We start from the raw sequence: 98459 nt of genomic DNA, 5'->3' as shown, positions 1-98459 counted from the left end.
CGTGTCCACACCCACACCATGAACGGCAGGGCGATCCCGGCGGTGGCCTTGACCGCGATCGCCACGGTGATCAGGCAAGTGGCGAGGACGTGGCGACCGGCGAAACTCAGCGCGATGCCGGCGGCCATCAGTCCCACCATCAGCATCTCGTTGTGCACCCCACCCATCAGATGGATGAGCACGAGCGGGTTGAGAACGCAGATCCATAGGGCCGTCGAGCCGTCGGCGCCCAGGTGGCGGGCCAATCGCGGGGTGGCCCAAATCAGCAGGGCCAGCCCCGGCAGCATGCACAGCCGCAGCAGCGCCGTTCCGGTCACCACGTTGTTGCCGACGAGCATCGTGACGAGCTTGGCCACCAGAATGAACGCCGGGCCGTAGGGGGCGGTGGTGATCGTCCAGATCGGACTTACGTTGTCCAGCAGGTTGTTCGGGTTGGCGACCGGCCCGACGGCGTAGGGATCCAGGCCGTCGCGCAGCAGGGCGCCCTGGGCCAGATACGAATAGGTGTCCCGGCTGAAGACGGGCACCGACAGCAGCAGCGGCGCCAGCCAGAAGGCGGTGGTGACCTTCATCGCGAACTCGGACATTTCGCCGGCCAGCACGCGGCGGCCCAGCCCCAGCCATGCGATCAGCATGAGACCCACGCCGGTCCACAACACCACCGACGACAACACCAGGCCGTGGCCGAAACGCAGCCAGGACATATGGATCGACTCCAGCAGCGGGTCGTGTTGCCGGGTGCTGCCCGCGCCCAGGCCGCCCACGGTGATCAGGACCGAACCGAGCATCCCCAGCTTCGCCGGCCGGGACTCCGGGGCGGCGGTGAATGCGCGCAACCGCGAAAACCAGCCACCGCCAGGCGGTTCCGTTGCCGGCGTGTCGGACGGCGGGCTGTGCGTCGGCGTCGTCATCGGCTCAGGCGGACCGGTCGGTGGCCATCCTGGCCAGCTCGGACAACCCGGCCTTGGCCGCCGCGTCGATGGGCGCGGCCGCCAGTGCGGTCAGCGCCCGTTGCGTCAGCTCGGCGATGCGTCGCTCGGCCGCGGCCAGCGCGCCCACCGAATCGATGACCTCACGCAGCCGGTCCACTTCGGCGTCGGTCAGCTGCGCGCCGATCGAGTCACGTAACAGGTTGGCCGCCAACGGATCCGACCTGTCCGCCAACTCCAGCGCCTCGGCCAGCAGCACGGTGCGCTTACCCGAACGCAAGTCGTCGCCCGACGGCTTGCCGGTCACCGCCGGGTCCCCGAACACGCCCAGCACGTCATCACGGAGTTGGAACGCCACCCCGAGGTCCGTCCCGAATCGGCCGAAGACGTCCTGCACGTCGGGCCGGTCGGCCGCGGCGGCCGCCCCCAGCTGCAGCGGTCGCGTAACGGTATAGCAGGCCGTCTTGTAAGTGTCGACGTTCATCGCGGACGCGATCGATTCGGCGGCGCTGGCCTCGGCGACGATGTCCAGGTATTGACCGCCCAGCACCTCGGTGCGGATCTCGGCCCACACCCGCTGGACGCGCCGCGCGGCCTCCGGTGACAGGCCCACGCGGAAAACGATGTCGTCGGCCCAGGACAGCGCGAGGTCGCCGAGCAGGATGGCGGCCGACATGCCGAACCGCTCCGGGGAGCCGCGCCACTGCCGATTGCGGTGCAGCTCCGCGAACCGGACATGAGCGGTCGGCCGGCCGCGCCGGGTGGAGGAGTCGTCGATCACATCGTCATGGACCAGCGCGCAGGCGTGCAGCAGCTCCAGCGCGGAAAACAGCAGCAGCGCTTCGGAATCGGGTTCCCCGGTCGCCACGGCGCGCCAGCCCCAGTAGGCGAAGGCGGGCCGCAGCCGCTTGCCCCCGTTGAGCACGAAATCTTCGAGGGCGGCGACGAGGTCTTCGTACTCGCCGCCGATGTAGGCGGTGTCGGCGCGCCGGTCGTGCAAGTACTGCCGCAGTCGATCGGTGATGGCGCGGGTCAACTCGACGGTTGCCGCTGCTTCTGAAGCTTTCAGGCTCAGCGCGGCGCCCCTTTCTCCGTCGACGTGTCTGCGTGTGCGGCAGGCCCGATCAGTGTATTCGGCGCGGCGCCGGGGATCCTTGCAACCTCGCGCGGGTGGGGGACCGCGGTTGCTTCGACTGGCTCACTATTCCCCCGAAAGCGGGTGGTACCCCCACGCCTATGCTGGCTGGGGTGTCGGGGCCGCCCGCTGGTGTGCGGCCGGGTGATGCCCCAAGCATTCGTCGGATGGAGAGAAGCCGCGTGACCCTCAACACCATTGCGCTCGAGCTGGTGCCGCCCAACGCCGATGAAGGCCGGGAGCGGGCGCTCGAAGACGCGCGAAAGGTGGTGCAGTACTCGGCCGAATCGGGTTTGGACGACCGGCTCCGGCACGTGATGATCCCGGGCATCATCGCCGAGGACGACGACCGTCCCATCACGATGAAACCCAAGCTGGACGTGCTGGATTTCTGGTCGATCGTCAAGCCCGAGCTGCCGGGGATCCACGGCCTGTGCACGCAGGTCACCGCCTTCTCCGACGAGCCGACGCTGCGGCGGCGGTTGACCGATCTGCGCGCGGCCGGGATGGAGGGCGTGGTTTTCGTCGGGGTCCCGCGCACCATGAACGACGGGGAGGGCTCCGGTGTCGCGCCCACCGACGCCCTGTCGATCTATCGCGAGCTGGTGCCCAACCGCGGCGTGATCCTGATTCCCACCCGCGAGGGTGAGCACGGGCGGTTCAACTTCAAGTGCGACCAGGGCGCGACCTACGGCATGACCCAGCTGCTGTACTCCGACGCGATCGTGGGGTTCCTGCGCGAATTCGCCAAGAACACCGATCACCGGCCGGAGATCCTGCTGTCGTTCGGTTTCGTCCCGAAGATGGAGAGCCGGGTCGGCCTGATCAACTGGCTGATTCAGGACCCGGGCAACCAGGTGGTCGCCGAGGAGCAGGAGTTCGTCAAGCGGTTGGCCGCCAGCGAACCGCCCCAGAAGCGCCGGCTCATGGTCGACCTGTACCAGCGCGTGATCGACGGGGTGGCCGAGCTGGGTTTCCCGCTGAGCATCCACCTCGAGGCGACCTACGGGGTGTCGGGGCCCGCCTTCCAGACGTTCGCGGAGATGCTGGCGTACTGGTCACCGGGCCCGGGGGTCTAGCTCGGCGGCTGGTCGCGGGGTGCGGTGAACCGCGGCGAACGGTCGCGGTTCATCCAGGCCAGCAGGGCGACGACGCCGGCCGCGGCGAACGACGCGATGCCGAGCCACACGCCCGCCCCGGTCAGGGACCGCGTGTTCGGGTCGGTGTAGCGGGCCTGGGCGGTCATGGTGCTCACGACGCCCGGTTTGAGCTTCCAGGAGACCACCGTGGACTCGACCCGGTCGCCGTTGGTGGAGGTCACCACGCCGGGGAAGGCGACGGTCAGCTCGACCTCGGCTTCGGGATCGGTCACGGAGGTCAGGTCCGCGCGACCCTCGAGGATCACCAGGTTGCCGTTCCGGCGCAGTGTGAGGTTCACGCCCTGCGCGTCGGAGTTCATGTTGGCCAGCTGCGGCAGCTCGGCGAAGGTCAGGTCTGAGAACACCGCCTGCGATCCCACATAACCGTCGCTGTCGTAGTTCGACACCGCCACCTTCTGGCTGAACGGCAGGTTGTTGCTGTCGAGTTGGGGCCCGGTGTCCTTGGGCGTCTTGGGTTTCGCGGCGGCGACGATCTCGCCGGACACCAGGTCATCGGGTGAGATCGTGAGCGACGCCCTGACCCGCAGGCACCCGGTGGCCAGCGGCACCAGCATGAGCAGCATCGCGATGGCGACTAACCGGCGCCGCCGAGCGGTGAATCCACGGGTTCGGGGCGGGGCATGGCTGGCGCGCACCAGGTCATCGTGCCAGATCGGGCGCGCCCCTTTGACGCGTTCGCCCGGGAGCGCCGTCGAGCCTGCGGTCACAGCGGCAGCTTGCGGCCCAGGATCGCGAATGCCCGTGGGTCGCCTGCGAAGTGGTAGCCGCGGATGAGGTCGGTGAAGCCCAGCCGCCGGTACAGCCGCCAGGCCCGATTGGGCTCACCGTTGGTCTCCGGCGTGGACAGCAGGACATTCTCTTCGGCCCGGCCGGCCAGGAGCCGCCGGGCCAGCGCCTCGCCGAGGCCGCGCCCCTGCGCGCGGGGATGAATGTGCAGCTCGGTCAACTCGAAATAGCTGTTCATCAGGCCGGCGATCTGCTGAGGCGGCAGGCCGCCGCGTTGCAGGCCGACGACGACCTGCTGCTGCCACCACTGCCCGGGGGCCCCGGGATAGCCGTAGGCCACACCGAGCAACGGCGCCTTGCTCAGTTCGGCCGCCGGCGGTATCGGGCCGTCCGCGTCGCCGCCCAGCTCGGCATCCACGACGCCCACCCCTTGCCACCCTGGCCGGCGGATGTGCTCGAGCCACATCGCCGCGCGCTGGTTTTCGGTGCCCCGCGGGTAGCGCATCGCGTCGACGTACACCTTCAGGGCGTCACCGAGGCGGCGCTCCATATCGGTGGGTGGCAGATCGATGAGGAATATCGCCAACTTGCGGTGTCCTCCTCGTCCTGTGCTCCGGCGCTTCACGCTCGCGTCTCCGCGCGGCCCGCGCCGTCATCGCCATTATCGGACCCGGGCGAGGTCGTCTGGCGAGCGGTCGCGGCAACGAACCCACGAGGGACACCGGGTGGGGAAGCCGGTTGTAGCGCACGGCCGTTCCGATTCCTATCGGTGCCAAGCCCCGGCCAGGATAGAATCGCCACCGAACCAGTGGTAAGGCGCAGATTGACCTCGTATCATTCAATTAGTTGCCCTCGCAACGGGCATCCGCGTGCTATCGATAGTTACGCGTCAAACTGTCGGCAAGGAGGGACGAATGCCACTCTCCGATCATGAGCAGCGGATGCTCGATCAGATCGAGAGCGCTCTCTACGCCGAAGATCCCAAATTCGCGTCGAGCGTCCGCGGCGGAGGGTTCCGTGCACCCACCGCGCGCCGCCGCCTGCAGGGCGCGGCGTTGTTCGTCATCGGCCTGGCGATGCTGGTTTCCGGCGTGGCCTTCAAGGCCACCATGATCGGAAACTTCCCGATTCTCAGTGTCTTCGGATTCATCGTGATGTTCGGCGGCGTGGTATTCGCCATCACCGGTCCGCGGTTGTCCGGCCGGCCCAACCACCCCGGATCGGCGACCGGGTCGCTCCGTCAGCGCCGTAACAAGGGCGGTGGCGGCTCTTTCACCAGTCGGATGGAAGACCGGTTCCGCCGCCGCTTCGACGACTAGCGGCCGCGGCGCCGCATAAGGGGTAGCCATCGGCTGCCCCTTTTCTTTTGCCCATTTCCGCCGCCCGCACCGGGCCGCGGCGCCATGGTCACAGACACATCCGAACCGGCCGGTGATCGACGGGCCGTCGATGCCGTTTCGAGGCCGGATCGAGTCCTAACCGAGCTTCGGCGCAGGACGTGAGCCCCACCGGCCCCCACGCGCTACCCCCCACTACGCCCCACCTGCCCAACGCACCGTTCTGACGTGCGGGTTTATGCCCAATGGTGTGGCGCCGGGCGTGGTCCGGCCGGCCGCCATATGTCGGCGGGAGCGGCTAGGGGTGGCAGATAACCTGGAAAACTCCGCCACGACACTTCATCAATGGGGCGAAGTGGGGGATTGTGGGGTATGGTGGCTGAAGTGTTTGGGTGACCCCGAGGGGGAGGTGAGCTGGTGTTTCTCGGCACCTACACGCCCAAACTCGACGACAAGGGGCGGCTGACGTTGCCCGCCAAATTCCGTGACGCGCTGGCAGGGGGGTTGATGGTCACCAAGAGCCAGGACCACAGCCTCGCCGTCTACCCGCGGGGCGAATTCGAGCAGCTCGCACGCCGGGCGAGCAAGGCCTCGCGGAGCAACCCCGACGCCCGGGCCTTCCTGCGCAACCTCGCCGCAGGCACCGACGAGCAGCATCCCGACGCGCAGGGGCGCATCACGCTCTCGGCGGACCACCGTCGCTACGCGAATCTGTCCAAGGACTGCGTGGTGATCGGAGCGGTCGATTACCTCGAGATCTGGGACGCGCAAGCCTGGCAGGACTACCAACAGACCCACGAAGAGAACTTCTCCGCGGCCAGCGATGAAGCACTCGGCGACATCATCTGAGGCGCATGCCCGTGCAACGTGGCCTCTGCCCGAACCGGCCCTGGCGTACTTCCCCAACGCCAGGTTCGTGCCTTCGGACAGAGACCTCGATGCAGGGACATCTCGCCCGAACCGGGGAGGTGTTGCGGTGCTTGACGATTCACCGGACTTCGGACATGTGCCCGTCCTGCTGCACCGCTGCGTCGAACTGCTCACCCCCGCGCTGACCCGTCACGACGCCGACGGTTCGGGCGCACTCCTTCTCGATGCCACCCTCGGCGCGGGCGGCCACGCCGAACGGTTCCTCACCGACCTGCCGGGCCTGCGGCTGATCGGACTCGACCGCGATCCCAGCGCCCTGGACATCGCCCGGGCCCGGCTGGCGCGGTTCGCCAACCGGATCACGCTGGTGCACACCCGCTACGACGGCCTCGCCACCGCGCTGGCCGAATCCGGTTACGCCACAGCCGGATCGGTCGACGGGATGCTGTTCGACCTGGGTGTGTCATCCATGCAGCTCGACCGCGCCGAGCGCGGCTTTGCCTACGCCCAGGACGCGCCGCTGGACATGCGGATGGATCCCGAGTCGCCGTTGACGGCGGCCGACATCGTCAACACGTACGACGAAGCGGCGCTGGCGGACATCCTGCACCGCTACGGCGAAGAACGATTCGCGCGCCGGATCGCGGCACAGATCGTGCGTAGGCGCTCCCGCGCCCCCTTCACGTCGACCGCGGAATTGGTAGCCCTGCTCTACCAAGCGATCCCGGCCCCGGCCCGGCGCACCGGCGGGCATCCGGCCAAACGGACCTTTCAGGCCCTGCGGATCGCCGTCAACGACGAACTGAACTCGCTGCGCAACGCAATCCCGGCCGGGTTGGACGCGCTCACCGTCGGCGGACGCATGGTGGTGCTGGCCTACCAATCGCTGGAAGACCGGATCGTCAAACGGTTGTTCGCCGACGCGGTCGCCTCCCGCACTCCGGTGGATCTGCCGGTCGAGCTTCCCGGCCACGAGCCGCGATTCCGGTCGCTGACTCACGGCGCCGAGCGTGCCGACGCCGAAGAGGTAGAACGCAATCCGCGCAGCGCCGCAGTCCGACTGCGAGCTGTGCAACGGGTCAAGCAGTCAACCGGAAAGGGCGACGCATGAAAGCAAAGCGCGAGACGCCGAATCGCCGCGGGGGGCGCGACGGTTCCGCCCGGCGGAGCAGGCGTTCGGCGGCCGATCCCGGTCCGGCGCGCCGCCCCCGGCCCGGACGCGCCTCCGCGCCCACCCGCGAGACCCGCGCGCCGAAGTCCGGACCGCAGACCAGCCCGGTCGCCCGGCCGGTCGAGCGGCCGGCGCGGCCCAAGAGCACGAGCCAGGCCAAAGCCCGTGCCAAGGCGCGGAAAGCCAAAGCGCCCAAGGTCGTTTGTCCTCGGCTGAGCGAACGCTTGGCGGCCCGGCTGGCCGCGATCGACCTGCGGCCCCGCACCCTGGCGAGCAAGGTTCCGTTTGTCGTCTTGGTCATCGGTGCGCTGGGCCTGGGGCTGGGCCTCACGCTGTGGTTGTCCACGGACTCCGCCGAGCGCTCCTACAAGTTGAGCCACGCCCGCGAGAAGACCCGGCTGCTGCAACAGCAGAAGGAGGCGCTGGAACGCGATGTGCGCGAGGCGGAATCCGCCCCGGCACTGGCGGAGGCGGCCCGCAAACAGGGCATGATCCCGACGCGAGACACCGCGCATCTGGTCCAGGATCCGTCCGGCAACTGGGTGGTGGTCGGCACGCCCAAGCCGGCTGACGGTGTGCCGCCGCCGCCGTTGAACAGCAAGCTCCCCGATCAAGGCCCGCCGCAGCCGCCCGCGCCGCCGGCGCCCGCCGCGGAGGTCCCGGTCCGGTTGCAGCCCGACCCCGGGGCGCCCGCGCCGGCGAGATCCGGGCCCGAGGCGCTGCTGCGCGCCCCGGACGGCTCGTCGACGCTGGGCGGCCAGCACCTGGGACAGGCCGGGCCTGTGCTGCCGGCCGCGCCGGGAGCGCCGGTTGCGCCGGCCACCGGGCAGGTCCCGGCTGTGCTGCCGGCGCCGGGTGTGCCGGTGCCGGGGTTGCCCGCACCGGCGGGGCCCGCGCTCGCTCCGGCACCCGCCGAGGTGTCGATCCCGTTGGGCGGCTTGCCCATTCCGCCGCCCGGGCAGCTGCCCGCGCCGCTACCCGCGGAGGTGCCGGTGCCGGTGCAGCGGGGGGTTACGCCCGTCGCTCCGGTGGCTCCCGTCGTCCCCGCCGCTCCGGTGCTCGGGCCGCAGCCCGCGACGCCAGGTGCGCCCCGGTGAGCCGCGGCGACTCCTCACGCAACCGCCGGTCGCAGCCGACGCGCGGACCCCGCCAGGCGCAGGAAACCAAGGGGGTTCGCCAGCCGAAGCGGCGTGCGAAGCAGCAGGCCGACGACGTCCGGGAGCCGAAGCGGTTCCGGAAAGCCAAGGCGGCCAAGGACGCCAAGAATCCCCGTCCGGGCGACCGGACTGACGCGGTGGCGGCCGGGCACTCGGCGCGGGAGCGGCGCACCCGGCTCGTGCAGGCGGGCACCCGCGGCGCGTCGTTCGTCTTCCGGCATCGGGCCGGGAATGCGGCCATCGGGGCCTTGATCGTGGTGGCCGCGGTCCAGTTGTTCGTCCTGCAGGTGACCAACGCGCCGGCGCTGCGCGCCCAGGCGGCGGGCCAGCTCAAGGTCACCGACGTCGAGAAGGCGGTGCGCGGCAGCATCGTTGACCGCAATAAGGATCAGCTGGCGTTCACCACCGAATCGCGCGCACTGACGTTCCAGCCCAAGAGGATTCGCAAGCAACTGGAAGAGGCCAAGAACAAGAACTCGGTGGCCCCCGATCCTCAGCAGCGCCTGCGGGATATCGCCAAGGAGGTCTCCACCCGGCTGGGCAACAAGCCGGACTCCGCGACCGTGCTGAAGAAGCTGCAAAGCGACGAGAACTTCGTTTATCTGGCGCGCGCCGTCGATCCGGCCGTCGCCAGCGCGATCTCCGACAAGTATCCCGAGGTCGGTTCGGAGCGACAGGATCTGCGCCAGTATCCGGGCGGGTCGTTGGCGGCCAACATCGTCGGCGGCATCGACTGGGACGGGCACGGGCTGCTGGGCCTGGAGGAGTCCCTGGACTCGGTGCTGTCCGGAACCGACGGCTCGGTCACGTATGACCGGGGATCCGACGGCGTCGTCATCCCCGGCAGTTACCGCAACCGGCACCGGGCGGTCAACGGTTCGATGGTGCAGCTGACCCTCGACGACGACATCCAGTTCTACGTCCAGCAGCAGGTCCAGCAGGCCAAGAATCTCTCTGGCGCACACAATGTCTCGGCGGTCGTGCTGGACTCGAAGACCGGCGAAGTGCTGGCCATGGCCAACGACAACACCTTTGATCCGTCACAGGACATCGGGCGCCAGGGGGACAAGCAGCTGGGCAACCTGGCGGTGTCCTCGCCGTTCGAGCCGGGCTCGGTGAACAAGGTCATCACCGCGTCGTCGGTGATCGAGTACGGCCTGTCCAATCCCGACGAGGTGCTGCAGGTGCCCGGGTCGATCCAGATGGGCGGGGTGCCCATCCACGACGCGTGGGACCACGGCGTGATGCCCTACACCACCACCGGCGTGTTCGGAAAGTCCTCCAACGTCGGCACTTTGATGCTCGCCCAGCGCGTCGGCCCGGAACGTTTCTACGACATGGTCCGCAAATTCGGTCTCGGGCAACGCACCAACGTGGGCCTGCCCGGCGAGAGCGCCGGGCTGGTGCCGCCGATCGACCAGTGGTCGGGCAGCACCTTCTCGAACCTGCCGATCGGGCAAGGCCTTTCGATGACGCTGTTGCAGATGGCCGGCATGTATCAGACGATCGCCAACGACGGGGTTCGGATACCGCCGCGGATCGTCAAGGCCACCATCGCGCCCGACGGCACCCGGACCGAAGAACCGCGTCCCGAAGGCGTGCGGGTGGTCTCGGCGCAGACGGCCCAGACCGTCCGCAACATGCTGCGCGCCGTCGTGCAACGCGACCCGATGGGTTACCAGCAGGGCACCGGGCCCGCCGCCGCGGTGACGGGCTACCAGATGGCCGGCAAGACGGGTACCGCGCAGCAGATCAACCCGGCCTGCGGCTGCTACTACGACAACGTCTACTGGATCACTTTCGCCGGCATGGCCACCGTCGACAACCCGCGCTACGTCATCGGCATCATGATGGACAACCCGGATCGCAACGCGGACGGTACGCCGGGCCATTCGGCGGCCCCGCTGTTCCACAACATCGCCGGCTGGCTGATGCAGCGCGAGAACGTCCCGCTGTCGCCCGACCCCGGTCCGCCGCTGACGCTGCAGGCCACCTGAGCGCAACGGGCCGCTACCTTCGGTGCAGGACGCAGTCGACGAGGGCATCGATCACGGTGTCGTCGACGGGCTCTCCCGTCACGATCACTCGATAGTGGAGCGGGCCGACCCACGGCGGCGTGGACGTCGAGCGCCCGTGTTTAGCCCTGAGCCCTGAAAGCGCGGTTGCGGGCGTCGATCTGTTGTTGGGTCGCCGGAACCAGGCGGTCGCCTCCGGGCGCCGCCATTGCCTGAATCCTGGTCGCGTGCTCTCGCTGCTCGCGGTCGTATTGCTGCAACGCGGGGGGAATGTCGTCGGGGTGGTCGCGCAGAGCTTGGGCGAGAAACCATGCGCCGGTCAGAGCCAGGCTGGTGCCGCGGCCGGTCAGGTTGGAGGTGCAGTGCGCGGCGTCGCCGACGAGCACCACGCGGCCGCGGTGCCAGGCGGGCAGGTGAATCTGGCTGACGGAATCGAAGTACAGGTCCGGGTCCGCGACCGCCGCATCGAGGAGTTGGGGGATTCGCCATTCGGTGTGTCCGGCGAAGGCGTCGGTGAGGATTCGCTTCTGGGCGTCCAGGTCGTGGTAATCGTATTCGATCCAGTCCGATCGAAACATGAAGACCGCCAACGCTTTGTCGTTGTAGGCGGCGATGCCGATCAGGTGACCCGGGAAGTTGTACATCGGGTTGATGCGGCCGTTGGGCGTGTAATTCGGCAGGGCGGCCAGGGCGACGTAGAAGCCGAGGTGGCGCAGAAACTGCTGTTCGGGCCCGAACGTCAGGCGGCGCACGGCCGAGTGCATCCCGTCGGCGCCGACGACCAGTTCGTAGCGCTCACGGGTGCCCGAGGCGAACCGGACGTCCACACCGCGGTCGTCGGCTTCGAGTTCGGCGATCGATTCTTCGAATCGCACCTCCGTCGCCGGCCCCAGGCGGTTGTAGAGGATGTTGGTGAGGTCTTCGCGGGGAATCTCGATGTCGTCGGACGAGTCGTTGATCTCATCGAGTGGCGGTTCGGCCACGACGGCGCCGTCCGCGTCGACGAATTGCACGCGCTCGCTCATGTCGACCCGGCGGTCGAGAATTTGTCCGAGCACCCCCATCTTGTCGGCGATGCGAATGGCGTCGTCGCCGCGAATGTCGATGGGGGATCCGTTGACCCGCAGATGGTTGGCGCGCTCGACGATGGTGACGTCGTGGCCGTCGGCGCCCAGGTCGATGGCCACGCTCAGGCCCGCGATTCCGGCGCCGGAAACGAGAATCCGCATCTGGTTCCCCTCCTTCAAATAAGATACATGCCGTATCCTATGACCATAGGTCCGGCTGATAGGAAACGCAATGTCTCTTAATGCGACCGGTCCGAACCGTCGTCGCCGCGGCCCCGCGTTGGAGGAAGCGTTGCTGGACGCCGCGTGGACCGAGCTGACCGAACGCGGTTATGACGACATGACGATGGATGCCGTGGCCGTGCGGGCGGGCACGAGTCGCGCGGTGCTGTACCGGCGCTGGCCCAACAAGCAGGAGCTCGTGCTCGCCGCGCTGGCGCACGAGGTGCGAAAGGATGTCGTCGTCGTACCCGACACGGGCAGCCTGCGCGGCGACGTCATCGAACTGCTTCGGCAGGCCAACAAGCTCAGGGTGGGGTTGGCGGTGGCGTTGATGACCCGGCTGGGCGGCTTCTACGAGCAGACCGGCCGCAGCCTGGCCGACCTCAGGGCGTTCGTACTCGGCGACCGCGACGCGGTGTTGGAACAGGTTCTCCAGCGGGCCATCGACCGTGGCGAGATCCAGCCGGAACAGGTCACGGAACGGATCGCGCGGGTGCCCGTGGAGTTGTTTCGCTACGAGATCATGATGACGCTGCAACCCCTGTCCGACCACACCATCGTGGACATCGTCGACACCATCTTTCTGCCGCTGCTCGAATCGCGTAAGGCCCGGTGACGCCCGCGTGGGCGCGGGGAGACCGCGCGCCCGCCGCTCCTCGGTAGGGTGTCATGGCCGATCATGAGGACCACGCGCGTGGACGGGAGGTGTGCCGTGCCCACTGATTTGCGCCCCAGCGCCGGCGCTGGCACGCCCCTGCCCGCGCTGGCGGCCCAGGTCGGGGCGGTGCTCGCCGACCGCGGCGCTGCGGTGCCCGACGTGGCCGTCACCGGGGTGACGCTGCGCGGCCAGGACGTGCGGCCCGGCGACCTGTTCGCCGCGCTGACGGGCGCCTCGACGCACGGGGCCCGCTACGCGGCGGAGGCGATCGAGAAGGGCGCCGTCGCGGTCCTGACCGACGCCGCCGGGGTCGCGGAGATGGGTGCGTCGGCATCGGCCGTCCCGACGCTCGTGCACCCGGCGCCCCGCAGCGTGCTCGGCGCCCTGGCCGCCACGGTGTACGGGCACCCGTCGGAGCGGACGACGGTGGTCGGGATCACCGGAACCTCCGGCAAGACCACCACGACGTATCTGGTCGAATCCGGGTTGCGCGCGGCCGCGCGCACGGCCGGGCTGATCGGCACCGTCGGCATCCGCATCGACGGCGCCGACGTTCCGAGCGCGCTGACCACCCCGGAGGCCCCCGCGCTGCAGGCCATGTTCGCGGCGATGGCCGAGCGCGGCGTCGACACCGTCGTCATGGAGGTGTCCAGCCACGCGCTGGCGCTGGGCCGGGTGGACGGCACCGGGTTCGCGGTGGGCGCTTTCACCAACCTGTCCCGCGACCACCTCGACTTTCACCCCACCATGGCGGACTACTTCGAGGCCAAGGCGAAGCTGTTCGATCCGGCGTCGCCGCTGCGGGCCCGCCGGGTCGTGGTCTGCGTCGACGACGACGCCGGGCGCGCCATGGCCGCCCGCGCCGGTGACGCGATCACCGTCAGCACCGGCGACCAGCCCGCGCACTGGCGCGCCATGGACGTGATCCCGCTGGGTGCCGGAGGGCAGCAGTTCACCGCGATCGATCCCGCCGGCGTGCGCCATCGGGTGGGCATTCGGCTGCCGGGGCATTACAACATCGCCAATTGCCTTGTCGCGCTGGCGATTTTGGATGCGGTGGGCGTGTCACCGGAGCAGGCGGCGCCGGGGCTGCTGGAAACCCGGGTGCCCGGTCGCATGGAAGACATCGACTGCGGCCAGGATTTCCTCGCGCTGGTCGACTACGCCCACAAGCCGGGCGCGCTGCGGGCGGTGCTGACCACCCTGGCGCGCCCGGGTCGCCGGCTGGCGGTGGTGTTCGGCGCCGGCGGCGAGCGCGACCCGGGCAAGCGGGCGCCGATGGGCGCGACCGCGGCCGAGCTGGCCGACCTGGTCGTTGTCACCGACGACAACCCCCGCGGCGAGGACCCCGCCGCCATTCGCCGCGAGATCCTGGCCGGGGTGGCCGAGAGCCGCAGTGCGGCCGAGGTGGTCGAGATCGGCGACCGGCGCGCGGCGATCGAACACGCGGTGGCCTGGGCCGGGCCGGGCGACGTGGTCCTGGTGGCGGGCAAAGGCCACGAAACCGGCCAGCGCGCGGCGGGGGAGGTCCGTCCCTTCGACGATCGGGTGGAGCTGGCCCGGGCGCTGAAGGCGCGGCAATGATCGACCTGACCGTCGCGCAGGTCGCCGACATCGTGGGCGGAACGCTGGCCGACATCTCGCCGCAGGCCGCCGCGGGGCTCCGCGTCACCGGCACCGTCGAATTCGACTCGCGCGCCGTCGGTCCCGGCGGGCTGTTCCTCGCGCTGCCGGGGGCCCACGCCGACGGGCACGACTACGCGGGCGCGGCGGCGGCGGCCGGCGCGGTGGCCGTGCTGGCCGCCCGGCCGGTGGGGGTGCCGGCCATCGTGGTGCCTCCGGCGGCGGCCGCCCGCGCCGATGGCGGCCTGGCCGGGGTGCTCGAACACGACACCGACGGCTCGGGCGCGGCGGTGCTGGCCGCGCTGGCCAAGCTGGCCAAGGCGGTGGCCGCGGAGCTGGTCGCCGGCGGCCTGACCATCGTCGGCATCACGGGTTCGTCGGGGAAGACGTCGACCAAAGACCTCGTCAAAGCCGTGCTCGAGCCGCTGGGCGAGGTAATCGCCCCGCCCGGGTCGTTCAACAACGAGCTCGGACATCCCTGGACCGTGTTGCGCGCGACGCGGGACACCGACTACCTGGTCCTCGAGATGTCGGCCCGCCATCCCGGCAATATCGCCGCGCTGGCGGAGATCGCCCCGCCGACGATCGGGGTGGTGCTCAACGTCGGCACCGCCCACTTGGGCGAGTTCGGCTCCCGGGAAGCCATCGCGCGCACCAAATCCGAACTGCCCCAAGCCGTTCCGTCGTCCGGAGTGGTCGTCCTCAACGCCGACGACCCGATCGTGGCGGCGATGGCCGACGTCACCGAGGCGCGGGTGGTGCGGGTCGGCCGGTCCAGCCGCACCGATTCCGGTCCCAGCGACGTCTGGGCCGACGGAGTGTCGCTGGACGAACTGGCCAGGCCCCGCTTTACCCTGCACGCGATGGACAGCGCGGTCGAGGTGCGGCTGGGCGTGTACGGCGACCACCAGGTCGCCAACGCGCTGTGCGCCGCCGCCGTCGCGCTGCAATGCGGCGCCACCGTCGAGCAGGTCGCCGCCGCGCTGTCGCAAGCCGGGCCGGTGTCGCGGCACCGGATGCACGTGACCACCCGCGCGGACGGGGTCACGGTGATCGACGACGCCTACAACGCCAACCCCGACTCGATGCGCGCCGGGCTGCAGGCGCTGGCCTGGATCGCCCACGGCGCCGACGAAAAGCGCAGGAGCTGGGCGGTGCTCGGCGAAATGGCCGAGCTCGGCGACGACGCGGTGGCCGAACACGATCGCATCGGCCGGCTGGCGGTGCGCTTAGATGTGTCTCGACTTGTCGTCGTGGGAAGTGGGAGGTCGATGAGCGCCATGCACCACGGAGCGGTCATGGAGGGCTCGTGGGGAGCTTCCGGTGATCGGGGGGCCGTCAACGTGGCCGACGCCGACGCCGCGCTCGCGTTGCTGCGCGCCGAAGTCCGGCCCGGCGACGTGATCCTGGTCAAGGCCTCCAACGCGGCCGGCCTGGGCGCGCTGGCGGACGCGCTCGTGACCGAGGGCGGGACGGGCGCGTGAGGCAGATCCTGATCGCCGTGGCCGTCGCGCTCGCCGTGTCAATCCTGTTGACCCCCGCGCTGATTCGGTTGTTCACCCGGCAAGGCTTCGGCCATCACACCCGCGAGGACGGCCCGCCCAGCCATCACGCCAAGCGCGGCACGCCGTCGATGGGCGGGGTGGCGATCCTGGCCGGCATCTGGGCGGGATACCTCGGGACGCACCTGGCCGGGCTGGCGTTCGACGGCGAGGGCGTTTCCGCGTCGGGCCTGCTGGTGCTGGGCCTGGCGACCGTGCTCGGTGGCGTCGGCTTCCTCGACGACCTGATCAAGGTTCGCCGGTCGCGCAACCTCGGGTTGAACAAGACGACGAAAACCATCGGGCAGGTCGCCGCCGCGGTGCTGTTCGGCGTGCTGGTGTTGCGGTTCCGCAATGGCAGCGGGTTGACACCGGCCAGCTCGGACCTGTCCTACGTGCGCGAAATCGCCACGGTCACTTTGGCTCCGGGGCTGTTCGTGTTGTTCTGCGTGGTCGTCGTCAGCGCCTGGTCCAACGCGGTCAATTTCACCGACGGCCTGGACGGGCTGGCGGCCGGCTGCATGGCGATGGTCACCGCCGCCTACGTGTTGATCACCTTCTGGCAGTACCGCAACGCCTGCGTCACCGCGCCGGGGCTGGGCTGCTACAACGTGCGCGACCCGCTGGACCTGGCGCTCGTCGCGGCCGCCACCGCGGGCGCCTGCATCGGCTTCTTGTGGTGGAACGCCGCTCCCGCAAAGATTTTCATGGGCGACACCGGGTCGCTTGCCCTGGGCGGCATCATCGCGGGCCTTTCGGTGACCAGCCGCACCGAGATCCTCGCCGTCGTGCTGGGGTCGCTGTTCGTCGCCGAGGTCACCTCGGTGGTGCTGCAAATCCTGGCGTTTCGCACCACCGGGCGCCGGGTGTTCCGGATGGCACCCTTCCACCACCATTTCGAGTTGGCCGGCTGGGCCGAAACCACGGTGATCATCCGCTTCTGGCTGCTCACGGCGATCACCTGTGGCCTGGGCGTGGCCCTCTTCTACGGTGAGTGGCTGGGCGCGATCGGTGCCTGACGTGCCCGGGCTCGAGCCCTTGGCGCCGGGCGCACCCGTGCTGGTGGCCGGCGGCGGCGTCACCGGCAAGGCGGTGCTGGCGGCCCTGGCCCGGTTCGGCGCGGCGCCCACCCTGTGCGACGACGACCCGGCCACGTTGCGCCGCTACGCGGAGACCGGCGTGGCGACCGCGACCACGTCGGTGGCCACCCAACGCGTTGCGGAGTACGCCCTGGTGGTCACCAGCCCGGGATTTCGGCCGGACACACCGCTGCTGGTCGCCGCGGCGGCGGCCGGAGTGCCGGTCTGGGGCGACGTGGAATTGGCCTGGCGGCTCGACGCGGCGGGCCAGTACGGGCCGCCGCGGCGCTGGCTGGTGGTGACCGGCACGAACGGCAAGACCACCACGACGTCGATGCTGCACGCGATGTTGACCGCCGCGGGCCGCAGCAGCCTGTTGTGCGGCAATATCGGCGATCCCGTCCTCGATGTCCTGGACGCGCCCGCCGACCTGCTGGCCGTCGAGCTGTCCAGCTTCCAGCTGCAGTGGGCGCCCTCGGTACGGCCCGAGGCGGGTGTCGTCCTCAACATCGCCGAAGACCACCTGGATTGGCACTCCACCATGGCCGAGTACACGGCGGCCAAGGCGCGGGTGCTCGACGGCCGGGTGGCGGTCGTGGGGCTCGACGACGCCCGGGCGGCCGCGTTGCTGGACACCGCCGCGGCCCCGGTGCGCGTCGGCTTCCGGCTCGGCGAGCCGGCGGCGGGCGAATTGGGCGTGCGCGACGGCCAACTCATCGACCGCGCCTTCGCCGACGACCTCGCGCTGCTGCCCGTCGAGACGATCCCGGTCCCGGGGCCCGTCGGCATCCTCGATGCGCTTGCCGCGGCGGCGCTGGCGCGCAGCGTCGGTGTGCCGGCCGACGCGATCGCCGAGGCGATCGCGTCGTTCCGGGTGGGCCGACACCGGGCCGAGGTGGTCGCGGTCGCCGACGGGATCACCTACGTCGACGACTCGAAGGCCACCAACCCGCACGCCGCCGAGGCGTCCGTGCTGGCGTACCCCCGCGTGGTGTGGGTAGCGGGCGGTTTGCTCAAGGGCGCATCGGTGGACGCGGAGGTCGCCAGGATGGCCCCCCGGCTGGTGGGCGCGGTGCTCATCGGCCGAGATCGCGAAGAGGTTGCAGAGGCGTTATCGCGACACGCGCCGGATGTCCCCGTCGTCCAGGTTGTGACAGGCGAGGATGCTGATATGAATGCGACGGCTGTGGCCATTGGTGCAAATGTGACAGAAGTGAAACATTCGGGCGGCGGCCTCGGCACTTCCGTCATGACCGCGGCGGTGGCCGCGGCCCGCGACCTGGCCCGGCCCGGCGACACGGTGTTGCTGGCCCCGGCCGGCGCGTCGTTCGACCAGTTCAGCGGGTATGCCGACCGTGGCGACGCCTTCGCCGCCGCCGTCCGCGCGGCCACCCGGTAGGCGGGCGTGGGTAATCCGCTGGCCCGGCTGAGGCGCCGGGGCAAGGCAACCGAAGCGACCGCCGACACCGCCGCGGCCGAGCCGGGAGAGGCCGACGCCGACGAGGCGACCGGCCCCGTGGACACGGCCAGCACGTCTGAGGCCAAGCCGGCTGCAAAAGCGCAGGCCAAAATCGGCGAGCGCAACCGGTTCGGGGCCTGGCTGAGCCGGCCCATGACCTCGTTCCACCTCATCATCGCGGTGACCGCGCTGCTGACCACGCTTGGTCTGATCATGGTGCTCTCGGCGTCGGGTGTGCGGTCCTACGACGCCGACGGGTCGGCGTGGGTGATCTTCGGCAAGCAGGTGTTGTGGACGGTGATCGGCCTGGTCGCCTGCTACGCCTCGATGCGCATGTCGGTGCGGTTCATCCGCCGCGTCGCCTTCACCGGCTACGTCGTCACGGTCATCCTGTTGGTGCTCGTGCTGGTGCCGGGCATCGGAAACCTGGCCAACGGGTCGCGGAAGTGGTTCGTCATCGCCGGCTTCTCCATGCAGCCGTCCGAGCTGGCCAAGATCGCCTTCGCGATCTGGGGTGCCCATCTGCTGGCGGCCCGCCGGGGGGAGCGGGCGTCGCTGCGCGAAATGCTCATCCCGCTGGTGCCGGCCGCGGTCATCGCGCTGGCGCTGATCGTGGCCCAGCCCGACCTGGGGCAGACGGTGTCGCTGGGCATCATCCTGCTGGCGCTGCTGTGGTACGCCGGCCTGCCGCTGCGCGTCTTCGCCACCTCGCTGCTGGCGGTCTTCATGGCCGGCGCGATCCTGGCCATGTCCGCGGGTTACCGCTCGGACCGGGTGAAGTCCTGGATGAACCCCGAGAACGACCCCATGGACACCGGCTACCAGGCCCGCCAGGCGAAGTTCGCCCTGGCGCACGGCGGCATCTTCGGCGACGGCCTGGGGCAGGGCGTGGCCAAGTGGAACTACCTGCCCAACGCTCACAACGACTTCATCTTCGCGATCATCGGCGAGGAACTGGGCTTCGTCGGCGCGTTCGGCCTGCTGGTCCTGTTCGGGTTGTTCGCCTACACCGGGATGCGCATCGCCCGCCGCTCGGCCGACCCGTTCCTGCGGCTGCTGACCGCCACCACGACGATGTGGGTGCTGGGCCAGGCGTTCATCAACATCGGTTACGTGATCGGGATCCTGCCGGTGACCGGGATTCAGCTGCCCCTCATCTCCGCGGGCGGAACCTCCACGGCGGCAACGCTTTTCATGATCGGGATCATGGCCAACGCGGCACGTCACGAGCCCGAGGCGGTGGCGGCCCTGCGCGCCGGCCGCGACGACAAGGTGAACCGGTTCCTGCGGCTGCCGCTGCCCCAGCCGTACGCGCCGACCCGGCTGGAGTCGTTCCGCGACCGTAAGCGCGGCGGCAAGCAACCGGCCAAGGGCGCCCCTTCGCGCAACGGCACCCGAAAGGCCGCCCAGGCGCCCGCCCCCAAGCGTTCCCGCAAGGCCTCCGTCAAGGCCCAGGAACCGCTGCGGCCGGCCTTCTCCCGTACAGCCGCCCGGCCGGCCCGCAGGGCGGTGCATCATGGATCTGGCCAGCGATACGCCGGCCAGCGTCAAGCACGGCGCGCTCGCGCATTGGAAGGTCAGCGTTACGGGTGAACGACACGGTCAGCAAGCCGGCCGGCGGGCTGGGGGCAACCCCCCAGCCCGCCGGTGCCGCGTTGTCGGCTCTTAAGCCTTCCAAGCCGCTGTCGGTCGTGCTGGCCGGCGGTGGCACCGCCGGCCACGTGGAGCCCGCGATGGCGGTCGCCGACGCGCTGAGCGCGCTCGACCCGCAGGTGCGCATCACCGCGCTGGGCACCCACCGCGGGCTGGAGACCCGGCTGGTGCCCGAGCGCGGTTACCACCTCGAGCTGATCACGCCGGTGCCGTTGCCGCGCAAGCCCACCGGCGACCTGGCCCGGCTGCCCCCGCGGGTATGGCGCGCGGTCCGGGAGGTCCGGGCCGTGCTCGACGAGGTCGACGCCGACGTCATCATCGGGTTCGGCGGATACGTGGCGCTACCGGCGTACCTCGCCGCCCGCGGGATTCCCCGCGGCCTCGGCCGCAGGCGCCGGGTCCCGGTGTTGATCCACGAGGCCAACGCCAGCGCCGGGCTGGCCAACCGGGTCGGCGCCCGCCGTGCCGACCGGGTGCTCTCCGCGGTGCCCGATTGCGGCCTGCCGCGCGCCGAGGTGGTCGGCATACCGGTGCGGGAGGCCATCACCTCGCTGGACCGCGCCGCCCTGCGCGCCGAGGCGCGCAGGCACTTCGGCTTCGCCGACGACGCGCGGGTGTTGCTGGTGTTCGGCGGCTCGCAGGGTGCCGTGTCGCTGAACCGGGCCGTGTCCGCCGCCGCCGCCGACCTGGCCGCCGCGGGCGTCTCGGTGCTGCACGCGCACGGACCGAAAAACACCCTCGAGCTGCGGCAGAGCCAACCGGGTGATCCGCCGTACGTGGCGGTGCCCTATCTCGACCGGATGGACCTGGCCTACGCCGCCGCCGACCTGGCGATCTGCCGTTCGGGCGCGATGACCGTCGCCGAGGTCTCGGCGGTCGGATTGCCGGCCATCTATGTGCCCCTGCCGATCGGCAACGGCGAGCAGCGGCTCAATGCGCTGCCGGTGGTCAACGCCGGGGGCGGCATGGTGGTCGCCGACGCCGCCTTGACGCCGGAGCTGGTCGCCCGCGAGGTGGCCGGGCTGCTCAACGACCCGCCGCGGTTGGCGGCGATGACGGCGGCCGCCGCGCGCGTGGGGCACCCCGACGCGGCGCGCCAAGTGGCACAGGCGGCGCTGGACATCGCCAGGAAGGCAGCGGCGGGAGGGCGACGGTGAACGCCGAGCAGCTGCCGCCCGAGCTGCAGCGGGTGCACATGGTGGGCATTGGCGGAGCCGGCATGTCGGGCATCGCCCGCATCCTGCTGGACCGCGGCGCGCTGGTATCCGGGTCGGATGCCAAGGAGTCGCGCGGGGTGCACGCGTTGCGGGCCCGGGGCGCGTCGATCCGCATCGGCCACGACGCATCATCGCTCGACCTGCTGCCGGGCGGCCCCACCGCGGTCATCACCACCCACGCCGCCATCCCGAAGACCAACCCCGAGCTCGTCGAAGCCCGACGGCGCGGCATCCCGGTGATCCTGCGGCCCGCTGTGCTGGCCCGGTTGATGGACGGGCGCACGACGCTGATGGTCACCGGCACCCACGGCAAGACCACGACGACGTCGATGTTGATCGTGGCGCTGCAGCACTGCGGACGTGACCCGTCGTTCGCGGTCGGCGGCGAGATGGGGGAGGCCGGCACCAACGCCCATCACGGCAGCGGCGACTGCTTCGTGGCCGAGGCCGACGAAAGCGACGGCTCGCTGCTCGAGTACACGCCCAACGTCGCGGTGGTCACCAACATCGAGGCCGATCACCTGGACTTCTACGGGAGCGCCGACGCCTACGTCGGCGTGTTCGACGCCTTCGTGGAGCGGCTCGCGCCGGGGGGAGCGCTGGTGGTGTGCGTCGACGACCCGGGCGCGGCCGCGCTGGCGGAGCGCACCGCCGAGCTGGGAATTCGGGTGCTGCGCTACGGATCCGCGCCGGAGAAGGACCACGCCGCCACCCTGTTGTCCTGGGAGCAGCAGGGCACCGAGGCGGTCGCGCACGTCCAGCTGGCTGGCGAGAAGTATCCCCGGGTGATGCGGCTTTCGGTGCCCGGACGGCACATGGCGCTCAACGCGTTGGGCGCGCTACTGGCGGCGATCGAGATCGGCGCACCGGTCGACTCGGTGCTCGATGGGCTGGCCGGTTTCGAGGGCGTGCGCCGCCGGTTCGAACTCGTGGGCAACGCCGGTTCGGTGCGGGTCTTCGACGACTACGCCCACCATCCCACCGAGATCAGCGCCACCCTGGCGGCGGTCCGCACGGTCCTCGAGCAGAGCGGCGGTGGTCGCAGCCTGGTGGTTTTCCAGCCCCATTTATATTCGCGCACAAAGGAATTCGCCGCGGAGTTCGGGCGCGCGCTCGATGCGGCCGACGAGGTGTTCGTCCTCGATGTCTACGGCGCGCGCGAGCAACCGCTCGCCGGCGTCAGCGGCGCCAGTGTCGCCGAGCACGTCAGCGCGCCGGTGCGCTACCTGCCCAACTTCTCGGCCGTGGCCGAGCAGGTGGCCGCGGCGGCCGGGCCGGGCGACGTCATCGTCACCATGGGCGCGGGCGACGTGACCTTGCTCGGGCCGGAGATCGTGACCGCGCTGCGGGCGCGGGACAACCGCAGCGCGCCCGGCCGCCCGGGAGTGTTGCGATGACCCAGCCGAACGACGCCGACCGACCGGCGTCGATGCGGGCCGCGGAGCGGTCGGCCGAAGACGCGGGCAATCTGCACGTGGGCGAGCCCGCCGGGGACGACGCCACCGAACCGCTGTTCGTCGGGGGGCCCGGGGCCGAAACCCCGGTCACTCCGGACGAATTCGAGGGACCGCGCCGGCGGGCCCGCCGCGAAAGGGCCGAACGGCGGGCCGCGCAGGAGCGTGCCACCGCCATCGAAGAGGCCCGCCGGGAGGCCAAACGCCGGGTCACCGGCCGCACGGCCGACGAGCCCAAACCCGTCGCGCGGGGCGTGGTCCGTGGCTTGAAGATGCTGTTGGTCACGGTCTTGCTGGTCGTCCTCGGGATCGGGCTTGCGCTCATCCTCTACTTCACGCCCGCGATGTCGGCCCGCAACATCGTCGTGGTCGGCACCGGGGTGGTGACCCGGGAAGAGGTGCTGGACGCGGCGCGGGTGCGCCCGGGGACGCCGCTGCTGCAGATCAACACCAACCAGGTAGCCGACCGGGTGGCGGCGATCCGGCGGGTGGCCAGCGCGCGGGTGCAGCGGCAGTATCCGTCGGCGCTGCGCATCACCATCGTCGAGCGAGTTCCGGTGGCGGTGAAGGACTTTCCCGACGGCCCGCACCTCTTCGACCGTGACGGCGTCGATTTCGCGACCGGTCCGCCGCCGCCGGCGCTGCCGTATCTCGACGTCGCCGACCCGGGCCCGAACGACCCGGCGACCAAGGCCGCGCTGCAGGTGCTGACCGCGCTGCGGCCCGAGGTCGCCGGTCAGGTGGGCCGGGTCGCGGCCCCCTCGGTGGCCTCGATCACCTTGACGCTGGGAGACGGCCGCACCGTCATCTGGGGGACGACCGATCGCACCGACGAGAAGGCCGAGAAGCTGGCCGCGCTGCTGACGCAGCCCGGGCGGACCTACGACGTCTCGAGCCCCGACCTTCCCACGGTGAAGTAACGACGCCGGCTGTGACCGCCGTAACAGAAAAAATTTGCGGGCGGCGCGTCGGCGCGCCTGCGGGGTTAGGGCGCGCCATACCCATACCGTTCTGGTTGCGCGGAACTACTTGACATAACTCTAACTCTATGGTTGAGGTTGAGGGTTTGCCAGGGAGGACCGCGGACGCTCGGGAGGAAACCCGTCGCGCAGAACTGAGCCCACCAGGGAGGAAAACGAATGATGACCCCCCCGCATAACTACCTGGCCGTGATCAAGGTCGTGGGTATCGGTGGCGGCGGCGTCAACGCCGTGAACCGAATGATCGAGCAGGGCCTCAAGGGCGTGGAGTTCATCGCGATCAACACCGACGCGCAGGCGCTGTTGATGAGCGATGCCGACGTCAAGCTCGACGTCGGCCGCGACTCCACCCGCGGGCTGGGCGCCGGCGCGGACCCGGAGGTCGGCCGCAAGGCCGCCGAGGACGCCAAGGATGAGATCGAGGAGCTGCTGCGCGGCGCGGACATGGTGTTCGTCACCGCTGGCGAGGGCGGCGGGACGGGCACCGGCGGCGCGCCGGTCGTGGCCAGCATCGCGCGCAAGCTGGGCGCCTTGACCGTCGGCGTGGTCACCCGGCCGTTCTCGTTCGAGGGCAAGCGGCGCGGCAACCAGGCCGAGAGTGGCATCTCCGCGTTGCGCGAGAGCTGCGACACCCTCATCGTGATCCCCAACGACCGGCTGCTGCAGATGGGCGACGCCGCCGTGTCCTTGATGGATGCGTTCCGCAGCGCGGACGAGGTGCTGCTCAACGGCGTCCAGGGCATCACCGACCTGATCACCACCCCCGGCCTGATCAACGTCGACTTCGCCGACGTCAAGGGCATCATGTCCGGCGCGGGCACCGCCCTGATGGGCATCGGCTCCGCGCGCGGCGAAGGACGCTCGCTCAAGGCGGCCGAGATCGCGATCAACTCACCGCTGCTGGAAGCCTCGATGGAGGGCGCCCACGGCGTGCTGATGTCGATCGCCGGCGGCAGTGACCTGGGCCTGTTCGAGATCAACGAGGCGGCCTCGCTGGTGCAGGACGCCGCCCATCAGGACGCCAACATCATCTTCGGCACGGTCATCGACGATTCGTTGGGTGACGAGGTGCGCGTCACGGTCATCGCGGCGGGTTTCGACGCCGCAGGCGCCGGCCGCAAGCCCGTGGTGGGAGGCACTGCCGCGGAGAAGGGCGGGGCGCACCGGATCGAGTCGGCGAAGGCCGGCAAGCTCACCTCGACGCTGTTCGAACCCGTCGACGCCGTCAGCGTGCCGGTCCACACCAACGGCGCCACGCTGAATATCGGCGGTGACGACGACGACGTCGACGTGCCGCCGTTCATGCGCCGCTGAGAGTCTCGATTCGCTTGCCAGTGCGCGACAAACCGGCCACGAAAGATAGGCGCCGGATGGCGCTGCCCGCTGGCAGGCGGTGCACTCCGGATACTGAAAAGGTGAGCGTGCGCATCCGGCGGGTGACCACCAGCCGCGCGGGCGGTGTCTCGGGACCACCGTTCGACACCTTCAACCTCGGCGACCACGTCGGCGACGATCCGGCTGCCGTCGCCGCCAACCGGAACCGACTGGCCGCCGCCATCGGCCTGGGCCCCGACCGCGTGGTGTGGATGAACCAGGTCCACGGTGATCGGGTCGAGGTGGTCGACGGACCCCGGGATGCCGTCGACGGCACCGACGCGTTGGTGACCAGCACCCCGCGACTGGCGCTGGCCGTGGTGACGGCCGACTGTGTGCCGGTGCTGTTGGGCGACGCGCGCGCCGGGGTGGCCGCGGCGGTGCATGCGGGCCGCGTCGGCGCCCAGCTCGGGGTGGTGGCCCGCACCGTGGAGGCGATGCTGAGGCTGGGCGCGCATGTCGAGGACATCTCGGCCCTGCTGGGCCCGGCGGTCAGCGGGCGCAACTACGAGGTGCCCGCGGCCATGGCCGACGAGGTGGAGGTCGCATTGCCCGGCAGTCGCACCACGACCGCGGTGGGCACTCCCGGGCTCGACCTTCGGGCCGGAATCGCTGGCCAGCTAAAGCAATTGGGCGTCACGGCCATCGATATCGATCCCCGGTGCACCGTGGCCGACCCGACGTTGTTCAGTCACCGCCGGGACGCCCCAACCGGGCGGCTCGCCTCGCTGGTGTGGATGGAGTGACTGCGATGGGGGCGCCGGAGGGTCACAGCGACCGGGAAACGGAATTGACCCACGCATTAGCGGCGGTGCGTTCGCGCCTTGCGGCGGCAGCGGAAGCCGCGGGTCGCAATGTCGGGGAAATCGAACTTCTGCCGATTACCAAATTCTTTCCAGCAACCGATGTCGTGACTTTGTCGCGATTGGGTTGCCGGGCCGTCGGCGAATCGCGGGACCAGGAAGCGTCGGCAAAAGTGAGCGAAGTCACGAAACTTTTGGCGGCTTCGTCGCGGGCGGACGTGCCGCCCCTGCGCTGGCACATGGTGGGCCACATTCAGCGAAACAAAGCCCGGTCGGTTGCCCGCTGGGCGCACACCGCCCACTCGGTGGACAGCTCCCACCTCGTCAGCGCTCTCGATCGGGGCGTTTCGGCGGCCCTGGCCGAGGGCCGCCGCTCCGATCCGATGCGGGTCTACGTTCAGGTCAGCCTCGACGGCGACGAGACGCGGGGCGGCGTCGACATCTCGGCGCCGGGAGCGGTCGACCGATTGTGCGCGCAGGCCGAGGACGCGAAGTGCCTGGAACTGGCGGGTCTGATGGCCATTCCGCCGCTGGGTTCGAGTCCGGACGAGGCCTTCGAACGGCTGCGGACCGAGCACCTGCGCGTCCTGGAATCCCATCCGAACGCCGTCGGCCTGTCCGCCGGAATGTCCGACGATTTCGAAATTGCCGTCAAACACGGATCGACGTGTGTGCGTGTCGGTACCGCGCTATTGGGTCCCCGGCCGCTACCGTCACCGTATTAAGTCACTGTAGTCACATCTTCATCACTGACACCAAGCATCAGGGGCTAGAAGGGGTCAACGCAATGAGCACACTGCACAAAGTCAAGGCCTATTTCGGTATGGCCCCGATGGACGACTACGACGACGAGTATTACGACGACCACGCACCCTCCCGCGGCTTTCCGCGGCCGCGTTTCGACGACGGCTACGGACGCATGGAAGGCCGCTACGAGGGGCGCGACTACGACGACCCGCGCGAGCCCGCCGACTACGCGCCGCCAACCGGATACCGCGGCGGCTACGCGGAAGAGCCACGCTACGGCGCCGTCCACCCCCGCGACTTCGAGCGGCCCGAGATGGGCAGGCCGCGCTTCGGGTCCTGGTTGCGCAACTCCACCCGCGGCGCGCTGGCGATGGACCCGCGCCGGATGGCGATGATGTTCGAAGAGGGCCACCCGCTCTCGAAGATCACCACGCTGCGGCCCAAGGACTACAGCGAGGCCCGCACCATCGGCGAGCGGTTCCGCGACGGCACCCCGGTCATCATGGACCTGGTATCCATGGACAACGCCGACGCGAAGCGGCTGGTCGACTTTGCGGCCGGCTTGGCCTTCGCGTTGCGCGGCTCCTTCGACAAGGTGGCGACCAAGGTGTTCTTGCTCTCGCCCGCGGACGTGGACGTGTCCCCCGAGGAGCGTCGCCGGATCGCCGAAACCGGTTTCTACGCTTACCAATAACCCGCGGTTCAGCGGCGCCGGGTTCGGTGCCGCTTCGACGGCCGGACCGGCTGAGATGTGGCCCGAGGCGGGGAGTCGGTACGCTGGCAGGCGCCGCGAAAGTCCGCGGCGCTTGACATCTCATCGGTAAGGTCGGGGCTCTTCAGTTGGTGCTGTTCTTTCAGATCCTTGGGTTTGCGCTGTTCATCTTCTGGCTGCTGCTCATCGCCCGGGTCGTCGTCGAGTTCATTCGCTCGTTCAGCCGTGACTGGCATCCCACCGGGATCACGGTGGTGATCCTCGAGATCATCATGTCGATCACGGATCCGCCGGTGAAGTTGCTGCGGCGGCTGATCCCACAGCTCACCATCGGGGCGGTCCGTTTCGACTTGTCCATCATGGTGCTGCTGCTGGTCGCGTTCATCGGCATGCAGCTGGCCTTCGGCGCCGCGGCGTAGGCCGGACGGGCCCTCGGGCCGGCCCCCTTCCAGCCTGGAGACGGTTCGGCCACGTTTTAGCGTCGGTTTGGTGCCTGCGATTTAAAAATTCTTAGGTTTCGGATTTTATTGCCCTGAGCGTTTGAAATTGGTTCTTATTTATTGGCCTAAACAGCAACGGTCGCGCCTGGTGTGACAGGATGGACGGCAGTTGCACGACGGCTACCACTGCGTTCTACACTTTCCAGAACGTTAGACAGGAACTTGAGGGGACGAAACAATGCCGCTTACACCAGCCGACGTCCACAATGTGGCGTTCAGTAAGCCACCGATCGGCAAGCGGGGCTACAACGAAGACGAGGTCGACGCCTTCCTCGATCTGGTGGAGGCCGAGCTGACGCGGCTCATCGAAGAGAACAGCGATCTGCGTCAGCGGATCGAGGAGCTGGACCAGGAGCTCGCTGCCGGCGGTGGCGCCAGCGCCGCTCCCGCGGCCGCGCCCACCCAGGCGATCCCCGTCCCCGAGCCGGAGCCCGCGCCGAAGGCGGCGCCGGTCGCCGCCCCCGCCGCCCCCGCGGCTTCCGCGGCGAGCAACGAGGAACAGGCCATGAAGGCCGCGCGGGTCTTGAGCCTGGCGCAGGACACCGCCGACCGCCTGACCAGCACGGCCAAGGCCGAGTCGGACAAGATGCTGGCCGACGCCCGTGCCAACGCCGACCAGATTCTCACCGAGGCGCGCCAGACCGCCGAGACCACGGTCGCCGACGCCCGGCAGCGCGCCGACGCGATGCTCGCCGATGCGCAAACCCGCTCTGAAACCCAGCTGCGCCAGGCCCAGGAGAAGGCCGACGCCCTGCAGGCCGACGCCGAACGCAAGCACTCCGAGATCATGGGCACGATCAACCAGCAGCGCACCGTCCTGGAAGGCCGGCTCGAGCAGCTGCGCACCTTCGAACGCGAGTACCGGACCCGGCTCAAGACGTACCTGGAATCGCAGTTGGAGGAGCTCGGCCAGCGCGGATCGGCGGCGCCCGTCGACTCCAGCGCCGAAGCAGGCGGATTCGACCAATTCAATCGGGGTAACAACTAGCCTCACAGGCGTGCCGGACACTCGCCAAGCTGCGCGGTTGGCACACTGGACCTGCACACGAACTGGCTGTCCCGCTCGCCGCTGGGAGGATGACCGATGCTGATCATTGCGCTGGTACTGGCCCTGGTCGGGCTCGTCGCATTGGTGTTCGCCGTGGTCACGAGCAATGAGTTGGTGGCCTGGGTGTGCATCGGCGCGAGCGTGCTCGGCGTGGTGCTGTTGATCATCGACGCGTTGCAGGAGCGGCAGCGGCGCGACGCGGGCGGCGCGGCCCAGCAGGAGGACGAGGCTCAGGCCGAGGCCGGCGACGAGCCGGTCGACTACCCCGAGGACGCGCCGCACGAACCGGGCGGAGCTGACGCGGAGGCGACCGAACAGTCCGCGGTGTCGGCCGAGGGCCATGGCGACGAGGCCGCCAAGTAGCACTCAGCCGGTGGGTGTGGCGAGCGTCTCGCGCACCTCGTCGTCGCTGACCTGGTGAAAATCGCCGTACACCTGGCCGACGGCTTCGAATCCGGGCGGCATCGTCACGCATACCACCTCGTCGGCCTCGAGCCCGAGCTCGCGGCAGGTCGACGGCGGTCCTACCGGAACCGCGACAATTATCTTTTTGGGCGTCGAGCCGGCCCTGCCGGCTCGCACCGCTCGGACGGCGGCCAGCATGCTGGCGCCGGTGGCGATCCCGTCGTCCACCAGGATCACCACCTTGCCGCGGGGGTCGGACACCGGACGCCCGCCCCGATACGCGTTCTCGCGGCGGGCGAGTTCCGTTGTCTCGCTCTCGATCACGTCGCGTACTTCTTCGTCGGTGATGCGCAAGCTGGAAACGACGTCGTCGTTCATCACCAGGCCGCCGCCGCTGGCCACCGCGCCCATCGCGAGCTCCGACCAGCGCGGCACCCCGAGCTTGCGGACCAGGAACACATCCAGGGGGGCGTGCAGCGCCGCGGCGATCTCCCACGCCACCGGGACGCCGCCGCGGGCCAACCCGAAGACCAGCACGTCATCCCTGTCGCGGTAGGACATCAGCTGCTCGGCCAGCGCGTGACCGGCCTCGCGACGGTCACGGAACGTGCGCGTCGCAGTGCGCCGGAGGAATCCATTGGGTGTCATCGGTCGCATTCCACCCTACGGGCTTTCGTGGCGGCCGCGCCGGTCAGCGAACCCCGGTTTCTCCCGGGGCGTTCTGGCTCGCATTCGAGGCCGGCGCTGTCACGAGATGCTCGAACGTACCGGTCACGTCCAGGATGCGATCGAGGAATCGCGGCCGGTGGTCAAGGTGCAGGCGCACACCCGCCTGACAGCTGTGGCGATGCACGAGGAGGAGGGCGGACAGGCCCGCGGAATCGCAGAAGGCCAGTCCGGAGAGGTCGAGATGCAGGTCTGCCAGGGCGGGGTGGCGGCCGAGTAGTTGACCGGCGGCGTCGACCATGGCGTCGACGGTTTCGTAGACCAGGTCGCCGGAGACCTGTACGCACGCCGATCTTTCCGTCGTGGCGACGCTCAGGAACAGGTTCATCGTGACGCTCCCGGGCCGGCGACGGTGGCGAGGGCATCGTTTGCTACCCGCAGCAGGCGCTGGCTGCGTGGGAACTCCTTGAGTTGCGCGTCCAGCAAATCCAACGCGGGGTGAAGCGATGCCGCGGGAACGCCCCGGGCGGCGAGAATGTCGGCGGTCCAGGTGACGAAGTCGGCGAACAACGCGTCGTCGTCGGTGTACAGGCCGACGGTGAGGAAGTCGACGATGTGCGCGACGTCCTCGACGGTGTGCTGGCGCTGCGGTGTGGAGTAGGCGCGCATGGCGGGAAAGCGGTCCTCCAAATCGGCGACGGTGGACTTGACAAGCTGACCCGCGCTCCGGCTCACCATGGTGTACTCCTGGTCGGCCAGATGTGGCAGGTCATCGACCGGCTGTCGGCTGAAAGTGCGCCGAACGGCGGGGAATTCGCGGCGCAGGCGTTCGTCGGCGGTCCGCGCGTCGGGCGCCCACGCGTCGGCCCCCAGCTGCCTGGCGAAACGGCCGTCGCGGCCGAAGGCGGCCCCGCCGGCCAGGACGGGGAAACCGGCGGACTGGCACGCGATGATCGCGGCGTGCGCGTTGGGCAGCCGGGTGGGGATCGAGCAGGAGAGCGCCACGACGTCCGGTCCGTGCTGGTGCAGGTGGGCGATCAGGTGCGGGGTCGGGACCTGCGCCCCGAGGAAGTCGACGTGCCAGCCGCGCAGTCGCAGCACCTCTGCCAGCAGCCGGGCGGGCAAAGCGTGCCATTCGCCGTCCACGCACGCGAGAGTGACCCGGCCGCCGTGGGCGGGTACTTTGCCGGCGGGGTGGTGAGCCAGCGCGGCGATGACGCGGTCGTTGATGGCCGTGGCCGCGTGCTCCTGCGCGACGCTGATGCGGTTGGCGGCCCATTCGGTGCCCACCTTGTGCTGGATGGGAGCGATCACCTCCAGCAGCACGTCCTCGGGCGTCATGCCCGCATCCATCGCGGCGAACACGGTGGCTGCCGCCGCGTACTCGTCGCGGTTGGCGAGGGCCCCCCAGAGCCGCTCGCGGATCACGAGTTCCTCGCCGGCACCGGTCGCGCGTGCGGCGGTCGCATCGGTGTCGTAGGACCTCATGCCACGTACCTGCCGCGGGTGTGGCCGTCGACGGCGCTGAGGTGGGTGCGCTGCGGGGCGGTGATGGCGACGACCGCGATGTCGTCGTGCACGCGTTGCCCCACCCACTGCGCGGCCAGCATCAGGACGCGTTCGACGACGGCTTCGGCCGGCATGCCCGCGCATCCGGTCAGTGCGGCCGCCAGGCGCTCCTCGCCGAAGAAGTCATCGCCGAGCGGACCACCGCGGGCCTCGGTGATGCCGTCGGTGTACAGCACGCACGTCTCGCCCGGCGCCAGCGAAGTCTCGAACGACTGCACGGTGATGCGCTCCAGCGCGCCGACCAGCGTGCCCTTGGTGTCGGCCTCTTCCACCTGCCCGTTGTCGCGCACGATCAACGGCGGCGGATGCCCGGCGCAGGTCAACCGCAGCACCACCTGACCGTCCCGGTAGGCGACCGAGGCCAGGACCAACGTGGCGAACCGGGTGTGATCCGACGACAACATGGCGCGGTTGAGCAGCGTGAGCACACCCTCGTGGTCCTGCGCCAGCGGCGTCAGGGCCTGCAGCGTGTTGCGGATCTTGCCGGTCATCACCGCGGCTTCCAGCCCCTTGCCGCACACGTCGCCCAGCACCACCAGCGTCTCGTCCTCGGGCCGCGCCGCGGGATGGAAGTCGTAGAAGTCGCCGCCGACCACCTCGTAATCCTTCGAAGCCCGGTAGCCGCCAGCGAATTCGATGCCGTGCAGGCCGTGCAGCGGGGGAGGCAACAGGTCACGCATCAGGGTGCGGGTGATGGCGGCCTGTTCGGCATAGAGGCGTGCGGCGGACAACGCCGCCCCGGCGCGCGCGGCGAACAGGCCGGCGAAGAGTTCTTCGTCCGCGCTGTACCCCGGGCGATCGATGCGCCGAAGCAACACCAAAGCCCCCGCCGAAACCCCGTGCCCGGGCAGCGTCAGGATCATCACGGATCCCACTGGACCCGAGAAGTGTTGCGGCACAAGCCAATCCGGGACCGTCACGGGATCGATCCAGCCCGAGGATACCGGCGGGAATCCGTGCAGCGCCTCGCTCAAACCCGCCACCGTCGCCGGGTCGGCGCCGACACTGCACTGCTCCACGGGCCCCGCCGCACTGCTGTAGAAGACCGGCAGCCGCCGGCCGTGGCCCGCGGGAGCCACCAGCACCGCCGCGTCCGCCAGGTGCCGGGCGGCCATCTGCACCGTCGCTTCCCGGCAGCGGTCGACGTTGAGCGACGCGGTCAACACCGAAGACGCCTCGAGCAGGATCGCCGTGCGTTCCTGCTCGCGCGCCAGCGCTTCTTGCGCCTCCCGTAACAACTGGCCGGTGTCCTCGACCAGCGACCACGCCACCTCGCCGCTGGGCAGCACCGCTGCGTGCGCGTCGAATTTTCGACCCCCCACGCTTCCCGAGACGACGGAGGCGTTTCGATCGACCGCGCCGGGTTCAACTTGGACGAGGCGGTGGTGTGCGCGCGACAGCCAGTCGACGGACTCGTTGATCTGGCCGCCCTGCGTCGCGCCCGGCAGCAGGGACTGCGCCGACCCGCTCAGCGCCCGCACGATTCCCTCGCGGTCGATGACCAGCGTGGGGCACGGCACGGCCGCCCACAAAGCGTCGAGGTCGATCTCGACGCCTATGTGGGCACCATCATGCATGCGGTTGACCTGTCAACGCGGAAAGTTGATCTTGCTGACGTTACGCCGGCTCTAGGCGTACTGGGTTGGGGGAGAAGATCGTTCGTACTGGCCATGCGTCGAACGTGCAGAGAAGAGGCCTTTTCTCGACCCCGATAGCAATAACTCTATCAACACGGCCGGCGCTCCCGAGCTCCGACGCGAGAAGCGGCCCTGCGCCATGCGTGTCCGAGGGGGGACTTGAACCCCCACGCCCATTAGTAGGGCACTAGCACCTCAAGCTAGCGCGTCTGCCATTCCGCCACTCGGACAAGACCAACGAGAGTTGGCAGCTAAGGCTATCGGATTGTCTCACGCGCTCCCAACCCAGCCGGGCCGCTGAGCACCGCGCCCGGCGGCCCCGGCAATGGTAGGAAAGGTGGTTGTGACCGCCCAGACCGAGTTCCCGACCGGCCCAAGTGACGACGTCGTCGAGGTCGTCAGCAGGCTGATCCGGTTCGACACCACCAACACCGGCGAACCGGAGACCACGCGGGGCGAGGCCGAGTGCGCGCAGTGGGTCGCCGAGCAGCTGGCCCAGGTCGGCTACGCGCCCCAATATGTGGAGTCGGGGGCCCCGGGCCGCGGCAACGTGATCGCCCGCCTCGCGGGCGCCGACAGTTCGCGCGGCGCGCTGCTGATCCATGGGCACCTCGACGTGGTGCCGGCCGAGCCGGCCGAGTGGAGCGTGCACCCGTTTTCGGGTGCGGTCAAGGAAGGCTTCGTATGGGGCCGCGGCGCGGTCGACATGAAGGACATGGTCGGCATGATGATCGTGGTGGCCCGGCGGTTGAAGCAGGCGGGGATCGTGCCGCCGCGGGACCTGGTGTTCGCCTTCCTCGCCGACGAGGAACACGGCGGCACCTTCGGGGCGCAATGGCTGGTCGACAACCGGCCCGACCTGTTCGAGGGCGTCACGGAGGCGATCGGAGAAGTGGGCGGCTTCTCGTTGACCGTGCCCCGCCGCGACGGCGGCGAACGCCGGCTCTATTTGATCGAGACCGCCGAGAAGGGCTTGTCCTGGATGCGGCTGACCGCCCGCGGGCCGGCCGGACACGGATCGATGGTGCATGACCGCAACGCCGTCACCGCCGTCGCGGAGGCGGTCGCCCGGTTGGGCCGGCACCAGTTTCCCCTCGTGGTGACCGACACCGTCGCCCAGTTCCTGGCGGCGGTCAGTGAGGAGACCGGGCTGACGTTCGACGTCGAGTCGGGCGACCTGGCGGGGGCGGTCGAAAAGCTCGGCCCGATGGCCCGCATGCTCAAGGCCGTGCTGCACGACACCGCGAACCCGACGATGCTCAAGGCGGGGTACAAGGCGAACGTCGTCCCGGCCGTCGCGGAAGCGGTGGTCGACTGCCGAATCCTGCCGGGCCGCAAGGAGGCGTTCGAGGCCGAGGTCGACGAACTGCTCGGACCGGACGTCACGCGGGAATGGATCAAGGACTTCTCGTCGTATGAGACGAGCTTCGACGGCGATCTGGTGGACGCCATGAACGCGGCCGTGCTGGCCCTCGACCCGGACGGCCGCACGGTGCCCTATATGCTCTCCGGTGGTACCGACGCAAAATCGTTCGCGCGCTTGGGTATTCGTTGTTTCGGTTTCAGCCCGCTGCGGTTGCCGCCGGACCTCGATTTCACCGCGTTGTTCCATGGTGTCGACGAGCGGGTACCCGTTGACGCGCTGAGGTTCGGCACCGAGGTGCTGGCACACTTCCTGACACACTGCTGAAAGACACGACACGTAACGAGAGGATCGCTCATGAGCACCGCGCCCGACCCGTACGCCGCGCTGCCGCAGCTGCCGACGTTCACCCTGACGTCGGACTCGATCACCGACGGCCAGTCGCTGGCCAAGCCACAGGTCAGCGGGATCATGGGCGCGGGCGGAGAAGATGTCAGCCCGCAGTTGAGCTGGTCGGGGTTCCCGGGGGAGACCCGTAGCTTCGCCGTCACCGTCTACGACCCCGATGCGCCGACGGCCTCGGGATTCTGGCACTGGGCGGTGGCCAACCTGCCGGCCGACGTCACCGAACTGCCCGCGGGCGCGGGGGACGGCAGCGACCTGCCCGGTGACGCCCTGACTCTCGTCAACGACGCCGGGATGCGCCGCTACATCGGTGCCGCGCCGCCGCCCGGGCACGGGCCGCACCGCTACTACATCGCGGTGCACGCCGTGGACGTCGACAAGCTGGACCTCGGCGAGGACGCCAGCCCGGCGTACCTCGGCTTCAACCTGTTCCAGCACGCGATCGCGCGCGCCGTTATTCACGGCATCTACGAACAGAAGTAGCCGCTCGTCCTACCCCGGCCGGCTGTCGGTGTGCGGTCGCTTAGCCCGCCGGGCCACCGGACCTCGGCGCAGCCGAGCCAACGGCATCGCTGATCGAATCGAACCCGCCCTCGCGCAGCCGGCGGGCGATGCCGTCGTGAATGTGCTTGGGCCACAAGCCTCCTCCGTAGATGAAGCCGGTATAGCCCTGCAGCAGCGACGCGCCCGCGGTGATGCGCTCCCACGCGTCGTCGGCCGTCTCGATGCCGCCGACGCTGATCAGCACCAGCCGGTCGCCGACCCGCCCGTAGAGCCGCCGCAACACCTCGGCGGCGCGGCGTGCCACCGGCGGCCCGGAAATGCCGCCGGGTCCCAGCGCGTCGACCCCCGGCGTCCGAAGGCCCGCACGCGACACGGTGGTGTTGGTGGCGACGATCCCGGCCACGCCCAGCTCGACGGCCAGGTCGGCGACGTCGTCGAGGTCGGCGTCGGAAAGATCGGGCGCGATCTTGACCAACACCGGCTTCGAGGTCTCGGCGAGGACGGCCGACAGGATGGGCCGCAGCGACTCGACGGCCTGCAGGTCGCGCAGTCCGGGCGTGTTCGGCGAGCTGACGTTGACCACCAGGTAGGACGCCAGCGGCCCGACCAGGCGGGCGCTGGCCCGGTAGTCGTCGACAGCGTCGGCGGCCGGTGTGGACTTCGTCTTGCCGATGTTGACCCCGATCGGAATGTCGGGCCGGTGACGCGCGAGCTGGATCGCCAGCGCGCCGGCGCCGAGGTTGTTGAAGCCCATCCGGTTCAACAGGGCGCGGTCGGCGGGCAGCCGGAACATGCGCGGGGGCGGGTTGCCGGGCTGTGCGTTCGCGGTGACCGTGCCGACCTCGGCGTAGCCGAACCCCAGCGCGCCCCAGGTCATTAACCCCTTGCCGTCCTTGTCGAAGCCGGCCGCCAGCCCGAGCGGCCCCGGGAAGCGCACCCCGAACACCGTGCTCGCCAGCACCGGATCGGTGGGGCCGAACATCCGGTGCAACAGCCGCCGCGCTAGGGCGACGGCGGTGGCGCCGCGCAGCACCCCGAAGACCAGCGTGTGGATGCGCTCGGGCGGAACCAGGAAGAACAGCCGTCGCACCAGGCGGTACAAACCGCCTTCGCGCGGTTGGGTCACCGTCACAGTTCCGGTTGGTCAGGCCGCCGGTTGTTCAGCCGAGACTTCTTGCGGCGCAACAACACTCGTCGGCTGCCGTCGTTGTAAAGCCGCACCCGGGTCAGCTCCCAGCCCCGGAATTCGGCCTCGATGGACAACCGGATCGACGCGCTGAGGCGGGTCACCTCGGGCGGCAGGCGCAGCGGCACCCACTCGTATTCGTCGGACAGCTCGGTGTCCCAGCCCGGGGGCAACTGACTTCGGCGCGGCGCGGTCAACGCTTACCCGCCGCGTGTTCGATGACCTGAACCCCCGCACCGGACCCCGACACCACGTACAAGGTGTCTGACGCTTCGTCGAAGGCCAGTGAGTTCGGTTGCTGCACGGTCGGGTAACGCACCTTTTCGACGGGAATTCCGGTGGACAGATCGTAACCAACCACCATATTGGAAGCGGTCTGGGTTACCCAGCTCAACTCGCGGGATCCGGCCAGGCCGTACGGCGCCTGGGGCACCGGATAGGCCTGCCGCAAGATCAGCGGGTCGACGCCGTACACCAGCAGCTGGCCGCCCCGGGTGTCGGCGACCAGAACCCGGCCCCACGGGTCCGCGGCCATGGTGGTTGCGCCCTCGCCCGCCCGCAGCGCCTGGCGGGCTTGGCCGTCGGCGCCGATCGTCGTCACCGAGGTTTGCCCCCGGTCCAGGACCGCCGTCGTATTCCCTTGCGCGGCAAGCGCGTCGACGCGGGCGAAGATCTTGGTCCGGCTGCCGACGGTCGCGGTGTCGACGCTGCCCGGTGTCGGGGAGGCAAGGATATAGACAGCCCCGTCGGCGCTGCCCAACACCAGTTTGCCGTCGGCGCGCTGGGCGACCGCGGTGAAGTCGGCCTGCCCGGCGTCGGTGACGTTCACCTGCCTTGAACGGCCGGTGGTCAGGTCGACCACGACATAGCCGCCCCGGGCGGCCAGGAAGAGCGTGCCGTGGCCGTCGTCGGTCAGCGAGGTCGCCGGCCCCGGCAGGTCGATGACGCGCGGTGCGGCCTGCGGGTCACCGAAGACCGTGACGGTGGCAGGACCCGGCGGGGCGGCGGCGGGCGCCAGCACCGCGAGGTGGTGGGTGCCACGGTCGAACACCGCGGCCGTGGCGTGGGCGACCAGCGCGCGGACCACGCCGGCCGGGTTCTGCGACACCGGCGGCGACACGGCCGGCGCGGCCGGCTCGATGGTGGGCGGAGCCGATTTGAATGTATTCGACGAACATCCCGCGGCGGCGCCCAGCAAAAGCGCGACGCCAAGCAAACCTCGGCGAGCGGCCGCTCGGCGACGCACATGCGTTGACAGCAATTCTTTTCCTCGCGTAACAACGGTGGACTGGGGACATTAAGGAACGCCTTCGCATCCAATATGGCCATGTCGCCTACATCAAGTCTCGCGGGCGGGGTATGGTCGGGCCATGGCCGTCACCGTTGACCGGCATATCGCGGAGAAAGAGTTTGCTGTCGAAGATTTGTCGACAGGCATTTTCGCCAGCGGATATGGACAAGTCGGTGATGGGCGCAGTTTCGCGTTCCACATCGAGCACCGATCGCTCGTCGTCGAAATTTACCGGCCGCGCCTTGCCGGGCCCGTTCCCCAGGCGGATGAGGTGGTCGCGAGGGCGATCCGCAGCCTGGTCGACATCGACGTCTCCGACGAGCGCAGCCTCATCGCCGCCGTCCGTGACTCGGTGGCGCACGCGGTGCCGGTCTCGCGCTAGTCAAGAACCCGCACCCGCACCGGGTACGGTCGTGATCGTGCTTTGGGCGACATGTCAGTGGGATACCGCGGTATGACGGTCATCCTGTTGCGCCACGGCCGCTCCACCTCGAACACCGCCGGCGTCCTCGCCGGACGCTCCGAGGGTGTCGACCTCGACGACAAGGGGCGCGACCAGGCCGCCGGACTGATCGACAGGATCGGCGACCTGCCCATCCGCGGGCTGATCAGTTCGCCACTGCTGCGCTGCCGGCGCACCGTCGAACCGCTCGCCGAAGCGCTGTGCCTCGAGCCGCTCATCGAAGACCGGCTCGCCGAAGTGGACTACGGGGACTGGACCGGCCGCAAGATCGCCGAGCTGGCCGGCGAGCCGCTGTGGCGGGTCGTGCAGGCCCACCCGAGTGCGGCGGTGTTTCCCGGCGGCGAGGGGCTGGCGGAGGTGCAGGCGCGCGCCGTGGCCGCCGTCCGGGAGCACGATCGGCGGCTGGCTGTCGAGCACGGCGGCGACGCCCTGTGGGTGGCCTGCACTCACGGTGATGTCATCAAGGCGGTGGTCGCCGACGCCTACGGCATGCACCTGGACGCGTTCCAGCGGGTCACCGCCGACCCGGCGTCGGTGAGTGTGATCCGGTACACCGAATTGCGCCCATTTGTGTTGCACGTCAACCACACCGGTGCGAAGTTGGCTGCGGCGCTGCGGGCCGGGTCACCGCCCAAGTACGAGCCCCAGGATGAGGCGAAGGCGAAGACGGATGGTGAGTCCCAGCCGGCGCCAACGGGAGAGCCGGCCCCGGCCATGCCGTCCGGCGACGCGGTGGTCGGCGGCTCGACAGACTAATTCCGCTTAAAAGAGGGCAAGCGGGGCAATCGAATCGCACGGCGAAGGCAACAGCCGGTATTTTGGAGGTGCCATGGCCCGCGCAATCCACGTCTTCCGCACACCCGACCGCTTCGTGGCCGGGACCGTTGGTCAGCCCGGAAACCGCACGTTCTACATACAGGCGGTGCACGATGCCCGGGTGGTGTCGGTGGTGTTGGAGAAGCAGCAGGTGGCGGTGCTGGCCGAGCGCATCGGTGCGCTGCTGCTCGAGGTGAATCGCAGGTTCGGCACGCCGGTCCCCCCGGAGCCCGCCGAGGTCGAGGATCTCAACCCGCTGATCACCCCCGTCGACGCCGAGTTCCGGGTCGGAACCATGGGCCTGGGCTGGGATTCGGAGGCCCAGACCGTGGTGGTCGAATTGCTGGCCGTCACCGACGCCGAATTCGACGCGTCGGTGGTGCTAGACGACACCGAAGAGGGTCCCGACGCGGTGCGGGTGTTCTTGACGCCGGAGTCGGCGCGGCAGTTCGCCACGCGCTCCAATCGCGTCATCTCAGCGGGACGCCCGCCGTGTCCGCTGTGCGACGAACCGTTGGATCCGGAGGGCCATATCTGCGCGCGCGCCAACGGCTATAGGCGCAGCGCGCTGCTCGGGCCTGACGATGAACTTGAGGCCTGACGACCGTGAGGTGTTGCGCAACGGCGAGCTGACGGTCATCGGACGCATCCGCTCAGCCAGCAACGCCACCTTCCTGTGTGAGTCCACGCTCGGCGAATCGACCGTGCACTGCGTCTACAAGCCGGTCTCGGGCGAGGCGCCACTGTGGGACTTTCCCGACGGAACGCTGGCGGGTCGCGAAGTCGCCGCCTACCTGGTGTCGACGTGTTTGGGGTGGAACATCGTGCCCTACACGGTGATTCGTCACGGGCCTGCCGGTCCGGGCATGCTGCAGCTTTGGGTGGACCAACCGGGCGACGCCGCCGATTCCGCCCCGAGGCCCGGCCCCGACCTGGTCGACCTGTTTCCCGCCAACCAACCTCAGCCCGGTTACCTGCCGGTGCTGCGGGCCTACGACTACGCCGGCGACGAGGTGGTCTTGATGCACGCCGACGACATCCGGCTGCGGCGGATGGCTGTCTTCGACGTGCTGGTCAACAACGCCGACCGCAAAGGTGGCCATGTTCTGCGCGACGTCGAGGGCCACGTCTACGGCGTCGACCACGGTGTGTGCCTGCATGTCGAGAACAAGCTGCGCACGGTGCTGTGGGGCTGGGCCAACAAGCCGGTCGACGAGAAGATGCTGGAGCCGGTGGCCGGACTCACCGAGGCCCTGACGGGCTCGCTGGGCGATGAATTGGCCGAGCACATCACGCGGGCGGAGATCGCGGCGCTGCGCAGGCGCGCGCACGCGCTGCTGGACGATCCGGTGATGCCGGGCCCCAACCGGCACCGGCCCATTCCATGGCCGGCCTTCTGAGCGGCACTCGGGCGTCGGGAATACTGAGCCGGTGAGCCAGGGCCCGGATGAGTTGACCGATGCCGCACTGGCCGCCGAACTCGCCGCCGACGCGGGGGAGTTGCTGCTCAATGTGCGCGACGAGATCGGCTTCGGTCACCCGTGGGCGTTGGGCGACGCCGGCGACGCATTGGCCAACGAGCTCATCCTGCGCCGGTTGCGCGCCGAGCGCCCCGACGACGCGGTGCTCAGCGAGGAGGCCTACGACGACCGGCGCCGGCTCAAGTGCGACCGGGTGTGGATCATCGACCCGCTGGATGGCACCCGGGAGTTCTCCACGCCGGGCCGCGACGACTGGGCGGTGCACATCGCGCTGTGGCAGCGTCCCACCGGCGACCCCACCAACGGCCAGCGGGAGATCACCGACGCGGCGGTGTCGTTGCCGGCCCGCGGGAACACGGTGTACCGCACCGACACCGTGACCGCCGACGCCGCGCGCGTCGGCGTACCGCACACGTTTCGCATCGCCGTGAGCGCCACCCGGCCGCCCTTCGTGCTGCACCGCATGCGCCAGTCGTTGGCGATACAGCCGGTGGCTATTGGTTCGGCGGGCGCCAAGGCGATGGCCATCATCGACGGCGACGTCGACGCCTACCTGCATGCGGGCGGGCAGTGGGAGTGGGACTCGGCGGCGCCGGCCGGCGTTGTGATGGCCGCCGGCATGCACGCGTCACGCCTGGACGGCTCGCCGATGCGCTACAACCAGTTCGACCCCTACCTGCCCGACTTCGTGATGTGCCGCGCCGAGGTGGCGCCGATCCTGCTCGCTGCCATCCGCGACGCATGGCGTTAGGTCACCGCGTTTAGAGTCGTTGGCATGCAGTCGTGGGAGTTTCCACCGGTTCCGGTATTGCCGGGACGTGGACCGGAGCTCCGGCTGTATGACACCTCCGATCGGCAGGTGCGGCCGGTGGCGGCCGGATCGACTGCGACCATGTACGTCTGCGGCATCACCCCGTACGACTCCACTCATCTCGGACACGCGGCCACCTATCTCACCTTCGATCTGGTCTACCGGCAATGGCTGGATCTCGGCCACGCCGTGCATTACGTGCAGAACGTCACCGACGTCGACGATCCACTGTTCGAGCGCGCCCAGCGCGACGGTGTCGACTGGCGTGAGCTCGGCGATCGTGAGGTCGTGCGCTTCCGGGAGGACATGGCGGCGCTGCGGGTCCTGCCGCCGCGCGATTATGTCGCGGCCACCCAGGCGATCCCCGAGGTGGTCGAGCTCGTCGAGAAGATGCTGGCGTCGGGGGCGGCGTACGTCGTCGACGGCGACTACCCGGACGTCTACTACCGGGCGGACGCCACCCCGCAGTTCGGCTACGAGTCGGGCTACGACCGCGAAACCATGCTGCGACTCTTCGAACAGCGCGGCGGCGACCCGCACCGGCCCGGCAAGAGCGACGAGCTGGACGCGCTGCTGTGGCGCGCCGCGCGGCCGGGAGAGCCGAGCTGGCCGTCACCGTTCGGCGACGGGCGGCCCGGCTGGCATGTCGAATGCGCGGCGATCGCGCTCAGCCGCATCGGCAGCGGCCTAGACATCCAGGGCGGGGGCAGCGACCTGATCTTCCCGCACCACGAATTCACCGCCGCACATGCCGAATGTGTAAGGGGCGAGCGGCGATTCGCCCGCCACTACGTGCACGCGGGCATGATCGGCTGGGACGGGCACAAGATGTCCAAGAGCCGGGGCAACCTGGTGCTGGTGTCGACCTTGCGGGCCCAGGGCATCGAGCCGGCGGCCATCCGCCTGGGCCTGCTGGCCGGGCACTACCGCGCGGACCGGTTCTGGAGCCAGCAGGTGCTCGACGAGGCCATCGCCCGGCTCGGGCGCTGGCGCACCGCGACGGGGTTGCCCGCCGGTCCCGACGCCGCCGACGTGATCGCGCGGGTGCGCCGATACCTCGCCGACGACCTGAACACGCCCAAAGCGCTTGCCGCGCTTGATGGTTGGACCACCGACGCGCTCGAGTACGGCGGCCACGACGCCGAAGCGCCGAAGCTGGTGGCGACCGCGATCGATGCGCTGCTCGGGGTGGAACTGTAAAGGGTACGTTTGCCGCCATGACGTCACTGCAGGACAAAGTTGTTTTGATCACCGGCGGGGCCCGGGGCATCGGGGCCGAGGTCGCCCGCCGGCTGCGTAACAAGGGCGCCAGGTTGGTGCTCACCGATGTCAACGACACCGAGCTGAAAGCGCTGGCCGCCGAACTCGGCGACGACCGCGTGCTGACCGCGGTCGCCGATGTGCGAGACCTGCCGGCGATGCAGGCCGTCGCCGCGCAGGCCGTCGAGCGGTTCGGCGGCATCGACGTCGTCGTGGCCAACGCGGGCATCGCCAGCTACGGGTCGGTGTTGCAAGTCGACCCGGAGGCGTTCAAGCGGGTGATGGACATCAATGTGCTCGGCGTTTTCAACACCGTGCGGGCCACGCTGCCGGCGGTGATCGAGCGCCGCGGCTACGTGTTGATCGTCTCGTCGCTGGCCGCATACGCCGCCTGCCCGGGCCTGGTTCCCTACAACGCGTCGAAGGCCGGCGTCGAGATCCTCGCCAACGCGCTGCGGCTGGAGGTCGCCCACCGCGGCGTCGACGTCGGCTCGTCGCACATGTCGTGGATCGACACCGCCCTGGTCCGCGACACCGAGGCCGACCTGCCCGCCTTCGGCAAGCTGCTCGCCAGCTTCCCCTGGCCGCTGAACAAGACCACCACCGTCGACAAGTGCGCGGACGCGTTCGTCAAGGGCATCGAACGCCGCCGCAACCGCGTCTACTGCCCGGGTTGGGTCGCCCTGTTCCGCTGGATCAAGCCGGTGCTGTCCACCCCGGTCGGGGAACTGTCCCTGCACAAGCCCACCGCGGAGCTACTGCCCCAGCTGGACGCCCAAGTCGCGGCGCTCGGCCGGTCCACCAGCGCCTACAACCAGGGCTTGGGCAAGAAGCAGGGTTAGCGGCCGAAGCCGGGACGACGGCGCCGCAGATACCGCTCGAACTCGGCGGCCAGCGCGTCCCCGTCGATCTTGCCCAGGGCCTCGTTCATGTCGACCTCGGCGTCGCCGCGCTGCTCCAGCGACGACACGTATTCGGCCAAATCCTCGTCCTCGGCGGCCATCTCGGTGATGGCCTGCTCCCACTCCTCGGCCTCCGTCGGCAGGTCGGCCAGCGGAACCTCGATGTCGAGCACGTCCTCGACGCGGCGCAGCAGCGCCACCGTCGCCTTCGGGTTCGGCGGCTGCGACACGTAGTGCGGCACCGCCGCCCAGAACGTCACGGCGGGGATCCCGGCGGCCACGCAGGCGTCCTGGAACACCCCGGCGATGCCGGTCGGGCCCTCGTAGCGGCTCTCCTCGAGCCCGAAGCGTTTCGCCGACTCGGGGGAGTAGGCCGCGCCCGAGACCGGGACCGGCCGGGTGTGCGGCGTGTCGGCGAGCAGGGCGCCCAGGATCACCACGGTGTCCACGTTGAGCTTGTCGGCGATGGCGACCAGTTCGGCGCAGAAGGTGCGCCAGCGCATATTGGGTTCCACCCCGTGCATCAACACGACGTCGCGGTCGCTGCCCGGCGGCCGGCAGTGCGAAATACGCATCGCCGGCCACACCAGCTCCCGGGTGACCCCGTCGACCTGCCGGATGACCGGGCGATTCACCTGGTAGTCGTAATATGCCTCGTCGTCGATCTCCAGGATCGGGTCGGCTTCCCAGATGGCCTCGAGGTGCTCGAGCGCGTCACTGGCCGCGTCGCCGGCGTCGTTCCAGCCCTCAAACGCCGCCACGACGATGGTGTTGTGCAGTTCGGGCAGTGCGGCTCCTCCATAGGGCCGGCCCTGGGGCGGGGTCACAGAATCAGCGTACGGCCTTGCGCCCCGATGTTCGGCGTGACCATCGGCCTTGCCTGTCAGGGACCTGTCAACCTCTGGGCCTTTTGCATAGGACGACTATCCTTGTGGGGTGACTGCCGTGAGCGACCACGACTACGACACCGACATCCTCGACGCTTTGGCACGGCGTGCGGTGGCCGGTGACGGGGCGATGGGCACTCAATCGCGGGCCGCTGACCTGGGCATCGGCGACCGCAACAACCGGCGTCGACGCGGTCGAGACGAAATACGTTCGGCCGCAATCTGGTTAACCTTGGTAACTACGACATTGCCGACAAGATCCGCGAGTTGGCGCTCACGGGCAGCGCGATCGCCGAGCGGGTCGGGTCGAGCAGGGCGTCCAGTCGTCGGGTGACGACGTAGACTTTTCTGGTCGAGAGGCGTTGCAACGGTTCGCCGGCCATGCCGGTATCCGCCACGCTCGGCAGAGTCAAGGACGCCTTCCGCTACGGAAGGAACGTACGTGAACGCCCCCAAAAGCGCCCCGGCGTCGGAGACCTTCGTGCCGAACATCCGCCCCGACTGCACCGAAGAACTGACGGCCGCCCTGCGCCGGCGAATCATGGTGATCGACGGCGCGATGGGCACGGCGATCCAGCGGGACCGGCCGGACGAGGCCGGTTACCGCGGCGACCGGTTCACGGAGTGGCCGACCGCCCTTCAGGGCAACAATGACCTGCTCAACCTGACGCAGCCGCAGATCATCGAGGGGATCCACCGCGAGTACCTCGAGGCGGGCGCCGACATCCTGGAAACCAACACGTTCAACGCGAACGCGATCTCGCTCTCCGACTACGGCATGCAGGACCTGGCCTACGAGCTCAACTACGCCGGCGCCGCCCTGGCCCGCAAGGCCGCCGACGAATACAGCACCCCGGAGAAGCCCCGTTACGTCGCCGGCGCCATCGGGCCGACGACGCGGACCGCGTCGATCTCGCCGGACGTCAACGACCCGGGCGCCCGCAATGTCTCCTACGACCTGCTGGTCGCCGCCTACCTCGAAGCCGCGAACGGCCTGGTCGACGGCGGTGTCGACCTCTTGATCATCGAGACGATCTTCGACTCGCTGAACGCCAAGGCCGCGGTGTTCGCCGTCGAGACGCTTTTCGAGGAGCGCGGACGCCGCTGGCCGGTGATCATTTCGGGCACCATCACCGATGCTTCCGGCCGGACGTTGTCCGGTCAGGTCACCGAGGCTTTCTGGAACTCGATCAGGCACGCGAAGCCGCTCGCGGTCGGCCTCAACTGCGCGCTGGGCGCGCCGGAGATGAGGCCCTACATCGCCGAGGTGGCGCGGATCGCGGACACCTTCGTCTCCTGCTATCCGAACGCCGGCCTGCCCAACGCGTTCGGCGAGTACGACGAGTCCCCGGAGCGCCAAGCCGGCTACATCGCCGACTTCGCCGAGGCGGGCCTGGTCAACCTCGTCGGCGGGTGCTGCGGGACGGCACCGCCGCACATCGCCGAGATCGCCAAGGTCGTCGAGGGCAAACCGCCGCGCGAGCTGCCGGAGATCGAGGTGGCCACGCGCCTCTCGGGCCTCGAGCCGCTGAACATCACCGACGATTCCCTGTTCGTGAACATCGGTGAGCGCACCAACATCACCGGCTCCGCCCGGTTCCGCAACCTGATCAAGGCCGAGGACTACGACAGCGCGCTGTCGGTCGCCCTGCAGCAGGTCGAGGTCGGTGCGCAGGTCATCGACATCAACATGGACGAGGGCATGATCGATGGCGTCGCCGCGATGGACCGGTTCACCAAGCTGATCGCGGCCGAGCCGGACATCAGCCGCGTTCCGGTGATGATCGACTCCTCCAAGTGGGAGGTCATCGAGGCCGGCCTGAAGAACGTGCAGGGCAAGCCGATCGTCAACTCGATCTCCATGAAGGAGGGCGAGGAGAAGTTCGTCCGCGAGGCGCGGCTGTGCCGCAAGTACGGCGCCGCCGTCGTCGTGATGGCCTTCGACGAACAGGGGCAGGCCGACAACCTGGAGCGGCGCAAGGAGATCTGCGGTCGCGCCTACCGGATCCTGACCGAAGAGGTCGGCTTCCCACCCGAGGACATCATCTTCGACCCGAACTGCTTCGCGCTGGCCACCGGTATCGAGGAGCACGCGACCTACGGGATCGACTTCATCGAAGCCTGCGCCTGGATCAAGGAGAACCTTCCGGGGGTGCACATCTCCGGAGGCATCTCGAACGTGTCGTTCTCGTTCCGGGGCAACAACCCCGTGCGCGAGGCGATCCATTCGGTGTTCTTGTTCCACGCCATCAAGGCCGGCCTGGACATGGGCATCGTCAACGCCGGTGCGCTGGTGCCGTACGACTCGATCGACCCCGAGCTACGGGATCGCATCGAGGACGTGGTGTTGAACCGTCGCGCGGATGCGGCCGAACGGCTGCTGGAGATCGCGGAACGGTTCAACAGCAAGGAGAAGGGCGAGGACCCCGCGACTGCCGAGTGGCGGAGCCTGCCCGTCCGCGAGCGGATCACGCACGCCCTGGTCAAAGGGATCGACGCGCACGTCGATGACGACACCGAGGAACTACGGGCCGAGATCGCGGCGGCGGGTGGCCGCCCGATCGAGGTGATCGAGGGCCCGCTGATGGACGGCATGAACGTCGTCGGTGACCTGTTCGGCTCGGGCAAGATGTTCCTGCCCCAGGTCGTGAAGTCGGCGCGGGTGATGAAGAAGGCCGTCGCGTACCTGCTGCCGTTCATCGAGAAGGAGAAAGAGCAGAACGGCACCGCGGCGGCGAAGGACACCAACGGCACCATCGTGATGGCGACCGTGAAGGGCGACGTGCACGACATCGGCAAGAACATCGTCGGGGTTGTGTTGCAGTGCAACAACTTCGAAGTGATCGACCTCGGTGTGATGGTGCCCGCCGAGAAGATCCTGGCCGCGGCGAAGGAGCACGACGCCGACATCATCGGACTGTCCGGACTGATCACCCCATCGTTGGACGAGATGGTCAACTTCGCCGTAGAGATGGAACGCCAGGGCCTGGAAATCCCGCTGCTGATCGGTGGTGCGACCACCTCGCGCGCCCATACGGCCGTGAAGGTGGCGCCGCGTCGCAGTGGCCCGGTGGTCTGGGTCAAGGACGCCTCCCGCTCGGTGCCGGTCGCCGCCGCGCTGCTCGACGACAAGCAGCGTCCAGCCCTGCTGGAGGCCACCGCGAAGGATTACGCCGACCTGCGCGAACGGCACTCCCAGAAGAACGAGCGGCCAATGCTGACGCTGGAGAAGGCGCGCGCGAACCGGACGCCCATCGAATGGGACGGCTACACGCCGCCGGTGCCCGCCCAGGGTCTCGGCGTCCGGGAATTCCAGGACTATGACATCGCCGAGTTGCGTGAGTACATCGACTGGCAGCCGTTCTTCAACGCCTGGGAGATGAAGGGCAGATTCCCGGACATCCTCAACAACCCCGTCTCGGGCGAGGCTGCCCGCAAGCTGTACGACGACGCCCAGGAGATGCTCGACACCCTGATCAAGGAAAAGTGGCTGACCGCCAACGGGGTGATCGGGTTCTTCCCGGCCAACGCGGTTGGGGACGACATCGAGGTGTACACCGACGAGACCCGCACCGAGGTGCTGACGACGTTGCACAACCTGCGCCAGCAGGGTGAGCATCGGGACGGCATCCCGAACCGGTCGCTGGGCGACTACGTCGCGCCCAAGGACACCGGTCTGGCTGACTACGTCGGCGCCTTCGCCGTCACCGCGGGGCTCGGCAGCCAGGAGAAGATCGCGGAGTTCAAGGCGGCCGTCGACGATTACAGCGCGATCCTGCTGGAGTCGCTCGCCGACCGGCTGGCAGAGGCTTTCGCCGAACGGATGCACCAACGGGTCCGCAAGGAGTTCTGGGGATTCCAGCCGGACGAGCAGCTGGACAACGATGCGCTCATCGGCGAGAAGTACGTGGGGATCCGCCCAGCCCCGGGCTACCCGGCCTGCCCGGAGCACACCGAGAAGGCGACACTGTGGGAGTTGCTGGACGTCAAGGAGCGGACCGGCATCGAGCTGACGGAGTCGATGGCGATGTGGCCCGGTGCCGCCGTCAGCGGCTGGTATTTCTCGCATCCGCAGTCGCAGTACTTCGTGATCGGTCGGATGGCCCAGGACCAGGTCGCCGACTACGCGAAGCGCAAGGGCTGGACCCTGCGGGAAGCCGAGCGTTGGCTCGCCCCGAACCTCGGCTACAACCCGGAGGACTGAGTAGGGGGATGTTCATGCTGGAGCGAGAGCTGAACCGCATCGTCGATATCGCGGTGGAAGCCGTGAACGCTACGGTCCTGCACGTGCGGCGCATCGTCGGAGCGCTGGGTACCGCGCTCGACCGCACGAAGCGCGAAGTCAGCGATTTAGCCTGGGATTACGGCGATCTGGCGGCAAGCGTCCGCTTCACGGCCCGCAGCAGCCGCGCGTCCACCGGGGACGGTCAGGTGGCGCACAGCGAGCACGTTGCCGACGTGATATCGATCGACCTGCGTCGTCGAAAGGCCAACTGAGCCAGCCGCACAGGCGCAGACGCTAGATGCGCAGCACCGAACTCAACGCGGACAACGGGATGTGTGCTTGCACCGTGCCGCCGTCCATGAACCACTGCATCACGCCGGGCGTGAAGTTGAGGGGCTCGTCGTGCGCCACCGGGTAGTCCGGCATGTACAGGATCAACTCGTCCGGAGTGACCGCCCACGCCTTGTAGGCCCCGGAGTAGACCTTGTCGGGAGTCCAGCGGTCGACGGTGAACGGGTAGGTTCCCGGGTCGTGTGGCGGCGGCGCCTGATCGAGCGCGGTTTCGATAAACGGTTGGGCCAGTGGGGGAATGGCCGTCAGCGGATTTGATGTCGTCAGATCCGCCAGCTGCATGCGTCGGCCACTTGCCATGTCGAACGTGAAGGTCCGGTAGGCGTTGTTGGGCTTTGGCCCGTCAGCGTGGTAGTCCTCGTGGAACACGGCGCTGAGCAGATTGCCGTGCCGGAATACCTCGAAGTTCTCCTCGCCGTAGCTGTCGGCGGCCATGGCGCCGTTGGCCGTCTTCCAATTGTTGACCAGGGTGCGCAGGTAGTCGCGGATCACCGGGCCCGTGGTCGGATTGTCGACCAGGTCGTCGGGCACCGCGACCTTGATGTCCCGGACGGCCTTGCGCTCCGACGTGACAGAGGTGTGGCAGTACTGGCCGTCCCAGTCACCGCCGAGCTCACCGCAGAATGACGGCGCGGAAGTGTACGCCGTGGCCGCGGTGGGAATCGTTGTGGCCGCGGCCAATACGACTGCCGCCAAGATCCGTCGGATCACAGCAGCTGAACCTTGCTCGCCCGCCAGCGGCCGTCGACCTTTTCCATGGTCATCTTGATCCTGCTGCGGTCGATGCGCGGGTCGGGTGCGGCGGTGTTGGTGACGGTCTGGTCGATGAAGACCAGCACGACAACCTTGTTCGCCGACTCGGACTGAATCGCCGAGTCCACCACCACGCCGTGCGCGGTCGCCTTGTTGTCGATCAGCAGCTGGCGGAGCTTGACGCTGGACTGGGTGTACATGTCCTTGAACTCGCCCGTCGCGCCGTCGAGAACCTGCCTGAAGTTCTCGTCGACCTTGTTCGAATCAATGCTCGTCAGCACTTGCGCGTAGGCGATGGCCGCCTGCTGGGCCTGCTCGCCGGCCAGCTTGACCTGATGCTCTTGCCACAGCCGCCAGCCGAGGAACCCCGAAACGCCAAGCGAGACAACGAGCAACACCGGCAACACGCTGCGGCGCAGATAGCGCTTCCACGGGCGCTTAGTGCCCTCGGTCTTGGGACGCTTGCCTTTTAGCAGCGCACCAACGTCGCCGCCCTCGTCTTCATCGGCTGCCTCGCCGGATTCTTCGCCGCGCACCTCGTCGGCGTCTTCGGTTGCGGATTCCGGTGTTTCGGCGTCCGGCTCCGGTTCGGCGTGCGCCTTGGCCTTCGGGTTCTTCTCGGTGGTCACGATCACGGTCATCTCCTAGGGATTGGCCCGATGTTAGGGGTTCAGTGGGGCGGTTCGATCGGCAGCGCCGGCCCGCCGTAGGGGGTGGGAATGGTGTAGCGGCCACGGGGGGTCGGATCGGTCCGTTGGCCCAGGTTCGCCCCCGGCGGCGGACCGGCGGTGTCGTCGCCGCCCGGCCGTGGCGCGTTCTTGGCGCCGCGGATCGAGACCGCCGGGTCGTCGTCGCGGCAGTAGGTGTACATGAACGGCTCGTAGTAGTCGGCGGCGGAGGAGGCGTGCGATGGCGTCCCGTAGTCGCACACATAGCGGGGGTAGAGGTCGGCCGTCGCCCACACGCCGTGGTCGTGGAACGTGCTCGTCACCGCGTCCAACACCGAACCACGGTAGTCGGGGAACAGCGCGTTGAGCGCCGGCACCCGCAGATATAACAGCTGCGACATGGTAGCCATGCTGCCCAGCAACTGCACCATCGTGTCGGAATTGTCGGAGAACAGATTGTCGACGGCCGACAGTGTGCGCGGCGTCTGGCCGGTCAACCGGCGATAGCCGGCTTGCATCCTGGCCACGCCGGTCAGTGTTTTATTGAGTTCCGTTGCGGCCGAGCCTAAACCGGCGTTCTTGTCACTCGCCAGCGTGAGCACGACCCGGCTGGTCTTGATGATGCTGGTGGTTTGGGGCAGCACCGAATCAAGGGTCGAGAGCAGGAACGTGCCGCCGTCGACGATGGCGGTCAGCTTCGCCGGCCCCTCCTTGCTCAGGCTCAGCTCCTTTTTGATCAACTCGAGCTTGTGGGGGTCGACCTGGGCCAGCAACCCGTCGGCGTCGGCGAGCAACTGCGCCAAGCTGACCGGGACGCTCGTGTGGTCCGAAGTGATGAGGCTGCCGTCGTGCAGGTAGGGCCCGGCGTCGGAGGTGGCCTCGAAGTTGATGTATTGCTCACCGGCGGGCGAGAGCGCCGACACGTGCACGAAGCTGTTCGCCGGGATTCGCACCTTCGACGTGATGCTGGCGACGGCGTTCACCCCGTTGTCGGTGATCTGCAGCGAATCGATCCGGCCGATCCGCACTCCCCGCAGTGCGACATCCTGGTTGGGCAGTAAGCCGCCGGAGTCCGGCAATTGCACCGTCACTCGGTAGGACGAGGCGAACGGCTTCACCCGCAGCGCGCCGACGAGCAGGTAGGCGGTGGCGACGACCAAGATGAGCACCAAGCCGGCCACCGACAGCCAGACCTGGTGGCGGTGACCGGTACGCACCGCTCGGACAACGGCGTTGGCGAAATTGTCGACGGCGCGGATCATGGCGTCGGTCCTGCCGGGGCCGGCGGCGGCCCGGGGGCGACGTCGATTTGGCCCGGGATGTTCGGGTCCGGTACGACGGGAACCTGCGGCGAATTCGGACCCCGGCCGACCACACGTTCCTGCAGCCGCCACAGGGTGTACTTGAGGGTGCCGACGAGCAGGTTCACGTTGTAGTGGTGCGGTCCGTGCAGCCCGATGTCACCGGGGAATCCGATGTCGGGGATCGATCCGAGCATGATCTTGTCCACGCCCACGTTCACCGAAATCGAGTTCCCGGCCGTCGATTTGACCAGTGCGGGAATCAGCCTGTTCAGCGCCAGCCAGCTGGTATCCGGGCTCATCGCCACGTCGTTGGCGGCCCCCGCGACCGTGTTCAGGTCACGGATGATGCTGCGGCCGCTGGTGTCGGTCCCACCGATCGACGGGAACCTGGCCAGCAACCGGGAGGTGTCACCGACCTGCACGGCCAGGTCGGAAAGCTGGGTGGTGTTGTCGGCCAGGGCCGAAGTGGCCGGCCTGGCCGCCGCCATCAGGTCGGCGATGGTCTGGTTCTTGGCATCGAGTTGGTCTGCCAGTCGCGACAATTGGGTCAGCGCGGTCGAGATCTGATCGGACCGGGAATCCAGTCTCCCGAGCAACTCGTTGGACTTGCGGATCATGTCCCCGAACGCCTGGCCCTGGTCACCGGTCGCCTTGCCGAACCCGTTGATGATGTTGGTGAAGTTACGTACCGCACCGCCGTTCACCAGGATGGCCGCTGAGCTCAGCACCGACTCGACGGTCGCCGCGGCCGCCGTCGAATCCAGGCCGATCGTGTCGCCGTTCTTCAGCAGCGGTCCCTCGGGATCGCCCGCGGCCGGCGGCTTGAGCGCGACGAAGACGTCCCCCAGCGGTGTCGCGGTGCGCAGTTCGGCGGTGCTTCCCCGGGGCAAACGCACGCCGTCCCTGATGCGCAGCCGGGTGACCGCGGTGTAATTGCGTGCGACCATCGATTCGAGCTGACCGACGTCGGCGCCGGCGAGCTTCACCTTGGCGTTCATCGGCAGGTTGAGCGCGTTGGAGAACACCGCATTCAGCGAATAGCCTCCCGAGCCCACCTCCGGCGCCGGAAGGGGCAGGCTGGCAAGGCCGTTCGTGGCGCATCCCGCGGTAACCATCGCCGCGGCCACGGCCGCAAGCATTCCCCGCGCCCCCGCGGTCGTCACTTCTGCCCCATGGCGGCCATTCCGTCCAGCACATAGGTCAAGCCGAAATCGGGGCCGAAATCCTGAATCGTGCCCGTGCTGCAGCCCAATTGCCGAAGCCCCATCAAGTTACAGATCTCTTTGGTGTACTGACTGTCGAAGAGCAGCCGGTCCGTGAGGAAGCGTGCACGCACGCTGCCGTTCGCCCGGTCGACCATGTTGTAGGCGTTGTCGGCCACCAGGGGAGCAAGGTCCAAGAGCTCGGCCAGGTCGCGCCGCTGGTCGGTCACCATCTTCAGTGTGGCATTGCCATTCAGGGCGGTCTGCTTGATGTTGTCGCGGTTGGCGTCGAGCAGGTCGCCGGCCCGCTGGATCAGCTGATCGAGTCTGCGTCCGGTGGTGCCGCTGCCAAGGTCCTCGTCGGCCATGATCTGGCTGACTTGGTGGATGGTGGAGGCGAATTCGCGCAGCTTCGTGTCGTTGGCGGCCACGGCATCGAACAGCGTGCTGATGTTTCTGACGATCGTGGTGATCTGCTCGCGGGTTGTCGCGCCGCCGTCGCTGGACAGGCGCAGCGCCTTGGAGAGCTCACCCAGCGCCGCTTTGATCTTCTCGCCGTTGCCGTTGACCACCTCGGTGCCGCCGCCCAGCACATCGGCGATCGGGCCGCCGCCGTGGCCGTCGCCCTCGAGCGACTTGGTCACCTTGTCCAAAACATTGAGGACACTGCTGAATTCGACGGGTGTCTTGGTGCGGGGCAAGCCGATGGTGTCGTGGTTTTCCAGGGTCGGTCCGCCGTGATAGGGCGGCGTGAGTTCGATCTGCCGGTCGGTGAGGATGGAGGTCGATACCGTGACGGCCTGCACGGTGGCGGGGACTTTGACGTGGCGGTCGACGGTGAATTCGACTTCGACGTAGCCGCCCTTGGCATTGATCTTGGTGATCTTGCCGACCGGCATGCCCAGTACCGCCACCACGTTGCCCTCGTAAAGGCCGGAGGCGCTGTCGAATTGGGCGGTCACGGTGATCGTGTCCTCGTCGGAGCCCAGGTACCACCAACCGATGCCGGCCACCGCTGCGATGACCGCGACGGCGGCGGCGATGGCCACTGCTTTGGATGCCAGTCCTGTCACTTGCAGTCCTTGAAGTACTGGATCATGCCGAACTGTTTGGCACGGCCACTGATCGCGCACATCCACGAGTCGATCAGCGGAACGTTGGGGGCGTTGAAGTTGATCGCGTCGCCGTCGCCCGTGAGGTTGGCCGCCTCCCGGAAGAAGATCGGGCTGGTTTGCAGCATGCTGTGCAGCAGGTCGTCGTGCGCGGACATCAGGTTGGTGAAGTCCCGCATGTCTTTGATCAGCGCGTCCAGGCCCGACCGGTCGTTGACAACGACCTGGCTCATGGTGTCGACAAGGCTGGAGAGGGATTGCATCATTGCGTGGAAAACGGCGCGCCGCGCGACGAATTGGCCCAGCAGGTCTTGGCCCTGGTCGACCAGCGTGCCGATGCCGGCCTGCTGACGTCGCAGCGTGTTGGTAACCTGCTCCGTGCTGCGCAGCAACTGCCCGAGTTGGTCACGTCGTACCGCGATGATCGACGACAGTGTGTTGATGTTCGAAATCGCCTGCGGGACAACCGTCGGCAGGCCCTCAAGCTGCTTGCCGAGCACCGCAAGCGATTGTGCGAACCGGTCGGAGTCCACCTGCTCGAAAGTGGTGGTGGCGTCCTGCAACGCGGCTTGCAGGTCGTAGGGAACCTCGGTGTGCGCCAAGTCGAAGGTGTTGTTGGGCAGGTGCGCCGGACCGTTGGGTTCCAGGGCGAGGTACCGCGAACCCAGAATGGTGGTGACTTTGATCTGCGCCCGGGAATCCTTGCCCAGCGCGATGTTGTCCCGGATCTTCAGCCCCGCCTCAACATGGTCCCCGACGAGTTTCATGCTGGTGACGTTGCCCACCGGGATGCCCGCGACCACGATCGGGTTGCCCGCCCGCAGCGAGGCCGCTTGCAGGAACTCCGCGGTGTAGTGCCGGTATCCGGCGCCGAGCGCATGCACGAGCAGCATGACCCCGATGATCACCGCGACCACCGCGACGGCGATGAACCCGAGCCAGGTCTTGTTGTAGCTTTCCAGCGGACGCCGTTTCATCCGCTCCCACACGGACGCGTCAGCCATCGGCCGTACTCCTGCATCTGGGAGTGTGCCATGCCTTGTTGCCCGGCGTGGCCGCGTTGATGATGATCGGCACCACGTCGTTGAGGCCGGGGAAGAACCCCATGAAGTTCACGTCGCACACGTAGGCATTGCCGTACGCCCCCTGATTGCCCACCCGGGTAAGCCCTTTCAGCAGCAGCGGGATGTTGTCGCCGAAGAAGGCCACCTGCGGTTCCACCTCCATGATGTGTTTGGTGACGCCGGGCTGGCGATCGATGAACTCGCGCAGTGCCGGGTACACGTCTGTGGCCGAGGCCGACAGCCGGCCGGTCACCCGCGCCAGCGAACCCACCGAGGCCACCAGGTCGGAGCGCCGCGCGTCGAGCTCGCCGACGATGCTGCGGGTCTGCGTGATGACGCCGTCGAGATCGTCGTTCTGCTGGGCCAGGTTGCCCATCACCTTGTCGAGATTGGTGATCACGCTGCCGAGGGCCTGGTCTCGGCCCGCGAAAGTCTCTGTGAGCGTGGACGTCTGGCCGACCAGAGTGGTGAGCGATGACGTGTCGCCTTGCAGCGACTGGATGATGCCCTTGGTGAGGTTGTCCGCGTCGTGGGGGTTCAGCAGGCTGAACAATGGTTCGTAACCGTTGAGCAGGGTAGTGACGTCGAAAGACGGCTCGGTGCGTTCCAGCGGGATGGTGCTGCCCGGCGGGAGCGGCTCAGGGCTACCTTCCTTCCCCAAGGACAGTCCGAGGTAACGCTGGCCGACGATGTTCTGATACGTCACCGACGCGAGGGTGTTCCCAAACAACCGCTGTTCTTGCTGCACGACGAACGAGACTCTCGCGAGTTTCCCGTCCAGATCGATCTTTTCGACTCGGCCGACGCGCACTCCAGCCATCCGGACGTCGTCGCCTTCGCGAAGCCCGTACACGTCGCTGAACACCGCCGAATACTGGGCGGTGTTGCCGGCCACGTCACGCCGCAAACTCACATACACCAGCCAGGTCAGCGTCAGCGAGACGACCATGAACAGGGTCAACGCGATGAGTGGTCCGCGAAACTTCATCTGGCCTCCCCGGGCGACGGAGCCGGGGGGTGAGCCAGTGACACCGTGGTGCCGCGGGCGACGGGACCCAGCAGCAGCTCGGTGGCTTCGGTTGCGGGTGCGCCGGTGATCACGCCCAACATGTTCCGTTCGTACTGGCTCCCAACGGGTCCCACGTTCCCGCCAAAGGACGCCTGGGGGATCCACGGCGCCTTGGGCGCTACCGGCGCGACCCACGGTTCGTGCGGTTGTGGTGTCGCGGGCGCCCCCGGTGACGGGTTATCGGGGTTCGCGCTCCCGGGCACGGGTGGCGACGGCGTAATCCCCGGCGCCAGTGGCGGATTCGGGTCTATCAGATTCGGTGGCCCGTTCACGAGCGGCGGGCCGACGGCGACGAGGTTGCCGTCCGGACCGATCACGGTGCCCGGTGGCGGAGCCAGGTCCTTGGGCGGCTGATAGTTCTGCGGCAGCAGCACCTCGGGCAGATCCGGGCGCACCGGAATCAGCGGCGCGGTGAAACAGCTGGGTCCCTTCAGCTCGCCGTAGTGCGGGCAGTCGGCGCGCGTGTAGGTGGAGCTGGGTGTGAATGTCAGCATCGCGCGCATGTTGCCGAGGTTGGTCTGCGGGTTCCAGACCTGCTCCATGAACTGGTTGGCCAGGTTGTCGAGCTTGGCGACCGCGGGCACGAAGTTGTTCGACTTCTGCGCCAGCACACCCAGGACCGGGGTGAAATCGGTGGTGATCCGGATGAGTTGGTCGATGTGGTTGCCGAGCGATTGGCGTGTTGTGCCGACCGTGTAGTCGGCGCCGGACAACAGCGAGGCCAATTGCCCGCGGGTTTCGGCGAATGTCTGCATCGGCTCCACGGCCTGGTGCAATGCGTCGAGCAGATCGGGTGCCGTCTGCGCAAGCCCACTGGTGGCTTCCAGCAGCGCGGACACCGTTGAGGGGCCGGTGTCGGTGCTGACAATCGAATTGAGCTGATCGAGAAGGCGATTCAATTGCGCACCCGCGTTGAGCAGGCTCACCCGGCGGTGGTCGGTGGCGGCGCCCAGCGCGGCCAGGATCCCCACCGACCTGTCATCGCGGTCGCGCCCGGCCGCGGCGAGCAGATCGCGCAACTTGCTCACGGTCGTTTGAAACAGAACGGTCGGCAGCCGCTTGTCTTCCGGGATGTGCGCGCCATCGCGAATTTTCGTACCCGGGCCCACCTGGTTTGGCGAGCCCACCAACTGAACCGACGAGACGGCGAAGACATTGCTGGGCACCACGCGCGCGGTTACGTTGTCCGGAATCGACTTGGCGTACTCCTCTTTGAGGTCGATGTGGACATAGTTGGGTTCGCCGTGCGCTGCCGGGACGACGCCGTCGACCGAGCCGACCAGAACGCCGTGGTACTTGACGTCCGACTTCTGCGGAAGACCATCGCCCACGTTCACCAGATCGGCGACCACGCGCACGTAATCGTTCAGCCTGCCAGTCGATTTGACCAACATCGCGGTGGTGAGCAGGGCGCTGACCACCACGACCGCGATGCCGATGCCGAACAGCTGCCGGTCGGAGGGGCCGCGTCCGTCCATCTCAAAGGAATTGGGCATGTTCGCGACCTACCCGCCGAACCGTGCGCCGGAGTCGACGCCCCACAGCGCCATGGTGAGCAGCATGTTGACGATGATCACGACGGTGATGCTGGCTCGCATGCCGTGTCCCGCCGCGACCCCGACGCCCTCGGGGCCGCCGCTCGCGTAGTACCCGTAGTAACACTGGATCGTCGATGCGATCCAGACGAAGATGACGGCCTTGATCAAGGAATAGACGATGTCCTGGCCGGCCAGCATCAGCGTGAAGTAGTGCAGATAGGAACCCGTCGAGCCGCCACTGCCGATCCCCACCACGATTTGCGTACTCAGGTAACCGATCGCCAGGCACGCGGCGTAAAGCGGCACGATCGCCACCACCGAAGCGATCAGCCGGGTGGTCACCAGGTAGGGGATCGGGCGGATCGCAATCGATTCCATCGCGTCGATTTCCTCGGCGATGCGCATGGATCCCAGCTGGGCGGTGAAGCGGCAGCCGCCTTGCATGGCGAAAGCCAGCGATGCCATCAGTGGAGCCAACTCGCGGGTATTGACCAACGAGGAGACGAACCCGGTGGCGGGGCCGAGTCCGAGCAGATCCAGGAAGTTGTAGCCCTCGATGCCGACGAGCGCGCCGACGGTCGTGCCGAGGACGACGGCCACGCCGGCGGTGCCGCCGCCCACCACGATCGAGCCGTTGCCCCAGGTGATGTTCGACAGCAGCCGCAAGAACTCGCCCCGGTACTGACGCAGGGCAAGCGGCACGGCGACCAGTGCCCGGACGAAGAAGACCAACAAATGGCCCAGTCGGATGATCGGTACTTTGCCCCTGCGGTAGAGGCGGACGAACGGAACCGAAATCGGTGCGAACGGTTGATAAGCGGAGGCCGTCACGTCATAGCCCCGTCCTGGGGGACAACATGATGTAAAGCTGGCTGATCGCGACGTTGACGATCATCAGCAGCAGGATCGCCTCGACGACCGCCGCGTTCACCGAGTTCGCGACGCCCGTTGGTCCGCCCTTGGTGGACAAGCCTTTCTGGCTGGACACGATGGCCACGATCGCGCCGAACACGATCGCCTTCACCAGTGCCAGGATCATGTCATCGGTCGTAGCGAACGACGCGAATGTCGAAACGAAGCTGCCCGGCGCCCCGTTCTGGAAATAGACGTTGAACATGTAGCTCGCGAAGAACCCTGCGAAGCACACGACGCCGGTGAGGGCCACGCCGATCATCACCGCCGCGGCGAGGCGGGGGACCACCAGACGGCGGATCACCGAGACGCCCATCACCTCCATCGCGTCGGTTTCTTCGCGCATCGTGCGCGAACCCAGGTCGGCGGTGATCGCCGACCCGACGGCCGATGCCATCAGCACCGCGGCCACCAGCGACGCCCCCTGCCGGATGACCGCGAGCCCGCTGGCCGCCCCGGCCAGCGACGTGGCCCCGACCTGGCCGGCCAGCAGCGCGAACTGGATGGAGAGGGTGACGCTGATCGGCAGCGACACCAGGATCGTCGGCAAGACGGCGGTGCCGGCCATGAACGCTCCCTGGCGGACGAACTCCTGCCATTGGAATCGCCCGGTCATCAGGTCGAAGAAGAAGTATTGAATGGTGCGCACGCCCAAAACGAACTGTTCCCCGACGGTCGTCAGCGAGGCGACCGGGTGACGTTTGACGTATCCGACCGACCAGTCCCGAACGGCGGCGACGCCATCGACTTGTGTCGTCATAGCGGCACGACCTGCGGCCCGCCCAGCAAACTAATGGCGCGAGTCATCGCGTACCAGCTACCGCGTTCATCGGCCCTCTCCCCACCCCTGAATTCCTGAGTGCCGAGCAGACGACCTCGAGCGCGATTGAAGGCTATTCTTATTAAAATAGTGTCAACAAGCCCTTAGACTCTGCAGTTCGTTGGTGTGTGCCGCATCACATTAGCCTACTTGATAGGGACTTTCAATAGTGTAGAGTCACTCATCTCGGTTCGTCGCTGGACGACACCATGGGGTCGGAATGTCGGATTGACGAAGGTGATGGCATGCCCTCAGCAAACACGGGCTCGCTGCGGGACCGGCGTCGGGCCGCGCTGCTTTCCCAGATCCAGCAGACCGCCCAGCGGCTTTTCGCCGAACGCGGCTATGACGCGGTGACAACCGAGGACATCGCCGCGGCGGCCGGCGTATCGATCAGCACCTATTTCCGGTACGCACCCAGCAAAGAGAGCCTGCTGGTCGGTCCCGTCCGGGAGGCCAGCGCCGAGATCGTCGAGTCCTACAGCGCGAGACCACCGGACGAGTCACCGGTCGAGGCGTTGATCCGGCTGTTCGTCGCGCGCGCCAAAGAGGCCAACGAAGTCCAGACGCTGGATACCTGGCGCCAGGCCGTCGCCACCGCGCCGCGGATGTTGAGCCAATCCGTGCTGGTCACCGAGGCCGAACATCGCCAATTCGTCGAGCAAGTGGCGTCCCGCATGGGCGTCGACGTTGCGGCAGACATCCGGCCCGCGCTGTTGGTGCACACCAGCTTGGCCACAGCCAAATTCGTCATCGATCGCTGGCTCACTCAGCCCCCCGACGGGGCGGAGTTTCACGTTCAGCTCGAAGAGGCGCTGCGCATGACGCTCGCCGGGTTCGACTGACCGGCGGCTCAAAACGTCACCGGCGGAAACCGCCGTGACTTTGCTCGGCGCCGCGTGAAACAATCGCTGGCCGTGAAGACCTTCGAGGACCTGTTCGCCGAACTGGGGGAGCGCGCCCGCGCCCGGCCCCCCGGCAGCGCCACGGTCGCGGCACTGGACGGCGGCATCCACGGGCTGGGCAAAAAGATCCTCGAGGAGGCCGGCGAGGTGTGGCTGGCGGCCGAACACGAACCCGACGAGGCGCTGGCCGAGGAGATCAGCCAATTGCTGTACTGGACGCAGGTGCTCATGATCGCGCGTGGCCTGTCCCTCGACGACGTCTATCGGAAGCTGTGAGCGTGCTGCGGGTCGCGGTTCCCAACAAGGGCACGCTGAGCGAACCGGCCAGCGAGATTCTCGCGGAGGCGGGCTACCGGCGTCGCACCGATTCCAAAGATCTCACCGTCATCGACCCGGTCAACCAGGTCGAGTTCTTCTTCCTGCGGCCCAAAGACATTGCGATCTATGTGGGTTCGGGACAGCTGGACTTCGGCATCACCGGACGGGACCTGGTCCGCGACTCGGACGCGCCCGTGCGCGAACGCCTGGCGTTGGGCTTCGGGTCGTCGAGTTTTCGGTATGCCGGGCCGGCCGGCCGGGACTGGACGACGGCCGATCTGGCCGGCAAGCGAATCGCCACCGCCTACCCGAATCTCGTCCGAAAAGACTTGGCCGAGCGGGGCATTGAGGCGACCGTCATCAGGCTCGACGGCGCGGTGGAGATTTCGGTACAGCTCGGCGTGGCCGACGCCATCGCCGACGTGGTCGGCTCGGGGCGCACCCTGAGCCTGCACGATCTGGTGGCATTCGGCGACCCGCTGTGCGATTCGGAGGCGGTGCTCATCGAGGGCGCCGACCCCGACGGCCAGAACGGGACACGGGCGGCGCGCGATCAGCTGGTGGCGCGGATCCAGGGTGTGGTGTTCGGCCAGCAGTACCTGATGCTCGACTACGACTGTCCGCGTTCCGTCCTGGAGAAGGCCACGGCCATCACGCCCGGACTGGAGTCACCGACCATCGCGCCGCTCGCCGATCCGGACTGGGTCGCCATCCGCGCCCTGGTGCCGCGCCGCGGCGTCAACGAGATCATGGATGAGCTGGCCGCCATCGGCGCCAAGGCGATTCTGGCTTCCGACATCAGGTTCTGCCGCTTCTGATCGAACGGGGTGCGGTGACCCCGGCTGTGTTAGCGTCCGCCTAGGGCTGTTTCGCCCGTGTCACTCCCATGGGCCGTCATCCCTGACCATTGCCGGGCTGTTCGTTCCCTCAGGAGGGTCTTCGTGACACACGCGCTTATCGTGCTGCTGGCTTTGTTGATCGGTGTCGTCGCCGGGTTGCGCTCGCTGACGGCCCCCGCCGTCGTCGCCTGGGCCGCCTTCCTGGGTTGGATCGACTTGCACGGCACATGGGCGGCCTGGATGGCCAACATCATCACGGCCATCGTCTTCACCGTTCTCGCCGTCGGCGAACTCGTCAACGACAAGCTGCCCAAGACTCCGGCCCGCACGGCGCCGCCGATCTTCGCCGCCCGGATCATCATGGGCGGGCTGGCGGGCGCGGTGCTGGGGGCATGGCCGCACTGGACCTATACCGCGCTCGGGGCCGGCGTCATCGGCGCGGTGCTCGGCACCCTCGGCGGGTACCAGGCGCGCAAGCGTCTTGCCGGCGTGGCCGGAAAGGACTTGCCCATCGCGCTGCTGGAGGACGCCGTCGCGATCGTGGGCGGGTTTGCCATCGCCGCGGCGACGGGCCACGTGCTCACGGAGTACCTGCTGACGGCGGTTAAGTGACAGAGCATTTCGACGCCATCATCGTCGGCGCCGGACAGGCCGGCCCACCGCTGGCAGGGCGACTGACGGCGGCGGGGCAGCGTGTCGCGCTGGTGGAACGCAAGCTGATCGGCGGCACCTGCGTCAACACCGGCTGCATCCCGACCAAGACGCTGGTGGCCAGCGCGTACGCCGCCCACCTCGCGCGCCGGGGTGCGGACTTCGGGGTTTCTGCCGGACCGGTCAGCGTGGACATGGCCAAAGTCAAGGCGCGCAAAGACGACATCATGCTGGGCGACCGCAAAGGCGTCGAGGACTGGCTGGCGGGCATGGCCGGTTGCACCGTCTTTCGCGGGCACGCCCGTTTCGAGGATCCGCACACATTGCGGGTGGACTCACAAAAGGGCCAACACGTGCTGCACGCCGACCGGATCTTCCTCAACGTCGGTGGCCGCGCGGTGGTGCCGGACATCCCGGGCCTGTCCGACATCGAATTCCTCACCAACGTCTCCATCCTCGAACTCGACACGCTGCCAACGCATCTCGTCATCCTCGGGGGCGGCTACATTGCGCTGGAGTTCGCGCAGATGTACCGGCGCTTCGGGGCCCCGGTGACCGTCGTCGAGAGGGCTTCGCGCCTGGCGTCCCGCGAAGACGAGGACGTGTCCGCGGCCGTCCGGTCCATCCTGGAGAACGAGGGCATCGACGTCATCGTCGGCGCCGACGACGTTCGGGTTGCCAAGACCGGCAACGGTTTTGAACTCACGCCCAGTGCGGGTGCGGATCCCATCGCCGGAAGTCACCTGTTGCTGGCCGTCGGCCGGCGACCCAACACCGACGACCTGGGGCTTGAGGCGGCGGGTGTGCGGACGGACGCCCGCGGCTACATCGTCGTCGACGACCAGCTCAAGACCAACGTCGACCACATCTGGGCGATGGGCGACTGCAATGGTAAGGGGGCGTTCACCCACACCTCCTACAACGATTTCGAGATCGTCGCCGCCAACCTCCTCGATGACGACCCGCGCCGGGTCAGCGACCGCATCACCACCTACGCGCTCTATATCGACCCGCCGCTCGGACGGGCCGGCATGACCGTCGACCAGGTGCGCGCGTCGGGCCGCAAGGCGCTCGTCGGTAAGCGGCCGATGACCAGGGTCGGCCGGGCGGTGGAAAAGGGTGAGACGCAAGGCTTCATGAAGGTCGTGGTCGATGCCGAGACTCGGGAGATCCTGGGAGCGGCCATCTTCGGCGTCGGCGGCGACGAGGCCGTCCACGAAATCCTGGACGTGATGTCGGCCAAGGCGCCCTACACGACGCTCGCGCGCACCATGCACATCCATCCCACCGTCAGCGAGCTCATTCCCACCATGCTGCAGGAGATGACACCGCTCGCCTAGAAGCGGGTCGCCGCCGTCGGGCGTGGCGGGTCGCCACCGTCGAGTAAGCCGCCTACCGCGACGCGGTGGCGGGAACGGCGTCGCCTGCTACGTGCGGCGGACGGACCGTGACCGGCAACCGCGGTCGGCCCGGGCCGGCGGGACGGCGCCGAGGCGGGCGCGACTACCTTGCGGGGCGCGGCTTCGCCGGCCAGCGCGTGGATGACCGGGGAGGCCGCCGTGACCTGTTGGGGAACGGCGCGAATGGCCGCCTTGCGCATCATCGATTCGGTGTCGCGGCGTTGCTCGGGCAGCGCGATGGTGACCACGTCACCGGAGGCGCCGGCCCGGGCGGTGCGGCCGGATCGATGCAGATAAGCCTTGTGCTCCGCGGGCGGGTCGACGTGGACCACCAGGTCGACGTTGTCGACGTGCACGCCGCGCGCGGCGATATCGGTCGCGACGAGCACTCGCGCGTGTCCGGCCGCGAACGCCGCCAAGTTCCGGTCGCGCACGGCCTGGGAAAGGTTGCCGTGCAACTCCACTGACGCGATACCCGACTGCGTGAGTTGCCGGGCCAGCTTGCGGGCCTGGTGTTTGGTCCGCATGAACAGGATCCGCCGCGAGTCTCCCGCGGCCAACCGGTGTACCAAGTCCTTCTTGGCTTGTGGCCCATCGACACAGAAGAGGTGATGTGTCATCGCAGGGGTCAGCGACGCCGGGTCCGCGACCGAGTGCGTCACCGGGCTGGTGAGGAATCGCTTCACCAGGGTGTCGACCGCGGCGTCCAGCGTGGCCGAGAAGAGCAGCCGCTGGCCGGTCGCCGGGGTGGCCGCCAAGATACGGGTAACGGTGGGCAGGAAGCCCAGATCGGCGAGGTGGTCGGCCTCGTCGATGACGGTGACCTGCACCGCGCTCAGATCGATGATGCGTTGCTTCATCAGGTCTTCCAGGCGGCCCGGGCAGGCGACGACGATGTCGACCCCGGACTTCAGCGCCGCGGCTTGCCTGTGCTGCGGCACCCCGCCGAAGATCGTGACCACGCGCAGACGCCGAACCGCGGCAAGCGGCTCGATGGTCGCGGCGATCTGGGTCGCCAGTTCACGGGTGGGGGCCAATACCAGCCCGGTCGGCCGGCCCGGCCGCCGGTTACCGGCATCGAGCCGGCTTACCAGCGGGATCGAGAACGCGAGCGTCTTGCCGCTGCCGGTCTTGCCGCGGCCCAACACATCACGGCCCGCAAGGGTATCCGGCAAGGTCTCGATCTGGATGGGAAACGGCCGGTGAGCGCCGCCCTTAGCGAGCGCGTCAACCAACGGCTGGCTCACGCCGAGGTGAGCAAAAGTTTTGTCTTCAAGCATATTTCATTGTCCCTAAGCATCGGTGGTAGCGAGATTGCCCGTCTGGCAACATCGATCGCCGCGACTCGAGGCTGTGCGGTGCGCACCTGGTCATCTCTGACTCGGCGCCCCGCGGGGATCTGAGAAGAAATAACGAATCGATCACGACGTGCTGGCAAGCCGTTCGGCGCCAACGTTGTCAACAGCATACCGCACTCGCGGTGAGCTGCTTAGTCGGCGGTTACGCGACAGAGACCCTGGTCACATTATTGGTGAGCGACCTGTCACGCCGCCGGCTCGGCCTGACGCGAAACATCTTGTGCGGGTATGTATTCCGGCCATCCCGGGTAATTCGGCGGCGTTCCGCCGAACAAGGGGCAGTGCTGCTGGTGTGGGCACCAGTCACACAACCGCGACTGGCTGGGGCGGAAATCGCCCGTCTGCCCGGCGGATTGGATAGCGCGCCAGATCGCCATCAAGGTCTTCTCGAAGCGCAGCAACTCGTCGTGGTCGGGCGAGTAGTCCAGCACTTGGCCGTCGGCGAGGTAGATGAGCCGCAGCCGGGTGGGCGGCACGCCGCGGGTGCGCAACAGGGCAACCGCGTAGAACTTCATCTGGAACATCGCCTTGAATTCGGCCAGCGCCCGCGCGGCGGGCGGCGCCTTGCCGGTCTTGTAGTCGACCACCCGCAGCTCGCCCGTGGCGGCGACGTCGATCCGATCGATGAACCCGCGCAGCAGCGTGCCGTCGGCGAGCTCGACCTCCACGCGTTCTTCGCAGCAGTGCGGGTCGAAGCGGGTCGGGTCCTCGAGCCGGTAATAGCCGGAGAGCAGCGCACGGGCCTCGGCGATCAGCTGCCCGCGCTGCGCGGGATCGAACTCACCGGCCAAGTCGGGCGCGGCGGCGATCACCTGCTCCCAGGCCGGCTCGACCAGCGACAGTGCGGTGTCGGGACCGCGCTGGGCGGCGGGCAGGCCGTAGAGCTGCTGCAGGGCCGCGTGCACCACCGAGCCGCGCAGCTGTGCGGCCGACGGCGCCTCGGGCAACCGGTCGATCGCCCGGAACCGGTACAGCAGCGGGCACTGCTTGAAGTCGGCCGCCCGCGACGGGGAGAGCGCCGGTTTCGCAGCCGGCCGCCCGCGTGTCTGCGGCTGGTCGATCATGAGCGCAGCGTAGAACCGGGTGCCGACAACCCCGAGCACCGCCCACGGCGAGTCGGCTGGCACGCTAGACGGCGTGTCCGCAACCGGCCCGTTCACCGTCGGGGAACGCGTCCAACTCACCGACGCCAAGGGCCGGCACTACACGATGTCGCTCACGCCCGGCGCGGAGTTCCATACCCACCGCGGCTCGATCGCCCACGACGCGCTGATCGGGCTGGAACAGGGCAGCGTGGTCAAATCCAGCAACGGGGCGCCCTTCTTGGTGCTGCGCCCGCTGCTGGTCGACTACATCATGTCGATGCCCCGCGGGCCGCAGGTCATTTACCCCAAGGACGCGGCGCAGATCGTGCACGAGGGCGACATCTTCCCGGGCGCGCGCGTGCTGGAGGCCGGGGCCGGATCGGGGGCGCTGACCTGCTCGCTGCTGCGCGCGGTCGGGCCCGAGGGGCGAGTGGTCTCCTACGAACAGCGCGCCGATCACGCCGAACACGCCCGTCGCAACGTCTCGGTGTTCTATGGCCGGCCGCCGGACAACTGGGAGCTGATCGTCGGCGACGTCGCCGACTCCGATCGGCCCGACGGCTCCTTTGACCGGGCCGTGCTGGACATGCTCGCGCCGTGGGAGGTGCTCGACGCGGTGTCCCGCCTGCTGATCCCCGGCGGCGTACTGATGGTCTACGTGGCGACCGTGACCCAACTGTCGCGCGTCGTGGAGGCGTTGCGGGCCCAGCAGTGCTGGACCGAGCCGCGATCGTGGGAGACGCTGCAACGCGGCTGGAACGTGGTGGGCCTGGCCGTCCGGCCGCAGCACTCCATGCGCGGGCACACCGCGTTCCTGGTCTTCACGCGACGGCTCGCACCCGGCGTCATCGCCCCGGCGCCGTTGGGGCGCAAACGCGAGGGCCGCGACGGCTAGCGGGCGCCTAGTCGTCGCTGCGCCGCAGGCCGCGCCGCACCGACAGCAGCTCGAACTCGGGGTGCGCTGCCACCAGCCGTTCGGCCGCATCCAGGACGTCGACCGCGTGGCTCCGGTCGGCGGACACCGTGGCCACGCCGATGCCCGCGCGCCGGTAGAGCTCATGCGAACCGGTCTCGGCCGCCGACACGCTGAATTTGCGCCGCAGCTCGGCGACGACAGGGCGGATCACCGACCGTTTCTGCTTGAGGGACCGGACGTCACCGAGCAAGACGTCGAACTCGAGCCAGCCAATCCACATGCCGGGGGTCAACCGGGTGGACTCGGGGTCGGCCCGGGCTCCGGGGCCGGCGCGGGGGCGGGTTGTGGCGCGGGCGCCGGCGCGGGTGCCGGGGCCGGCTCGGGAGGTGGAGCCGGTGCCGGGTTGGGGGGCGGGGTCGCCGCCGGCGACTTGCCCATCGCCAACAGCATTTCGCCGGTTCGCCGGGACAACTGCCAACCCCCTTGGAAGGGCGTGAATTCCATGGGGAAGTGGAAGCTGCCGTTTGCCGGTTGGGCCGTGTTGACGTCGATGGTCGCCACCACGTCGGCGGGGGTCTTGTCCGACCAGGCGATGTCGTGGGCGACGAAGGTCATCGGGAGGTAGCCGTTGTCGCGCAACGCGTTGGAGAACTTGCCCAGGGTGTCCGCGCTTTCCGGGGTCGCGCCCTCGACCAAACTCACCTTGTTGATACCGGGTACGTTCGGGTCGACGAGCCGGGTCAAGATGTCGGTAAGGGCTTCAGGCGTCGGCAGCGGGGTAGTCGGAGAGATGACGACCGTGCTCGACGTGGCAGGGGCCGCCGCGGGCACGGAGGAGGCGATTCGGGGTTGCTGGTGCGACGAACATCCCGAGAGTCCGACCGCCGCCAGGATGGTGGCGGCGCTCAACGTTGCGGACAGGTGTCGGTGCATCCAGTCGGTCAGGCCGGCTGCGGGTTTGGGGCGCTGCGCGAAAGGGGCACCCGCCGTGCGGTCGGGCCAACGGGTGCAACCGAACTCACACCCGCGCTCGCCACGCCGACGTCGGCTGAGCCGACTGGGCCGGTGGCGAGGCTTTTTGCGGTCACGGCGGCCCTTTCGATCAGCGAGATTAGTGGCCGAGATTACCAGCGAGACAAAAATCTTAACTTTTCGTGGGTATTTGACTCCCCACATCATTGGTCAATCGCCGGTAGCTTTGAAGTATCCACCGCGCCAATTCGGTGTGGGAAAGGAGCGCAACATGGGTGGCTCAGAGCGTTCTGAATCATTCGGTACCCCCCGCGAGTCAGGCATGTCCCCCGGCGATGCTGCCGAATTGGAAGAACTACGTCGCGAGGCAGCGCTGCTGCGCGAGCAACTCGAGCATGCGGCCGGGCAGAGTGGTGCCCGCTCCGCGCGCGATGTGCATCAACTCGAAGCCCGTATCGACTCGCTTGCGGCCCGCAATTCGAAGTTGATGGAGACGCTCAAAGAGGCGCGCCAGCAACTGCTGGCGTTGCGGGAGGAAGTCGATCGGCTCGGGCAGCCGCCGAGCGGTTACGGCGTGTTGTTGGGCGCGCACGAGGACGACACCGTCGATGTGTTCACCTCGGGCCGCAAGATGCGCCTGACTTGCTCGCCGAACATCGACGTCGCGTCGTTGCGCAAGGGTCAAACGGTTCGCCTCAACGAGGCGCTGACCGTCGTCGAGGCCGGCACCTACGAATCGGTCGGCGAGATCTCCACGTTGCGTGAGCTGTTGGCCGACGGGCACCGCGCGTTGGTTGTCGGTCACGCCGACGAGGAGCGCATCGTGTGGCTGGCGGAGCCGCTGGTGGCCGAGGACCTGCCCGAGGGGCACCCCGACGCGCTCAACGACGACACCAGGCCGCGCAAGTTGCGGCCGGGCGACTCGTTGCTGGTCGACACCAAGGCGGGCTACGCGTTCGAGCGCATCCCCAAGGCCGAGGTCGAAGACCTGGTGTTGGAGGAGGTGCCCGACGTCAGCTACCAGGACATCGGTGGCCTGACTCGCCAGATCGAGCAGATCCGCGACGCCGTGGAGCTGCCCTTCCTGCACAAGGAGCTGTACCGGGAGTACGCGCTGCGCCCGCCCAAGGGTGTGTTGCTGTACGGCCCGCCCGGATGTGGGAAGACGTTGATCGCCAAGGCGGTCGCGAATTCGCTGGCCAAGAAGATGGCCGAGGTGCGTGGGGACGACGCGCGCGAGGCGAAGTCCTACTTCCTCAACATCAAGGGCCCGGAGCTGCTGAACAAGTTCGTCGGCGAGACCGAGCGGCACATCCGGCTGATCTTCCAGCGGGCCCGCGAGAAGGCGTCCGAGGGAACACCGGTGATCGTCTTCTTCGACGAGATGGACTCGATCTTCCGGACCCGCGGCACCGGCGTCTCCTCCGACGTCGAGACCACGGTGGTCCCGCAGCTGCTCAGTGAGATCGACGGGGTGGAGGGGCTCGAGAACGTCATCGTGATCGGTGCCTCCAACCGCGAGGACATGATCGACCCCGCGATCCTGCGGCCCGGCCGCCTGGACGTGAAGATCAAGATCGAGCGCCCCGACGCCGAAGCGGCACAAGACATCTTCTCGAAGTATCTGGTCGAGACGCTGCCGGTGCATGCCGACGATCTCGCCGAGTTCGGGGGCGACCGCGCGGCCTGCATCCGGGCGATGATCGAAAAGGTCGTCGAGCGGATGTACGCCGAGATCGACGACAACCGGTTCCTGGAGGTCACCTACGCCAACGGTGACAAGGAAGTTATGTACTTCAAGGACTTCAACTCCGGCGCCATGATCCAGAACGTCGTCGACCGGGCGAAGAAGAACGCGATCAAGTCGGTGCTGGAGACCGGGCAACCGGGTCTGCGCATCCAGCATCTGCTCGACTCGATCGTCGACGAGTTCGCCGAGAACGAGGACCTGCCCAACACCACCAACCCCGATGACTGGGCACGGATTTCGGGTAAGAAGGGCGAGCGGATCGTCTACATCCGCACGCTGGTCACCGGCAAGAGCTCGAGCGCATCGCGGGCCATCGACACCGAATCCAACCTCGGCCAATACCTGTAGGGCTCTAAGTCGCGTCGCCGCGACACTTGAACCACGCACGCGACCCGCCGAGGCGGATGTGCGTGGTTTAAGTTTCGGCGGCTTCGGCAGCCGTCAGTCGGTCACCAGCGAGTAGCTGTTGGTCAGATTGTCCTGCAGCACTTGGGCCGCGCGGGTCCGGGTGTCCACGCGCAGCTCCTCGGCGAGGACACGCGGCTGGTAGGTCCACCCCGCCGGCAGGTCGAGCCGGTCGGCGAGGCGCGGCAGGTCGGCTTGCGACAGGTTGGGGTCGGCGACCTGGCTCAAGGTCTGCATCACCCAGTGCTGCCCCTGGGGGTCGATGAGTTCGTAGATCTGTTGTCCGGCGTTGAAGACGAAGACCGTGTGGCGATTGACCTTGTTGGGGATGTAGGGCGCGGGATTCATCGAGGACAACAGGACCGTCGCCTGCTGGATCATCTCGATGCCGCCGAAGGTCTTGGTCACCTGCGGACCTGGGGCCTCTTTCTCGATGGCGTTCATCAGCCAGTACCGCGGACCGTTGAGCAGCGCTGCGGCCACACCGTTTTCGGCGGCGATGGCGTGCGGGTCGAGCGCGGACCACAGTTCGGCGGGGCAATCGTTGAGCGGGAAGCTGTTGTAGACCGTTGCCTGCGGGCCGGCCTCGCCGGCGGTTACCAGCAGCACCTCGCCGTAGCGTTTTCCGGCCAGGTCGAGCGCGTGTTTACCGACGTGGTCGGATTCGGGGGCGGACACACGGTGAAGTTAGTCACTACCGTCGGTGCCGTCAACAGCAAGCGCGGACGGCGCGACCGCGCCGCGGTAGCGGTTGCGGGCGATCAGCGTGGCATGCAGGTCACCGATCAGCGGGTCCAGGAAGGTGGACCGATATTCGGCGTCGCCGGCCGCGCGGGCGCTGATGTACATGAAGGTCAGGGCCCCCAGGAAAAGACTCATGTGCACCAGCGAATCCGGGACCGGCAGCGTGAAGCCCAACACGGTCGCGGTGCTTTTGTAGGTGTGGGTCCATTCGTTGAGCAGTTCGGGGCTCAACACGATCAGGCCGAGAATCAGGTAGATGGTGGCGGTGACCACTGCCACCACCAGGATCTGCGCCAGTTGGGATGCGGCCAGAACGAACACCACGTTGAGGCGTTCCGTCTTCTTCAAAGGGGCGCTGTCCGGGGTGTCCGTCAACGCCGCGAACGGCGTGCCGGCCAGGTGCTCGGTGTCTTCGGGCAGGACCGCCGCCGACTTGAGCATCGGCCGCACCCGCTCGACCGTGGCGGAGATGACGAAGGCCGCCGCGATGGAAACCAGGAACGCCATCGCCAGTCCCAGCCGGTTCCCGCTGATCGTCGCGGCCATCAGCCACACGTAGGTGTTGAAGAAGACCAATGCGGTGAGCAGCACGACGGGCAACGCCCGGACCGCCAGGGCGCCCACCATCGTGAAGTGCGACAACATCATGCGCATCGCCCAGCCGACCACCGAACCGACGCCGAAGCCGGTCAGGATCAGCACGACGGCAATGACGGCGGCCTGCTGCGGCAGTTGAGCGGCATCGCCGGTCGCCACCCCGACGGACGCTACGACCACAACCGACGCCGTCGCTATCGTCGCGCGTGCCCGCCCGTTTCGTGATCGCGACACCAGCCAGCCCGCAAGCGCCATCAGCGGCAGGCTGAGGCCGACGATGACGAGCACGAACAATTCGGAAGTCGTTGGTGTGCCCGTGATTTCGACGTCATGGCCGCCGGTGATCAGATACACAGGCAGGATGCAGGCCTGCAGCGTCGCGTACGCCGCCAGCACCGGCGCCGCGCGTGGCCATAGCCGCCGCCACCGGCCCCGCCGGGTCAGCACCGACGGCAACCCACGCTCTAAGAACCACTGTTCAGCCGCGGCCGACTGCCTGCGGTCCGGCGTGCGGCGCCGAGTTGGGTCCACATCGGCTCACCCTAGTGGCGCAACAACCTCGCGCCGCCGATTTCCCCCTGCGCGAGGACGGATCGTCGCGCGGCCTACGCTGAACGGATGCAACGGATTATCGGGACGGAGGTCGAGTACGGCATTTCGTCGCCGTCCGACCCGACTGCCAACCCGATCCTCACTTCGACTCAGGCGGTGTTGGCCTACGCGGCAGCCGCCGGCATCCAGCGCGCCAAGCGCACCCGTTGGGACTACGAGGTGGAATCGCCGCTGCGCGACGCCCGCGGTTTTGATCTGAGCCGTTCGGCCGGGCCGCCGCCGGTGGTCGACGCCGACGAGGTGGGCGCCGCCAACATGATCCTGACCAACGGGGCGCGGCTCTACGTCGACCACGCCCACCCCGAGTATTCGGCGCCCGAGTGCACCGACCCGCTCGACGCGGTGATCTGGGACAAGGCCGGCGAGCGGGTGATGGAGGCCGCCGCCCGGCACGTCGCCAGCGTGCCCGGGGCCGCCAAGCTGCAGCTCTACAAGAACAATGTGGACGGCAAAGGCGCCTCCTACGGCGCGCACGAAAACTACCTGATGTCGCGGCAGACGCCGTTTTCGTCGATCATCGCCGGATTGACCCCTTTTCTGGTGTCCCGGCAGGTGGTGACCGGCTCCGGCCGGGTCGGCATCGGTCCGTCGGGTGACGAGCCCGGCTTCCAGCTCTCGCAGCGCTCCGACTACATCGAGGTCGAGGTCGGCCTCGAAACCACGCTCAAGCGGGGCATCATCAACACCCGCGACGAACCGCACGCCGACGCCGACCGGTACCGCCGGCTGCACGTCATCATCGGCGACGCCAACCTGTCGGAGACGTCGACGTATCTGAAGCTGGGCACGACGGCGCTGGTGCTGGACCTGATCGAGGTCGGCCCGGAGCACGGGATCGACCTGAGCGACTTGGTGCTGGCCCGGCCGGTGCATGCGGTTCACGCGATCAGCCGCGATCCGTCCCTGCGGGCCGTCGTGGCGCTGGCCGACGGTCGCGAATTGACCGCCCTTGCGCTGCAACGGATTTACCTGGACCGGGTGGCGAAGCTGGTCGACAGCCGCGACCCCGACCCCCGCGCCGCCGACATTGTGCAGACCTGGGCGCAGGTGCTTGACCAACTCGAGCGGGATCCGATGGAGTGCGCCGAGGTGCTCGACTGGCCGGCCAAGCTGCGCCTGCTCGAGGGTTTCCGGCAGCGGGAGAATCTCAGCTGGTCGGCGCCGCGGCTGCATCTGGTCGATCTGCAGTATTCCGATGTGCGGCTGGACAAGGGCCTGTACAACCGGCTCGTCGCGCGCGGCTCGATGAAGCGTTTGGTCACCGAACATCAGGTGCTGGAGGCCGTGGACAACCCGCCGACCGACACGCGCGCGTACTTCCGCGGTGAATGCCTGCGCAGGTTCGGCGCCGACATCGCCGCGGCCAGTTGGGACTCGGTGATCTTCGACCTGGGTGGCGACTCGCTGGTGCGGATTCCGACGCTGGAGCCGCTGCGCGGCAGCAAGGCGCACGTCGGAGCGCTGCTGGACTCGGTGGACAGCGCCGCCGAACTGGTGGAACAACTCACCAGCTAAGCCGGTTAGACCGGGGAACGTCGGGGTTGACCGGTAGGGTAGAGATACCAGCGGGGCAGTGTGGCTTAGGGACCGAGCAAGCCGCTGGACAAGTTCAGATGAAGCAGGAGGCCGGCGATGGCTCAGGAGCAGACCAAGCGTGGCGGTGGTGGTGGCGACGACGACGACTTCGCCGACAGCACGGCCGCGGGCCAGGAGCGCCGCGAGAAGCTAGCCGAGGACACCGACGATCTGCTCGACGAGATCGATGACGTCCTCGAAGAGAACGCTGAAGACTTCGTCCGGGCATACGTCCAAAAGGGCGGACAGTGACCTGGCCCTTCCCTGACCGCCTGTCCACTAACTCCCCACTCCCGGCAAATCCCGCCGTAGACCTGTCGTCCTTTGCCGACTTCCTGCGCCGCCAAGCGCCGGATCTGCTGCCGGCGAGCCTCGGCGGCGCGCAGGCCGGCGCGGCCGGCTCGCAGCTGCCGCACGGCACCACCATCGTGGCCCTGAAGTATCCCGGTGGCGTCGTCATCGCCGGGGACCGTCGCTCGACCCAGGGCAACATGATCGCCGGGCGCGACGTCAAAAAGGTGTACGTCACCGACGACTACACCGCTACGGGCATCGCGGGCACCGCGGCCATCGCCGTCGAATTCGCCCGTCTCTACGCGGTCGAACTCGAGCACTACGAGAAGCTCGAGGGTGTGCCGCTCACGTTCGCCGGAAAGGTGAACCGGCTCGCGATCATGGTGCGCGGCAACCTGGCCGCGGCCATGCAGGGCCTGGTGGCCCTGCCACTCCTGGCGGGCTATGACATCGACGCGCCCGATCCGGAGGGTGCCGGCCGGATCGTCTCGTTCGACGCCGCCGGCGGCTGGAACGTGGAAGAAGAGGGCTACCAGTCGGTGGGTTCGGGGTCGATCTTCGCCAAGTCGTCGATCAAGAAGTTGTACTCGCAAGTCGTCGATGCCGATTCCGCGGTGCGGGTGGCCGTGGAGGCGCTGTACGACGCCGCCGACGACGATTCCGCCACCGGCGGACCCGACTTGGTGCGCGGCATCTATCCGACGGCGGTCACCATCGGCGCCGAAGGGGCGGCCGAGGTGCCCGAGCGTCGGATCGCCGAGCTGGCTCGCGAAGTCATCGAAAGTCGCTCGCGCGCAGATACTTTCGGCCCCGATGGCGGTGAGAAGTGAGCTTTCCGTATTTCATCTCGCCCGAGCAGGCGATGCGCGAGCGCAGCGAGCTCGCACGCAAAGGCATCGCGCGCGGCAAGAGCGTGGTCGCGCTGGTCTACGCCGGTGGGGTGCTGTTTGTCGCGGAGAACCCGTCGCGGTCCCTGCAGAAGATCAGCGAACTCTACGATCGCGTGGGCTTCGCGGCGGCGGGCAAGTTCAACGAGTTCGATAACCTGCGGCGCGGCGGAATCCAGTTCGCCGACACCCGGGGCTACGCCTACGACCGCCGTGACGTCACCGGGCGCCAGCTGGCCAACGTCTACGCGCAGACCTTGGGCACCATCTTCACCGAGCAGGCCAAGCCGTACGAGGTGGAGTTGTGCGTCGCCGAGGTGGCGCACTACGGCGAGACGAAACCGCCTGAGTTGTACCGCATCACCTACGACGGGTCGATCGCCGACGAACCGCATTTCGTGGTGATGGGCGGCACGACGGAGCCGATCACCAGCGCGCTCAAGGAGTCCTACGCCGAGAACGCGGACCTGCGCGACGCGACGCAGATCGCCGTGAAGGCGTTACGGGCCGGCAGTGCGGACGGTTCCAACGGCGATCTTTCTCCGGATGTGGGCAGCCTGGAGGTTGCCATCCTGGACGTCAACCGGCCGCGGCGGGCATTCCGGCGGATCAACCGGGCCGCCCTGGAAAACCTGCTGCACGAGGGGGATTCGAAGCAGCCGGAAACCAATGGCGAAGCGCCGGATTCCAACGGCGACTCCGCGGGCTGAATCGCGCGTACCGCCTCGTGTTCGCTACAGGCAGAACACCGAGCGCACCGGTGCGGTTTTGGGACCGCTGGTGCCCAGGGTGCGGGTGAGCCCTCGGGAGACGCTTTAGCGGGCCGCGCGAAACTCGTCGGGACCCATAGGCGCGGCTTCCGTGCCCTCCCGGTGAGACAACCAGTACCCTCGATTACGTGCAGCGACGAATTATGGGCATCGAGACCGAGTTCGGTGTCACCTGCACCTTCCACGGCCATCGCCGCCTGTCCCCGGACGAGGTCGCCCGTTATCTCTTCCGGCGCGTCGTGTCCTGGGGGCGCAGCTCCAACGTTTTCCTCCGCAACGGTGCCCGCCTGTATCTCGACGTGGGCAGCCACCCCGAATACGCGACGGCCGAGTGCGACAGCCTGGTGCAGCTGGTCACCCACGACCGGGCCGGCGAATGGGTGCTGGAAGACCTGCTCATCGACGCCGAGCAGCGGCTCGCCGACGAGGGCATCGGCGGCGATATCTACCTGTTCAAGAACAACACCGATTCGGCGGGCAACTCCTACGGCTGCCACGAGAATTACCTGATCGTGCGGGCCGGCGAGTTCTCCCGGATCTCCGATGTGTTGCTGCCATTCCTGGTCACCCGCCAGCTGATCTGCGGGGCCGGCAAGGTGCTGCAAACCCCCAAGGCGGCGACGTTCTGCCTTTCCCAACGTGCCGAGCACATCTGGGAGGGCGTCTCCTCGGCCACCACCCGCAGCCGGCCGATCATCAACACCCGCGACGAGCCGCACGCCGACGCCGAGAAGTACCGGCGCCTGCACGTGATCGTCGGCGACTCCAACATGTGCGAGACCACCACCATGCTGAAGGTGGGCACCGCGGCCCTGGTGCTGGAAATGATCGAGGCCGGCGTCCCCTTCCGCGACTTCTCGCTGGACAATCCCATCCGCGCCATCCGGGAGGTCAGCCACGACGTCACCGGCCGGCGGCCGGTGCGGCTGGCCGGCGGGCGTCAGGCCAGCGCGCTGGACATCCAGCGCGAGTACTACAGCCGCGCCGTCGAACACCTGCAGACCCGGGAGCCCAACGCCCAGATCGAGCAGGTCGTGGACCTGTGGGGGCGCCAGCTCGATGCCGTCGAGAGCCAGGACTTCGCCAAGGTCGACACCGAAATCGACTGGGTGATCAAGCGCAAGCTGTTCCAGCGCTATCAGGACCGCTACAACATGGAGCTGTCCGACCCCAAGATCGCCCAGCTGGACCTCGCCTATCACGACATCAAGCGCGGCCGCGGCGTGTTCGACCTGCTGCAACGCAAGGGCCTTGCGGCGCGCGTGACCACCGACGAGGAAATCACGGAGGCGGTCGACCATCCGCCGCAGACCACCCGCGCCCGGCTGCGCGGCGAGTTCATCAGCGCCGCCCAGGCCGCGGGCCGCGACTTCACCGTCGACTGGGTGCACCTCAAGCTCAACGACCAGGCGCAGCGCACCGTGTTGTGCAAGGACCCCTTCCGGGCGGTCGACGAGCGGGTCAAGCGGCTGATCGCCAGCATGTAGCTCGACCGCTTCCGGTCACAGCTGTCACACCAGTCGCTCGTCTCCACCGATAATCGAAGCCACAATTTTGATATCGCGGGCGCTATCAAATTCTGCGAGCCGGTGATCCCCACGAACCCGTGACTGATGTGACGATTGTTAATGCTGCGACTCGCCAGCCGGTGCAGGCGCGACGCGAGCGCCGGCTATAACCTGGTGCGAATGGCGACCTCGAAAGTCGAGCGGTTGGTCAATCTCGTCATCGCCCTGCTGTCCACCCGCGGCTACATCAGTGCGGAGAAGATCAGGTCCAGCGTGGCCGGTTACTCGGACAGTCCCAGCGCCGAGGCGTTCTCCCGCATGTTCGAGCGCGACAAGAACGAGCTGCGCGACCTGGGCATACCGCTGGAGGTCGGCAGGGCGTCGGCCCAGGAGCCCACCGAGGGCTACCGCATCAACCGCGACGCCTACTCGCTGCCGGCCGTCGAGCTGACTTCGGACGAGGCGGCCGCGGTAGCCGTCGCGACGCAACTGTGGGAGTCGCCCGAACTGATCACCGCCACCCAGGGCGCGTTGCTCAAGCTGCGTGCCGCCGGGGTGGACGTCGACCCGGACGCACCGGTGGCCATCGCCTCCCCGGCCGGCGTGCCCGGGCTGCGCGGGTCGGAGGAGGTGCTCGGAGTCCTCTTGTCGGCCATCGATTCTCGGCAGGCGGTGCAGTTCCCGCACCGGCCGTCGCGGGCCGAGCCGTACAGCGTGCGCACCGTGGAACCGTGGGGCGTCGTCACCCAGAAGGGTCGCTGGTATCTGGTGGGCCACGACCGCGACCGCGACGCCACTCGCACCTTTCGGCTGTCGCGGATCGGCGCCGAGGTCAAGCCGATCGGCCCGCCCGGGGTCGTCGTCGTGCCCGAGGACGTGGACCTGCGCCAGATCGTCGCCCGCACCGTGGCCGAAATCCCGACCGGCGGGCGGGCGCGGGTGTGGGTCGCCGACGGTCGGGCCACCGCGCTGCGGCGCGCCGGGACGCCCACCGGCAGGCGACAGCTGGGCGGCCGCGACGGCGACGTGGTCGAGATCGACATCGGATCCAGCGACCGGTTGGCGCGCGACATCGCCGGCTACGGGGCCGACGCCGTCGTGCTCGAGCCACCGTCGCTGCGTGAGGACGTGCTGGCGCGGCTGCGCGCCCACGTGGAGGAGGCGAACCACCCATGACTCCCATATCCACGCGATTGATCCGGCTGCTCAACATGGTGCCGTATTTCCAGGCCAACCCGCGGGTCACCCGGGCCAAGGCGGCCGCCGACCTGGGGGTATCCGCCAAACAACTGGAAGAGGACCTCAACCAGCTCTGGATGTGCGGCCTGCCCGGCTACTACCCGGGTGACCTGATCGACTTCCAGTTCTCCGGTGACACCATCGAAGTGACGTTCTCCGCGGGCATCGACCGGCCGCTCAAGCTCACCTCGCCGGAGGCCACCGGACTGCTGGTGGCGCTGCGGGCGCTCGCCGACATCCCGGGAGTCGTCGACCCGGAGGCGGCGCGCAGCGCGATCGCCAAGATCGAGGCCGCGGCCGGCGCCATCGGGCACGACGTCACCGGCTCGGTGGCAGCGGCAGACGAGCCCGCGCCCGTGGAGAGCCGCGCCGCGGCCGCGGTCCGCACGGCGGTGCAGCACAAACGCGCGCTGGCCATCGACTATTACTCCGCGTCGCACGACACCCTGACCAGCCGGATCGTCGATCCCATCCGGGTGCTGCTGATCGGTGGCCACAGCTACCTGGAGGCTTGGTCACGGGAGGCGGACGGGGTGCGGCTGTTCCGCTTCGACCGGATCGTGGATGCGACGGAACTGGACGAGCCGGCGGCGCCGCCCGAATTGGCGCTGCAGGCGCCGCCGGACACGTCGCTGTTCGACGGAGATCCGGCACTGCCGTCGGCCAGGCTGCGGGTCGCGCCCTCGGCGTCGTGGATGTTCGAGTACTACCCGATGCGCGAGGTGCGGGAGTTGCCGGACGGGTCCTGCGACGCGGTGATGACGTACGCCTCCGAGGACTGGATGACGCGCCTGGTGCTGGGCTTCGGGTCGGACGTGCGGGTGCTTGAACCGGAGTCACTCGCGAGACGTGTCCGGGATGCGGCGGCCGCGGCGTGTGAGTCCTATCAGGCGCTAAGCCGCTGAGGTCACGGCGCGGGCGGCCCGGCGGACCGCCGCACTGCGGTAGCATCGGGTAGACGTCTGGAGGTAATCAAAGTGGGCAGTCTTAGTCCGTGGCACTGGGCGATCCTCGCTGTGGTGGTGATCCTGCTTTTTGGTGCCAAGAAGCTCCCCGATGCAGCACGTTCGTTGGGCAAATCGATGCGCATCTTCAAGTCCGAGATGCGCGAAATGCAGAGCGAAGGCAAGACCGAAGCGCCTTCCATCGAGACCCCTCAGCCTGTGCAGTCCCAGCGGGTGGAGCCGCCGGCGGCCACCGAGCAGGGGCACTCCGAAGCACGCCCGGCCTAGCCCGCCGTCATCGTCGCGGTGCCCGAACGCCACTGAACGAGCGTCGTGAAAGTTTTCAAGGTTTCAGCGCGCACTGCCGGCGTGCTGAAGCGCCTCAATCCGCGTAACAGGCGCAGCCGCACCAATCCCGACGCGACGATGTCGCTCGTCGACCACCTCACGGAGCTGCGCACCCGGTTGCTCCTCTCGCTGGCAGCCATCCTGGTCACCACGATCTTCGGGTTCGTCTGGTACTCGCATTCGATCTTCGGGCTGGAAAGCCTTGGCGAGTGGCTGCGCCATCCTTACTGTTCGCTGCCCCAGTCCGCGCGCGCGAGCATCAGCGCCGACGGTCAGTGCCGACTGTTGGCGACGGCCCCCTTCGACCAGTTCATGTTGCGGCTCAAGGTCGGGCTGACCGCCGGGGTGGTGCTGGCCTGCCCGGTGTGGTTCTACGAGCTGTGGGCGTTCATCACGCCGGGGCTGTACCAGAAGGAGCGCCGGTTCGCGGTTGGATTCGTGGTCCCGGCGGCGGTGCTGTTCGTCGCGGGTGCGGTGCTGGCGTACTTCGTGTTGTCCAAGGCGCTGGGCTTCTTGCTGACCGTCGGTAGCGACGTTCAGGTGACCGCGCTGTCCGGGGACCGGTACTTCGGATTCCTGATCAACCTGTTGGTGGTGTTCGGGGTCAGCTTCGAATTCCCGCTGCTGATCGTCATGCTCAACATGACGGGGGTGCTGCCCTACGAGCGGCTCAAGTCCTGGCGGCGCGGCCTGATTTTCGCGATGTTCGTGTTCGCGGCTGTCTTCACCCCCGGCTCCGACCCGTTTTCGATGACCGCCCTCGGCGTGGCGCTCTCGGTGCTCCTTGAGCTCGCCATCCAAATCGCCCGCCTGCACGACAGACGGAAGGCCAAACGCGAAGCCCAGGCGGTGATCCCGGACGACGAGGCATCGGTCATCGAGGCGCCCGCACCGATACACGAGTCGGCGCGGGAGCCGTCGTTCACCGCCGGCCAGCATGACGATGTCACCTAAACCGTCGGTGCCACAGGACTTGACGGAGCTCGTCGAGCTGACCCGGTTCACCGCAGAATTGCCCTTTGCGCTGGACAACTTTCAGCAGCGGGCGTGCGCCGCGCTGGAGCGCGGTCACGGCGTGCTGGTCTGCGCGCCGACCGGGGCCGGCAAGACGGTGGTGGGCGAATTCGCCGTGCACCTGGCGCTGGCCGCGGGCGGCAAGTGCTTCTACACGACGCCGCTCAAGGCGCTGAGCAATCAAAAGCACACCGACCTGACCGCGCGCTACGGCCGCGACCGGATCGGCTTGCTCACCGGCGACATGTCGGTGAACGCCGACGCTCCCGTGGTGGTGATGACCACCGAGGTGCTGCGCAACATGCTCTACGCCAATTCGCCGGCGCTGCAAGGGCTTTCCTACGTGGTGATGGACGAGGTGCATTTCCTGGCCGACCGGATGCGCGGGCCGGTATGGGAGGAAGTGATCCTGCACCTGCCCGACGAGGTGCGAGTGGTCAGCCTGTCGGCGACGGTGAGCAACGCCGAAGAATTCGGCGGCTGGATCCAGACGGTGCGGGGCGACACCACCGTGGTGGTCGACGAGCATCGGCCGGTGCCGCTGTGGCAGCACGTCTTGGTGGGCAAGCGGCTTTTCGACCTGTTCGACTACCGAAACCCGGACGTCGGCGAGCAGCCAACGGCCATCCGCGAGCCGCGCGTCAACCCGGACCTGGTGCGCCACATCGCGCACCGCCGCGAGGCGGACCGGATGTCGGACTGGCAACCGCGGCGCGGGCGCGGCGGACGCGGTGCGCCGGGCCGGCCGCGCTTCTATCGTCCGCCCGGCCGGGCGGACGTGATCGCGACGCTGGACTCCGAGGGGCTGCTCCCGGCGATCACGTTCGTGTTCTCCCGCGCCGGCTGCGACGCCGCCGTCCAGCAGTGCCTGCGTTCGCCGCTCCGGCTGACCACCGAGGAGGAGCGTGCGCAGATCGCCGAGGTGATCGAGCACCGGTGCGGTGATCTTGCCGACGCCGACCTGGCGGTGCTCGGCTACTACGAGTGGCGCGAAGGGCTGATGCGCGGTCTGGCGGCCCACCACGCCGGGATGTTGCCGGTCTTCCGGCACACCGTCGAGGAGCTGTTTACCGCCGGGCTGGTCAAGGCGGTGTTCGCCACCGAGACCCTGGCGCTCGGCATCAACATGCCCGCCCGCACGGTGGTGCTCGAACGGCTGGTGAAGTTCAACGGCGAGCAGCACATGCCGCTGACGCCGGGGGAGTACACCCAGCTCACCGGGCGCGCCGGGCGGCGCGGCATCGACGTCGAGGGCCACGCGGTGGTGCTCTGGAATCCCACCGAAGAAAACACCGAACCGTCCGCGGTCGCGGGCTTGGCTTCCACCCGCACCTTCCCGCTGCGCAGCTCGTTCGCACCGTCGTACAACATGACGATCAACCTGGTGCAACAGATGGGTCCCGAGCAGGCCCATCGGCTGCTGGAGCAGTCTTTTGCCCAGTATCAGGCCGACCGCTCGGTCGTCGGCCTGGTCCGCGGTATCGAGCGCGGCAACGCGATGCTCGGCGAGATCGCCGCCGAGCTGGGCGGGCCGAAGGCGCCGATCCTCGACTACGCCCGGCTGCGGGCGCGCATCACCGAGATGGAGCGCGCGCAGTCCCGCGCGTCGCGGCTGCAGCGGCGGCAGGCGGCCAGTGACGCGCTGGCCGCGCTGCGGCGCGGGGACATCATCAACATCACCCACGGCCGGCGCGGCGGGCTGGCGGTGGTGTTGGAATCGGCCCGCGACGGCGACGACCCGCGCCCGTTGGTGCTCACCGAAAACCGCTGGGCGGGGCGGATTTCGACGGCCGACTACTCGGGAGCGGCGGCGCCGGTCGGTTCGATGCCGTTGCCGAAGAGGGTCGAGCACCGCCAGCCGCGCGTCCGTCGCGACCTGGCGTCGGCGCTGCGGTCGGCGGCCGCCGGATTGGCCGTTCCGGCGAGGCGGCGCAGTGGCCGCGGCGACCATGATGGTTTCCACGACCCCGAGCTGGCGTCGTTGCGGGAGGACCTTCGGCGGCACCCGTCGCACAACAACGCCGGCCTGGAGGCCCAAGTCCGGCAGGCCGAGCGCTACCTGCGCATCGAGCGGGACAACGCCCAATTGGAGAAAAAGGTTGCCGCGGCGACCAATTCGCTGGCCCGGACGTTCGACCGGATCGTCGGTCTGCTCACCGAGCGCGGCTTCATTCAGGGCCCGGACACCGATCCGCACGTCACCGACGATGGCCGGCTGCTGGCCCGCATCTACAGCGAGAGCGACCTTTTGGTCGCCGAATGCCTGCGCACCGGCGCGTGGGCCGATCTGAAGCCCGCCGAGCTGGCCGCGGTGGTCTCGGCGGTGCTGTACGAGAGCAGGGGTGGTGAGGGCCCGGGGGCGGCGTTCGCCGCCGAGGCGCCTACCCAGCGAGTGCGGCAGGCGCTGCAGCAAACGTCGCGACTGTCCTATGCGCTGCGCACCGACGAGCAGACGCACCGGCTCGCGCCCAGTCGGGAGCCCGACGACGGCTTCGTCAACGTCATCTACCGCTGGGCCAAGACCGGCGACCTGGCCGCCGCGCTGGCGGCCGTCGACCCGGTCGGCACCGGCTCGCCGCTGTTGGCGGGGGACTTCGTGCGCTGGTGCCGCCAGGTGCTCGATCTGTTGGACCAGGTGCGCAACGCCGCCCCTGACCCGGAGTTACGTGCCGTCGCCAAGCGCGCCATCAATGACGTTCGGCGCGGCGTCGTCGCTGTTGACGCCGGGTAGGCTGAGCCGAAGCTACCGTAGATGCGGAAATCACCACGCCGATGATTCGTGCCGAGACACAAGGGGCTGAGGAGAGACGATGAGCGGACCGCAGGGACCGGAACAGCAGTGGCAACCGCCCGGCCAAGCTGGCGACCAGTCCTCCGAGCCGACCCAGGTCGGCTCGCCCTGGCAGCAGCAGGCGGGCCAGGAGGCGACCTGGCAGGCCCCGGCATACACGCCGCCCGCCGATTACCCGCAGTACCAGCAGCCGGCCGAGCAGGCCTACCCGCAGCAATACCCCCAGCAGCCCGGCTATCAGCAGCCCGGGCAGTACGGGCAGCCCGGGCAATATGCGCAGCCCGGCCAGTACGCGCAGCCGGGACAGTACGGTCAGCCGGGCCAGTACCAGCAGCCGGGGCAATACGGTCAGCCGGGGCAGTACGGACAGCCCGGGCAATACGGTCAGCCGGGACAGTACCCGCAGCAGTACCCGCCCTACGACCAGCAGCCGGCCAAGAAGCGGTCGGTCGGCGTGATCGCAGGCGTGGGCGGCGTGATCGCCTTCTTGCTCATCGCGGTCGTGCTGATACTCGGCTTCTGGCAGCCCGGGTTCTTCGTCACCACCAAGCTGGACGTCAATAAGGCACAGACCGGTGTGCAGCAGGTCCTGTCGGACGAGACCAACGGCTACGGGGCCAAGAACGTCCAGAACGTCAAGTGCAACCACGGCCAGAATCCCACCGTCAAGAAGGGTGCCACCTTCGACTGCGACGTCAGCATCGACGGCGCCCCCAAGCACGTGACGGTGACGTTCCAGGACAACAAGGGCACCTACGAGGTCGGCCGCCCGCAGTAGCCGGTTACGTCGGCAGCGCGTCGAGCGCTTTCTGCAACCGGGCTATCGAGGACCCGACTCCCAGCTTGGTCGCCAGCTTCGCGGTGCGTTGCGGGTCGTCGGCCACCAGCGGTAGCGCGTCGGTCGGCGTCGACAGGCTGACGGGCGCGTCGGTTGCCACCCGCACCACCTGCCCGGCGGCCTCGATGTAGTCGGCCGCACCCAGCAGTTTCGAGCGCAAACCCTTGGCCATCTTCGATTTCGGATCGTGGGCGGCCGCCAGGATCCGTTCCAGCGACCCGTGCTGAGCCAGCAGGGTTGCCGCCGTCTTCTCACCGACACCCGGGACGCCCGGCAGGCCGTCGGAGGGATCGCCGCGCATCAGCGCGAATTCGGCATAGGCCGGCCCCGCCCGATGCTCCGGCACGCCGTAGTGTTCGGCGACCTCAGGCGGCCCGAACAAAGTGGCCTTGGTCAGCCCACGGCCCAGGTAGAGCACCCGGACCGGGACCGGATCGTCGGAGACCACCTGCAACAGATCGCGGTCGCCGCTGACCACCACCACCGGGTCACGGCGTTCGCGGGCGGCCAGCGTGCCGAGCACATCGTCGGCCTCGAAACCTTCGGCGCCCGCGGTCGGGATCCCGAAGGCGTCCAACAGCTCCATGATCATGTCGATCTGCGGTGTCAGCTCGTCGGGGACCTCCTCGACGTCCGGCTCGCCCTCGGGCTCCGGCTGCGCAACGCGATGCGCCTTGTAGGAGGGGACGAGGTCCACCCGGAACTGCGGTCGCCAATCCAGGTCCAGGCACACCACCAGCCGGCTGGGGCGTTGCCGGTTGATCACCACGGCCATCGAGTCGATGAAGCCGCGCACGGCGTTGACGGGCCGGCCATCGGGGGCGGTGATCGAGGACGGCACCCCGAAATACGACCGGAACCACATGCTGGCCCCGTCGAGTAGCAATAGCGGCGCGGACATGCTGGCTATCCTGCCAGCGCCGAAGCCAACCGGTTAGCCTGGCTGCCATGGAATCTCATCGGTTCGGCGCCGGGGTGTATGCCAGCCGGCTGGCGGCGGCGGCCGCCGCGACCGCTGACGCGGGCTTGTCCGGGCTGGTGATCACCCCCGGCTACGACCTGCGCTACCTCGTCGGGTCGCGGGCCCAGACGCTCGAGCGGTTCACCGCGCTGGTTGTTCCGGCCTCCGGCGACCCGACGGTAATCGTCCCGCGACTCGAGCTGGCCTCGCTCAAGGGGTCGGCCATCGCGGAATTGGGTCTCGCGGTGCGGGATTGGGTCGACGGGGACGACCCTTACCAACTGGTCGGCGCGGCGTTCGGCGGCGGTCCGGCGGCGACCGCCGTCACCGATTCGATGCCGGCCCTGCATCTGCTGCCGCTGGCCGATGTGCTCGGGGTGCTGCCGGTCCTTGCCACCGACGTGATGCGCACGCTGCGGATGGTCAAGGAGGAGGGCGAAATAGACGCGCTCCGCAAAGCAGGCGCGGCCATCGATCGCGTGCATGCCCGGGTGCCGGAGTTCTTGGTCCCCGGCCGCACCGAGGCCGACGTGGCCGCCGACATCGCGGAAGCGATTGTCGCCGAAGGGCATTCGGAGGTGTCGTTCATCATCGTCGGCTCCGGGCCGCACAGTGCCGACCCGCACCACGGCTACTCGGATCGAGAACTGCAAGTCGGTGACATCGTCGTCGTCGACATCGGCGGGGCCTACGAGCCCGGCTACCACTCGGACTCGACGCGCACCTACAGCATCGGTGAGCCGAATTCCGAAGTGGCACAGTACTATTCGGTGCTGCAGCGCGCCCAACGCGCGGCCGTCGAGGCGGTCCGTCCCGGCGTGACGGCCGAGCAGGTCGACGCGGCCGCCCGGGACGTGCTGGCCGACGCCGGGCTGGCGGAGTATTTCGTGCACCGCACCGGCCACGGTATCGGCCTCTCGGTGCATGAGGAGCCCTACATCGTCGCGGGCAACGACCTGCCGCTGGCCGCGGGCATGGCCTTCTCCATCGAGCCGGGCATCTATTTCCCGGGCCGATGGGGCGCACGTATCGAAGACATCGTCGTCGTGACCGACGACGGCGGCCTGGCCGTCAACAATCGGCCCCACGAACTGATCGTGGTGCCCGCGACTTAGCGTCCGGACCTCTCCGGCGCGTACGTTTGGGCTTGATGTCACTTCTGGATTTGACTCTCCTTCCGCTTCGCATCGCACGCCACATCGCCGACACGCTGGTGCATCCCGCGGCGACGGCACCCACGCCACCGGCTGAGCTCGTCGTGGCCGGCGGGATGCCCGAGGGTGTGCCGCCGGCGGCCCTGCGCCCGGAGCCGCGACTTCCGGCGCCGTCGGGATGGCCGTTCGGCGAGGACTTTCCACGGACCTGTGGCACCGGCCGCGTTGCCGGTGGTGCCCTCTTTTGGACCGACTTCCTGTACGACGACCACGGCGCGACCGGCCTGCCGATCGGCGACCTGAAGGTGCAGGCGCCGCCGCGCGGCACCTACGTCTATCCCGGCGGGCCCGCGGCACGCAACGGCGCCGACATCTTCCGTGTCGGAATCGGGCTCACCGCGACCGATACGTGGTGGCGGATCGACTGGAACACGCTGCTGGACGCGTCCGTCCCCATCGCGCTGTTCACCTTCGATACCGGCCCCGCCAGGACTGCGCCGGAGCAGTGGCCCGCCGGGGCCGGTCTGCGCTCGGCCGGGATCGACATGGCCCTGCTGGTTTCGGGGTCTGGCGCCGCGCTGATCGACCTGACCAACCAGTCCACGACGCCGGTGCCGCACAGCGTCGACATGGGATCGCGGACGTTTCTCGCGCAGGTGCCGCGGACCTTGCTGGAGCCGGCCGGCAACTGGAGGGTGCAGTTGGCGGCGGGGCTGGCCAACGCCGCCGGTGACGGGTTCGCCGACGTGCCCGCCGAGCATGGCGCGCTGCCCGGGCAACCCAACGTCTACAACGTCGCGTTCCGCACCAACGAGCAGGAGCCGCCGCACCTGAACTTCTGGTCGGATTCCGCCCAGGCCGAGGCCTTGACCCACGGCGACGTGTCGAAGTTCGTCGTGACCGTGGCGTGGGATCGGCTGGCGGCGGGCGAGACCGATGCCGAGCCGGTGATCGCCGGCCCGTCGACCCGGTGGTACGTGTCCTCGGTCGAGTTGGGCCAGGGTCTTGCCGCCGACGACATCTTGAGCACCAAGCCGCAGTTCCTCGGTCGGGTGCAGCCGTATTCGGTGTGCCTGCCGTCCACTTTCAAGCCGGGCCGCACGCTGCCGTTGACCCTGCTGCTGCATTCGCTCGCCCTCGGGCAGAGCCAATTCGCCGCCATCGACCCCCGCTTGCTGCACCAAGTATGCGAGGGTCGCGACTCGGTGGTGGTCACACCACTCGCCCGAGGCCCGTCGACGTGGTACTTCGATACCGGAGAACTCGACGTCTGGGAAGTGTGGGCGTGCGTCGCCGAACAACTGGGCACCGATCCCAATCGCACCGTGATATCGGGCTACTCGATGGGTGGCTATGCGGCGTACAAGTTGGGATTGACTTATCCGCAAGTGTTTTCGCAGGCGGTCGTGCTGGCCGGTCCGCCGGCGTGCGGGGTGCGGCTGCTTCCCGACGTCGACATCCCGGCCGACCTCGACCCGGACTCGGCCTGTGCCCGCGAGGGCGATACCTGGAAGCTGCTGGTGAACGCGCGCTGGCTGCCCTATGTCATCGCCCACGGGCTGGTCGACGAGTTGGTGCCGTTCCCGTCGGCCGCCGAGCAGGTGCTCGAACTCGACCGGCTGGGCTATCGGCACCGCTTCACCGTGTATCCGCTCGAGGATCACATCGCCTGGGTGCTGCAGGACAAGTTCGAAGACCCGATCGCCCACATGGAAACCGGCTTACGGCAAGCGGATCCAGGACACATCACGTACGCGTGGCATCCGCAATTGGTGCGCGACGACCTGGGTATCGGGCCGCATCGGGTGTGGTGGCTGTCCGACCTGACCGCGGACCCGGGGGTGACGGCGCGGCGCGGGGCCATCGCCGAAGTCGATGCGCGTTCGTACGCGCGCCCGGACCCGACGCACACCGTTCGGCATCATCGCGGGTTCATCCTGAACTTCGACCCGACCCCGGGCGTGTACAGCGAACTGGACTGGCGGGCAGGCCCGTCGGTCGGTCCGCTGCCGTATCTCACGCTGCGGCTCACCGGCGTTGCCAGGATCACGGTGGATGTCCAGCGTGCCGGACTGGCCGCTCTTCAGGCATCGACGATCACGGTGGCCACCGATACCGCCGCGCGGATCACGCTGAGTGGGCTGCCTGACGGGTCCAGCGTCCAAGTCGACGGTCAGCCGGCCGGGCGAACCGTGGCGGTGGCGGTGGGACGGCACCGCATCACGTTGGCCGCACAGGCTGTTGACGAATGAGTTGTGGCTCCGTTGTGAGCGCGGCTAGCTTGGCAAAGCCATCATTGGGTGAATAGCGCCTGCGTGCGGTCTCGACGAGAATTTCGCGCGTGGCTCCGTTGTCCGTCGACCCAGAGGCCTTGTACGCCGCGGGTAGCGCGGTGGCAGCCGCTGGCGACTCTCTGGCGGCCAACCTGTCGATCTTGACGGCCGGCTTTTCGGCCCACACCGGTGTTGACCGAGCCGGCGAGGTGTTCGGCTTGACGTATCAGGAGAAGGCCGAGTCGGCGCTGAAGGCGGCCGCTGCCGCCGTCAACGCCTGCCGGAAAAGCGGGGCTGTCATACAGCAAGGCGCGTCGAACTACTCCCACGTCGATGCGGCGTCGACGCTGGGCGGCGGACGCAGTGCTTTGACGCAACCGTCCCCGCCGGCCGAGCTTGCCGCGCCCGGGCCGCCTGGGACGTGGGGGCCCGGCCAGCCGCCTCCACCGCTGTGGGCGCTCGTGCAATCGTTTGTCCTCGAGGCATGGCCCGACGGCGACGTGGCGGGTCTGCGTGCGGCTGCATCTCGTTGGCGAGCCTTCGGTGCGGCAGCTACCGGTGTGAAGGGGACTCTCAACGCGTCCAAGATGCTGTTCGACGGCCAACACATTCCTGAAGGCGAGAAGATCGACCACGCGTTGACCGAAATCGGCTCGTCGACAGCGACTATCGGCGACCTGTGCGACGCATTGGCCCGCACCATCGACACGTTCGCGAATAAGGTCGACCACGCCCAAACCGCGATCCGGGATCTGTTGCATCGCATCGAGTCCCTGGGCGACCTCGGTCACGATGTGATGCTCATCATCGACGGCGACGCCTGGGATGAGATCAAACAGATCGTCAAGGACATCAATGCCGTGCTCCAGCATCTTGGCCAGGAAGCCAGGGCCTGCGAGGACGAGATCAAGTTCGTCATGCAAGAGGCCGATCGCGCGGTCACCACGTGCGAGAAGTACGCGCGCCGCGGGCTCGTCCAATTCCTCGGGGACGACGTCGGTAACCCCGTCGCGACCATAGCCGACACCTGGATCAATGCCCAGGAGGGCGTCCTCAAAGGTGTGGTCGGCATGGGGCTGGGCCTCGTCGACCTGAGCCCGCATTGGATCGCCGCAGATCCACAGGGTGCGGCCACCACCTGGACGGGCTTGGTGAAAAACGCCTGGAAAGAAAGCTTGATCAATGCCGCGGTCAATCCCCACGAATTCGCGGAAGCGCGGCTGCAGGAGCTGAAAGGCCTTGTGCATGCGAAGGATTGGAGTAGGGACCGTCCGGGGTTGGGCGCCGGGGAAGTCGCGTTCGACGGCCTCACGCTAATCGCCCCGGGCCTCGGTGAGGCGGGTGCGGCGGCCGACGGTGCGGGAGCGGCTGCACGTGGTGCAGGGGAAGAGGCGGAGGCCGCGGGTGGCGCTGCTGGGCGTGCCGGTGGGGCAGGCGCAGCGGGAGCGCGCGGCGCGCTGACTGACATCACCAAGGCCGGCGGCGACGTGACCAAGAGCCTCGAAGGCGTTACGGGTGATCTGCCGGAAATCAAACCGCCCACTGGCGGTACTCCTGTGGGGCTGCCAGACGGTAAGCCGTTTGATGCACCCGTGGAGGCGACGCCACGCCCGCCCGACACCGGACCCGGTGCGCACGAAGGACCAACTGCCGGGCCCGAGCCAACGCACCCGGACGGTCCGGGACCGGGGACTGGTCCGCACGAGCCGGTGTCTGCGCCGGCCGCACCACCAGGCTCGGGTGGTGCCCACGAACCGCCCCTCGAGCCGGAGGCCGCTCCGGCGCCAGCGTCAGCGCCTCCGGGCGGCAATTCTCACGATCCGTTCTTCGCGCCGGGGGAGTCTGCGCCGACTCCGGCGGCGGGTGCGGGTGGCCCGCATGATCCGTTACCGGTGCCAGCTGAGGCCCCGTCTCCTGCGTCAGCGCCTGCAGGCGGTGGCCTGCACGAACCGGGCTCGACTCCTCCGGTAAGTCCCCATGACCCGGTGCCTGCGCCGCACAGTCCTCCCCGTGAGCCGCTTTCCGTGCCCGCGGGTGATGGGCGCGAACCCATTCCGGCTACCGCACCTGGGTCTGCTCCGCCGGCCATAGCCACCGAGCGTGTGCCGTCGAGCCTTCAACTCGCGCACGCGGGTGCCCCGGTCGAGCCCGCGCCGGTCGGTGTGAGCCCGCCAAGACCAGCACCGGCGGCTTCTGCTGCGCCTATGACTCCTGCGCCGACGGCTTCTGCGCCGCATTTCACCGCCCCGGCCGGCAGCCCCACCGAGGTGCCCGCGCCGGGTCGCGGATGGCGCGGTCCCGGCGACGGTGGCCCGCCAGACGGACAGCCGCCGCATGACGGAAGATCGAGCGGTCCCGGCGACGGCCATCCGGCCGGCGGTAAGACAGATGGGCAAACACACGACAGCGGCGGTCGGCGAGGGCATGGCGACGGGGATGCATCCGGTGACCGCGGAGATGGCCGGCCGCCCGACGATGAGGGTCCAGCAGGACCGGACGATGGAGATTCTCCCGGTAGTGAACGTCAGGACCCCGTACATTCACATGAGCCTGCTGGTGATGGATGGCACCGGTTATCGGATGAGCCACTTGACCCGCATTATGGGGAACCCTTATCCGAACACTGGAATTACCCGTACGATCCATCAGATATGAGCCAGATAGACTCGGCAGTCAGGAAGCTGATAAAGGATCCCGAAGCCCCATTCGGGCGCGATGCACACGGTCATGCCTATTCTCAGAAAGAATACGAGGAGCGCTTCAATAAACTCGGTCCAGAAGGCCAACATTGGTATAATTTCCCCAAGAATGCTGGAGCGGTACCGGGCACGCGAGTCGCTTATTCAAACCTTCGTATATTCGTCCGAGATTATGGGGAACTTCTGGATCGTATCGGCGATGACGAAGGCGCGTATCTGGCGGTTATGGAGGATGGGCGTGCAGCGACGTGGGAGGAGCGCGGTCTTCATGTGAGTTCTCTACGAGACCCGTATAACGCATACACACTTAGTCAACTGCCCGAGAAGTGGACAATCGAAGTATCAGAGGTCGCTCCCGGGCTCGGTCAGCGTGGTGGATCGTTGCAGGTGCGGATCTTCGATGCTCAGGGTGAGTCGCGCACCATCGAGGAATTGCTTGGAAAGGTGTTGACGCGTGGTGGGTGATGTGGACATCTCGTCCGGCGTGCGAGAGTGGATACGGCTCGCCGGGATGGAAGTGATGCAAGGATCAGAAACGGATGATGGCCGGACCCTGATTTGGAACAAAGGTGGCGAACGGCGCTATTTCATCAGCGCTGTCAACGGCTATTTTGTAATCACGTCTTCCGACCGCATGGGCAGAGAAAGTTTTCATCTGGCAGCGCTGACCATCGAGCTTATCGAAAAGTACCTTTACGGCCACTTTGGCAACGCAGTGCGCAAACATCGCGGTTTGCCCCACGTTCAGAAGCCTTTCATGCGGGATGAATTAGTCCAAAAATATACGCTCGGAAAGACTGCTTTCCTGGATCGCGAGCGGGATGCACTCATAGGTCCAGGAGGGGCAACGATAGCAATTTCTGCAGATGATAGGTTAGTTGAGCTATCACATTATGTGGATGTACCAGTAGAAGGCATAGAAAAGTCTTTTCTCAATCCCGATGGTGGTCCGCTGTTCGCCCATCAGACGTGAAACGGGATCTTAAATTAGGAAGACGGCGATGAAATTCGACGACACATATTTCTCACTGGAAGATAAATACTCTATAGGTGTTGAATCGATCTCCGGCGGCTACTACGCGTCAATACCGGTCAGCAACGGCATTGTCGATTATGAAGAGTATTATCGACTTACGTCGGACCAATACTGTCGCTTTCTGGACGACCGGCGGGCCGCAATCGAGTTCATAGAGGGGTGCCGCAAAGGAGAGCACGATGACCTGCTTCTCCAAAGGCCCGGCAGTAACCGGGGAACACCTGTCTAACGGCGTAGGACAAGACTGAACGTGCGCCGAGAGGGCCGTAGAAAGGCGGAATCGGAGTAATGAGCCGGAAAATCGCCGGGAAGATCTTCTCTACTCCACAAGAAGCTGGCGTGACTCCGCCGACAGAAGAGGAGTTGGCGGAGGCGCGCAGGGGTTTCGATGAATTTGAGCAGAAAGTAAACGCTGTTGCTCCTGGCGACAGGGTGACGGACGTCTCGCCAAAGTTCTGGGATGACATTTCAGGGACCGAGTACGACCCTCGGAGAAAAGGTGGCTAAGCGGATTCCGCGTTATGGCCGGGCGAGGTAACCAATCGCAAACCCGTTACGTCTCGCCCCGGTCCAGCAATCCCGAAGACCCCAGCACTCGCTCCACCCGCACCTCGATGACCACCCGCCGCGGGTTGGGGCGCGGGGTGCGATAGCGCTGGGCGTACCGCAGCTCGGCATCGCGGACGGCGTCGCCGTCGCTGTTCACCGTGGACCGGCCCTCCAGCGACAGCCACCGCGCGCCGTCCACCTGACTGAGCACCGCCACCCCGCCGCGGTCGGCGTTCACCGCCTTCTGCGAGCCGCCAGTGGTGATGACCCGCGCGATGTGCGTCTTGGGGTCGAAGGTGAAACCCACCGCCACCACATGGGGCGAATTGTCGGCTCGCAGCGTGGTCAGCATGGCCAGATGCCGTTCGGACAGAAACGCCAGCGCATCATCGGTGAGCCGGGTAGTGGTATTCGCCATCACCGCCCACGCTAGCGCAGGCAATAATCGCAGCCGTGGACGACACGGGCGCAGGACCAGTACTAATCCTGGGCGGACGCAGCGAGATCGGCATCGAGCTCGCGCGCCTCCTAGCGGCCGGGGCGCCGGTGGTGCTGGCGGCACGCAGGGCCGATCAACTCGACGAGCAGATCACTGCGCTCAAAGCAGCCGGCGCGACGGCGGTGCACACCGTGGAGTTTGACGCCGACGACCTGGCGTCGCACGGTCCGCTGGTCGACGCGCTCGTCGCCGAACACGGCCCCATCGCCACGGCCGTGCTGGCGTTCGGGATCCTCGGCGACCAGGCCCGCGCCGAGACCGACGCCGCGCACGCGGTGGCCATCGTGCACACCGATTACGTCGCCCAGGTCAGCATGCTCACCCACTTGGCCACCGCGATGCGCACGGCCGGGCGGGGCCGACTCGTGGTGTTCTCCTCGATCGCCGGCGCGCGGGTGCGCCGCGCCAACTACGTCTACGGCTCGGCAAAGGCCGGCCTGGACGGCTTCGCCAGCGGCCTGGCCGACGCTCTGCACGGCACGGGCGTTCGGCTGCTGATCGCTCGCCCAGGGTTCGTGATCGGGCGCATGACGGAGGGGATGACGCCCGCCCCGCTGTCCAGTACCCCCGCGCAGGTGGCCAAGGCCACCGCGCGTGCGCTGGCGAAGGGCCGCCGCACCGTGTGGATCCCTTGGGCGCTGGGGCCCGCCGCTGCCGTGATGCGGCTGCTACCGCAGTTCATCTGGCGCAGGATGCCGCGATGATCCGCGCCGGTGACGATGCAGAGCGAAGCGATGCGGAGGAGCGGCGCTCATGATCATCGTGGTCGGCATCGGAGCCGACGGAATTGCGGGCCTCGCGGAAACGTCGCGTCGTGAATTACGAAGGGCGACGGTGATTTACGGGTCGAAACGACAACTCGACCTGCTCGACGACACCATCGCCGCGCCGCGCCGGCAGTGGCCGTCCCCGATGCTGCCCGCCCTGCAGGCCCTGCGAGACCGCCACGCCGAAGACGTCCACGTGGTGGCCAGCGGCGACCCCCTCCTGCACGGCATCGGGGGCACCCTGATGCGGCTCTACGGCACCGAACAAGTCCGGGTGTTGCCGCACGTGTCGTCGGTGACGCTGGCGTGCGCGCGGATGGGCTGGAACCTCCACGACACTGAGGTGATCAGTCTGGTCACCGCGCCGCCGCACACCGCGGTCCGCCGCGGCGGCCAGGCCATCGCGCTGTCGAAAAGCGCAGCCACGCCGAACGAACTCGCCGCGCTGCTCGACGCGCATGGGCGCGGTGACTCCGAGTTCACCGTCCTGGAAAACCTCGGCGGCCCAACCGAACACCGCCGTGACGGCACCGCACGCCATTGGGCAGACAGCGCGCCGTCGAACGTCGACGACCTCAACGTCATCGCCATCCGCTACCTGCCCGACGAACGCCTCTCGCCCCTGCCCGACGACGCATTCCTCCACGACGGGCAGATCACCAAGCACGGCATCCGCGCGGTGACGCTCGCGGCGCTGGCCCCACGCCCGGGCGAGCGGCTCTGGGACGTCGGGGCGGGCTCGGGCAGTATCGGCGTCGAGTGGTGTTTGAGGTGGAGCGGTTGCAGCGCCGTCGCATTCGAACGTGACGAACAACGCTGCCGGAACATCGGTTACAACGCAGCGGCATTCGGCGTCAACATCGATGTCCGCGGCCACGCCCCGGAGGCCTTCGACGGGCTCGAGCCGCCGGCGGCCATCTTCATCGGCGGCGGCCTCACCCAACCCGGCCTGCTCGACGCGTGCCTCGACCACTTGCCCACCGGCGGTCGCCTCGTCGTCAATGCGGTCACGGCGGAATCCGAAGCGGCCGTGGTGCAAACACATTCGCGTCTGGGAGGTCACCTGCGACGCTTCCAGCACTACAGGGGCGAGCCGCTCGGGGGCTTCACCGGATGGCGCCCGCAGATGCCGGTCACCCAGTGGACGGTGACGACATGACCGTGTATTTCATCGGTGCGGGTCCGGGCGCGGCGGACCTGATCACCGTCCGCGGCCAGCGGCTCCTCGAGCGATGCCCGGTGTGCCTGTATGCGGGTTCCATCATGCCCGACGACCTGTTGGCCCTGTGCCCACCCGGAGCGAAAGTCATTGACACCGGCCCGCTGACGCTGGAGCAGATCATCACCGAACTGCGCGACGCCGACGTCGGCGGCCACGACGTGGCCCGGCTGCATTCCGGTGACCCGTCGCTCTACAGCGCGCTGGCCGAGCAATGCCGCCGGCTCGACGCGCTGGGCATCGACTACGAAATCGTTCCCGGCGTGCCATCTTTCGCCGCGGCGGCGGCCGCGCTCAAACGCGAGCTCACTGTTCCCGGCGTTGCGCAGACCGTAACCTTGAGCCGGGTCGCCACCCTGTCGACGGCCATGCCGCCCGGTGAAGACTTGACCGTGCTCGCCCGATCCGGCGCCACGCTGGTCCTGCACCTGGCCGCAGCCCAGATCGACGCGATCGTCCCGCAACTCATCGAAGGCGGCTACCGCCCCGAAACACCTGCTGCTGTCGTCGCTTTCGCCAGCTGGCCGCAACAGGTGGTGCTGCGCGGCACGCTCGCCGATATCGCCGAGCGGATGCACCGGGATAACATCACCAAGACCGCGGTGATCGTCGTCGGCGACGTGCTGGCCGCCGAGGGATTCACCGACAGCTATCTGTATTCGACCGGGCGATCGCGGGGGAGTAGGCACTGATGCGGGTGCTGCTGCTCGGCGGAACGGCCGAAGGTCGTGCGCTGGCGAAGGCACTGCACCCACGCGTCGACATCGTCAGCTCCCTGGCCGGCCGGGTGCCCGACCCCGCGCTGCCGGTCGGCCCGGTCCGCATCGGCGGATTCGGCGGCGTCGACGGGCTCCGGCGCTGGCTGCTTGACGAACGCATCGACGCCGTCATCGACGCGACCCACCCGTTCGCGGCGACGATCACAGCACACGCCGCCGAAGTCTGCGCTGATTTGCGGATCCCGCATCTGGTCCTGGCCCGCCCGGCGTGGGACCCCGGCGACGCGACGGTTGTCGAGTCGGATATCGAGGCGGCAAAAACCGTTGCGCAGCAAGCATACTCGCGCGTTTTTCTCACTACGGGACGCTCGGGGGCGCGGGCGTTCGCGGGCAGCGACGCATGGTTTCTGATCCGCGCGGTCACCGAGCCCGACCCCGCGTCGCTGCCGCGCCGCCACCGATTGGTGCTGTCCCGTGGCCCGTATCGCTACGACGGCGAGCTCGCGCTGTTGCGGGAACACCGCATCGACGCCGTGGTCACGAAGAACAGCGGCGGGCAGATGACGCGGGCGAAGCTGGATGCCGCTGCGGCAGTGGGCATTCCGGTGGTGATGGTGGCGCGACCGGTGCTGCCGGCCGGGGTGGCGGCGGTCGGCACCGTCGAACAGGCCGCCGACTGGGTAGCGGCTTTGGGCTAACCAGTCAGGTCGTCGCGCTCGGCGTCGGCGGCCAGCAGCGCGTCACGGGCGCGCGCGACGCGGGACCGAATGGTGCCCACCGGGCACCCGCACACCGCGGCGGCGTCGGCGTAGGGCAGCCCGAGCAATTGGGTGAGCAACAAGGCTTCCCGTTGCTCGGGGGTGAGGCTCGCGATCATTGTCGTGACCTCGACCAGGTCTTCGAAACCACGGGCGTGGCGGTCACCGCGCAGAACGTGTTCCGGGTCGGCCCCGAGGGCGGCGCGCGGTCGCGACTGCACGTGACGGATGTGGTCCGCCACGACGCGGCGCGCAATGGAAAGCAGCCAGGTTCGGGCACTTGACCGTCCGGAGAACCGTTCGATGGCGCCGATCGCGCGCAGGAACGTTTCCTGGGTGAGGTCGTCGGCGCTGCCCGCGTCCGACAGGTAGGTGACAAACCGCCATACATCTTGCTGGGTGGCTTTGATGAAACTCTCTAGCGCCCGATCATTCCCACGCGCGGCGGCCAACGCGAGCTCGGTAACGGCCTCGTCATCGCTGGGCGCGATCATGGCGAACCACCTTTGTTTCGCGGGCTGACTGAGTCTACGACGGCCTGTCGTAGGCGCGGCGGCGGGGTCGAGGGCGGCCCGGTTGATCGGCCAGAGGTGACCACGTCGCCGGGCAACCGGGGAGTCGGCGGGCCATCCGGCGTCGTCCGACGTGTCGGAGACGCCGGCTCTGTCCGATCGGACCCGTTCCCGCGCCACCAGCAGCGCGAACGCGAGGCCCAACAGCAAGGGCATGTGGCTGGCGATCCGCGTTGCCGTGACGTCGCCCGCGAAGGCGTCGACGACGACGTATCCCAACAGCGCGACCGAATAGACGCCCGTAATCGCCGCCACCCCAATTGCGGTGACGGGCCAGACGCCCGCGGCGACCATCGCCAGGCCCAGGGCCAGCAACCAGGCGGTGGACTCGTGCATCAGGTGCTCACCGGACATCGCGCCGTGCATGTGGCTCGACACCATCCCGAAATCGATGCCGCTGATCTGGGCGGCGGCGATCGCGACCTGGAATAGACCGACGGCGATCAGGCCCCACCGCCGGTAGTGCGAACGCAGCCAACGCATCCGACGCTGGTGTCCCGACGACTCCTCGCCGATGCTGGCCATGATCTTCGCGACCAGGTCGGGCCCGTCGGCCGGCTCGACCGTGGCCAGCCGGCGAGTCTGAGCCGCGGCGCCGATGAGCCAGGAGCGGCAACGCCGGCACGACTCGAGATGGGCGTCGACCTGCTGCGCGAGCACCTGGGGACGTTCGCCGTCCAGTCGAGCCGAAAGCGCCTCACGCGCCGCGTCACACCGCATCCCTGCATCGTTGCGCATGCCCGGTCCGCGCGCAAAGACCAGGGAAATCAAACGGCGGGAACTAAACCTTCCGGCAAACCGACCACTGAACGTCAACAGCCCCGACATTCACCGAAGAGGTATTCGTGTTCGTGCCCGAAGGCCACCGACGATGACCGCCCCGATCTGGATCGCATTCCCGCCTGAGGTGCACTCGACCTTGCTCAGCAGCGGCCCCGGACCGGGGCCACTGCTCGCCGCGGCCGCGACGTGGTCGGAGATGGGCACTCAATACGCCGAGGCGGCAGACGAACTCACCGGCCTGCTGGGGGCCGTGCAGGGCGGAGCATGGGAGGGCCCCAGCGCCGAACAGTACGTCGCGGCCCACGCTCCGTACCTGGGCTGGCTGCTTGAAAGCTCCGCCAAGAGCACCACCGCGGCCGCGCTGCACGAGACGGCGGCCGGCGCTTACACCGCGGCACTGGCCGCTATG

The 98459-nt window shown here is 68.3% G+C and carries 92 protein-coding genes, 1 tRNA gene and 3 pseudogenes; 62 read left to right on the top strand and 34 right to left on the bottom strand.

Features of this window, described 5'->3' with window-relative positions; genetic code table 11:
- On the bottom strand, window positions 1–911 hold a 911-nt coding region (mptB, locus tag A5697_RS08095; protein ID WP_197500954.1), incomplete at its 3' end, for a polyprenol phosphomannose-dependent alpha 1,6 mannosyltransferase MptB.
- A gap of 4 nt (window positions 912–915) precedes the next feature.
- Complete coding sequence (gene idsA2 / locus A5697_RS08090) at window positions 916–1965, bottom strand: bifunctional (2E,6E)-farnesyl/geranyl diphosphate synthase (RefSeq protein ID WP_067945807.1); 1050 nt, start codon at window positions 1963–1965, stop codon at window positions 916–918.
- A 281-nt stretch (window positions 1966–2246) separates the two neighbouring features.
- Between idsA2 and A5697_RS08085 the strand changes: the two genes are divergently transcribed.
- Window positions 2247–3143, top strand: coding sequence for a mycobacterial-type methylenetetrahydrofolate reductase (locus A5697_RS08085; RefSeq protein ID WP_067945805.1), 897 nt, complete (start codon window positions 2247–2249; stop codon window positions 3141–3143).
- Here the strand turns inward: A5697_RS08085 and A5697_RS08080 are convergent.
- Window positions 3140–3787 carry a DUF3153 domain-containing protein gene (locus A5697_RS08080; protein ID WP_068009580.1) on the bottom strand — a complete coding sequence of 216 codons (648 nt, stop codon included), beginning with the start codon at window positions 3785–3787 and terminating at the stop codon, window positions 3140–3142. The two genes, A5697_RS08085 and A5697_RS08080, sit on opposite strands and share 4 nt — an antisense overlap.
- Before the next feature lie 140 nt (window positions 3788–3927).
- Window positions 3928–4536: an N-acetyltransferase gene (locus A5697_RS08075; protein WP_067946741.1), complete on the bottom strand. Its 609-nt coding sequence runs from the start codon at window positions 4534–4536 to the stop codon at window positions 3928–3930.
- Between the two features lie 328 nt (window positions 4537–4864).
- On the opposite strand from A5697_RS08075, the gene A5697_RS08070 reads away from it, so the two are divergent.
- The 5 genes from A5697_RS08070 (at window position 4865) to A5697_RS08050 (ending at window position 10482) form a co-directional block, all read left to right on the top strand.
- Complete coding sequence (locus tag A5697_RS08070) at window positions 4865–5269, top strand: DUF3040 domain-containing protein (RefSeq protein WP_067946743.1); 405 nt, start codon at window positions 4865–4867, stop codon at window positions 5267–5269.
- A gap of 435 nt (window positions 5270–5704) precedes the next feature.
- The gene (gene mraZ, locus A5697_RS08065; protein WP_007170790.1) at window positions 5705–6136 is read left to right on the top strand and encodes a division/cell wall cluster transcriptional repressor MraZ; all 432 of its coding nucleotides are present in this window, start codon (window positions 5705–5707) and stop codon (window positions 6134–6136) included.
- Window positions 6111–7268, top strand: coding sequence for a 16S rRNA (cytosine(1402)-N(4))-methyltransferase RsmH (gene rsmH / locus A5697_RS08060; protein ID WP_156673209.1), 1158 nt, complete (start codon window positions 6111–6113; stop codon window positions 7266–7268). The genes mraZ and rsmH overlap by 26 nt, the downstream gene beginning before the upstream one ends.
- Complete coding sequence (locus tag A5697_RS08055) at window positions 7265–8425, top strand: hypothetical protein (protein ID WP_068009562.1); 1161 nt, start codon at window positions 7265–7267, stop codon at window positions 8423–8425. The genes rsmH and A5697_RS08055 overlap by 4 nt, the downstream gene beginning before the upstream one ends.
- On the top strand, window positions 8422–10482 hold the full coding sequence (locus A5697_RS08050; RefSeq protein ID WP_067946736.1) for a penicillin-binding protein 2: 2061 nt from the start codon (window positions 8422–8424) through the stop codon (window positions 10480–10482). Before A5697_RS08055 ends, A5697_RS08050 begins: the two co-directional genes overlap by 4 nt.
- Window positions 10483–10622: 140 nt before the next feature.
- On the opposite strand, the gene A5697_RS08045 is transcribed toward A5697_RS08050, so the two are convergent.
- Complete coding sequence (locus A5697_RS08045) at window positions 10623–11729, bottom strand: FAD-dependent monooxygenase (protein ID WP_067946734.1); 1107 nt, start codon at window positions 11727–11729, stop codon at window positions 10623–10625.
- A gap of 70 nt (window positions 11730–11799) precedes the next feature.
- Between A5697_RS08045 and A5697_RS08040 the strand changes: the two genes are divergently transcribed.
- From A5697_RS08040 to A5697_RS07965, 16 genes are all read left to right on the top strand, one after another.
- Window positions 11800–12405, top strand: coding sequence for a TetR/AcrR family transcriptional regulator (locus tag A5697_RS08040; RefSeq protein WP_197500953.1), 606 nt, complete (start codon window positions 11800–11802; stop codon window positions 12403–12405).
- A gap of 63 nt (window positions 12406–12468) precedes the next feature.
- The gene (locus tag A5697_RS08035) at window positions 12469–14031 is read left to right on the top strand and encodes a UDP-N-acetylmuramoyl-L-alanyl-D-glutamate--2,6-diaminopimelate ligase (RefSeq protein WP_068009559.1); all 1563 of its coding nucleotides are present in this window, start codon (window positions 12469–12471) and stop codon (window positions 14029–14031) included.
- Window positions 14028–15554: a UDP-N-acetylmuramoyl-tripeptide--D-alanyl-D-alanine ligase gene (gene murF / locus A5697_RS08030; protein ID WP_068009557.1), complete on the top strand. Its 1527-nt coding sequence runs from the start codon at window positions 14028–14030 to the stop codon at window positions 15552–15554. Before A5697_RS08035 ends, murF begins: the two co-directional genes overlap by 4 nt.
- On the top strand, window positions 15551–16630 hold the full coding sequence (gene mraY / locus A5697_RS08025) for a phospho-N-acetylmuramoyl-pentapeptide-transferase (RefSeq protein ID WP_067946726.1): 1080 nt from the start codon (window positions 15551–15553) through the stop codon (window positions 16628–16630). The genes murF and mraY overlap by 4 nt, the downstream gene beginning before the upstream one ends.
- Window position 16631: 1 nt before the next feature.
- On the top strand, window positions 16632–18089 hold the full coding sequence (gene murD / locus A5697_RS08020) for a UDP-N-acetylmuramoyl-L-alanine--D-glutamate ligase (protein ID WP_156673210.1): 1458 nt from the start codon (window positions 16632–16634) through the stop codon (window positions 18087–18089).
- Window positions 18090–18095: 6 nt separating this feature from the next.
- The gene (gene ftsW, locus A5697_RS08015) at window positions 18096–19742 is read left to right on the top strand and encodes a putative lipid II flippase FtsW (protein ID WP_068009554.1); all 1647 of its coding nucleotides are present in this window, start codon (window positions 18096–18098) and stop codon (window positions 19740–19742) included.
- Window positions 19739–20959: an undecaprenyldiphospho-muramoylpentapeptide beta-N-acetylglucosaminyltransferase gene (gene murG, locus A5697_RS08010; protein ID WP_067946722.1), complete on the top strand. Its 1221-nt coding sequence runs from the start codon at window positions 19739–19741 to the stop codon at window positions 20957–20959. The genes ftsW and murG overlap by 4 nt, the downstream gene beginning before the upstream one ends.
- Window positions 20956–22416, top strand: a complete 1461-nt coding sequence (gene murC, locus A5697_RS08005) for a UDP-N-acetylmuramate--L-alanine ligase (RefSeq protein ID WP_067946720.1) — start codon at window positions 20956–20958, stop codon at window positions 22414–22416. Before murG ends, murC begins: the two co-directional genes overlap by 4 nt.
- Window positions 22417–22448: 32 nt before the next feature.
- Window positions 22449–23393 (top strand): cell division protein FtsQ/DivIB, encoded by a 945-nt coding sequence (locus A5697_RS08000; RefSeq protein ID WP_068009574.1) that lies wholly within the window; start codon window positions 22449–22451, stop codon window positions 23391–23393.
- Window positions 23394–23615: 222 nt separating this feature from the next.
- Window positions 23616–24767, top strand: a complete 1152-nt coding sequence (ftsZ, locus tag A5697_RS07995; RefSeq protein WP_067946718.1) for a cell division protein FtsZ — start codon at window positions 23616–23618, stop codon at window positions 24765–24767.
- A 101-nt stretch (window positions 24768–24868) separates the two neighbouring features.
- The gene (gene pgeF / locus A5697_RS07990; RefSeq protein WP_068009552.1) at window positions 24869–25573 is read left to right on the top strand and encodes a peptidoglycan editing factor PgeF; all 705 of its coding nucleotides are present in this window, start codon (window positions 24869–24871) and stop codon (window positions 25571–25573) included.
- A 5-nt stretch (window positions 25574–25578) separates the two neighbouring features.
- A complete protein-coding gene (locus tag A5697_RS07985) occupies window positions 25579–26355 on the top strand; it encodes a YggS family pyridoxal phosphate-dependent enzyme (protein ID WP_156673207.1) in 777 nt (258 codons plus the stop codon).
- A 62-nt stretch (window positions 26356–26417) separates the two neighbouring features.
- A complete protein-coding gene (locus A5697_RS07980; protein WP_067946711.1) occupies window positions 26418–27071 on the top strand; it encodes a cell division protein SepF in 654 nt (217 codons plus the stop codon).
- A 146-nt stretch (window positions 27072–27217) separates the two neighbouring features.
- Entirely contained in the window at window positions 27218–27508 is a 291-nt protein-coding gene (locus A5697_RS07975) for a YggT family protein (protein WP_007170773.1), read from the top strand.
- 259 nt (window positions 27509–27767) lie between these two features.
- Window positions 27768–28577, top strand: a complete 810-nt coding sequence (locus A5697_RS07970; RefSeq protein WP_068009548.1) for a DivIVA domain-containing protein — start codon at window positions 27768–27770, stop codon at window positions 28575–28577.
- A 96-nt stretch (window positions 28578–28673) separates the two neighbouring features.
- Entirely contained in the window at window positions 28674–29000 is a 327-nt protein-coding gene (locus A5697_RS07965) for a hypothetical protein (protein ID WP_068009545.1), read from the top strand.
- Window positions 29001–29003: 3 nt separating this feature from the next.
- On the opposite strand, the pseudogene A5697_RS07960 reads toward A5697_RS07965, so the two are convergent.
- From A5697_RS07960 to A5697_RS07940, 5 genes and pseudogenes are all read right to left on the bottom strand, one after another.
- Window positions 29004–29699 (bottom strand): annotated as a pseudogene (locus A5697_RS07960) (phosphoribosyltransferase); the annotation flags it as partial.
- 34 nt (window positions 29700–29733) lie between these two features.
- Window positions 29734–30096: an STAS domain-containing protein gene (locus A5697_RS07955; RefSeq protein ID WP_068009539.1), complete on the bottom strand. Its 363-nt coding sequence runs from the start codon at window positions 30094–30096 to the stop codon at window positions 29734–29736.
- Complete coding sequence (locus tag A5697_RS07950) at window positions 30093–31196, bottom strand: B12-binding domain-containing protein (protein WP_082953294.1); 1104 nt, start codon at window positions 31194–31196, stop codon at window positions 30093–30095. Before A5697_RS07950 ends, A5697_RS07955 begins: the two co-directional genes overlap by 4 nt.
- Window positions 31193–32854 carry a PP2C family protein-serine/threonine phosphatase gene (locus A5697_RS07945; protein WP_067946701.1) on the bottom strand — a complete coding sequence of 554 codons (1662 nt, stop codon included), beginning with the start codon at window positions 32852–32854 and terminating at the stop codon, window positions 31193–31195. Before A5697_RS07945 ends, A5697_RS07950 begins: the two co-directional genes overlap by 4 nt.
- Window positions 32855–33058: 204 nt before the next feature.
- Window positions 33059–33144, bottom strand: a tRNA-Leu gene (locus tag A5697_RS07940).
- Window positions 33145–33239: 95 nt separating this feature from the next.
- Between A5697_RS07940 and A5697_RS07935 the strand changes: the two genes are divergently transcribed.
- The gene (locus A5697_RS07935) at window positions 33240–34604 is read left to right on the top strand and encodes a M20/M25/M40 family metallo-hydrolase (protein WP_068009536.1); all 1365 of its coding nucleotides are present in this window, start codon (window positions 33240–33242) and stop codon (window positions 34602–34604) included.
- Between the two features lie 30 nt (window positions 34605–34634).
- The gene (locus tag A5697_RS07930) at window positions 34635–35165 is read left to right on the top strand and encodes a YbhB/YbcL family Raf kinase inhibitor-like protein (protein WP_067946697.1); all 531 of its coding nucleotides are present in this window, start codon (window positions 34635–34637) and stop codon (window positions 35163–35165) included.
- A gap of 40 nt (window positions 35166–35205) precedes the next feature.
- Here A5697_RS07930 and A5697_RS07925 read toward each other — a convergent pair whose 3' ends face one another.
- The 3 genes from A5697_RS07925 to A5697_RS07915 are packed head-to-tail and all read right to left on the bottom strand — an operon-like array spanning window position 35206 to window position 37588.
- Window positions 35206–36288 carry a quinone-dependent dihydroorotate dehydrogenase gene (locus tag A5697_RS07925; RefSeq protein ID WP_197500955.1) on the bottom strand — a complete coding sequence of 361 codons (1083 nt, stop codon included), beginning with the start codon at window positions 36286–36288 and terminating at the stop codon, window positions 35206–35208.
- Window positions 36289–36314: 26 nt separating this feature from the next.
- Window positions 36315–36569 carry a DUF5703 family protein gene (locus A5697_RS07920; protein WP_067946694.1) on the bottom strand — a complete coding sequence of 85 codons (255 nt, stop codon included), beginning with the start codon at window positions 36567–36569 and terminating at the stop codon, window positions 36315–36317.
- Window positions 36566–37588 (bottom strand): YncE family protein, encoded by a 1023-nt coding sequence (locus tag A5697_RS07915; protein WP_068009531.1) that lies wholly within the window; start codon window positions 37586–37588, stop codon window positions 36566–36568. The genes A5697_RS07920 and A5697_RS07915 overlap by 4 nt, the downstream gene beginning before the upstream one ends.
- A gap of 154 nt (window positions 37589–37742) precedes the next feature.
- Between A5697_RS07915 and A5697_RS07910 the strand changes: the two genes are divergently transcribed.
- From A5697_RS07910 to A5697_RS07880, 7 genes are all read left to right on the top strand, one after another.
- Window positions 37743–38045: a hypothetical protein gene (locus A5697_RS07910; RefSeq protein WP_067946690.1), complete on the top strand. Its 303-nt coding sequence runs from the start codon at window positions 37743–37745 to the stop codon at window positions 38043–38045.
- A gap of 72 nt (window positions 38046–38117) precedes the next feature.
- A complete protein-coding gene (locus A5697_RS07905; RefSeq protein WP_068009529.1) occupies window positions 38118–38882 on the top strand; it encodes a histidine phosphatase family protein in 765 nt (254 codons plus the stop codon).
- A gap of 73 nt (window positions 38883–38955) precedes the next feature.
- A complete protein-coding gene (locus A5697_RS07900) occupies window positions 38956–39543 on the top strand; it encodes a DUF3090 domain-containing protein (protein WP_067946686.1) in 588 nt (195 codons plus the stop codon).
- On the top strand, window positions 39527–40342 hold the full coding sequence (locus A5697_RS07895; RefSeq protein WP_369806091.1) for an SCO1664 family protein: 816 nt from the start codon (window positions 39527–39529) through the stop codon (window positions 40340–40342). The genes A5697_RS07900 and A5697_RS07895 overlap by 17 nt, the downstream gene beginning before the upstream one ends.
- A 31-nt stretch (window positions 40343–40373) precedes the next feature.
- Window positions 40374–41174 (top strand): 3'(2'),5'-bisphosphate nucleotidase CysQ, encoded by an 801-nt coding sequence (locus tag A5697_RS07890; protein WP_068009526.1) that lies wholly within the window; start codon window positions 40374–40376, stop codon window positions 41172–41174.
- Window positions 41175–41198: 24 nt separating this feature from the next.
- Window positions 41199–42434, top strand: coding sequence for a cysteine--1-D-myo-inosityl 2-amino-2-deoxy-alpha-D-glucopyranoside ligase (gene mshC, locus A5697_RS07885; protein WP_067946679.1), 1236 nt, complete (start codon window positions 41199–41201; stop codon window positions 42432–42434).
- Between the two features lie 17 nt (window positions 42435–42451).
- Window positions 42452–43336, top strand: a complete 885-nt coding sequence (locus A5697_RS07880; RefSeq protein ID WP_068009523.1) for an SDR family oxidoreductase — start codon at window positions 42452–42454, stop codon at window positions 43334–43336.
- Here A5697_RS07880 and A5697_RS07875 read toward each other — a convergent pair.
- On the bottom strand, window positions 43333–44223 hold the full coding sequence (locus tag A5697_RS07875; RefSeq protein ID WP_067946675.1) for a PAC2 family protein: 891 nt from the start codon (window positions 44221–44223) through the stop codon (window positions 43333–43335). The genes A5697_RS07880 and A5697_RS07875 overlap by 4 nt on opposite strands.
- Before the next feature lie 109 nt (window positions 44224–44332).
- On the opposite strand from A5697_RS07875, the pseudogene A5697_RS28730 reads away from it, so the two are divergent.
- From A5697_RS28730 to A5697_RS07865, 3 genes and pseudogenes are all read left to right on the top strand, one after another.
- A pseudogene (locus A5697_RS28730) lies at window positions 44333–44613 on the top strand (hypothetical protein); the annotation flags it as partial.
- 112 nt (window positions 44614–44725) lie between these two features.
- Entirely contained in the window at window positions 44726–48487 is a 3762-nt protein-coding gene (metH, locus tag A5697_RS07870) for a methionine synthase (protein WP_068009520.1), read from the top strand.
- An 8-nt stretch (window positions 48488–48495) separates the two neighbouring features.
- The gene (locus A5697_RS07865; RefSeq protein WP_067946670.1) at window positions 48496–48780 is read left to right on the top strand and encodes a hypothetical protein; all 285 of its coding nucleotides are present in this window, start codon (window positions 48496–48498) and stop codon (window positions 48778–48780) included.
- A gap of 22 nt (window positions 48781–48802) precedes the next feature.
- On the opposite strand, the gene A5697_RS07860 is transcribed toward A5697_RS07865, so the two are convergent.
- From A5697_RS07860 to A5697_RS07815, 10 genes are read right to left on the bottom strand one after another with little or no spacing between them, the layout of a single operon-like run.
- Window positions 48803–49570 (bottom strand): mannan-binding family protein, encoded by a 768-nt coding sequence (locus A5697_RS07860; protein ID WP_068009509.1) that lies wholly within the window; start codon window positions 49568–49570, stop codon window positions 48803–48805.
- The gene (locus tag A5697_RS07855; protein WP_068009507.1) at window positions 49567–50253 is read right to left on the bottom strand and encodes a tetratricopeptide repeat protein; all 687 of its coding nucleotides are present in this window, start codon (window positions 50251–50253) and stop codon (window positions 49567–49569) included. Before A5697_RS07855 ends, A5697_RS07860 begins: the two co-directional genes overlap by 4 nt.
- A 29-nt stretch (window positions 50254–50282) precedes the next feature.
- Window positions 50283–51542, bottom strand: a complete 1260-nt coding sequence (locus A5697_RS07850; RefSeq protein WP_068009504.1) for an MlaD family protein — start codon at window positions 51540–51542, stop codon at window positions 50283–50285.
- The gene (locus tag A5697_RS07845; RefSeq protein ID WP_197500950.1) at window positions 51539–52747 is read right to left on the bottom strand and encodes an MlaD family protein; all 1209 of its coding nucleotides are present in this window, start codon (window positions 52745–52747) and stop codon (window positions 51539–51541) included. The genes A5697_RS07850 and A5697_RS07845 overlap by 4 nt, the downstream gene beginning before the upstream one ends.
- Window positions 52744–53859, bottom strand: coding sequence for an MCE family protein (locus tag A5697_RS07840; RefSeq protein ID WP_068009493.1), 1116 nt, complete (start codon window positions 53857–53859; stop codon window positions 52744–52746). Before A5697_RS07840 ends, A5697_RS07845 begins: the two co-directional genes overlap by 4 nt.
- Complete coding sequence (locus A5697_RS07835; protein WP_068009490.1) at window positions 53856–54902, bottom strand: MCE family protein; 1047 nt, start codon at window positions 54900–54902, stop codon at window positions 53856–53858. Before A5697_RS07835 ends, A5697_RS07840 begins: the two co-directional genes overlap by 4 nt.
- Complete coding sequence (locus tag A5697_RS07830; protein ID WP_068009487.1) at window positions 54895–55950, bottom strand: MlaD family protein; 1056 nt, start codon at window positions 55948–55950, stop codon at window positions 54895–54897. The genes A5697_RS07835 and A5697_RS07830 overlap by 8 nt, the downstream gene beginning before the upstream one ends.
- On the bottom strand, window positions 55947–57527 hold the full coding sequence (locus A5697_RS07825; protein ID WP_068009485.1) for an MlaD family protein: 1581 nt from the start codon (window positions 57525–57527) through the stop codon (window positions 55947–55949). Before A5697_RS07825 ends, A5697_RS07830 begins: the two co-directional genes overlap by 4 nt.
- Window positions 57528–57536: 9 nt before the next feature.
- Complete coding sequence (locus A5697_RS07820; protein WP_067945130.1) at window positions 57537–58400, bottom strand: ABC transporter permease; 864 nt, start codon at window positions 58398–58400, stop codon at window positions 57537–57539.
- 1 nt (window position 58401) lies between these two features.
- Window positions 58402–59241 (bottom strand): ABC transporter permease, encoded by an 840-nt coding sequence (locus A5697_RS07815; protein ID WP_067945129.1) that lies wholly within the window; start codon window positions 59239–59241, stop codon window positions 58402–58404.
- 305 nt (window positions 59242–59546) lie between these two features.
- On the opposite strand from A5697_RS07815, the gene A5697_RS07810 reads away from it, so the two are divergent.
- The 5 genes from A5697_RS07810 (at window position 59547) to A5697_RS07790 (ending at window position 63354) form a co-directional block, all read left to right on the top strand.
- Window positions 59547–60146, top strand: coding sequence for a TetR/AcrR family transcriptional regulator (locus A5697_RS07810; protein ID WP_068009473.1), 600 nt, complete (start codon window positions 59547–59549; stop codon window positions 60144–60146).
- Window positions 60147–60200: 54 nt separating this feature from the next.
- Window positions 60201–60482: a phosphoribosyl-ATP diphosphatase gene (locus A5697_RS07805; RefSeq protein ID WP_067945125.1), complete on the top strand. Its 282-nt coding sequence runs from the start codon at window positions 60201–60203 to the stop codon at window positions 60480–60482.
- Between the two features lie 2 nt (window positions 60483–60484).
- On the top strand, window positions 60485–61342 hold the full coding sequence (hisG, locus tag A5697_RS07800; protein ID WP_067945137.1) for an ATP phosphoribosyltransferase: 858 nt from the start codon (window positions 60485–60487) through the stop codon (window positions 61340–61342).
- A 123-nt stretch (window positions 61343–61465) separates the two neighbouring features.
- Window positions 61466–61975, top strand: a complete 510-nt coding sequence (locus tag A5697_RS07795) for a DUF4126 domain-containing protein (RefSeq protein ID WP_068009471.1) — start codon at window positions 61466–61468, stop codon at window positions 61973–61975.
- Window positions 61972–63354: an FAD-containing oxidoreductase gene (locus tag A5697_RS07790; RefSeq protein ID WP_068009467.1), complete on the top strand. Its 1383-nt coding sequence runs from the start codon at window positions 61972–61974 to the stop codon at window positions 63352–63354. Before A5697_RS07795 ends, A5697_RS07790 begins: the two co-directional genes overlap by 4 nt.
- On the opposite strand, the gene A5697_RS07785 is transcribed toward A5697_RS07790, so the two are convergent.
- Both A5697_RS07785 and A5697_RS07780 read right to left on the bottom strand, forming a co-directional pair.
- Window positions 63351–64694: a DEAD/DEAH box helicase gene (locus tag A5697_RS07785; RefSeq protein ID WP_082953293.1), complete on the bottom strand. Its 1344-nt coding sequence runs from the start codon at window positions 64692–64694 to the stop codon at window positions 63351–63353. The two genes, A5697_RS07790 and A5697_RS07785, sit on opposite strands and share 4 nt — an antisense overlap.
- A 263-nt stretch (window positions 64695–64957) precedes the next feature.
- Window positions 64958–65836 (bottom strand): RecB family exonuclease, encoded by an 879-nt coding sequence (locus A5697_RS07780; RefSeq protein ID WP_068009570.1) that lies wholly within the window; start codon window positions 65834–65836, stop codon window positions 64958–64960.
- Between the two features lie 73 nt (window positions 65837–65909).
- Here A5697_RS07780 and trmI point away from each other — a divergent pair, with 73 nt between their 5' ends.
- A complete protein-coding gene (trmI, locus tag A5697_RS07775; RefSeq protein WP_068009465.1) occupies window positions 65910–66752 on the top strand; it encodes a tRNA (adenine(58)-N(1))-methyltransferase TrmI in 843 nt (280 codons plus the stop codon).
- Window positions 66753–66759: 7 nt separating this feature from the next.
- Here trmI and A5697_RS07770 read toward each other — a convergent pair whose 3' ends face one another.
- Together A5697_RS07770 and A5697_RS07765 are read right to left on the bottom strand one after the other, a co-directional pair.
- Window positions 66760–67053: a DUF503 domain-containing protein gene (locus tag A5697_RS07770; protein ID WP_067949699.1), complete on the bottom strand. Its 294-nt coding sequence runs from the start codon at window positions 67051–67053 to the stop codon at window positions 66760–66762.
- An 8-nt stretch (window positions 67054–67061) separates the two neighbouring features.
- Window positions 67062–67706 (bottom strand): hypothetical protein, encoded by a 645-nt coding sequence (locus A5697_RS07765; protein WP_068009461.1) that lies wholly within the window; start codon window positions 67704–67706, stop codon window positions 67062–67064.
- Between the two features lie 310 nt (window positions 67707–68016).
- Between A5697_RS07765 and arc the strand changes: the two genes are divergently transcribed.
- Window positions 68017–69843 carry a proteasome ATPase gene (arc, locus tag A5697_RS07760; protein ID WP_067949709.1) on the top strand — a complete coding sequence of 609 codons (1827 nt, stop codon included), beginning with the start codon at window positions 68017–68019 and terminating at the stop codon, window positions 69841–69843.
- A 93-nt stretch (window positions 69844–69936) separates the two neighbouring features.
- Here arc and A5697_RS07755 read toward each other — a convergent pair whose 3' ends face one another.
- Both A5697_RS07755 and A5697_RS07750 read right to left on the bottom strand, forming a co-directional pair.
- Complete coding sequence (locus A5697_RS07755) at window positions 69937–70578, bottom strand: hypothetical protein (protein WP_068009460.1); 642 nt, start codon at window positions 70576–70578, stop codon at window positions 69937–69939.
- Window positions 70579–70587: 9 nt separating this feature from the next.
- Window positions 70588–71772, bottom strand: coding sequence for a hypothetical protein (locus tag A5697_RS07750; RefSeq protein WP_156673205.1), 1185 nt, complete (start codon window positions 71770–71772; stop codon window positions 70588–70590).
- An 87-nt stretch (window positions 71773–71859) separates the two neighbouring features.
- On the opposite strand from A5697_RS07750, the gene dop reads away from it, so the two are divergent.
- The 11 genes from dop (at window position 71860) to A5697_RS07695 (ending at window position 84001) form a co-directional block, all read left to right on the top strand.
- The gene (dop, locus tag A5697_RS07745) at window positions 71860–73368 is read left to right on the top strand and encodes a pup deamidase/depupylase (RefSeq protein ID WP_067949688.1); all 1509 of its coding nucleotides are present in this window, start codon (window positions 71860–71862) and stop codon (window positions 73366–73368) included.
- Between the two features lie 117 nt (window positions 73369–73485).
- Window positions 73486–73680: a ubiquitin-like protein Pup gene (locus A5697_RS07740; RefSeq protein ID WP_007170369.1), complete on the top strand. Its 195-nt coding sequence runs from the start codon at window positions 73486–73488 to the stop codon at window positions 73678–73680.
- Complete coding sequence (prcB, locus tag A5697_RS07735) at window positions 73677–74552, top strand: proteasome subunit beta (protein ID WP_067949687.1); 876 nt, start codon at window positions 73677–73679, stop codon at window positions 74550–74552. The genes A5697_RS07740 and prcB overlap by 4 nt, the downstream gene beginning before the upstream one ends.
- On the top strand, window positions 74549–75319 hold the full coding sequence (prcA, locus tag A5697_RS07730; RefSeq protein ID WP_067949684.1) for a proteasome subunit alpha: 771 nt from the start codon (window positions 74549–74551) through the stop codon (window positions 75317–75319). Before prcB ends, prcA begins: the two co-directional genes overlap by 4 nt.
- A gap of 188 nt (window positions 75320–75507) precedes the next feature.
- Entirely contained in the window at window positions 75508–76866 is a 1359-nt protein-coding gene (gene pafA, locus A5697_RS07725; protein ID WP_156673204.1) for a Pup--protein ligase, read from the top strand.
- 201 nt (window positions 76867–77067) lie between these two features.
- Entirely contained in the window at window positions 77068–78063 is a 996-nt protein-coding gene (locus tag A5697_RS07720) for a YafY family protein (RefSeq protein WP_068009568.1), read from the top strand.
- Window positions 78060–79031 carry a YafY family protein gene (locus A5697_RS07715; RefSeq protein ID WP_068009455.1) on the top strand — a complete coding sequence of 324 codons (972 nt, stop codon included), beginning with the start codon at window positions 78060–78062 and terminating at the stop codon, window positions 79029–79031. The genes A5697_RS07720 and A5697_RS07715 overlap by 4 nt, the downstream gene beginning before the upstream one ends.
- A gap of 72 nt (window positions 79032–79103) precedes the next feature.
- Entirely contained in the window at window positions 79104–79358 is a 255-nt protein-coding gene (gene tatA, locus A5697_RS07710) for a Sec-independent protein translocase subunit TatA (RefSeq protein ID WP_067949678.1), read from the top strand.
- Window positions 79359–79403: 45 nt separating this feature from the next.
- A complete protein-coding gene (tatC, locus tag A5697_RS07705; protein WP_156673203.1) occupies window positions 79404–80372 on the top strand; it encodes a twin-arginine translocase subunit TatC in 969 nt (322 codons plus the stop codon).
- A 19-nt stretch (window positions 80373–80391) separates the two neighbouring features.
- Window positions 80392–83163: an RNA helicase gene (locus A5697_RS07700; protein ID WP_067949706.1), complete on the top strand. Its 2772-nt coding sequence runs from the start codon at window positions 80392–80394 to the stop codon at window positions 83161–83163.
- Between the two features lie 79 nt (window positions 83164–83242).
- Window positions 83243–84001 carry a DUF4333 domain-containing protein gene (locus A5697_RS07695; protein WP_068009453.1) on the top strand — a complete coding sequence of 253 codons (759 nt, stop codon included), beginning with the start codon at window positions 83243–83245 and terminating at the stop codon, window positions 83999–84001.
- A 4-nt stretch (window positions 84002–84005) separates the two neighbouring features.
- Here the strand turns inward: A5697_RS07695 and A5697_RS07690 are convergent, their stop codons facing one another.
- Window positions 84006–84962, bottom strand: coding sequence for a 5'-3' exonuclease (locus A5697_RS07690; protein ID WP_067949674.1), 957 nt, complete (start codon window positions 84960–84962; stop codon window positions 84006–84008).
- 47 nt (window positions 84963–85009) lie between these two features.
- Here A5697_RS07690 and A5697_RS07685 point away from each other — a divergent pair, with 47 nt between their 5' ends.
- The 5 genes from A5697_RS07685 (at window position 85010) to A5697_RS27045 (ending at window position 92413) form a co-directional block, all read left to right on the top strand.
- Window positions 85010–86137: a Xaa-Pro peptidase family protein gene (locus A5697_RS07685; RefSeq protein WP_068009452.1), complete on the top strand. Its 1128-nt coding sequence runs from the start codon at window positions 85010–85012 to the stop codon at window positions 86135–86137.
- Between the two features lie 35 nt (window positions 86138–86172).
- Entirely contained in the window at window positions 86173–88428 is a 2256-nt protein-coding gene (locus A5697_RS07680; protein ID WP_068009448.1) for an alpha/beta hydrolase-fold protein, read from the top strand.
- An 89-nt stretch (window positions 88429–88517) separates the two neighbouring features.
- Window positions 88518–91613 carry a glycohydrolase toxin TNT-related protein gene (locus tag A5697_RS28640; protein WP_082953291.1) on the top strand — a complete coding sequence of 1032 codons (3096 nt, stop codon included), beginning with the start codon at window positions 88518–88520 and terminating at the stop codon, window positions 91611–91613.
- A complete protein-coding gene (locus tag A5697_RS27050) occupies window positions 91603–92121 on the top strand; it encodes a TNT antitoxin family protein (RefSeq protein ID WP_231972002.1) in 519 nt (172 codons plus the stop codon). Before A5697_RS28640 ends, A5697_RS27050 begins: the two co-directional genes overlap by 11 nt.
- 28 nt (window positions 92122–92149) lie before the next feature.
- Window positions 92150–92413 carry a hypothetical protein gene (locus A5697_RS27045; protein WP_082953290.1) on the top strand — a complete coding sequence of 88 codons (264 nt, stop codon included), beginning with the start codon at window positions 92150–92152 and terminating at the stop codon, window positions 92411–92413.
- Between the two features lie 324 nt (window positions 92414–92737).
- Here the strand turns inward: A5697_RS27045 and A5697_RS07665 are convergent, their stop codons facing one another.
- Window positions 92738–93151, bottom strand: coding sequence for a F420-dependent biliverdin reductase (locus A5697_RS07665; protein ID WP_067949668.1), 414 nt, complete (start codon window positions 93149–93151; stop codon window positions 92738–92740).
- Between the two features lie 35 nt (window positions 93152–93186).
- Here A5697_RS07665 and A5697_RS07660 point away from each other — a divergent pair, with 35 nt between their 5' ends.
- The 4 genes from A5697_RS07660 to A5697_RS07645 are packed head-to-tail and all read left to right on the top strand — an operon-like array spanning window position 93187 to window position 96635.
- On the top strand, window positions 93187–93936 hold the full coding sequence (locus A5697_RS07660) for an SDR family NAD(P)-dependent oxidoreductase (RefSeq protein ID WP_068009429.1): 750 nt from the start codon (window positions 93187–93189) through the stop codon (window positions 93934–93936).
- Window positions 93937–93985: 49 nt separating this feature from the next.
- Window positions 93986–95158, top strand: coding sequence for a bifunctional cobalt-precorrin-7 (C(5))-methyltransferase/cobalt-precorrin-6B (C(15))-methyltransferase (locus A5697_RS07655; protein WP_068009425.1), 1173 nt, complete (start codon window positions 93986–93988; stop codon window positions 95156–95158).
- Window positions 95155–95910 (top strand): precorrin-4 C(11)-methyltransferase, encoded by a 756-nt coding sequence (gene cobM / locus A5697_RS07650; protein ID WP_068009566.1) that lies wholly within the window; start codon window positions 95155–95157, stop codon window positions 95908–95910. The genes A5697_RS07655 and cobM overlap by 4 nt, the downstream gene beginning before the upstream one ends.
- Window positions 95907–96635 (top strand): cobalt-precorrin-6A reductase, encoded by a 729-nt coding sequence (locus A5697_RS07645; protein ID WP_156673202.1) that lies wholly within the window; start codon window positions 95907–95909, stop codon window positions 96633–96635. Before cobM ends, A5697_RS07645 begins: the two co-directional genes overlap by 4 nt.
- Here A5697_RS07645 and sigC read toward each other — a convergent pair.
- The gene (gene sigC / locus A5697_RS28315) at window positions 96632–97189 is read right to left on the bottom strand and encodes an RNA polymerase sigma factor SigC (RefSeq protein ID WP_231972004.1); all 558 of its coding nucleotides are present in this window, start codon (window positions 97187–97189) and stop codon (window positions 96632–96634) included. The genes A5697_RS07645 and sigC overlap by 4 nt on opposite strands.
- A 180-nt stretch (window positions 97190–97369) precedes the next feature.
- Window positions 97370–97987, bottom strand: a pseudogene (locus A5697_RS28310) (DUF2275 domain-containing protein); the annotation flags it as partial.
- A gap of 151 nt (window positions 97988–98138) precedes the next feature.
- On the opposite strand from A5697_RS28310, the gene A5697_RS07635 reads away from it, so the two are divergent.
- On the top strand, window positions 98139–98459 hold a 321-nt coding region (locus A5697_RS07635), incomplete at its 3' end, for a PPE family protein (RefSeq protein WP_156673201.1).

The organism is Mycobacterium sp. E3251 (assembly GCF_001666835.1).
In the GTDB taxonomy this organism is placed as follows: domain Bacteria; phylum Actinomycetota; class Actinomycetes; order Mycobacteriales; family Mycobacteriaceae; genus Mycobacterium.
Note: the sequence above shows the minus strand (reverse complement) of the source record. Positions and strands in the feature narration are given on the sequence as shown.

Excerpts from the sequence above, each read along its gene's own strand:
- A5697_RS07685 (WP_068009452.1), top strand. The coding sequence starts at position 85,010 with ATGGAATCTCATCGGTTCGGCGCCGGGGTGTATGCCAGCCGGCTGGCG.
- A5697_RS08045 (WP_067946734.1), bottom strand. The coding sequence starts at position 11,729 with ATGCGGATTCTCGTTTCCGGCGCCGGAATCGCGGGCCTGAGCGTGGCC.
- A5697_RS07785 (WP_082953293.1), bottom strand. The coding sequence starts at position 64,694 with ATGCTTGAAGACAAAACTTTTGCTCACCTCGGCGTGAGCCAGCCGTTG.
- A5697_RS07970 (WP_068009548.1), top strand. The coding sequence starts at position 27,768 with ATGCCGCTTACACCAGCCGACGTCCACAATGTGGCGTTCAGTAAGCCA.
- murF (WP_068009557.1), top strand. The coding sequence starts at position 14,028 with ATGATCGACCTGACCGTCGCGCAGGTCGCCGACATCGTGGGCGGAACG.
- A5697_RS07935 (WP_068009536.1), top strand. The coding sequence starts at position 33,240 with ATGGTAGGAAAGGTGGTTGTGACCGCCCAGACCGAGTTCCCGACCGGC.
- A5697_RS07900 (WP_067946686.1), top strand. The coding sequence starts at position 38,956 with ATGGCCCGCGCAATCCACGTCTTCCGCACACCCGACCGCTTCGTGGCC.
- A5697_RS07740 (WP_007170369.1), top strand. The coding sequence starts at position 73,486 with ATGGCTCAGGAGCAGACCAAGCGTGGCGGTGGTGGTGGCGACGACGAC.
- A5697_RS07780 (WP_068009570.1), bottom strand. The coding sequence starts at position 65,836 with ATGATCGACCAGCCGCAGACACGCGGGCGGCCGGCTGCGAAACCGGCG.
- A5697_RS07895 (WP_369806091.1), top strand. The coding sequence starts at position 39,527 with ATGAACTTGAGGCCTGACGACCGTGAGGTGTTGCGCAACGGCGAGCTG.
- A5697_RS07955 (WP_068009539.1), bottom strand. The coding sequence starts at position 30,096 with ATGAACCTGTTCCTGAGCGTCGCCACGACGGAAAGATCGGCGTGCGTA.
- A5697_RS07880 (WP_068009523.1), top strand. The coding sequence starts at position 42,452 with ATGACGTCACTGCAGGACAAAGTTGTTTTGATCACCGGCGGGGCCCGG.
- A5697_RS07830 (WP_068009487.1), bottom strand. The coding sequence starts at position 55,950 with ATGAAGTTTCGCGGACCACTCATCGCGTTGACCCTGTTCATGGTCGTC.
- A5697_RS07665 (WP_067949668.1), bottom strand. The coding sequence starts at position 93,151 with ATGGCGAATACCACTACCCGGCTCACCGATGATGCGCTGGCGTTTCTG.
- A5697_RS07835 (WP_068009490.1), bottom strand. The coding sequence starts at position 54,902 with ATGGCTGACGCGTCCGTGTGGGAGCGGATGAAACGGCGTCCGCTGGAA.
- A5697_RS27045 (WP_082953290.1), top strand. The coding sequence starts at position 92,150 with ATGAAATTCGACGACACATATTTCTCACTGGAAGATAAATACTCTATA.
- A5697_RS08070 (WP_067946743.1), top strand. The coding sequence starts at position 4,865 with ATGCCACTCTCCGATCATGAGCAGCGGATGCTCGATCAGATCGAGAGC.
- cobM (WP_068009566.1), top strand. The coding sequence starts at position 95,155 with ATGACCGTGTATTTCATCGGTGCGGGTCCGGGCGCGGCGGACCTGATC.
- A5697_RS08040 (WP_197500953.1), top strand. The coding sequence starts at position 11,800 with ATGTCTCTTAATGCGACCGGTCCGAACCGTCGTCGCCGCGGCCCCGCG.
- sigC (WP_231972004.1), bottom strand. The coding sequence starts at position 97,189 with ATGATCGCGCCCAGCGATGACGAGGCCGTTACCGAGCTCGCGTTGGCC.
- A5697_RS08000 (WP_068009574.1), top strand. The coding sequence starts at position 22,449 with ATGCGGGCCGCGGAGCGGTCGGCCGAAGACGCGGGCAATCTGCACGTG.
- A5697_RS07720 (WP_068009568.1), top strand. The coding sequence starts at position 77,068 with ATGGCGACCTCGAAAGTCGAGCGGTTGGTCAATCTCGTCATCGCCCTG.
- dop (WP_067949688.1), top strand. The coding sequence starts at position 71,860 with ATGCAACGGATTATCGGGACGGAGGTCGAGTACGGCATTTCGTCGCCG.
- A5697_RS07930 (WP_067946697.1), top strand. The coding sequence starts at position 34,635 with ATGAGCACCGCGCCCGACCCGTACGCCGCGCTGCCGCAGCTGCCGACG.
- A5697_RS07980 (WP_067946711.1), top strand. The coding sequence starts at position 26,418 with ATGAGCACACTGCACAAAGTCAAGGCCTATTTCGGTATGGCCCCGATG.
- A5697_RS07985 (WP_156673207.1), top strand. The coding sequence starts at position 25,579 with ATGGGGGCGCCGGAGGGTCACAGCGACCGGGAAACGGAATTGACCCAC.
- A5697_RS07680 (WP_068009448.1), top strand. The coding sequence starts at position 86,173 with ATGTCACTTCTGGATTTGACTCTCCTTCCGCTTCGCATCGCACGCCAC.
- A5697_RS07690 (WP_067949674.1), bottom strand. The coding sequence starts at position 84,962 with ATGTCCGCGCCGCTATTGCTACTCGACGGGGCCAGCATGTGGTTCCGG.
- A5697_RS08080 (WP_068009580.1), bottom strand. The coding sequence starts at position 3,787 with ATGCTGCTCATGCTGGTGCCGCTGGCCACCGGGTGCCTGCGGGTCAGG.
- A5697_RS07770 (WP_067949699.1), bottom strand. The coding sequence starts at position 67,053 with ATGTGGATTGGCTGGCTCGAGTTCGACGTCTTGCTCGGTGACGTCCGG.
- ftsZ (WP_067946718.1), top strand. The coding sequence starts at position 23,616 with ATGACCCCCCCGCATAACTACCTGGCCGTGATCAAGGTCGTGGGTATC.
- A5697_RS07765 (WP_068009461.1), bottom strand. The coding sequence starts at position 67,706 with ATGCACCGACACCTGTCCGCAACGTTGAGCGCCGCCACCATCCTGGCG.
- A5697_RS08035 (WP_068009559.1), top strand. The coding sequence starts at position 12,469 with ATGAGGACCACGCGCGTGGACGGGAGGTGTGCCGTGCCCACTGATTTG.
- A5697_RS07810 (WP_068009473.1), top strand. The coding sequence starts at position 59,547 with ATGCCCTCAGCAAACACGGGCTCGCTGCGGGACCGGCGTCGGGCCGCG.
- A5697_RS07855 (WP_068009507.1), bottom strand. The coding sequence starts at position 50,253 with ATGACCGTGATCGTGACCACCGAGAAGAACCCGAAGGCCAAGGCGCAC.
- rsmH (WP_156673209.1), top strand. The coding sequence starts at position 6,111 with ATGAAGCACTCGGCGACATCATCTGAGGCGCATGCCCGTGCAACGTGG.
- A5697_RS07695 (WP_068009453.1), top strand. The coding sequence starts at position 83,243 with ATGAGCGGACCGCAGGGACCGGAACAGCAGTGGCAACCGCCCGGCCAA.
- A5697_RS07815 (WP_067945129.1), bottom strand. The coding sequence starts at position 59,241 with ATGACGACACAAGTCGATGGCGTCGCCGCCGTTCGGGACTGGTCGGTC.
- A5697_RS07655 (WP_068009425.1), top strand. The coding sequence starts at position 93,986 with ATGATCATCGTGGTCGGCATCGGAGCCGACGGAATTGCGGGCCTCGCG.
- A5697_RS07865 (WP_067946670.1), top strand. The coding sequence starts at position 48,496 with ATGTTCATGCTGGAGCGAGAGCTGAACCGCATCGTCGATATCGCGGTG.
- A5697_RS07715 (WP_068009455.1), top strand. The coding sequence starts at position 78,060 with ATGACTCCCATATCCACGCGATTGATCCGGCTGCTCAACATGGTGCCG.
- A5697_RS07905 (WP_068009529.1), top strand. The coding sequence starts at position 38,118 with ATGACGGTCATCCTGTTGCGCCACGGCCGCTCCACCTCGAACACCGCC.
- A5697_RS07910 (WP_067946690.1), top strand. The coding sequence starts at position 37,743 with ATGGCCGTCACCGTTGACCGGCATATCGCGGAGAAAGAGTTTGCTGTC.
- A5697_RS07850 (WP_068009504.1), bottom strand. The coding sequence starts at position 51,542 with ATGATCCGCGCCGTCGACAATTTCGCCAACGCCGTTGTCCGAGCGGTG.
- A5697_RS07825 (WP_068009485.1), bottom strand. The coding sequence starts at position 57,527 with ATGCCCAATTCCTTTGAGATGGACGGACGCGGCCCCTCCGACCGGCAG.
- arc (WP_067949709.1), top strand. The coding sequence starts at position 68,017 with ATGGGTGGCTCAGAGCGTTCTGAATCATTCGGTACCCCCCGCGAGTCA.
- mshC (WP_067946679.1), top strand. The coding sequence starts at position 41,199 with ATGCAGTCGTGGGAGTTTCCACCGGTTCCGGTATTGCCGGGACGTGGA.
- A5697_RS07945 (WP_067946701.1), bottom strand. The coding sequence starts at position 32,854 with ATGCATGATGGTGCCCACATAGGCGTCGAGATCGACCTCGACGCTTTG.
- A5697_RS07965 (WP_068009545.1), top strand. The coding sequence starts at position 28,674 with ATGCTGATCATTGCGCTGGTACTGGCCCTGGTCGGGCTCGTCGCATTG.
- A5697_RS08055 (WP_068009562.1), top strand. The coding sequence starts at position 7,265 with ATGAAAGCAAAGCGCGAGACGCCGAATCGCCGCGGGGGGCGCGACGGT.
- A5697_RS07950 (WP_082953294.1), bottom strand. The coding sequence starts at position 31,196 with ATGAGGTCCTACGACACCGATGCGACCGCCGCACGCGCGACCGGTGCC.